The 114,978-nt window shown below is 63.5% G+C and carries 107 protein-coding genes (1 of these 107 only partly in view); 60 read left to right on the top strand and 47 right to left on the bottom strand.

The genetic code is table 11. From position 1 onward, the window contains the following. Positions 1–513: the 3' portion of an acetolactate synthase large subunit gene (locus XW59_RS03935; protein WP_047143469.1), read on the top strand. 1,044 nt of this gene lie to the left of the window's left edge; the window shows 513 of its 1,557 coding nt (coding positions 1,045–1,557); its start codon lies off the left edge, out of view; its stop codon occupies positions 511–513. A 211-nt stretch (positions 514–724) separates the two neighbouring features. Here XW59_RS03935 and XW59_RS03930 read toward each other — a convergent pair whose 3' ends face one another. The 6 genes from XW59_RS03930 to XW59_RS03905 are packed head-to-tail and all read right to left on the bottom strand — an operon-like array spanning position 725 to position 6,355. Further along, positions 725–1,462 (bottom strand): PAS domain-containing protein, encoded by a 738-nt coding sequence (locus XW59_RS03930; RefSeq protein ID WP_170990095.1) that lies wholly within the window; start codon positions 1,460–1,462, stop codon positions 725–727. A 17-nt stretch (positions 1,463–1,479) separates the two neighbouring features. Further along, positions 1,480–1,947, bottom strand: a complete 468-nt coding sequence (locus XW59_RS03925; RefSeq protein WP_047143467.1) for a RidA family protein — start codon at positions 1,945–1,947, stop codon at positions 1,480–1,482. Beyond that, on the bottom strand, positions 1,947–3,029 hold the full coding sequence (locus XW59_RS03920) for an aminotransferase class V-fold PLP-dependent enzyme (RefSeq protein ID WP_047143466.1): 1,083 nt from the start codon (positions 3,027–3,029) through the stop codon (positions 1,947–1,949). Before XW59_RS03920 ends, XW59_RS03925 begins: the two co-directional genes overlap by 1 nt. 31 nt (positions 3,030–3,060) lie before the next feature. Continuing rightward, complete coding sequence (locus XW59_RS03915; RefSeq protein ID WP_137326977.1) at positions 3,061–4,203, bottom strand: amino acid ABC transporter permease; 1,143 nt, start codon at positions 4,201–4,203, stop codon at positions 3,061–3,063. Continuing rightward, on the bottom strand, positions 4,200–5,375 hold the full coding sequence (locus XW59_RS03910) for an ABC transporter permease subunit (RefSeq protein ID WP_047143465.1): 1,176 nt from the start codon (positions 5,373–5,375) through the stop codon (positions 4,200–4,202). Before XW59_RS03910 ends, XW59_RS03915 begins: the two co-directional genes overlap by 4 nt. 59 nt (positions 5,376–5,434) lie before the next feature. Further along, complete coding sequence (locus tag XW59_RS03905) at positions 5,435–6,355, bottom strand: amino acid ABC transporter substrate-binding protein (protein WP_246665993.1); 921 nt, start codon at positions 6,353–6,355, stop codon at positions 5,435–5,437. Between the two features lie 64 nt (positions 6,356–6,419). On the opposite strand from XW59_RS03905, the gene XW59_RS03900 reads away from it, so the two are divergent. Then, positions 6,420–6,932 (top strand): hypothetical protein, encoded by a 513-nt coding sequence (locus XW59_RS03900; protein ID WP_136067921.1) that lies wholly within the window; start codon positions 6,420–6,422, stop codon positions 6,930–6,932. A 452-nt stretch (positions 6,933–7,384) separates the two neighbouring features. Here XW59_RS03900 and XW59_RS03895 read toward each other — a convergent pair whose 3' ends face one another. Then, positions 7,385–10,849: a DUF4062 domain-containing protein gene (locus XW59_RS03895; RefSeq protein ID WP_047143464.1), complete on the bottom strand. Its 3,465-nt coding sequence runs from the start codon at positions 10,847–10,849 to the stop codon at positions 7,385–7,387. Continuing rightward, positions 10,842–11,981, bottom strand: a complete 1,140-nt coding sequence (locus XW59_RS03890; protein ID WP_047143463.1) for a hypothetical protein — start codon at positions 11,979–11,981, stop codon at positions 10,842–10,844. The genes XW59_RS03895 and XW59_RS03890 overlap by 8 nt, the downstream gene beginning before the upstream one ends. A gap of 202 nt (positions 11,982–12,183) precedes the next feature. On the opposite strand from XW59_RS03890, the gene XW59_RS03885 reads away from it, so the two are divergent. From XW59_RS03885 to XW59_RS03850, 8 genes are all read left to right on the top strand, one after another. Further along, on the top strand, positions 12,184–13,821 hold the full coding sequence (locus tag XW59_RS03885; protein WP_246665992.1) for an AAA family ATPase: 1,638 nt from the start codon (positions 12,184–12,186) through the stop codon (positions 13,819–13,821). 43 nt (positions 13,822–13,864) lie between these two features. After that, positions 13,865–14,884: a UvrD-helicase domain-containing protein gene (locus XW59_RS03880; protein WP_246665991.1), complete on the top strand. Its 1,020-nt coding sequence runs from the start codon at positions 13,865–13,867 to the stop codon at positions 14,882–14,884. 154 nt (positions 14,885–15,038) lie between these two features. Next, on the top strand, positions 15,039–16,664 hold the full coding sequence (locus XW59_RS03875; protein WP_047143462.1) for a hypothetical protein: 1,626 nt from the start codon (positions 15,039–15,041) through the stop codon (positions 16,662–16,664). A 130-nt stretch (positions 16,665–16,794) separates the two neighbouring features. Further along, positions 16,795–17,424 (top strand): DUF6088 family protein, encoded by a 630-nt coding sequence (locus XW59_RS03870; RefSeq protein WP_246665990.1) that lies wholly within the window; start codon positions 16,795–16,797, stop codon positions 17,422–17,424. Next, positions 17,417–18,454, top strand: a complete 1,038-nt coding sequence (locus XW59_RS03865) for a nucleotidyl transferase AbiEii/AbiGii toxin family protein (RefSeq protein ID WP_047143461.1) — start codon at positions 17,417–17,419, stop codon at positions 18,452–18,454. The genes XW59_RS03870 and XW59_RS03865 overlap by 8 nt, the downstream gene beginning before the upstream one ends. A gap of 122 nt (positions 18,455–18,576) precedes the next feature. Beyond that, positions 18,577–19,380 carry a hypothetical protein gene (locus XW59_RS03860; RefSeq protein WP_246665989.1) on the top strand — a complete coding sequence of 268 codons (804 nt, stop codon included), beginning with the start codon at positions 18,577–18,579 and terminating at the stop codon, positions 19,378–19,380. 77 nt (positions 19,381–19,457) lie between these two features. After that, positions 19,458–20,279, top strand: a complete 822-nt coding sequence (locus XW59_RS03855; RefSeq protein WP_047143459.1) for a hypothetical protein — start codon at positions 19,458–19,460, stop codon at positions 20,277–20,279. 397 nt (positions 20,280–20,676) lie between these two features. Continuing rightward, on the top strand, positions 20,677–22,722 hold the full coding sequence (locus XW59_RS03850; protein ID WP_047143458.1) for a ParB/RepB/Spo0J family partition protein: 2,046 nt from the start codon (positions 20,677–20,679) through the stop codon (positions 22,720–22,722). A 292-nt stretch (positions 22,723–23,014) separates the two neighbouring features. Here XW59_RS03850 and XW59_RS03845 read toward each other — a convergent pair whose 3' ends face one another. Beyond that, complete coding sequence (locus XW59_RS03845) at positions 23,015–25,195, bottom strand: SEC-C metal-binding domain-containing protein (RefSeq protein ID WP_136067919.1); 2,181 nt, start codon at positions 25,193–25,195, stop codon at positions 23,015–23,017. Positions 25,196–26,053: 858 nt separating this feature from the next. Between XW59_RS03845 and XW59_RS03840 the strand changes: the two genes are divergently transcribed. Next, on the top strand, positions 26,054–26,371 hold the full coding sequence (locus tag XW59_RS03840) for a DUF736 domain-containing protein (RefSeq protein WP_047143456.1): 318 nt from the start codon (positions 26,054–26,056) through the stop codon (positions 26,369–26,371). A gap of 69 nt (positions 26,372–26,440) precedes the next feature. On the opposite strand, the gene XW59_RS03835 is transcribed toward XW59_RS03840, so the two are convergent. Next, positions 26,441–27,001: a hypothetical protein gene (locus XW59_RS03835; protein WP_047143858.1), complete on the bottom strand. Its 561-nt coding sequence runs from the start codon at positions 26,999–27,001 to the stop codon at positions 26,441–26,443. A 272-nt stretch (positions 27,002–27,273) separates the two neighbouring features. Between XW59_RS03835 and XW59_RS03830 the strand changes: the two genes are divergently transcribed. The 3 genes from XW59_RS03830 (at position 27,274) to XW59_RS03820 (ending at position 29,205) form a co-directional block, all read left to right on the top strand. Continuing rightward, positions 27,274–28,116 carry a DUF932 domain-containing protein gene (locus tag XW59_RS03830; RefSeq protein WP_047143455.1) on the top strand — a complete coding sequence of 281 codons (843 nt, stop codon included), beginning with the start codon at positions 27,274–27,276 and terminating at the stop codon, positions 28,114–28,116. 296 nt (positions 28,117–28,412) lie between these two features. Beyond that, positions 28,413–28,616: a DUF6499 domain-containing protein gene (locus tag XW59_RS03825; protein ID WP_047143454.1), complete on the top strand. Its 204-nt coding sequence runs from the start codon at positions 28,413–28,415 to the stop codon at positions 28,614–28,616. 64 nt (positions 28,617–28,680) lie between these two features. Continuing rightward, positions 28,681–29,205: a DUF2285 domain-containing protein gene (locus XW59_RS03820; RefSeq protein ID WP_047143453.1), complete on the top strand. Its 525-nt coding sequence runs from the start codon at positions 28,681–28,683 to the stop codon at positions 29,203–29,205. Positions 29,206–29,522: 317 nt separating this feature from the next. On the opposite strand, the gene XW59_RS03815 is transcribed toward XW59_RS03820, so the two are convergent. From XW59_RS03815 to XW59_RS29775, 6 genes are all read right to left on the bottom strand, one after another. Then, positions 29,523–29,981 carry an ATP-binding protein gene (locus XW59_RS03815; protein WP_047143452.1) on the bottom strand — a complete coding sequence of 153 codons (459 nt, stop codon included), beginning with the start codon at positions 29,979–29,981 and terminating at the stop codon, positions 29,523–29,525. A gap of 170 nt (positions 29,982–30,151) precedes the next feature. After that, positions 30,152–31,138, bottom strand: coding sequence for a S41 family peptidase (locus XW59_RS03810; RefSeq protein WP_047143451.1), 987 nt, complete (start codon positions 31,136–31,138; stop codon positions 30,152–30,154). Between the two features lie 76 nt (positions 31,139–31,214). Beyond that, on the bottom strand, positions 31,215–31,916 hold the full coding sequence (locus tag XW59_RS03805; protein WP_246665988.1) for a transglycosylase domain-containing protein: 702 nt from the start codon (positions 31,914–31,916) through the stop codon (positions 31,215–31,217). 35 nt (positions 31,917–31,951) lie between these two features. Continuing rightward, the gene (locus XW59_RS03800; protein ID WP_047143449.1) at positions 31,952–32,746 is read right to left on the bottom strand and encodes a hypothetical protein; all 795 of its coding nucleotides are present in this window, start codon (positions 32,744–32,746) and stop codon (positions 31,952–31,954) included. Then, on the bottom strand, positions 32,743–33,651 hold the full coding sequence (locus XW59_RS03795; protein WP_052957972.1) for an ABC transporter ATP-binding protein: 909 nt from the start codon (positions 33,649–33,651) through the stop codon (positions 32,743–32,745). The genes XW59_RS03800 and XW59_RS03795 overlap by 4 nt, the downstream gene beginning before the upstream one ends. 75 nt (positions 33,652–33,726) lie before the next feature. After that, on the bottom strand, positions 33,727–34,200 hold the full coding sequence (locus XW59_RS29775) for a DUF2285 domain-containing protein (RefSeq protein WP_082137387.1): 474 nt from the start codon (positions 34,198–34,200) through the stop codon (positions 33,727–33,729). Here XW59_RS29775 and XW59_RS03785 point away from each other — a divergent pair. The 25 genes from XW59_RS03785 (at position 34,153) to XW59_RS03665 (ending at position 55,424) form a co-directional block, all read left to right on the top strand. Next, entirely contained in the window at positions 34,153–34,374 is a 222-nt protein-coding gene (locus XW59_RS03785) for a helix-turn-helix transcriptional regulator (RefSeq protein ID WP_047143447.1), read from the top strand. The genes XW59_RS29775 and XW59_RS03785 overlap by 48 nt on opposite strands. A gap of 195 nt (positions 34,375–34,569) precedes the next feature. After that, positions 34,570–34,839 (top strand): helix-turn-helix domain-containing protein, encoded by a 270-nt coding sequence (locus XW59_RS03780; protein ID WP_047143446.1) that lies wholly within the window; start codon positions 34,570–34,572, stop codon positions 34,837–34,839. Next, positions 34,840–35,964 (top strand): replication initiator protein A, encoded by a 1,125-nt coding sequence (locus tag XW59_RS03775; RefSeq protein ID WP_047143445.1) that lies wholly within the window; start codon positions 34,840–34,842, stop codon positions 35,962–35,964. Continuing rightward, a complete protein-coding gene (locus XW59_RS03770; RefSeq protein ID WP_047143444.1) occupies positions 35,961–36,479 on the top strand; it encodes a DUF2840 domain-containing protein in 519 nt (172 codons plus the stop codon). Before XW59_RS03775 ends, XW59_RS03770 begins: the two co-directional genes overlap by 4 nt. Then, positions 36,476–37,021, top strand: coding sequence for a S26 family signal peptidase (locus XW59_RS03765; protein WP_047143443.1), 546 nt, complete (start codon positions 36,476–36,478; stop codon positions 37,019–37,021). The genes XW59_RS03770 and XW59_RS03765 overlap by 4 nt, the downstream gene beginning before the upstream one ends. A 67-nt stretch (positions 37,022–37,088) precedes the next feature. Further along, positions 37,089–37,424 carry a DUF736 domain-containing protein gene (locus XW59_RS03760; RefSeq protein WP_047143856.1) on the top strand — a complete coding sequence of 112 codons (336 nt, stop codon included), beginning with the start codon at positions 37,089–37,091 and terminating at the stop codon, positions 37,422–37,424. Between the two features lie 4 nt (positions 37,425–37,428). Then, a complete protein-coding gene (locus tag XW59_RS03755; RefSeq protein WP_047143442.1) occupies positions 37,429–38,346 on the top strand; it encodes a lytic transglycosylase domain-containing protein in 918 nt (305 codons plus the stop codon). Then, entirely contained in the window at positions 38,343–38,672 is a 330-nt protein-coding gene (locus XW59_RS03750; protein WP_047143441.1) for a hypothetical protein, read from the top strand. The genes XW59_RS03755 and XW59_RS03750 overlap by 4 nt, the downstream gene beginning before the upstream one ends. A 554-nt stretch (positions 38,673–39,226) precedes the next feature. Beyond that, positions 39,227–40,732, top strand: a complete 1,506-nt coding sequence (locus XW59_RS29255) for a DUF3363 domain-containing protein (protein WP_348639296.1) — start codon at positions 39,227–39,229, stop codon at positions 40,730–40,732. Positions 40,733–40,800: 68 nt separating this feature from the next. Continuing rightward, a complete protein-coding gene (locus XW59_RS03740) occupies positions 40,801–41,508 on the top strand; it encodes an autoinducer binding domain-containing protein (RefSeq protein ID WP_052957971.1) in 708 nt (235 codons plus the stop codon). Positions 41,509–41,634: 126 nt separating this feature from the next. After that, positions 41,635–42,630, top strand: a complete 996-nt coding sequence (locus XW59_RS03735) for a LysR family transcriptional regulator (protein ID WP_348639292.1) — start codon at positions 41,635–41,637, stop codon at positions 42,628–42,630. Between the two features lie 127 nt (positions 42,631–42,757). Next, positions 42,758–44,743: a conjugal transfer protein TraG gene (locus tag XW59_RS03730; protein ID WP_047143439.1), complete on the top strand. Its 1,986-nt coding sequence runs from the start codon at positions 42,758–42,760 to the stop codon at positions 44,741–44,743. A gap of 10 nt (positions 44,744–44,753) precedes the next feature. Then, positions 44,754–45,218, top strand: coding sequence for a CopG family transcriptional regulator (locus tag XW59_RS03725; protein ID WP_047143438.1), 465 nt, complete (start codon positions 44,754–44,756; stop codon positions 45,216–45,218). A gap of 140 nt (positions 45,219–45,358) precedes the next feature. After that, positions 45,359–46,342: a P-type conjugative transfer ATPase TrbB gene (trbB, locus tag XW59_RS03720; RefSeq protein WP_047143437.1), complete on the top strand. Its 984-nt coding sequence runs from the start codon at positions 45,359–45,361 to the stop codon at positions 46,340–46,342. Then, entirely contained in the window at positions 46,339–46,671 is a 333-nt protein-coding gene (locus tag XW59_RS03715) for a TrbC/VirB2 family protein (RefSeq protein ID WP_047143436.1), read from the top strand. The genes trbB and XW59_RS03715 overlap by 4 nt, the downstream gene beginning before the upstream one ends. Further along, positions 46,671–46,949: a VirB3 family type IV secretion system protein gene (locus XW59_RS03710; RefSeq protein ID WP_047143435.1), complete on the top strand. Its 279-nt coding sequence runs from the start codon at positions 46,671–46,673 to the stop codon at positions 46,947–46,949. The genes XW59_RS03715 and XW59_RS03710 overlap by 1 nt, the downstream gene beginning before the upstream one ends. 14 nt (positions 46,950–46,963) lie before the next feature. Next, positions 46,964–49,408, top strand: a complete 2,445-nt coding sequence (gene trbE / locus XW59_RS03705) for a conjugal transfer protein TrbE (RefSeq protein ID WP_047143434.1) — start codon at positions 46,964–46,966, stop codon at positions 49,406–49,408. Then, entirely contained in the window at positions 49,405–50,175 is a 771-nt protein-coding gene (trbJ, locus tag XW59_RS03700) for a P-type conjugative transfer protein TrbJ (RefSeq protein WP_047143433.1), read from the top strand. The genes trbE and trbJ overlap by 4 nt, the downstream gene beginning before the upstream one ends. A 20-nt stretch (positions 50,176–50,195) precedes the next feature. Next, on the top strand, positions 50,196–50,483 hold the full coding sequence (trbK-alt, locus tag XW59_RS03695; protein ID WP_047143432.1) for a putative entry exclusion protein TrbK-alt: 288 nt from the start codon (positions 50,196–50,198) through the stop codon (positions 50,481–50,483). A gap of 3 nt (positions 50,484–50,486) precedes the next feature. Beyond that, a complete protein-coding gene (gene trbL, locus XW59_RS03690; protein ID WP_047143431.1) occupies positions 50,487–51,842 on the top strand; it encodes a P-type conjugative transfer protein TrbL in 1,356 nt (451 codons plus the stop codon). After that, entirely contained in the window at positions 51,839–52,528 is a 690-nt protein-coding gene (trbF, locus tag XW59_RS03685; protein WP_047143430.1) for a conjugal transfer protein TrbF, read from the top strand. Before trbL ends, trbF begins: the two co-directional genes overlap by 4 nt. Further along, positions 52,525–53,481 carry a P-type conjugative transfer protein TrbG gene (gene trbG / locus XW59_RS03680; RefSeq protein WP_047143429.1) on the top strand — a complete coding sequence of 319 codons (957 nt, stop codon included), beginning with the start codon at positions 52,525–52,527 and terminating at the stop codon, positions 53,479–53,481. The genes trbF and trbG overlap by 4 nt, the downstream gene beginning before the upstream one ends. Continuing rightward, complete coding sequence (locus tag XW59_RS03675) at positions 53,478–54,623, top strand: TrbI/VirB10 family protein (RefSeq protein ID WP_047143428.1); 1,146 nt, start codon at positions 53,478–53,480, stop codon at positions 54,621–54,623. The genes trbG and XW59_RS03675 overlap by 4 nt, the downstream gene beginning before the upstream one ends. 2 nt (positions 54,624–54,625) lie before the next feature. Beyond that, on the top strand, positions 54,626–54,841 hold the full coding sequence (locus XW59_RS03670; RefSeq protein WP_047143427.1) for a DUF2274 domain-containing protein: 216 nt from the start codon (positions 54,626–54,628) through the stop codon (positions 54,839–54,841). A gap of 310 nt (positions 54,842–55,151) precedes the next feature. Then, positions 55,152–55,424, top strand: coding sequence for an AlpA family phage regulatory protein (locus tag XW59_RS03665; protein ID WP_047143853.1), 273 nt, complete (start codon positions 55,152–55,154; stop codon positions 55,422–55,424). On the opposite strand, the gene XW59_RS03660 is transcribed toward XW59_RS03665, so the two are convergent. From XW59_RS03660 to XW59_RS03645, 4 genes are all read right to left on the bottom strand, one after another. After that, a complete protein-coding gene (locus XW59_RS03660) occupies positions 55,414–56,670 on the bottom strand; it encodes an integrase arm-type DNA-binding domain-containing protein (protein ID WP_047143426.1) in 1,257 nt (418 codons plus the stop codon). The two genes, XW59_RS03665 and XW59_RS03660, sit on opposite strands and share 11 nt — an antisense overlap. Positions 56,671–56,987: 317 nt before the next feature. Further along, a complete protein-coding gene (gene guaA / locus XW59_RS03655; RefSeq protein WP_047143852.1) occupies positions 56,988–58,562 on the bottom strand; it encodes a glutamine-hydrolyzing GMP synthase in 1,575 nt (524 codons plus the stop codon). Positions 58,563–58,657: 95 nt separating this feature from the next. After that, the gene (locus tag XW59_RS03650) at positions 58,658–59,329 is read right to left on the bottom strand and encodes a 5'-methylthioadenosine/S-adenosylhomocysteine nucleosidase (protein WP_047143425.1); all 672 of its coding nucleotides are present in this window, start codon (positions 59,327–59,329) and stop codon (positions 58,658–58,660) included. Beyond that, the gene (locus XW59_RS03645) at positions 59,313–59,771 is read right to left on the bottom strand and encodes a PaaI family thioesterase (protein ID WP_047143424.1); all 459 of its coding nucleotides are present in this window, start codon (positions 59,769–59,771) and stop codon (positions 59,313–59,315) included. Before XW59_RS03645 ends, XW59_RS03650 begins: the two co-directional genes overlap by 17 nt. A gap of 146 nt (positions 59,772–59,917) precedes the next feature. Between XW59_RS03645 and XW59_RS03640 the strand changes: the two genes are divergently transcribed. The 5 genes from XW59_RS03640 to XW59_RS03620 all read left to right on the top strand — a co-directional run bounded on the left by XW59_RS03640 (position 59,918) and on the right by XW59_RS03620 (position 66,160). Then, a complete protein-coding gene (locus XW59_RS03640) occupies positions 59,918–61,198 on the top strand; it encodes an RsmB/NOP family class I SAM-dependent RNA methyltransferase (protein WP_047143423.1) in 1,281 nt (426 codons plus the stop codon). Between the two features lie 103 nt (positions 61,199–61,301). Next, the gene (gene uvrB, locus XW59_RS03635) at positions 61,302–64,190 is read left to right on the top strand and encodes an excinuclease ABC subunit UvrB (RefSeq protein WP_047143422.1); all 2,889 of its coding nucleotides are present in this window, start codon (positions 61,302–61,304) and stop codon (positions 64,188–64,190) included. Positions 64,191–64,494: 304 nt separating this feature from the next. Then, positions 64,495–65,244: a F0F1 ATP synthase subunit A gene (locus tag XW59_RS03630; protein ID WP_047143421.1), complete on the top strand. Its 750-nt coding sequence runs from the start codon at positions 64,495–64,497 to the stop codon at positions 65,242–65,244. Positions 65,245–65,267: 23 nt separating this feature from the next. Further along, positions 65,268–65,585 carry a quaternary ammonium compound efflux SMR transporter SugE gene (gene sugE, locus XW59_RS03625; RefSeq protein ID WP_047143420.1) on the top strand — a complete coding sequence of 106 codons (318 nt, stop codon included), beginning with the start codon at positions 65,268–65,270 and terminating at the stop codon, positions 65,583–65,585. Positions 65,586–65,728: 143 nt separating this feature from the next. Further along, positions 65,729–66,160: a glyoxalase/bleomycin resistance/extradiol dioxygenase family protein gene (locus tag XW59_RS03620; protein ID WP_047143419.1), complete on the top strand. Its 432-nt coding sequence runs from the start codon at positions 65,729–65,731 to the stop codon at positions 66,158–66,160. Positions 66,161–66,272: 112 nt separating this feature from the next. Here XW59_RS03620 and katG read toward each other — a convergent pair whose 3' ends face one another. Beyond that, positions 66,273–68,450 (bottom strand): catalase/peroxidase HPI, encoded by a 2,178-nt coding sequence (gene katG / locus XW59_RS03615; protein WP_047143418.1) that lies wholly within the window; start codon positions 68,448–68,450, stop codon positions 66,273–66,275. Between the two features lie 194 nt (positions 68,451–68,644). On the opposite strand from katG, the gene XW59_RS03610 reads away from it, so the two are divergent. Then, positions 68,645–69,634 carry a hydrogen peroxide-inducible genes activator gene (locus XW59_RS03610; protein WP_082137385.1) on the top strand — a complete coding sequence of 330 codons (990 nt, stop codon included), beginning with the start codon at positions 68,645–68,647 and terminating at the stop codon, positions 69,632–69,634. On the opposite strand, the gene XW59_RS03605 is transcribed toward XW59_RS03610, so the two are convergent. Both XW59_RS03605 and guaB read right to left on the bottom strand, forming a co-directional pair. Further along, on the bottom strand, positions 69,533–69,952 hold the full coding sequence (locus XW59_RS03605) for an MAPEG family protein (RefSeq protein ID WP_047143417.1): 420 nt from the start codon (positions 69,950–69,952) through the stop codon (positions 69,533–69,535). The genes XW59_RS03610 and XW59_RS03605 overlap by 102 nt on opposite strands. A 255-nt stretch (positions 69,953–70,207) precedes the next feature. Next, positions 70,208–71,710 (bottom strand): IMP dehydrogenase, encoded by a 1,503-nt coding sequence (gene guaB / locus XW59_RS03600; protein ID WP_047143850.1) that lies wholly within the window; start codon positions 71,708–71,710, stop codon positions 70,208–70,210. Between the two features lie 242 nt (positions 71,711–71,952). Between guaB and XW59_RS03595 the strand changes: the two genes are divergently transcribed. After that, entirely contained in the window at positions 71,953–73,392 is a 1,440-nt protein-coding gene (locus XW59_RS03595) for an amidase family protein (RefSeq protein ID WP_047143416.1), read from the top strand. Positions 73,393–73,432: 40 nt separating this feature from the next. Next, entirely contained in the window at positions 73,433–74,080 is a 648-nt protein-coding gene (locus XW59_RS03590) for a LysE family translocator (protein WP_047143415.1), read from the top strand. Positions 74,081–74,169: 89 nt separating this feature from the next. Here XW59_RS03590 and XW59_RS03585 read toward each other — a convergent pair whose 3' ends face one another. The 9 genes from XW59_RS03585 to XW59_RS03545 all read right to left on the bottom strand — a co-directional run bounded on the left by XW59_RS03585 (position 74,170) and on the right by XW59_RS03545 (position 86,998). After that, a complete protein-coding gene (locus XW59_RS03585; protein ID WP_047143414.1) occupies positions 74,170–75,129 on the bottom strand; it encodes an energy transducer TonB in 960 nt (319 codons plus the stop codon). A gap of 15 nt (positions 75,130–75,144) precedes the next feature. Beyond that, entirely contained in the window at positions 75,145–75,618 is a 474-nt protein-coding gene (gene exbD, locus XW59_RS03580) for a TonB system transport protein ExbD (RefSeq protein WP_047143413.1), read from the bottom strand. Between the two features lie 5 nt (positions 75,619–75,623). Continuing rightward, a complete protein-coding gene (exbB, locus tag XW59_RS03575) occupies positions 75,624–76,745 on the bottom strand; it encodes a tonB-system energizer ExbB (protein ID WP_082137384.1) in 1,122 nt (373 codons plus the stop codon). Between the two features lie 485 nt (positions 76,746–77,230). Next, a complete protein-coding gene (gene glpK / locus XW59_RS03570) occupies positions 77,231–78,721 on the bottom strand; it encodes a glycerol kinase GlpK (RefSeq protein WP_047143412.1) in 1,491 nt (496 codons plus the stop codon). A gap of 31 nt (positions 78,722–78,752) precedes the next feature. Further along, a complete protein-coding gene (glpD, locus tag XW59_RS03565; RefSeq protein ID WP_047143411.1) occupies positions 78,753–80,255 on the bottom strand; it encodes a glycerol-3-phosphate dehydrogenase in 1,503 nt (500 codons plus the stop codon). Positions 80,256–80,352: 97 nt separating this feature from the next. After that, positions 80,353–81,117, bottom strand: a complete 765-nt coding sequence (locus XW59_RS03560) for a DeoR/GlpR family DNA-binding transcription regulator (protein ID WP_047143410.1) — start codon at positions 81,115–81,117, stop codon at positions 80,353–80,355. Between the two features lie 119 nt (positions 81,118–81,236). After that, positions 81,237–83,375: a methylmalonyl-CoA mutase gene (scpA, locus tag XW59_RS03555; protein WP_047143409.1), complete on the bottom strand. Its 2,139-nt coding sequence runs from the start codon at positions 83,373–83,375 to the stop codon at positions 81,237–81,239. Between the two features lie 28 nt (positions 83,376–83,403). Then, complete coding sequence (locus XW59_RS03550) at positions 83,404–85,407, bottom strand: acetyl/propionyl/methylcrotonyl-CoA carboxylase subunit alpha (protein WP_047143408.1); 2,004 nt, start codon at positions 85,405–85,407, stop codon at positions 83,404–83,406. Between the two features lie 58 nt (positions 85,408–85,465). After that, positions 85,466–86,998, bottom strand: coding sequence for an acyl-CoA carboxylase subunit beta (locus XW59_RS03545; RefSeq protein ID WP_047143407.1), 1,533 nt, complete (start codon positions 86,996–86,998; stop codon positions 85,466–85,468). A gap of 137 nt (positions 86,999–87,135) precedes the next feature. Between XW59_RS03545 and XW59_RS03540 the strand changes: the two genes are divergently transcribed. The 9 genes from XW59_RS03540 to XW59_RS03500 all read left to right on the top strand — a co-directional run bounded on the left by XW59_RS03540 (position 87,136) and on the right by XW59_RS03500 (position 98,571). Then, positions 87,136–88,548: an XRE family transcriptional regulator gene (locus XW59_RS03540; protein ID WP_047143406.1), complete on the top strand. Its 1,413-nt coding sequence runs from the start codon at positions 87,136–87,138 to the stop codon at positions 88,546–88,548. Positions 88,549–88,654: 106 nt separating this feature from the next. Further along, positions 88,655–89,725: an enoyl-CoA hydratase/isomerase family protein gene (locus XW59_RS03535; RefSeq protein ID WP_047143405.1), complete on the top strand. Its 1,071-nt coding sequence runs from the start codon at positions 88,655–88,657 to the stop codon at positions 89,723–89,725. Positions 89,726–89,887: 162 nt separating this feature from the next. Next, complete coding sequence (gene pcaD, locus XW59_RS03530) at positions 89,888–90,682, top strand: 3-oxoadipate enol-lactonase (RefSeq protein ID WP_047143404.1); 795 nt, start codon at positions 89,888–89,890, stop codon at positions 90,680–90,682. Positions 90,683–90,727: 45 nt separating this feature from the next. After that, complete coding sequence (locus XW59_RS03525) at positions 90,728–92,821, top strand: 3-hydroxyacyl-CoA dehydrogenase NAD-binding domain-containing protein (RefSeq protein WP_047143403.1); 2,094 nt, start codon at positions 90,728–90,730, stop codon at positions 92,819–92,821. A gap of 2 nt (positions 92,822–92,823) precedes the next feature. Continuing rightward, positions 92,824–94,494: an AMP-binding protein gene (locus tag XW59_RS03520; protein WP_047143402.1), complete on the top strand. Its 1,671-nt coding sequence runs from the start codon at positions 92,824–92,826 to the stop codon at positions 94,492–94,494. A gap of 15 nt (positions 94,495–94,509) precedes the next feature. Then, on the top strand, positions 94,510–95,691 hold the full coding sequence (locus tag XW59_RS03515) for an acetyl-CoA C-acyltransferase (protein ID WP_047143401.1): 1,182 nt from the start codon (positions 94,510–94,512) through the stop codon (positions 95,689–95,691). Between the two features lie 61 nt (positions 95,692–95,752). Then, a complete protein-coding gene (gene pimC / locus XW59_RS03510; protein WP_047143400.1) occupies positions 95,753–96,955 on the top strand; it encodes a pimeloyl-CoA dehydrogenase large subunit in 1,203 nt (400 codons plus the stop codon). A 15-nt stretch (positions 96,956–96,970) separates the two neighbouring features. Then, positions 96,971–98,119: an acyl-CoA dehydrogenase family protein gene (locus XW59_RS03505; RefSeq protein ID WP_047143399.1), complete on the top strand. Its 1,149-nt coding sequence runs from the start codon at positions 96,971–96,973 to the stop codon at positions 98,117–98,119. Between the two features lie 116 nt (positions 98,120–98,235). Then, positions 98,236–98,571, top strand: coding sequence for a TIGR01244 family sulfur transferase (locus XW59_RS03500; RefSeq protein ID WP_047143398.1), 336 nt, complete (start codon positions 98,236–98,238; stop codon positions 98,569–98,571). Positions 98,572–98,626: 55 nt separating this feature from the next. On the opposite strand, the gene XW59_RS03495 is transcribed toward XW59_RS03500, so the two are convergent. The 4 genes from XW59_RS03495 to XW59_RS03480 form a co-directional block, all read right to left on the bottom strand. Further along, positions 98,627–99,949, bottom strand: coding sequence for a TRAP transporter large permease (locus XW59_RS03495; protein WP_047143397.1), 1,323 nt, complete (start codon positions 99,947–99,949; stop codon positions 98,627–98,629). Beyond that, positions 99,946–100,476 (bottom strand): TRAP transporter small permease, encoded by a 531-nt coding sequence (locus XW59_RS03490; RefSeq protein WP_047143396.1) that lies wholly within the window; start codon positions 100,474–100,476, stop codon positions 99,946–99,948. The genes XW59_RS03495 and XW59_RS03490 overlap by 4 nt, the downstream gene beginning before the upstream one ends. Positions 100,477–100,668: 192 nt before the next feature. Beyond that, on the bottom strand, positions 100,669–101,721 hold the full coding sequence (locus XW59_RS03485) for a TRAP transporter substrate-binding protein (protein ID WP_047143395.1): 1,053 nt from the start codon (positions 101,719–101,721) through the stop codon (positions 100,669–100,671). Between the two features lie 155 nt (positions 101,722–101,876). Further along, positions 101,877–102,344, bottom strand: coding sequence for an Lrp/AsnC family transcriptional regulator (locus XW59_RS03480; RefSeq protein WP_047143394.1), 468 nt, complete (start codon positions 102,342–102,344; stop codon positions 101,877–101,879). Positions 102,345–102,468: 124 nt separating this feature from the next. On the opposite strand from XW59_RS03480, the gene hppD reads away from it, so the two are divergent. Beyond that, complete coding sequence (gene hppD / locus XW59_RS03475; RefSeq protein ID WP_047143848.1) at positions 102,469–103,581, top strand: 4-hydroxyphenylpyruvate dioxygenase; 1,113 nt, start codon at positions 102,469–102,471, stop codon at positions 103,579–103,581. A 57-nt stretch (positions 103,582–103,638) separates the two neighbouring features. Here the strand turns inward: hppD and XW59_RS03470 are convergent, their stop codons facing one another. The 7 genes from XW59_RS03470 to hmgA form a co-directional block, all read right to left on the bottom strand. Further along, complete coding sequence (locus XW59_RS03470; protein WP_047143393.1) at positions 103,639–103,953, bottom strand: BrnA antitoxin family protein; 315 nt, start codon at positions 103,951–103,953, stop codon at positions 103,639–103,641. Beyond that, positions 103,946–104,179: a BrnT family toxin gene (locus XW59_RS03465; RefSeq protein ID WP_047143392.1), complete on the bottom strand. Its 234-nt coding sequence runs from the start codon at positions 104,177–104,179 to the stop codon at positions 103,946–103,948. The genes XW59_RS03470 and XW59_RS03465 overlap by 8 nt, the downstream gene beginning before the upstream one ends. A gap of 96 nt (positions 104,180–104,275) precedes the next feature. Beyond that, positions 104,276–104,485: a DUF2783 domain-containing protein gene (locus tag XW59_RS03460; protein WP_136067917.1), complete on the bottom strand. Its 210-nt coding sequence runs from the start codon at positions 104,483–104,485 to the stop codon at positions 104,276–104,278. Continuing rightward, a complete protein-coding gene (locus XW59_RS03455; protein WP_047143390.1) occupies positions 104,475–106,097 on the bottom strand; it encodes an FAD-dependent oxidoreductase in 1,623 nt (540 codons plus the stop codon). The genes XW59_RS03460 and XW59_RS03455 overlap by 11 nt, the downstream gene beginning before the upstream one ends. 329 nt (positions 106,098–106,426) lie before the next feature. Then, positions 106,427–107,449, bottom strand: a complete 1,023-nt coding sequence (locus tag XW59_RS03450) for a fumarylacetoacetate hydrolase family protein (protein WP_047143389.1) — start codon at positions 107,447–107,449, stop codon at positions 106,427–106,429. 9 nt (positions 107,450–107,458) lie between these two features. After that, positions 107,459–108,328 carry an MBL fold metallo-hydrolase gene (locus XW59_RS03445; RefSeq protein WP_137326976.1) on the bottom strand — a complete coding sequence of 290 codons (870 nt, stop codon included), beginning with the start codon at positions 108,326–108,328 and terminating at the stop codon, positions 107,459–107,461. After that, a complete protein-coding gene (gene hmgA, locus XW59_RS03440; RefSeq protein ID WP_047143387.1) occupies positions 108,325–109,638 on the bottom strand; it encodes a homogentisate 1,2-dioxygenase in 1,314 nt (437 codons plus the stop codon). The genes XW59_RS03445 and hmgA overlap by 4 nt, the downstream gene beginning before the upstream one ends. Before the next feature lie 109 nt (positions 109,639–109,747). Here hmgA and XW59_RS03435 point away from each other — a divergent pair, with 109 nt between their 5' ends. From XW59_RS03435 to XW59_RS03425, 3 genes are all read left to right on the top strand, one after another. Next, positions 109,748–110,197 carry a MarR family transcriptional regulator gene (locus tag XW59_RS03435; RefSeq protein ID WP_047143386.1) on the top strand — a complete coding sequence of 150 codons (450 nt, stop codon included), beginning with the start codon at positions 109,748–109,750 and terminating at the stop codon, positions 110,195–110,197. Positions 110,198–110,259: 62 nt separating this feature from the next. Next, a complete protein-coding gene (locus tag XW59_RS03430) occupies positions 110,260–110,511 on the top strand; it encodes a type II toxin-antitoxin system prevent-host-death family antitoxin (RefSeq protein WP_047143385.1) in 252 nt (83 codons plus the stop codon). Next, positions 110,511–110,912, top strand: coding sequence for a type II toxin-antitoxin system VapC family toxin (locus XW59_RS03425; RefSeq protein ID WP_047143384.1), 402 nt, complete (start codon positions 110,511–110,513; stop codon positions 110,910–110,912). The genes XW59_RS03430 and XW59_RS03425 overlap by 1 nt, the downstream gene beginning before the upstream one ends. A 10-nt stretch (positions 110,913–110,922) precedes the next feature. Here XW59_RS03425 and XW59_RS03420 read toward each other — a convergent pair whose 3' ends face one another. The 4 genes from XW59_RS03420 to prmB form a co-directional block, all read right to left on the bottom strand. Continuing rightward, complete coding sequence (locus tag XW59_RS03420) at positions 110,923–111,495, bottom strand: HPP family protein (RefSeq protein WP_082137383.1); 573 nt, start codon at positions 111,493–111,495, stop codon at positions 110,923–110,925. Positions 111,496–111,616: 121 nt separating this feature from the next. Beyond that, entirely contained in the window at positions 111,617–112,651 is a 1,035-nt protein-coding gene (gene tdh / locus XW59_RS03415; RefSeq protein WP_047143383.1) for an L-threonine 3-dehydrogenase, read from the bottom strand. A 37-nt stretch (positions 112,652–112,688) separates the two neighbouring features. Further along, positions 112,689–113,876 carry a glycine C-acetyltransferase gene (locus tag XW59_RS03410; RefSeq protein ID WP_047143382.1) on the bottom strand — a complete coding sequence of 396 codons (1,188 nt, stop codon included), beginning with the start codon at positions 113,874–113,876 and terminating at the stop codon, positions 112,689–112,691. Positions 113,877–113,973: 97 nt separating this feature from the next. Further along, complete coding sequence (gene prmB, locus XW59_RS03405) at positions 113,974–114,912, bottom strand: 50S ribosomal protein L3 N(5)-glutamine methyltransferase (RefSeq protein ID WP_047143846.1); 939 nt, start codon at positions 114,910–114,912, stop codon at positions 113,974–113,976. Positions 114,913–114,978 lie beyond the last annotated feature (66 nt).

Below are 114,978 nucleotides of genomic sequence, written 5' to 3'. Positions count from 1 at the left end.
GCCGCCATCGCCGCCGCCCTGCCCGAAGGCGCCATCATAATCGACGAGGGCATGACGCGCGCGCGCCTCGTCGAGGCCTATACGGTGAACGGTCCGCCGCATTCCTGGCTTTCGATCACCGGCGGCTCCATCGGCATCGGCCCGCCACTGGCGGCGGGCGCGGCGATCGCTTGCCCGGATCGTCCAACGGTCGTTCTGCAGGCGGACGGCTCGGCGATGTACACGTTTCAGGCGCTCTGGACACATGCGCGCGAGCAACTCAACATCACCACGATCGTCTTCGCGAATCGCGGCTACGAAATGCTGCGGCAGGAGCTCGCGAATGTCGGCACAAATCCTGGTCCAGCGGCATTTGGACTGATGGACCTCACCTCTCCCGAACTCGACTTCGTGGCGCTGGCGAAAGGCATGGGCGTTCCCGCGGTTCGCACCGAATGCGCGCTTGACCTCTTCCGCATCCTTTCGGCGGCCGTGCGCGAGCCGGGTCCCTTTCTCATAGAGGCCATGCTGTGACCGAATTCGATTTCCCGAGTGGCCGCCGCCCGCCCGCCTACGCGAGCGGCGCGACGATCCCGACCTCTCATTCATCGGCCAGCGCGGCGGGCTTCGCAATATTGGCGGAAGGCGGGAACGCGGTGAACGCGGCAAAACAAGAGTAGACCTCTTATTTCGCTGATGGCCGATAGCCGCGCCAATCCATTTCAAGCGCGTGGCGCTTGAACGTTCAGCTCCCGTCCGGGCGATGGCTTTTCTGTTTCTCCTGCCGGGCTGGTGCTTTCCCGCGAAGCTGGTCGAGGTAATTGTAGACGGTGAACCGGGTGACCCCAAGGTGCGCGGCCGCGAGATCGACGCTCGAGCGGATCAGAAACAGCCCGCGATCGTTCATGTGCCGCACGGCTTCCATCTTGTCTTCGCGGCCCATCGCCGCGACCGGCTTCTCGGTCGCGGCTATGCCCGACTGGATGATCTCCTGCACCAGGTCGTCCACGCTGGCGCTCTCGGGCTCCACCGGCTCCTGCGGCGCGCCGCCGATGGAAGCGAGCAATCCCTTGACGACGCCGTCCAGTTCGCGGAGGCGGCTGTGGTCGGCGTTCACGCAGAAAGCTGCATATGCCTCGCCCTTCTCGTCGCGCAGGATGATGCTTGTCGAATCCAGTTCATGACCGAGCCGCGAGCGCGTGCGGTAGTCGCTGACGATCGAGTAGGATTTGCCAGCCTCTGCGAACTCTCCCGACATCAGCTTCTGGAGACCTAGATCGTCAAAGGGACCGCTGATGATCGGGCTGCCTATGGAGCGGCCGGTGATATGGCCGTTGGCGATCGCGACGACGGAATGACCGGGCTTGGAGAGGTCGTGCAGGACGACCTCGACATTGCCTCCGATAATCTGCTGCATGCCTTCGACGACCCATTTCAGGGTTTCGATCACCAGTTCACGTTCCCGGGCATCCTTCGGGCTCATCAAAGCGACCATTCCTTTCAACTCGCGTCCGAAACCTCGACGACCAGCTCGATTTCCACAGGCATTCCCATGGGCAGCGAATTCGTGCCCACGGCCGCGCGCGCATGCCGGCCACGGTCTCCCAGCACGTCCACCAGCAGTTCCGATGCGCCGTTCATCACGAGATGCTGCTGCTCGAATCCGTCATCGGAATTGACATAGCCGTTGAGCTTGACGATCTGCGTCACCCGGTCAAGGTCTCCCACAGCCGAAACGATGGCGGCGAGCGCGTTGATCGCCGAAAGACGCGCGGCGGCGATGCCTTCTTCCACGGTCATGTCGCGGCCCAGCTTGCCGCGCGCGACGATCCTGCCGTCGATGATCGGTCCCTGGCCGGAAATGTAGAGTGCGTTGCCCATGAGGCGTGTTGGCACGTAGGCCGCCAGTGGCGCCGATACCTTGGGCAGTTCTATGCCGAGTTCCTTCAATCTGGCTGTGGGGGTCATCAAGACTGTTCCTTCTGCAGGTCGCGTAGAATTTCGCTGAAGCGATCGATGTCCGCCGCCGTGTTGTAGAAATGAGGGGAGACGCGGAGGAATCGGCCGCGCGGCTCCACGCTGACGCCCCGGGCGGCCAGACGTTCTGCCGTGCCTTGCGGATCGGCGCAGGCAACGGAGGTGATCGCCGCCGCCGCGTCGGGTGTCACGAGCTCGACCCCGATATCGCGGAGGGAAGCCCGTAGATGCGCCCGCAGCACCGCGTTGCGTTCGTAGACGACGTTCCAGCCGATCCGCTCCAGATAGGCGAGTGAATCCCGCAGCGTGACGAGGCCGGGATAATTCACGTGACTGTAGCCCAGTTCCCGCGATGGCTCCGGGTTGGCGTAGCCGCGCATCACCGGGATAAGCTCCTCGGCCAGGCGTGGCGCGACGATGCTGACCGCCAGCCCGAAGCCCGAGATGAGCCATTTGAAGACCGCGCCGACATAGGCGTCGGCAAGTCCGGCCTCGACCGGCGTCGCGCCGAGCGCCTGGATCCCGTCTACGATCAGGAACGCGCCCGCATCGCGGGACACGCGCGACAGGACCGCTAGGTCTAGCTTCGTCCCGGTTTCCCAATGCACGTGGGAAGCGAGCACGATGCGACTGTCGCGTGCGGCGGCCGCCAACGCCTCGGTTCTCATGGCCTCTTCCGGAACGGCCACGGGGACGAGCGTTGCACCCCGCGCGACAAGCAGTCGCGCAACCGCCTGCACGGAAGGAAATTCGTCGTCGCACAGCACAACCCGGTCGCCGGGCGAAACCGGCAGTGCCAGGGCAAGCCGGTTGAGGGCTTCGGTCGTGCTTCCAGCGAAGCCCACCGTTTCTGCCGGCACATGCGCCATGCGGCCGACCTGGTCGCGCACGTCGGCGATGACGGACCGCCAAAGGTCGCGGCCGTCGAAGCCCTTGCTGTACATCTCGTCGAAGAACCTGCCGGCGGCTTGCCCCGCATCGCGGCGCGATATGCCAGTGGAGGCGGTGTTCAGGTAGACGCGCTGATCGAGATAGGGAAACTGTTGCCTGACGCCCTCGACATCGAAACTCATGGCAGTCTTCCTTGACGGTTTAGATCGAATGTCATCGCGACCGCTTCAGACGCTTTTCGAGCCGCTGGCCGTAGCGGGACATGGCGAAGCAGAAGGCGAAATAGATCGCGGCGACGAAGATGTAGGCTTCCGCGCCGAAACCCTGCCAGGCCGGTTCGCCGATGGAGCGCTTCGCCGCGTTCAGGAGGTCGAATATCCCGATGATCATCACCAGCGACGTGTGCTTGAAGAACGCGATGCAGAGGCTGACGATGGGCGGTAGAACGATGGTCAGCGCCTGCGGCATGATGACCAAAGCGGTCATGCGCCAATAGCCGAGACCGAGCGATTTCGCCGCTTCGTATTGCCCCGAAGGCACGGCCTGCAGCCCGCCGCGAATGGTCTCGGACAGATAGGCGGCGACGAATATGACGATGCCGAGTTGTGCACGCAGCAGCTTCGATACGGTCAGCCCCTCGGGTAGGAACAGCGGAAACATCACGCTCGCCATGAAGAGCACGCTGATCAGCGGGATGCCGCGGATTATCTCGACATAGAGCGTACACAACGTGCGCACCGTCGGGTTCGTTTCGGACGCCCGCCCCAGCGCCACCAGGATCGCAAGCGGAAAAGCGAGCGCAATGCCGAATGTCGCCAGCATCAGCGTGACCGGCAGGCCGCCCCAGAGGTCCTCCGAGACCGGCCGCAGCCCGAAGACGCCGCCGCGCATGAGAATGAAGATCGCCGTCAGGCCCGCTAACCAGACGGCAGCTATCTTCCAACCCCACAAACGGCGATCCACCGAAACGACGTAGAGTCCGATGAAGGCCGCGATGCAGATGGTGGGACGCCATTGCTCGGCATAGGGATAGAGGCCGAACAGGATGAAGCGGTATTTTTCGTGGATCAGCGCCCAGCACGCGCCGGCGGTTTCCGCGCGGCAGAGTTGCGTATCGGCGATGCTCGATCCCGGCAGCGTCCAGATCGCGCGCAACACCGCCCAGTCCAGGAACCGGTATCCGATCCACACCAGAACCGTAACCATCACCCCGGTCGTGATGCCGGAGGTCCACGAACTGAAAAGATTGCGCCGCGTCCAGGCGAGCGGACCTCTTTCGGTCGGGGGGCGCATCACGACCTCGTCGCCGGCTTCGGTAACGGCGGGTCCGCCGGCGATGTTCGACAGGCTGGTCATCGCGTCACCAAGGCGACGGAGCGGTTGTACCAGTTCATCAACGCACTGACGGCGAGGCTGATCGTGAGGAACGCGGCCATGATGATGGCTATGCCCTCCACCGCCTGGCCGGTATCGCTGATCATGGTGTTCACGATCGCCACGAGGTCGGGATAGCCCACCGCCACCGCAAGCGAGCTGTTCTTGGTGATGCCGAGATATTCGCTGGTGAGCGGCGGCACGATGATGCGCAATGCCTGCGGCAACACGATCTTGCGCAGCGTCTTTACCCGACTGAGACCGAGCGATTCCGCCGCTTCCCATTGTCCCTTGGGAACGCCGAGTATGCCGGCGCGCACGATTTCCGCCACGAAGGCGGACGCGTAGATCGACAGGCCTATGACGAGCGCGGAAAGCTCCGGCGCGAGCGACGATCCACCGACGAAATTAAACCCGCGGAGCTCAGGCACGTCGGGGGAAATGCGCGTGCCCGACAGATAGAGCACGGCCGCCGGGCCGATCGCCAGCAACAACACGCCCGCCGGAAGGAACGAGCGGGATTTCAGGCGCTCGCTGCCGAACCGATTTCGCAGGTAGACCAGCGCGACGAGCACGGCGCAGCCAAGCGCGAACGCGCCGAGCGCAAGTCCACCGCCCTGCGCTTCGATCAGCGTCGGATAGCGGATGCCGCGATTGGAGATGTAGAGCCCTTCGACGACCGTGATCGCGTTGCGCGGGCTCGGCAATTGAAGGAGCATCTGATACCAGAACACCAGTTGCAACAACACCGGCACGTTGCGGATCATCTCCACATAGGCTCCGCAAACGCGCGCCAGAAGCCAGTTCGGCGACAGTCGCGCGATCCCGATCAAGGTCCCCGCAACCGTTGCTGCAACAATCACGATGAAAGACACCGTGAGCGTATTCAGGATGCCGATGAGCAGCGCGCGTGCATAGGTGTGAATGCCGGGCACGAATTCCAGCCAGCTATGCGCGATCGGCATGTTGATCGGCCGGAAGAGGAACGCAAAGCCTGTCGTAATGCCGCGCGCCCGCAGGTTCGCGAGCGTCGTGTCGATCAGAAACCAGGCCAGCGCGACAATGCCGAGCACCAATGCCGCTTGCAGGGCGAGCGAGCGCAGATCGGCCGCTCCCGCAATCGGACGCCGGTTGGATTTGGAAGCTGAACGCATAGGCCGGTCGCTCTGCTGGTTGGGAAGCGGCAGCGGGATGCCGTTGCCGCCTCTGGCTCTCAGCGGAAGGGTGGCGCGTATTGCAGGCCGCCCTTGGTCCAGACATTGTTGTAGCCGCGATCGACACCGACCACGTTGCGGGCCCAGACCTCGCCAAAATTGCCGACCTGGCTGATCACCGTCTTGCTGAAGTCGTTCGACAGGCCGAGCGTTGCTCCGAGCTCTCCTTCCATGCCGAGGAAGCGGCGGATGCGCGGATCTTCGCTGTCCATGAAGCTTTCAACGTTCCCACTCTCGATGCCGAGAATTTCGGCGTTGACCAGCGTGTAGTGCGTCCAGCGAACGATGTCGAACCAGCGCTCGTCGCCCTTGCGAACGACCCCGCCGAGCGGCTCGGCCGTCATGCGCTCGGGCAGGATCACGAAATCTTCGCCGGCTTCGCCCTGCGATGCCTTGAAGCCTGCCAGAGACGAACTGTCGATCGTGTAGACGTCGCAGCGATCGGCCAGGAACGCGGCGCGCGCCTCCTCGCCTTCCGACAGCACCACCGGCGTATAGGTCATGTTGTTGGCGGAGAAATATTCTTGCACCGTCAGCTCCGAGGTGCCCCCCGTGAGCATGCAGATGCTGGCACCGTCGAGTTCGAGCGCGCTGTTCACGCCGAGTGCCTTCTTCACCATGAAGGCCTGGCCGTCATAGTAGTAGATGCTGGGGAACTGGAGTCCGAGCTGGCTCTCGCGCGTCATCGTCCAGGTGACGTTGGCGAACAGCACGTCCACCTCGCCGGACTGCAAGGCGGTAAAGCGCTGCTGCGGGGCGAGCAGCACCCATTGTACCTTTTCCGCGTCACCGAGCGTCGCGGCCGCGACGGCGCGGCATTGGTCGGCATCGATGCCGCGCATGACGCCCTGGCTGTCGGGCAAGGAGAAACCGGGGCTCGTGCCGATCACGCCGCAGATCAGCGTGCCTCGCGATTTCACCGTTTCGAGGGTCCTGGATGATGCCGGCGACGCGTCTTGCGCGAACGCGGAGGATGCCGCGAGCATGCTGGCCGCAAGCGTACAAATTCCTAAAAGCGTGCTGTGTTTCATGGTGTCGCTCCCTTGGGACGGCATGGCCGTCTTCAGCAGACAACAACACTTCGTTGAACAAATCAACATTTTGTTGATTTGTTCATTCCTTTGGTGCGCACAGCCGTCGCTATGTGTCGAGACTTGGCTTGCAGCGCGCCAAGCCAAGCCTGCACGCCAACCATCTTGCCGAACGAAAAAGCCGTCCCGTCAAAGAGCGCCGTCGGACTCCGGCACGGTCATCGTCGAGGGCATGAGCATTTCAATTGGCTTAAGCCAAAAGTACCGTCACGAGCTTCATTCTCATGACGGCACTTTCGGTTTCGACGAGGATCAATACGAGCACGGGGCCATCAAATTGGCAGAAAAATTGTTTTTAATCAGTGTATTAGATCAAATTCCAGCGCGTGTTCGGATACGCTCGAATACGCTAAAATCATTCCCACTCTATTATTTTTTCCGCCCTAAGCGGCTGATATGTCTATGAAAAATAAAATTTCCGGATGAGTATACCGCGAAAGATCCCGTCAAAAACCTAGCCTTTTGATTTTGCTGGGTTTTCAGGCGCACACCTAGCTGAAAAAGTTTCGTGAACTATCGGCATTTATCGGCCGCTTCGGAGTGAGACATACCGCAAACGTCGAATCTGGTGCGCCGATAAAATACCGTCAAAACCGGCGAAATCAATGGTCCTACCTCGAACGTGGATCGGTGGGCTGGAATTGAGCACATTGCATGAACGACAGAGGTTGAGAGGGTGAATACAGCTTCTGGGGAAGAGCTTTACGAGCAGGTTTGGCCCAAACCTATGACCAAAGTCGCCGCAGACTATGACGTTAGGGGTACTCTCGCCAACTTGGGCCACCGCTCAGTCAACCTCTACACACCGATGACGCGCTGCGCCGATTTGGCCGGGGCAAGCCATTTAGCCGCGACGCGCTACCGTAGGATTGAGGTGAGCAGGTCTCGAATCTTCGCGGAGAAAATCTCGTCATCGACACTGCGACCCGTGGTGACGAAGATGACTTCGTCGAGGAAGCGTGCGAGCATGATCTCAAGTTCCCCTCCCCGTTCTTCGCTCGCCGCCAATGCCTCGATCGCATCCGTCCTCGCGAAGACCACGATGGGTGGCTCCTCTCCCTCGTTTGCGATGATCCGGGCTGTCGCTACGGGCTTGTCCTTGAGGCCTTCACTAAAAAAGTCCGCGACCATCTTACTCTCGACTGCCTGGTCGAAGACGTGAACGTCGATCGCGGCTCCCTCTTCTAGCAGGTCCGGCGCGAGAATGTCCGAGAGCTCGTCCGCAAAGGCATCGACGAAGGCTCCGATCACCACCGCCACAAACATGGACTCAGGCTTCTTGGCATCGGTGCGCACGGTGAAAAGTAGGCGCTGCGTGCTGCCCAGACGAAGGACGAGGTTCAGATCGTCATCGGGGCGGTGACGCACCATCATATTGTCCAGCCCGCTCACGCAGATTCCGGTCAGCGTAAGCAATTCCGCGGTGGTGAAAGCGCGATGTCGACCAAAGCCGAGGATGGCCAGCAAAAGCATAGACCCTAGCGATCCCTGCTTTCTTAGCCCGCGCTTCTCGTCGACGGCGAGGAGGCACCTGACCAGACAATCGAACCAGAATGCCCCATTCTGGCCGGGAAGGAAGGAGCGGACCAGAGAGCCGAGGACGCTGGGTGCGGCCGCTTTTGGGCAGCGCGTGAGCGCCACCGTCATTGCTTCGACCCAAGCACGCGACGCCTTGAGATCGCTCCGGCCATCGAAAGCGAGCGCTATCAGCGTCTCGGGATCTTTCTCCTCGGCGATGAACGGTACGAAGTAGCGCAACAGGCGCTCGGCTTCGGCACGATCATCCCCACGCAAATAGCCGCTGATGGCGAGCGCATAGCCGGACATCGCGTCACGGTCACGACCCTGGAATCGGTGGGCATCTCCCCGCTCCTCCAGGGCGAATGCCTGCTCGACCCACGCGTAACTGTCTGCCAAGAGACCTGCGGCATGAGTCGCATACTGCTCGGCGCGCGCTGCGAGCATGCGCCTCTCCTCACCCTCCGCCGCTGAGGCGGCTTGATTGTCCACCGACGCGAGCAAACGCGAGCTACGCCCCTCGATATCGGGCCTGCCCACTGACTGACCGAGCTTGCCGCCTTCGGCATAGGCCGCTCTAGCGCCATCGAGATCGTCCGCATCGCGTAGCACGTTGCCGAGCATGATCTGGTTGATCGCCACCAGATATCTGTCGCCCAGCTCCTCGCCGATGGCGATCGCCTCGCGGGCCATAGCTTCGGCTTCCTTAAACCTTTTCTCGATACGGAGGCGCGGAGTTTCCAAATTGCACAGCCACGCGCGATGACGAGGCGAATCGGGCTCGTCAACCTCGAGCTCGGCGCGGAGCGCCTCGGCTTCGCTTCGCCCTTCTTTCGAGGTTGTGAGCGATGCGATGAGATTGCGCGTCGCGATCTCGAGGCCATATCCATCCCCCAGCTCCGCGAAGATCTCCCGGGCGCGGCGAAAGATCGGCGTGGCTGCGTCAGTGTCGTTCACGCTCAGATAAGCGACGCCCTCGTCGAGCAGCAGTCGCCCCTCGCGATCCTTGCGGCCCTGCACTCTCGCAACATCGCGAAGCGCACGAACGCGCTCGAGCGCTGCTGCCGATGCCGAATGCCTGAGATCGATTGAGGCCTGGAGCAGATCGATCATCTCTCCCGCTTCGAGATCGTCGATCTGTGCGGCGGTTTCGCGCGCTTCCTGCAATAGCAGCTCGGCCGCTTTCATCCTACCCTGGTTCGCGCGTGCTTCGCCCAGTGCTATCAGGACCGAAACAAGGCGGCCCTTCTCCGAACGCGACCGATAGTAGTCGACAAGATAATCGAGCGCATCGATCAGGTGTCGCGTCGATCCGCTGAACACCGCCTCCGACGCGGACCGATTAGCGAGCCGTGCCACTCTCTCAGACATTTCGCTTCGACGCAGGCTGAAGGCTGCCCAGGATCGTCCGGTTCGCGCGAGCCGGTTCGACAGGCGGTCGACGAACAGCCCATGCAATTGGGGGCGCTCAAGGACAATCTGCCCAATCTCCTCGCGCAGACTCTCGTGGACGAAGCCATACCCGGCCGCGGTCTCCATTAGAAGATCGTCCATAGCGGCGACATGCTCGGTTATCTCGGTCGCCGTCGCGGCCGCACTGCCAAGCAGAACCTGCATGTCGGATAGGGTCAGCATCACCGGCGCAAGCGACAGATAGCCGAGGATCTCGCGCGGGACGGCACCGAGCGAGTCGTAACGCTGGCTACCCGTCCCAGTCCGCGCTTTCATGCGAAGGATAAGCGGCAGATCACCGGGGTGGGCCGGGACCGATGCTCCGGCGAGCACACGCAGCGCCACCAACTCGTCGCTGGTGAAGCCCGGCACCAGCAACTCGTCTCCGGTCGCGCTTTCCGGTTTTTCTCGCGTAGCGAGCACCACCGAACCGGTGCCGCTCTGCGCGAGACAGGCGCCGAGCACTGACCAGACCGCGTCGGCATCCTCCGGATCGTCTAGTACCAAGGGCCAGCCATTGCCGTGTCGCCAGCGCGCAACCAGCATGGAGCGGACATCTTCGAACAAGGGTGTCGCAAGTTCCGGTCCGCTCGCGATCCCCAGCCGCTCGGCCGCGGCGAGCAGTGCCGTGCGGGCGTCCATGCCGCGCGCGTTGACGTAAGCCGCGGCGCGCTCCTGCGACCATTCGGCAACGAGCGCCGTCTTGCCCGCGCCCGATGCCCCCGTCACCCAGACGATCCGAGCCCTTGCGGCGGCCCGCGAAAGTTGATCGAGTAGCCCGTTGCGCCGGACGCGTAGCGCGCCGTCGCGGAAGATAGCGGCGAGCGTCGCGCTCGCCGTGCCGACGGTCGTCGACGGGGTTTGAGCCCGCGTGACCCGGTTGGTGACCAGCGCCGTCAGGTCATCACGAAACCGCGCCTCGAGATCCTCGCCGTCATCGAAGAAATAGAGGACGTGCGGTCCCCCCATCATCTCGCCGACCATCGCCTCCAGCCGAGCGTCGCGGTCTGGCGTGGATTTCAGCACATAGGCCAGGAAATCCTTGCTGAGCCGCTGCGCCTCCCGGAACTCGTCTTCAAGCCCGGAGACGGTCATCCCCTTAGCTTCGTCGATCCACCCATAGGATTTGCGATAGATGCCGAGGACGATGTGCGAGTCCTGGAGCTTGCGCAGATAGAAGTCGCGCGGTGCCTCCGCTCGTGCGCCTTCGCGCTCGAATTGGACAGGTTCAAAATTGAGGCCTCGGATGGCGGCACGCGCGGCTTCCCGCTCTGTCGCACATTCCCCGATTGCTGAACTGATGAAGACCCGCAGGCGATCAGCTGTCGCGCGCTGCAGGAGCGGGTCAGCCATAGCCGAGCTCCCGAATGCGCTCGATCCGCTCAGCAGTCGCGTCCCCGATCTCGCGGTTTGGTTCGAGGCGCCGCAACAAGAAAGCGGCGTCAAGTCCTATCTGGGCGCTAATCTGATCGTTCGGGATGGCGGTGAGATCAACCTCCATCGAGGCCGGCTCCAGCACGCAGTGACGAACGGCGTTGATCATGGCGAGGCGCTTGCCCGCGCCGCTCGGCTGATAGGCGAGAAAATCGGCCGACCGAAGATTGCAGATCGCCTGCTCGACCTGCCACCTGGAGCATCCCAGCGCCTGCGCTTGCTCCATCAGCGCAGCCCCCGGGTGGGTATTGCGGAGCACATGCAGCGTCTTGGGCATCGACGCCGCAAGCCGCCGTTCGCGGGCGCTAGCGAGGCTCACGGGATCCTGTCGTAGGGCTGGCGGCCAGCCGGGATCAGGACCATTCTTAGTCCTTGCCTCAAATTCTGCCTCAGTTCTCGCCATCGTGTGCGGCGGCCGATGCTCGGGCCGCCGATAGACTTCAATGCCGGGAAGGAGAATGGCGTTATCCCAATTGGGCGTGAAGGCGAAGTCGCGACTGCCGCCTCCGCGCGAGACGCCTTCCGGCATCTCCGCGACGATCAACCACAGCGGCGCGACCGGCTGCTCGGCATAGTTGGCGAGTTGGTCGAGCATCCGGTGCCGCGAGTCCATGCGCTTGATGTGGCTCGTCACCATCATCAGCGGCTGACGGACAGTGTCGATGCCAGAAACACGCCAGCGCAGGAGATCTACCTGCTGCGAGATTGCGAGCACATAGCCAGGCCCATCGTAAGCGATTTCGATACGGATGGCGTTAGGTCCGGATAGCGTGGTCCATTCCTTCAGCAGCGCGAGCGCGGACTTCATTCCGCGAACGTTGGAGCCGACGAGTGTTATGAAGGGCACGCCATCGGGGATGATGCCATAGCCGCAGCCCGAAAAGCCGCCGGCGGCTAGGCGCCGCGACAACTCCATATTGGCCATGACCATCTCGATGGCGGGCCAGCCCCAGTCGTAGCCGCCCGCATCTCTGATGAGATCGTCGCGCTCCGCCGACTGCCGATCGGCTCCCTTCGCTTTTTTCGCGCCCTTACCCTTTATCCCGGCCATTTCTGCACTCTGAAAGAGCTCGGCCAAATTGCCAAGGCCTGCTCGAACCAACAGATGCCTTCCACGAACTGCTGCTCAAACCGTAACGGTCGCGACAAACTCGCGACAGGATCCGTTAACGCCGCTGACGACAATGAGTAGGTAGATGAAATCAAGTTGAAGCTATGAGGTTTTCGTTAATTGGCGAATCTGGCAAGTTCGAATGCTCATGCTAGCTTTGCCACGAGGGGGAGGCAATCGCGTGTTCATTCAAAGAGTCATTATAGAAAACTACCGCTGCCTGAAATCGGCAAACGTTTCTCTCAACGAAAAACTAAACGTCATTGTCGGAAACAATGAATGTGGCAAGTCGACTTTGCTGGAAGCCATCCATCTCGCTATGACAGGTCAGCTCAACGGTAGACCTCTGCTCGTCGAGTTGCATCCGTATCTTTTCAACATTGATCTTGTTGAAGCGTATATCGAGGCGTTGGAGAAAGGCACGTCTCCGGAGCCGCCCCGTATTGTCATTGAAGTTTATCTCGCTGACGACTCTACCCTCACAAAGCTCAAAGGCGATAATAATAGCCTTGGCCTTGACCAACCCGGCGTCAGCCTTGTCATCGAACTCAATCCCGCTCACGCAGAAGATTTCGCACAATACGTTTCTGAGCCCTCAGAGATTCGAACGCTACCAGTGGAGTACTACTGGATCAAATGGCGCGATTTCGCCGAGAACGAAATCATCAATGCCCGCGGCATTCCACTGCAGACCAGCCTGATCGACGCAAGCACAATCAGGAACAGCGCTGCCGCCAGCCGATACGTCGTCGATATCGTGAAGGAGAGCCTGAGCCCGAAGGAGAAAGTAGACCTGGCGCTGAGTTACCGGCTGATGAAGGATCGATTTCTTGAACAGCCGAAGGTCAAAACGATCAACGACGCGCTTGCGACCAAGAAGGGTGGTATCAGCGACAAGGTGATTTCGGTCTCACTCGACACCTCGGCCAGGGCAAACTGGGAGGCTGGCATCATGCCGCACCTCGACGACATTCCCCTCCCCCTTGTCGGCAAAGGCGAGCAGAATTCGGTCAAGATCAAGCTCGCGATGGAGACCTCAGCGAAGTCGCACATCATTCTCATAGAGGAGGCTGAGAACCATCTCTCCTACGCAAGTCTCAGCGAGTTGATCGGCCATATCTCGGCAAACGCCGGTTCGCGCCAGATTTTCATCACGACGCACAGTAGTTTCGTCCTCAACAAACTGGGCGTCGAATCGGTTCTCCTCTTCCAGCGTGGCGAGGGCATTCGTCTCACAGATCTCAAGGATAAGTCGACGCAAGACTACTTTATGAAACTGCCGGGCCATGACACCTTGCGGCTAATCCTTGCGAAGCGCTCTATTCTTGTTGAGGGTCCGTCAGACGAGCTCATCGTCCAGCGCGCCTACGAGAAGCGGCACGGCAAGGCACCGTTGGAGGACGGCGTTGACGTGATCTCGGTAAACTCGCTTGCCTTTAAACGCTTCCTCGAAATTGCCGTACTGCTCAAGAAAACGGCCGACGTGGTGACGGACAATGATGGGAGCGTATCGGCGCTCAAGACAAAATACGCTGACTACCTCGGGTCGGCTATTGTCACTATCCAGTATGATGACGACGAGAGCCTCAACACTCTCGAGCCTCAGCTTCTTGCCAAGAATGGGCTCGCGACCGTCAACTCGGTCCTGGGCCAATCATTCTCGAATGACGCTGCAGCCCTAGCATACATGGCAAGTCATAAAGCCGACACGGCACTGAGATTCTTCGAGACCAGCGTTGATTGGTCGCCTCCGGATTATATCGCCCGTGCCGTCCGCTAGTCGCATCATCATCTCGGCAGCCGGTGGAGGGAAAACCACTCGCGTGGTCGACCAGGCACTCGCCTCCGATCAGGGCATCACTGCCCTGATCACCTACACGCGTAACAATGTCCGCGAAATCCAGCTGAAGGCCTACAAGCGTCGGCCCGTCATTCCATCGCACGTTGAAGTTCTGTCTTGGTACACCTTTCTGCTCAGAGAACTCGCCCGTCCATACCGTTCGGCGATGCATAAGCACCGCATCGACGGCATTCATTGGATCGAGGGAAAATCAGTCCCCTATATTCCCGCAACGAAGACCGGTGCGCACTACTTCGTTGATGGTAGCCGAGTCTATTCTGACAAGATCGCGAAGTTCATCTGCGAATGCGACAAGCGCTCCGGCGGCGCGATCATGCGGCGGCTCAAGGCTCGCTTTAGTCACCTGATCATCGACGAAATCCAGGACATGGCCGGCTACGACCTCGACCTGCTTGAGCTTATTCTTAGGTCTGGAATCCCGGTAACCTTTGTCGGCGATCACCGTCAGGCCACCTTCTCGACGAACAACGCCCCAAAAAACAAGGGTTTTGCCGGCCCGGCAATCATCAAGAAATTCGAGCAGTGGAAGAAGGCGGGATTGGTCACGATCGACTACGAGTGCCACACCCATCGCTGCAGCCAGGTCATTGCCGATCTTGGCGACAGCTTCTTCCCTTTGGAACCGAAGACAATTTCCAAAAACACTGAGGTCACCGATCATGATGGCGTGTTCCTCGTCGCGAGTGCGGACGTAGGCGCTTACATGACCGCGTACTCCCCGCAGACGCTTCGATATTCCGCCAAGACCAAATGCGCCCCCTATAACGCGATGAACTTCGGCGAGGCGAAGGGCCTCACCTTCGATCGAGTGCTGATTTATCCCCACGGTAAAGCAGTTTCCTGGCTGGCGTCCGGAAGTCTCAGCCACGTCGAGAAATCAGCGGCCAAAATGTATGTCGCCGTGACGAGAGCGCGCTTCAGCGTCGCATTCGTGTTCGACGGGAAAAAATGCGGAATACAGGCTGAGCGCTGGGCTCCTTGATGGCGGCAGCGCTACCCTGTGTGACATCAACCGTTCGCCGTTTCGAAAAACGGACCACCTAACTGATTGAAATAAAATGGCCTCTTCTTGGCGTTGAAAAACGGAGCCGCCCAAGGTAGTTATATTAATAAATTAAGCAGTGTGACATAGGCTCATGATTTCCGTCGCCCAGTATCTTACAGAGCATGGCCCGTCTCGATCCTCGCGGATCGTAGAGGCATTTGTCACCGCCGGCCTGACACCCGAGGCCGCACGGCAGAGGGTTTCGCGCGCCAATGAACCGGTGCGCCGGTTCCCGGTTCCCCTGTTGCCGAAGCGGGAGGCGTTCCTCTACCTGGCAAAGGATCGGAACAGGGACAATTTCTGGCTGAACTTCATACGCGACATGAGGGAGTCCGGCTCGATCTATGCCGCAGCAATTGACGGGCTGATCGCCCGCGGAGGTCTCATCCAAGCCGCGCAGTTTCCAACGATCAGCGGCGCACCGGTCAATCCGACGAAAGGACAGCTACACGTCGACACAATCGCCAAGCGCCTGCGCGCTGCCGACTTTATGAAAGAAGTGTGGGATGCCGATGAAGGTGCTTGCTATCAGTTGGCATACTCTCTCGCCGAGGGCAGCTTCGCCACTATGCGCGCCCGTGATCTCACGGAACGCATTTTGCTCGACGGGTTGCGCGAATGGTGCCGTAGGATCGGTTTTGCGAGCTATAACTCGATACGGATACGAGGGGACGCCGAGTTGAAGGCAATCGGACCGTTTCCCTTCGATCTCGCAGGACCGAGCTATTTGCTCCCATTGCAAGGTGGCCCGGCAAAACCCGGCTTCGTCGTTGCTGACGTGTTTGCTGAAGGCATGCTGACGGCGAACCAGATCCAGTACTTCATCCGCAAATCAAGGGTGCTCAAGTCGACGTTCGGCGATATCCGTGTGTTATCGATCCTCGTAGCGGAAGCATTCACCGGCGAAGCGCTGACCGCAGGGCATGCGGCAGGCATTGTCATGGCAACGCCGAAAGACCTGTTTGGCAAACGCGTCGGGGCAGCAGTCTCTTCGCTCTGCGAGGTGCTTAAGAACGCAGCAAAGTACTCCTCATCAAGCCCCGAGCGCTTAACTCTGCTTCTCGATAGTCTCTTTGATATCGAAGGGCGAAACGGCAATCTTCGCGGCGTCCTGTTCGAACTAGTGGCCGGATATTTGGCGCGGCGTGACGCGGCGTCGATTGACATGAACATCAAGGCAACGGATCCAAGCTCAGGGAAGACGGCCGAAATCGACGTTCAAAAAATCACGCACCAGACCAAGTCCGTCACGGCGATTGAGTGTAAGGGCAAGGAGCCGGGCGGGGTTCTAAGTTTGGAAGAAGTCGAAACCTGGCTGAAGAAGATTTCTATCGTCAAAGCTCACTATCGAGAACACAACAGCCTGCGCGAAGCCCAGCACCGCTTCGAAATCTGGACATCGGGCTCCATCGCTCCCGAAGCTTTGGCGAAACTGGCCGAGGAAAAAGAAAAGCGCATCAAGTCGCCCATTGACTGGAAGGACGGGCGGGCAGTTCTCGATCTAGCCAAGCTGGAAAAGGAAAAGGGCATTGTGGACGCGCTGAACCAGCATTTCCTCGTGCATCCTCTCGCTGCCGTTGCGAAGAAGCTTGAAGCAGACAAGGCAGTCGGACCGATACCTGCCGCATCGGTGCCCCAGGCGCCACCCGCTCAAAATTTACCAGCACCTGCTTACGATTTCGTGAGCCTAGACAGCGAGCTGGATAGGCCCAACTAGGCTAGGAGCGTGAAGCATCCGATCGCTTCCTTGGCGGTTCCAATTGAACGCCCACTTGCCGGAAACCGACAACGCACGGGGAAATTCGCAGACCTTGAATGTCAGAAAAACATAGGCTATTTTCTGACATATGAAAACGCTGGTCACATCGGTTCCCGATCGGATTATGAAGCGCGTCCGTTCTAGCGGTCGTGGCGGCGTCTTCACGCCCAGCGACTTCCTGAACGTTGCCGGACGCGCAGCGGTCGATCAGGCTCTTTCGCGATTGGTCAAAAACGGCGCGCTGCGTCGCCTGACCCGTGGCCTGTATGATTATCCCAAGCTTCATCCGAAACTCGGACAGCTCTCGCCCACGCCCGATGACGTCGCGCAGGCGTTGGCGCGTGAGACAGGATCACAGGTGCAGATCGCAGGCGCTCGAGCCGCAAACGCCCTCGGCCTGACGACGCAGATGCCAGCGAAGAACACCTACCTGACCGACGGGCCATCCCGGCGCGTGGTGCTGGGCAAGCGCGTGGTCGACCTCCGGCACGCATCCCCCAAGCACCTGATCGCCCCCGGCAGTCCGGCGGGCACCGTCGTTCAGGCGCTCCGGCATGTAGGTCCGTTGCGCGCCACCGATGTCGCGCAGGTCGCGGCGCATCATCTGTCGGCGTCCGACAAGAAGACCCTCGCGGCCTCGGCCACTCAAGCTCCCGCCTGGATGCGGCCTACGCTCGCCTCGATCGCCAGCGCAGATTTGGTTGGAAGCAATGGATAAGGTCGCCCTGCTTCCGACCGAGGACCGCGCCGCCCTCTTCGGGGAAACGGGCGCGGCCCGCGGCATGGCGAACACGATCGTCGAAAAGGATTTTTGGGTCTGCTGGACGCTGAAACGGCTGTTCGCGGTGCAGGGCAAGGATACCGCCTCGCTGGTCTTCAAGGGTGGCACGTCGCTGTCGAAAGCCTTCAACGCCATCCACCGCTTCTCCGAGGATATTGATCTCTCCTTCGATCGCGCGGATCTCGGCTACACCGGGGACCGCGATCCCGAGCGGGAAGGGCTCAGCAGGAAGAAGACCAGCCAGCTCATCGACCACCTTGTGATCGATGTCGAACGGCATATCGCCGACAAACTACTTCCGGCACTCCGCGCCGCGATCGTGGAGCATCTTGGCGAGCCTGGCGCCGGAGCATGGTCGCTGGAAATCGACCCCAATGACGCGCAGACGGTGAACTTCCACTATCCCACCGCGCTTCCCGCGACCGAATATGAAAGCATCGGCTACATCACGCCGCGCGTGAAGCTGGAGATGGGCGCGCGCGGAGATCCCTGGCCGACCGAAGAAAAGACGATCCACCCCTATTCGGCGGAGGATTTTCCCGATTTCTTCGACGCGCCGGATGTCGCCGTCACCGTCCTGTCCGCCCGCCGCACCTTCTGGGAAAAGGCCACGGCGCTCCATGCGGAAGCGCACCGCCCGCCGGATTCGCCGATGCCGCAATATTTCTCCCGTCACTATTACGATCTCGCCATGTTGCTCGACACAGCCGAGGGCAAGGCGGCCGTCGCCGACTTCGACCTGCTGGCGCAGGTTGCGAAGCACAAGGCGACTTTCTTTCGATCGGGCTGGGCCAGCTACGACACTGCTCGACCGGGGACGCTGCGGCTCATGCCGGACAAATCGCGTGTGAAGGACTTGCGCGCCGACTATCGAGCAATGGCGCCGATGATGTTTGACGAAGCCCCGCCGTCGTTCGACGACATACTGGAGAGGATTGCGGCACTTCAGAAAGCCATCAATAGATAGATGGATAAAGGGGCTGTGCAGCCCGATCGGAGATCGAACTTCGGCACGCAATATACTCAAAAATCGCCACTGATCGGGCCAAAACGCCTGGCGAACCGCGAGCGTCACGCGAGGATAAGCCCTTGGATAGCAGTCAAATCATCGAGAATGCGATCAGAAGACTCGCAAATACCATGAGAATTTACAGTGAAGCGCATATGCGCTTCGGCGATCTGTTCAAGATCGACGCCGAAGAAGCGATCGACAATATCGATCGCTTTTTTGAAATGATGCTTGAGAGCTTTCATACACTCTATGATGTATCGAAGCATCTCTTTCCGTATTTCGACCACGGGGACACGGCCCTTGTGATCGCAGTACGAAACGCGATCCATCACCGAGACCACCCGTTGTTTCGAAGCCTTCAGCGACGCCTGCACCTCGATAGAGGTGGAGTGGAACGCTGGCTCGGCGCCTCCTTTTTGCTCGCAAGCCACCCCACGCTGCACGGTGCTCCGGTCCGAATGTCCCACCATGTACGATTGGACGACCTGGACGCGCGGCTCGATCCTTCACGCGCATCGCCATATCTCGATACCTTTGTGAGGGGCGCGACGGCCACCGCACGATTTTCGTTGATCGACTCGCAGCTCGGGCTTCCAGCGATCCGTAAATTTCGTTCCCAGCACCGATACCCTGACGACCAAACCTATCTCGATCTCGTGCCGATTTGTGTCTCGGCCATTTGCAGGGTGTTCCAGGCAATGAACGCCGCGGGCATCAATTTCAGAGATTTCGACGCCAGTACCTATGTCGGTCCGTTCACTACGGAAATCGCGGTCGATCTCTCCAGTCAAGACTTCAAGCAATTGCGTTTGCGCGGTTGGGGACCGCTGGACCTCATCCCTATTCCCATCGAGGACAGGCATGAACACGGAGCCGAGTGAAGGAGGAAAGCCTTCCCCCGCGGCCGAGTCGAAGTCTCGACCGCCCCCTTCTGCGGGGGCGCAGGCGTAAAATTACGATGGAACAGGAAGACGATTTTCTCGCCTCCAAATATGTCGAGTACCGCAAGGCTTGCAGGGCAGCCGAGGCATTTACGCCCTTCATGCCCTATGGCTGGTTCAAGCCGCCCCAGACAGTCCGGCTGGATAGCGAGTTCGGCCTTCAGCGAATGGCCTATCGCGATCTCGCGGATGATGCCGCACGCGACCTTGCAAACGGGATCAATCACCTGATCGGCCTCACCATGCGTCTGGAAGCATGGGGCAGCGTCATCGAAGCGCTTGATGTCCAGCAGACGAACCAATTGCTGCATGAGTTCGTGCAGGATCTGGCTTCAACGGCGCTGCTCAGCCCATACACGCTCAAGGCCCGGTTCTTCTTTGCGGTCGCGCATCTGTCCCATCAGGCGAACCGGGTTTCCCAAGGAAGCGAGTGGGCGGACGATCTTGCCGCTCTGCCGGAGGATTGGGGCATAAAGGAAGAGGTGGCGGTCAAGGCCGCAAAGCCTTGGCGCTCCTGGAAGAAATTGAACCGGGCGCTCAACACCGTCGACATGGGCGACTACAAGACCGCCACGGATGATTTCCGGAGTAAGCACACCCACAGGTTCACGCCACGGGTCGAGCTTGGGCTATCCCAATCAATCAAGCGCATTTGGGCAAAGGGCGAAAAAGCGCCCTCTTATGGAATCGGCGGCTCGCCGCCGCTTAAACTGGACGCGGTTGTCCAGGAACTTAAAACCCAATGCGTCCGCCTGTCGGCCTGTTACGCCGAGTTTCGGAAACTTGTCGCGGAGCAGAGCAAGGTATTGTTCGGGAATACCGACAGCCCGCAAGAGTGAAAGTGCGGACGGGGCTTTGCCGTAACGGATGGAGGCCGCCTCCCCCTGCGTGAAACCTAAAGGCGATCAGGATTCACGGGGCCGGAGCTATCGGCCTTCACATCTTGATCCTGTCCTTGCGCCCGGCCACCGCTTTGCTCTGGCCGGGCCGGTTGCTTGGGGGCTCCGCCCCCTGGCGCGGTGCAAGGGATCGCTGGCGCTCGACCGGGACGGTCTCCCCAGCCTTCCGCGCGGATATGTGTTTCTCACTCTCACCAATAGCCTCGATCCGCTTGTGCAGGCCGGGTGATCCCCCTCCGTCCCGGTCGCCCTTGCACCTTGCACCCCCCGGTCTCGGCGACGGCCAGGGTTGCAGCGCAGCGCTGCGCTTCAACCCGAGCCCATAGGAGCAAAGACCATGACCACAACCGACAACACCGCCCCGACCATTGAACACGGCACGACTGTTTTCATCCCGCTCAACAAGCTCAAGAAGCATCCGAACAATGCTCGAAAGACCCCGCACAGCGAGGCGTCTATCGCGACGAAGGCGGCGAGCATCGCCGCCAAGGGCATCCTGCAAAATCTGGTGGTGGAGCCGGAAACGGACGCCGAGGGCGAGCCGACCGGCTTCTATCTCGTCAGCATCGGAGAAGGCCGCAGGCAGGCGCAGATGCTGCGCGTGAAGCGCAAGCAGATCAAGAAGACCGAACCCATCCGCTGCGTCATCGACACGGCGAACGATGCCGCCGAGATCAGCCTTGACGAGAACGTGACGCGCGAAGACCTGCACCCCGCCGACCAGTTCGAGCGCTTCCGCGAGCTTTCCGAGGATCGGGGATGGGGCGCGGAGGAAATCGCCGCCCGGTTCGGCGTGACCGCCCATGTCGTTAAGCAGCGGATGCGTCTCGGCGCTGTCAGCCCGAAACTGCTGCAGGTCTATCGCGACGGCGACCTGACCTTGGATCAGTTGATGGCCTTCGCCATCACCGACGACCACGCACGGCAGGAACACGTATTTGAAAACCTGTCCTACAATCGCGATCCGTCCATCATCCGGCGCGACCTGACCAAGATGAACGTGCCCGCGACGAGCCGCTGCGCGGTCTTCGTCGGCGCGCAAGCCTATACCGATGCGGGCGGCAACATCATCCGCGACCTGTTCACCGAGGATCGCGGCGGTTTCTTTGAGGACCCCGCGTTGCTGGACCGGCTCGCCGTCGAGAAGCTGGAAGGGATCGCCGCCGAGGTGCAGCAGGCCGAGGGCTGGAAGTGGACTGCCGCCTATTTCGACTTCCCCCACGCCCACGGAATGCGTCGTGCCTATCGGCATCTGGTTGAGCTTTCCGAGGATGACGCCATGGCCTACGACGCGGCGCAGGACGAGCTTGAGCGCCTGAACGCGGAATGGGAGGACGCCGATGTCGACCTCCCGGCCGAGGTGGATGCGCGCCTTGCCGAGCTTGAAGCCGAGATCGAGCGGATCGACGCCAAGCGCCACGCCTTCGATCCCGACGACATCGCGCGCGGCGGCGTCTTCGTCGTCGTCGCCCACGATGGCGATGTTCGGATCGAGCGCGGGTTCATCCGCGCCGAGGACGAAGCCCCGGAACCGGAGGAAACCGAGGGCGGCAAAACCGTCGTCGACGGGGTGCGCGTCAACGGTGATGGCGAAATCCTTGATGGCGACGGAAAGGACGGCGAAGGCGACGACCTTCCCGAAACCGAGCAGGAGCCGGAAGAAGAGGCCGGGGATGCGGGCAAGCCGCTGCCCGACTCGCTCATCCGCGACCTGACCGCGCATCGCACCCTTGGCTTGCGCCTCGCCCTTGGCGAGCAGCCGGACATGGCGTTGATCGCCGTGGTCCATACGCTCGCCGCGCAGACCTACTATCGGGGCGGCGGCACGGCCCATTGCCTCGAAATCAGCCCGACCAGCAATTTCCTCGCCGCCCACGCGGACGGCATCGAGGACACGGCGGCGGCGAAGATGATCGCGGATCGTCATGCCGGATGGGCGGCGGACATGCCGCGCGATGTGGCGGACCTTTGGGAGTTCGTCACCGGTCTGGACCATGCGAGCCTGATGGCCTTGCTTGCGCATTGCGCCTCGCTGACCGTCAACGCGGTGAAGCTGCCTTGGGAGAGCGGCAAGCGCCGCGCCCATGAGACGGCGGACAAGCTAGCGACGGCGGTGACGCTCGACATGACGGCGCACTGGACCGCGACCGCGCGGAGCTATTTCGGGCGCGTCACCAAGGCCCACATCCTCGCCGTCGTGCGCGATGCCCTTGGCGACGAAGCGGCGGAGCGGATCGCGGACAAGAAGAAGGTGGAGATGGCCGAAGTCGCCGAACAGCTTCTGGCCGGGACTGCCTGGCTTCCACCCGTGCTGCGCACAGTGCGTCCCGCATGGCTCGATGCTGAGACGGAGGCGGACGCCTTCCTCCAAGCCGCCGAATGAGGACCGGGCCAGGATCGCGCAAGCGGTCCCGCCTTCCTACCGTTCAGCCCCACCAAAATCGCGGTCACCCGGGGGTCGCCCCCGCGCGACCGATCCGATGACCCTCATCGGGTTCAGGAGGAACCTGCACTGATCGTGTTCAGGTTGATGGCGCGTCGCGCGAGGGGGCTGATCGGGTCGGTGGCGGGAGCGCCGCCAGCCAATCTGCGTTGGTACGGCTAGTGGCTTTCACAGATGATTCACCACAACAGTCTGCAATCATTCAGGATCAGCGAGCTACCGGCCTTCGCCGCTATCGAGATAAACAGCACTTCTTGTACTTCAGTCCACTGCCGCACGGGCAAGGCTCGTTGCGCCCGACTTTTTTTGAAGTCCGCCCCATGGTTTCAAGCCGAACCGGCGCACGTCGCGGCAGTGCCGCGAGGACCTTGTCCATAGTGATATTTTTCTTCCAAGGATCATTCAAAACAAGTGCATGTCTGATTCGAAGGTCTTTTGGACGAAGGATAAGTCCGTACCAGCGATCGGCTTTAAGATCGTACTTTTTCAATTGGCAGTGCTGAAGGATTTTTTCTTGCGCGATTTCATCCGGCAATGCGCTGAGATGAATCGTCAATCCGGCAGACTGGTCTCCGAAGGGGAAAGTAAGATCTTTTGTTACATGCTCCTTCACCGCTGCTCGGATTTGGCTTTCAAGAGCCCGGGACAGCCCATCGGCCGTCTCGCCCGAAAGCTGCAGTATCCAAAGGCCCAGCTCGGTTAGTTCTGGGATTGTTGCTTCTTGGATCTGGTCAAGAATCGCGCCGGTACGCGTTCCGCGATACCGTGTCAGTACCCCTTTCACTTCAGGGCTGCCAGATACGCCTTGCCGCCGCACCGCCATTGCGACATCGACGTGTGCCGTGAAATCCTCCCCAAGATTGACCATGTCGTACTTGGGATCGAGCCATAGATTGTTCCGAAGATGGTAGGAAAACGGGATCAGCTCATTGGTGATGAGAAGCTTGTCAAAGGCCTGAGCCCGTAGATCAAGGTAGTTCAAGAATTGCAGTGGGGTATCGAGAAACTCGACGATGACATCGAGAGTGAACACGTCTGTTACCAGAGGTGGCTTGACAGAGTCTGTGGCGCGGACCTTTAGAAATTGGCGGCTTTGGAAACTCAAGGCAGGATAGTGATCGGCCAGAACACAAACCGGAAAGACGACATCGATGGAATTGGGGAGCTTTATCTCTGCTCCGGACGTATCCCGAAATACGAATGCGTCGGGATTCTGTAGGGCTTCTGCGCAGAGTAAGGCCTGATCGTACGCGTTCTCGACTGCCTTTTTAAAATCATCCCGTAGTGCGCGGTCATTGCCTTTCCGCGCTTCTAGCGTCAACCGCTTCGATTTAGCTTGCACGACGATCGCATGATTGCCGAACAGGACTAATGCGTCGGCTTCCGCATAGCGGTTCTTGCCGCGATAGATGTCGATGTTTCTCAGTACGCGAGCGTCGCCGAAAACGGCTCGGAGCCGATCGCTCGTATAGGTTTCGGTGAAATTTCCCCGATGTGCTGTGGCAGTGGAACGATAACTGTCGTCCACCATCATCCAGAAAAACGGCGACTCATACAGAGATTCTTGAAGCTGATAGTGCTGGAGAAGGACATAAGAGCCGTCAGCAATGCACAGGATTGGCCGCACATTCGTTTCGTTGAATTCACTGATGCCAGCAAAAGGCGCATTGCGCTCGTGGCTCTCAAACCGAAACGCGCGCAGGACAGCATCGACAGTCGCCGCGTCTAGGCCCGACCTCTCAACAACCTCCTGCGCAGTGAACATGAAAGCAGGCAGAAAGGTCCACTCATCCGGGCTTTTTGGGCGCATCTCCTCGCGAAGTGAAGCAAGCTTGGAAATATGCCCTTCGCCAATCGCCTTTGTGACAGTCAGAGCATCGGTAATGCTGAAACCACGCTTAGCAACAAGCCAAGAATCGTCAGCACTGTACTTCGGAGCAGTCAGGGCCTCATATTGGAAGTTGTATGCAGACTCCCCACCGTAAAAGATGGGCTCACGCATTGCGGCCCCATCATCGAACGGATCCCTACCTTCTGCGAGAAGTGCAGCCCAATCCTTTCCTCCAAAGAATGCGCCCGTCATCATTGCGTGGTGAAGTTCTTTCATCAATGAATCTGTGCGATCAACGTAGGCTTGCATGACCTGTGGAGCCGGAAGCTCTAGCCCGATCGGCGCCCGAGCCATTAAGCCGATCAACGTGGAGATTTCACTGCGGAGAAGACTGGAGCCCTCATAGTGAGAATCCATGTCTTTTACGACCAGATTTTCACTGAACTTGATGAGGTTATCCCGAAAACAGAAATACGCTATCGCATGAATATATCCGGGCGACGCACAGAGGGCGGCAATCTCCTCAAACACCTCTGCCTCAGTACGGATAACCGGTTTTTTTTCAGCTACAATGCTCCCCAATTTTTCCCTCCCGAAAAGACTCACTTTGCGTATCTTTGTGTTCTTTGAAGATGTCGCATCGTTTGGAAACCACGGCAACACGGAGGCCACCCCGCGCGGCTGATGCACCAAGCGCTTGGTGTTGCCCTTCGGGCCGCGCTTTAGGCTGCGCCGGAACCACGCTTATGGCGCGTTTCCGCCATTCGACTTCAATCGCTAACGCAAAGGGGCGGCAGCGGCATTTCGCCAAATTGCCCCGCAACGGCGAGGCGTCTGAAAGGCTGGTCTCAATCGCAATTACACCGACGCCAGTAAGCGCTGGGCCGCTACGCTCGCACACTGTCAGGGTGACATAGAACGGCCGGGAGGCGCAGAGCGTCCGTTGGGCCGAGACCATCGACGCGGCCGTGCGCGGATGGACGTTCGGCAGCCGCCCGCGGATCGCGCCAACGATGGTGCGAGAACAGGGCCGCGTGTCCGTCCTTCTCGCCCGAGGCGATTATGGCCATGGCCTTGACGTCGAGGATTAGGGTGGTGGCGCATCGGCCAGTGGGGTCCACGCCGTTTCCGTTCTCGAGCGGTAATGTGCGAGGGATTGCCGCCATTGCCGTATCCCCCGACTTCCTGTAACGGGCGCTCCATCCGCGAACTCGACTGGCATGGGTCTGACCGAAGACCGGCTTCGCCTCGCTCGTCTCCCGCAACGTCCGTCGCCAACTTTTTTCCGCCGCCATCGGCTTTGCATCGCGAAGCAAAAAAGCCGTCGCCGGCCGCCCTCCACTGCGTTCCAGCCCTTCGGGTGCAGGGCCGATCGTCCCCGGTCTCACGACCCCCATCGAGGTCGCAATGGAGCGGCCCGACAGGAAAAGGAACACGACAATGGCGACCATCGGCACCTTCACAAAGAACGAAAACGGCGCGGGCTTCACCGGCGCGGTCAAGACCCTGACCCTCAACGTCAAGGCCAAGTTCGTTCCCGCCGAAGGCGAAAGCGAGCGCGGCCCGGACTTCCGCATCTTCGCCGGCGCGACCGAGTTCGGCGCGGCCTGGAAGAAAACCGCTCGCGAGACGCAGCGCGAATACCTCTCCGTCAAGCTGGACGATCCGAGCTTCCCGGCCCCGATCTACGCCAGCTTGGTCGAAGCCGAGGACGGCAGTGGTCACAACCTCATCTGGTCCCGCCGCAACGGCGACTAAGGCCAGCCCCTCAAGAAGTCCCGCCGCGGCGGGGCTTCTTCATGCTCATGTCCGCCACCGCCCCAAAGCCTACGGCTTCAAGATGCCTTTGATTTTCTCCAGACCCCAATAGGGGTCGATGAACGGGCATTTGTAATTCCGGCCAAGTTGTTCCTGCTCGGCGTTATCGAAGAAGTCTCGGGCGGCCTGATGTAGATCCTCGGGTATAATCAAGAAGGCCGGGTCTTCTTCTTTGAAAGCGAGATTGCCGGAGTGTCGCCATTCTCGCTCCCACTCGAAGAAGTAGGACGCGCTTCCATATTGCCCCGGCTGATCGACAAAGGGCGCGATCTTCCAAATAGGATCGTCGGGTTTCCCCACAGCACCCTCAATCAGCATCCGCATGGACTTCGCGTGCGGCGTATCTTGATAGGCATAGAGGAGCGGCACTTCGCTGAAACAAACGCACGGCGGCGATTCCGTGTAATTCTTACCCATGCCGAAGCGGTTTTGCGCCTGAAGGCATCGGCTTGCGAGGATCGAGATGGAATTATTGTACTCGCTGCCGGTGGCCGACTTCTTGGTGAAATGAACGACGAACGGAGACATATCCTCCCAGTTCGGATGCGTCTGACCAATCAGCTTCTTCAAAACACTCTTCTCCAAACGACCCAGTGAGCGCTGCAAGCGGCGCGATCATTCTATCGAACACTAAGGGCGCTGCCCTCGCGCGGCGCAAGGGATCGCTGACGCTCGACCGACCCGGCCTCCCCAGCCTTCCTCCACGTCGTTCCTCCGTTCCGTGCAGGCCGGGTGATCCCCCTCCGGCCCGGTCGCCCTTGCACCTTTCTACCCCGGTCTCGGCGACGGCCAGGGTTGCAGCGCAGCGCTGCGCTCCAACCCAAGCCCATAGGAGAAAGACCATGTATCACCAGCTCGCCACCCGGTTCGGCCGCAACTCCCATCAGATCAGCGGGCGCGAGCCGCTGGATAACGAGGCGCTTTATCGGCACGTCCCGTCGATTTTCGCCAGCGAAGCCCATGACAGCCGTTCCGAGCGTTACGTCTATGTCCCCACCATCGACATAGTGGAGGGCCTGCGCCGTGAAGGATGGTTCCCGTTCTTCGCCGTGCAGTCGGTTCCGCGCGACGGTTCGCGTCACGGCCACGCCAAGCACATGCTGCGCCTGCGCCGCGATGGCGGCATCGGCAAGGCGGAGGCGGCGGAAGTTATCATCGTCAACAGCCATGACGGGACCAGCGCCTATCAGATGTTCGCCGGGATGCTCCGTTTCGTTTGCACCAACAGCATGATCGCGGGCGAGCGCTTCGAGGAAATCCGCGTTCCCCACAAGGGCGGCATTCAGGATCAGATCATTGAAGGCGTCTTCACCGTCGCCGACGACTTCCCGCGCCTCATCGACGCGACCGAGACCATGAAGGAAACGCGGCTTGCGCGGGACGAACAGCGGGTTTTGGCCGAAGCCAGCCTTGTCGCCCGCTACGGCGAGGAGGAAAGCCCGGTTCAGCCGGACCAGATCATCATGCCGCGCCGCCGCGAGGATGCGGGCCAAAGCGTCTGGAGCACGTTCAATGTCATTCAGGAAAACCTCATCCGGGGCGGCCTGCGGGGGCGCCGCCAGACGTCAGATGGACGCATTCGCCGAACTCAGACCCGCGCCATTAACGGCATCGACCAGAATGTCAGCCTCAACCGTGCGCTCTGGACGCTGGCCGAGGGTATGCAGCGCTTGAAGGGCAATTGAGCCCGAGCGCCACAGGGCCGCACCCCGGCGGCCCTTCCTCTTACAGCGATGACAGCGGCGAAAAAAAATCGCGCCGATCCGGCGGTGCGGCCATGCCCGGACCCATAGCCTCGCTCGCCGGGCTCCGCCCGGCTCGCAGAATCACGCAAGCATTGTTAAGACCACGATAACAAAATGATTAATCGCGACGGCCACTCCAGTTATCGCGAAAAGACCTCTACAGTTGCTTACGAAGATATTCGAACCTTTCCGTCCGGGTGTTGCTGTGCTTTCGCCCGAATAGAGAGGCAACGCCAATGCTGAGTATCGACTGGCGTTCTCCGGCGGCATATAAATTTGCCAAGAGCATTCCCGCCGCCGGTTTCGCTTGGGAGTATCTTCGCCGCGACGACGAGTATCGTCGCGAATTTCAAGCCATAACCGCTTCGACCGAGCCAGACCCTGAGCGCCTGGAAGCCTTTGTTCAGCGGTGGGGGCTGCGATTTTCCGACCGATCCTGAAACCCCGGCGGATCGGCAGACTCTATTCTGGAGTCCACACCTCCAGCCGCAGGCCATACGGCTCATGCCGCTGGAGCACCATGATGGCGAGACCGAGCCCATCGTCACGCTTGCGCATCTCGACGGTCTCGACCTGCGCCAAGCTGAGGATGGTTGGCATGGCATCTGGCAGGCCGATGGCGTCGCGCATCAATTCTGGTTGCGGCACGCCGCTCCCGATGCGGCGGTCTTTTATGGCACGGTCCTGCCCGCCGACGTCTTTTACGATCTCCGTTCTCATGCGGCGCGTCGGTTGGTGAAAGCACTTCAGGGCCAACGTCCGGGACGCGACTATCGCGCATTGCCGGCGCAGCTCCGGCAATGGCATATCACGTCCTTGCGTGCGCTCGACGCCCGGCTACGCGGCGAGAGCTACCGTAGTGTCGCAGAAGTCTTGCTCGGCTTTCGGGGCAGCAAGGAGGATTTTGAGGTCGATCCACACAAGAACAAGGCTCGCCGCCTTGTCGCCCATGGGGTCAAAATGATGCGAGGCGGTTATCGCCTGCTGCTGCATTATCCGATCAAATTCAGCAAGCCTGCGACCGAATAATATCGATCGCCTCAAGGTCTGACGCGAGCGAGCGCGAAAGGTCGAACCCGCCGTGCAGTTCAATAAGCTGCGTGCGATATGTCTCTGACAGTAGGCGCAGCGCCGCCAAGATGGCGGAGGCATCGCATGGGCAATAAGACGCCTTGAGAGCGGCCAGAACGGCGGGACTTCCCCCGCCTGTCGAACTTTGCCACGACGGCTGTTTCCAGGGTTCGACCGTTGAGCCATTCGTCAGCGTGCATGATGTGCTGGCGCAGTTCGTCCAAAAGGGAAATGGCGTAGAGCAACTCGCTGCGCCGTGCGCGCATCTAACCCCCTCACCGGCCGAGCTCATCCTCGGCCGGTGGTTCGAACATGGTGGCCCATTCATCCAAGCTTGCGGGATCGACCTCGGGCGTGTCGGCAGCGCGCTCCTGGTTGCGCCTAGCAATCCTCGCTTTCAGTTCGGCTATAGGGACGTCGAGAAAATGTATCTTGGTCGTCGCACCGATCCCGTCGGCAACGTCGCGATACCCGTCTCTCTCCTCTTTCGACCAGAACCCATTCTCAAGGATCACGTCGTCACCGTGCCGGAGCAACATCTGTGCAAGCTCCCACTGCAACCCCTCGACTTTAGCTCTTCCTGCTTCGTCGTAGAAGTCGAAGCCGAGACGGTGCAACCATTCATCTGGCGACAAGCGCACAGCATTGAACGTCTGCTCTAACTCCTTGGCGATCGTTGTCTTCCCCGACCCAGGGAGACCGCAAATAAGATGTAAAACGGGACGCTTTTTCATATCGGTCAATCTAATTTTTGGTACAGTGTTACTTAAAGAATACTGGTATTGAAGCCAGCCTTTTCATATGCACGTCGAGCTGCGCCACTGGCTTGGATCGCCGCCGGTAGAGACCTTCGCTATTTCAATGCCGCAGCCCGACAACAAACGTCGTTGTCGGCGCACACATCTCACAATTTTGCTTGTGTCTTCGCCAGCGCCATTGCCGTTTCCAGTGTGTCCTCAAGCGTTGCTTGAACATCGGGGCGCACACCGACGCCTTCCCAGTTGCTACGGGTAACTGGATTTTCGGCCCTGCCCGTCGGCACCACGACAAAGAGGTCCGAACCTAACTCATTAAGCCCGCCCGGGTTCGCACCACCTCGTGTAGACGTGCCGACTACAGTCGCCCGCCGAAGGGCTTGCAAGTCATATGCGAATTCCTCGCCAGCCGAATAGGTCTTCGGACCGACCAGAACGTAGACCGGCTTGCCGACGTAACGCACTGGCGTCGGCGAGCTCCAGAACGATTCCGTTCTGAACGTCAACGTCCCGCGATTGCGCCAGATGAGATCGTTGATATGGACGCGCGCACCCTGATCGAGGAAGAAGCTCACGAGATAGGCAACGGATGCCGGATGCCCGCCGCCATTCTCCCGCATGTCAATGATCAGCGCGGCGGTGTCCGACAAGCTGCGCATGGCCTCGTCGGCGGCCGGATTGAAAACTTCAGGCGGAACGAACCGCGTCAAATGAATATAGCCGATATTGCCGTCTAGCCGCTTCACCGCGAAACCGGCATCCTGCGGGCTCGCTGGCGTAGGCTGATTGCCGAAGGGCGAACCGAATATCACCCGTACATGACCGTCCTTCGTGATCGCCCGGAGTTGCTCCGTTAGCTGCATCGCAAACTGCGCTCGCTCGGTTACGCCGCCGTAGGCGTTTTCCGCTAGCGCCTTTTCCAACGCCTCCGCCGCCTGCGCACCCCTTTCCGGGAACACGTAGCCCTCCCGCAACTCGGCGGCGATACCGCCGATCGTTTTGGCGACCGTTGCCCGATCCAAGGTTACGCTTTGCGCAGAGGCGGGAGGCACATCGGCTCGCGCAGCGAAAGTGCTTGCCAGCAGTGAAATCGCCAAGAGGGAGACAGTAAGGAACGATGAGGAGTTATGGGACATTCAATCTCTACCTCAGGAAAAGAGCGCATGACGCTAATTAGATCAAAATGAGACCACGAATACGATTCGTGTATCGCTACTGGCAACCCTCAAGCCAAACATCCGAAAAGCCCGCAGGCACACACGCCCCGGCTGCCAGACGCTGGATACGGGCGGCGCGTTCGTCGAGCTTGGCGTCGCTTCGAACGAGATCATAGGAGGCCGGCGCTATCAGCACCGCCGCAAGTCGGATAAACTCGGCCTCGGTCAATTCGGCTGGAGGCCGCCCATAGATCGCTGAGCTTGCCGAATGGAAGCCGACCATCCAGCCATTTGGCCCCTTGCCCATTTCCAGCGTCTCCAGCCACAGGGCAAGGATCTGCTCCTTGGAAAGACGCCTCTCCAACCCTAGCGCATAACCGGTCTGGCGTATCTTGCCGATGCCGGGATGAAATTCCTCAAAGGCAAGCCGCTTGGCAGCCGATTGAGTGATGGTGGTCAACCCAGCGCCAGGGGTCGAGAAATCAACACCGGAATGCGTTGAGAAATTCGGGTCTTCGACCGCAAGCAGAATAGCCCTTTGGGCTGCCCCCAGAGAGTCGCCGCCGCGGCCTTGAGCAATCGCCGCGTCGGCACGAGCTCGCAAGCTTTCTGCATCCGATAGCGCATCCCAGTATCCCTTAGCGCCATAACCGACGAGGCCGACCAGCAAGAGAGCAAATGCAACGCCCGCATATTTAAGTATCCGCATCATTCGATCTGCATGTCCCTCAGATTGGTCTTTCGTTGATTCACTCATCAAGGCTTCAGCGAGTTATATGAGTGTTTTCGCTGCTACTCGGTATTCAGAGGCTGACGCCAAAATATGAGAGACCCGGCTACTACCGCCGACAAGAGCCATGCCAGTAGTGTGCCGAAACCCGTGATGCCGTATGGCCCCTCGGCACCTGCAAAAAGCCATGCTCGCGCAGCATCGGCAGCAAAAGACGGCATGGGAACGCTGGCTATGGCAGCGCCAAAATAAGCTTGCAGGATCGAGCACGTTATCCCTACCAGAAATACTGGAACGACTGCCGCGATCATACTCCGGAATACGATTGTAAGCGTCGCGGTAACTGCAGCAAGAGTCGCTAATTCGAGAAAGGCGATTACAAACGCCGCACTGAGCACGAGAACGCTGCCGGCTTGAGTTGGTGTCCTATTGCTGGTGCCGCCGCCGAGAAAGCCGAGTGCCGTATTGAGGATCATGTCTCCGACGATTGTCAGAGCAAGACCGATGGCCATGCACAGGAGGCAAACAACGAACTTCGAGGCGAGCAGAGGAATCCTCCCTGTCCGTGGCAGGAGGTTGCGCCAAGCCGAGAAGCGGTATTCGACGTAGAATATTGAGGACACACCGATCGCATAGAGAAGCTGCGCAATCGGATTGCCTGCGATGCCCAAGGATTGCGCGGCTGACAGAAGCGCATCGGCTTGTGTTTGCGGGAGGTTTCCTGATCGGAGGACGAAAAAACTCTCCAGCGCGATCTTGAGGCCGAGTGCGGCAGCAGGAACCGACAGGAACCCCCAGAATAGAATGCCTGGCTGTCGTAGAAGCTTCAGAAGCTCTGCCGAGAGTAGAGCGCTCATTGTGGCTCTCTCCGCGTTTCCGACAGGAAGACCGACTCCAGATCGGGAGTGATCCATTTTGCTTCAAATATCCGGATGTTCGCGTTTACAAGCGCGCGTATGAGTTCAGGCGCATCGTCGCGCCCAATTCGAACATAAACTCCACCGTCACCTGCATCGGCCTGCGATGCCAAACGCTCCAGCACGGTTTGCGGTGAATCAACGTTAATCCAAAAGCGAGCTTGGCTGTCGAGCAGGTCAGCGACTTTCCCATGCGCCGCCATTCTCCCGCTCCGCAAAATCGCGACGCGCTCGCACACGCGCTCCACCTCGTCGAGGAGGTGGCTCGAAAGCAGCACGGTGATGCCGTCCCTCTGGGCTAGATCAACTATCAGCGAACGCATTTCGAGGATGCCGTCCGGATCGAGACCGTTCGTCGGCTCATCGAGAACAACAGCATCTGGGCGGCCGACGAGCGCGCAGCCGATCCCCAGCCGTTGCTTCATCCCCAACGAAAATGTAGCCACTTTCTTGTCAGCGGCGTAGCCGATGCCAACGCGCCGCAGAATAGGCTCTACCATCGTGACGGTATCGCTCATCCGAGCGAACATTTCCAAATGCTCGCGTGCGGTCAGGAAGGGATAGAACGCCGGGGCCTCGATCAACATGCCGAGGCGGCGTCGCGATTCCCTGCCAGCATTCTCTCCGAATATGGAAACCGAGCCGCGATCAGGGCGCACGAGGCCAGCTATGATCCGTAGCAACGTGCTCTTGCCGGCACCGTTCGGACCAAGTAGGCCGTACACGCAGCCTTGCGGAACACCAAGAGAAAGCCCATCGAGCGCTTTAAAGGCACGGCCTCCCCATCCAAATCTTTTCTCGACGCCCGAGACTGTAATGGCGTCTTCCTTATCTCCACTGCTCAATAAATGATCCCGCCTCAAGCATCTCAATCCTCGTGCCGTCAATGGCGTACGGCACGAACTCATCTTCCGGTTAGCCTATAAGTGATTGTTGGCAATCTCTTGTTCGAGAATGCGTCTATAGCCTTTGTTTGCGATCCACCGGGCGCGTTCGAGATGGCTTTCCCAGCATCGCCTCGTCTCTGCTTCATTACGGAGGGGATCGCGGTGCAGAACGATGCGCGCGACCTCCTGCCAGTCCGCGCCGTTTCGGCTGGCATCTAACAGCCGCAAGTAGGTTACGTAGTGCTGTTCGTCATAGGTGGTGATATCGACTCCCCTGGGGGCTTCATTTTCAACATCTGGATCAAGCAGAGGCCGTTCACGCATGAATTCTGCCCTTTTTTTATCGAGAACGCGGACATAATGAAGCACTTCAGGACAACCCGATGAATAGCATGGTCTGATACGAATGGGAATGATCGTTCCTAGAATGATCGTTCCTATGCTGGTTCCTCTTTTGTCATGGATCTCAAGGAGATCATGGCGAGGAATCTGCGTCGCATCCGCCATGATGAAAATTTGACGCAGGAAGAACTCGCCGGCCGAGCAGGCTTGAGTATGCGTTACGTCGGAGCCATCGAACGTGGCGACGTGTCCGCCAGTGTCACGGTTCTTGGCCAGATCGCCGAGGCACTTGGGATCGAGCCGGGCGAATTGCTGAAGAATACCAGCGCGCCAAAGTAGTCATCTAGGCATAACATGTAGCCAGAAGCCCGCCGCTCCTGTCTCCGAATAGGGACTCCAGCCTGCACGCCCCGGGGTGCCGCCTGCGCATAAGCGCAAATGCGGCACGCTACCCGCCGCCGATCCCTCGCCATGGTTCGCCGTAGCCCGCTGCCACGAAGGCAGCGCGCATCACGACGAACCAGAGGTGACTCCATGGCCAATCCATTGGCGGGCCTGCCGCCACGACTCCTGCGCACGCAGGAAGCCGCCCGCTTCCTCGGCATTTCCATCCGTACCCTTGAGAAGCACCGGACCTACGGCACCGGCCCTACCTATCGCAAGATCGGCGGCCGCGTCCTCTACACCATCCGCGATCTCGAAGCCTGGTCCGACATTGGCGTCCGCAAATCCACTCGTGACACGGATGTCGGCACGGTTTTCCCCGCGCGTCCGCTGACGCCCGAAGAGAGGGGCAAGTGCTGAATGCTGCACGACGATCACAGCCCCGCGCAGCCGGCCGACACGAGCGAGCGCAATCACCTAGCCCCCTTCGTGGTCGCGACGGGCGACGCCAGCCCGCGCGATCAGCGCGATCTCATGGAACGGCCCTTCTTCTCGCTGGCGAAGACGCCGCGCACCATGCCCATTCTCTACAAGGCGGCCGATGTCGAGGTGCAGGTGCTCGCCATGCCTGAACACGGCATGGCGACCATCTGGGACGCCGACGTGCTGATCTGGGCCGCGTCGCAGATCGTCGCGGCCGAGAACGACGGCCTGCGCACCTCGCGCTTCTTCCGCTTCACGCCTTATCATCTGCTGCGCGCCATCGGGCGGCCCACCGGCAACCGCCAATATGTGCTGCTGAAGGCCGCGCTCGCGCGCCTGCAATCGACCGTCATCGCCACCACGATCCGCAACGGCCCGCATTGGCGGCGTCGGCAATTCTCATGGATCAACGAATGGGAGGAGATGACGACGCGCGCGGGCCGCGTCGAGGGTATGGAATTCGTCCTGCCCGAATGGTTCTACAACAGCGTCGTCGATCGCACGCTCGTCCTCACCATCGACCCGGCCTATTTCCGGCTGACCGGCGGTATTGAGCGCTGGCTCTATCGTGTCGCCCGCAAGCACGCCGGCCACCAGCGCAACGGCTGGCTGTTCGAGGTCGCGCATCTCCATGTGAAGTCGGGCAGCATGGCGCGTGTCTCTGACTTCGCGCTCGACCTGCGCCGGATCGCCGCCCGCCAGCCGCTCCCCGGCTACCGCCTTCAGATCGAGCGCGAGCACGGTCGCGAGCTACTGCGCATCCGCCCCGAAACCTTGTCCACAGTGCCTGTGAATACGCCTGTGGAAACCATCGGCACATCAGGCGCACTCGGTATCGGCACATCGGGCGCAGCCCTATCGGCACATCAGGCGCACGGACCGCAGCTAAACCTCTGGCCTGAAACTCGGAATCCGGCTGCTAACTTAGACTCTAACAGAGAATCTAACTCTTCTTCTTTGACGCACGCGCGCGCGAGGCGTGGTGCCGGGGCCGGCCGCTCCATCGCCGACGTGCTGCGCGACATGCTCGCCGACAACGACCGCCATGGAGGCCGGTCATGAGCGGCAGACCTTCTCATCGCGCGCACAGCCGTCTGCTGCCGGACGGGCCAGCACCGTTCACCACCCTGGTCGAGCTGACCTTCGAGAAACGCAGGGTCGAGCACTGGATACGCTTCGGCCGCAAAGCCTACGAACAAATCCTCGACCGTCGCCGGAGCGTCGTCGGCTTCGCGCCCGAGAGCATCTTCGCCTTCGTTCGCTGGGCGGCCAGCGAGCATGGCACGATCGTCTCGCGCATCGACATCGTGCGCGCCATCGGCCGCGGTGAGCCGTTCCAGACGCTGCCCTTCGTCCGGCCTGGCGGCGAGATCCTGTTGCGGCTCGACGGCTGGCCGAAGGTGCAGCGCGCGCTTGCCGCGATCGACGCGGTGGAAGCGCTCGGCCTCGATCCCGCCGACGCTTCCCCCGATCACTGGCGGCACATCCATAACCGGCTCAGCGCCGGGCTGGAGCCGGCCGCATATACGCCAGAGCGCCATGCCGCTTGGATCGGCCGCCGGAGGATCGATCCATGAGCCGCCACCGCATTCTCGCGGTGACGCTGCTCGCCGTGACGGGCATCGCCGCCACCAGCGTCGCCGACATGCCGACGAAACTCCTATGGAACGTCACCGCCAGCGCGCCGGTCGGCTTCTACACCATCGAACCGGCTGACCGGCTCACTGTGCCCGAGCTGGTCGCGGTCACGCCGCCCGAACCATTCGCCGGATTCATGGTGACACGCGGCTATGTCGGGCGCGGTGCGCCGCTCCTAAAACGCATCGTCGGCGTTCCAGGCCAGCGCGTTTGCCGCACCGGCCGCGCCATCGCCGTCGACGGCGTGGAGATGGGCGATGCGCTCGACCACGACCGGATGGGCCGCGCTCTGCCGGTCTGGCGGGGTTGCCGTGTCGTCGCCGACGGTCAGCTCTTCCTCATGAACTTCGACGTCCGCGACAGCCTGGACGGGCGCTACTTCGGCCCCCTTCCGGCCAGCGCCGTCATCGGTCGCGCGCTGCCGCTTTGGACCGACGAGGACGGCGACGGCCGCTTCGTCTGGCGCGCACCGACGCGCTGACCGCATCCCAATCGGCGGGAGCGGTGCCCGCCGATGGCTTTCCCAACGCCACCGCATGGAGACAGTCATGCCGCACATCGGTCGATTCACGCGCGAAGGATCCGGATTCACCGGGCGCGTTCACACCCTTACGCTCTACCACAAACTCACCATCGTTCCCGCCGATCCTTCGGATGCGGAGAACGTGCCGGACTACCGCGTCCATCACGGCGCCGACGACGGCCCGGAGATCGGCGCGGCGTGGAAACGTACCGGCGAGAAGGCCGGCGAATATCTCTCAGTGCTGCTCGACGATCCGGCATTGCCGCAGCCGATCCGCGCTAATCTGTTCCGCGACGACGACGCTGGATCGTCATGGTCGCTGCACTGGACGCGCCTCAAACCGCGCGAAGAGCGGGACTGAGGCCATGCGTCATCCCGTCATCATCGCGCGCACAGCTCCAATTCCTTTGTTCGCGGGAATGCCGTCTCATTCCTCCGCCCCGCTCGACCACAAGTCGGCCGGCGGGCGCAGCGAAGGTCAAGGGCGGCCCTCGGCCGGCGCTTCGCGCGCACCCTCGACCGCAGCGAGCACGCCGGCAGGCTGGCGGTTCGGCGGGGAAAGGCGGGCACGGCGCTATGCCGTTATCCTGATCGCTGGCGCGCTCGGCGCGGGACCGGCGACAACCCTGGCGCAATCCGCGCCGGCCGCGCGCACGGTCGCCGCCGATCCGCATGGCGGCTACATTGCTGAGGCATCGCAGCGCTTCGGCATTCCCGAGCACTGGATTCGTGCTGTGCTGCGGGCCGAAAGCGCGGGCGACTTGCGCGCGATCTCGTCGGCCGGCGCGATCGGGCTCATGCAGGTTATGCCCGACACCTGGGCGGGCTTGCGCGGCCGCTATCGCCTCGGCCGCGACCCTTACGATCCGCGCGACAACATCCTGGCAGGCACCGCCTATCTGCGTGAGATGTGGGATCGCTACGGCACTGTCGCGGCGATGCTCGCTGCCTACAATGCCGGTCCCGGCCGCTATGACGAGCATCGCGAGATGGGCCGTCCGCTGCCGGCCGAAACCCGCGCCTATGTCGCCGCGCTCGCTCCGGCGCTCGGCGGCGCGGTCGCGGCCGGGACGCCGGAGAAGCAATCCGCACTGCCGCCCGATTGGCGTGATGCGCCACTTTTCGTCATGCGTCCGAGCGACGGACGAAGCGCCGATCCGGTGCAGACTATCGGTACATCAGGCGACGCTCGCCCGACCGTTCCGGTGCGCGAGCGCGGCGATGCAAAGCCGCGAGACGGCCGCATGTTCGTCGCGCGGGCCGACGACGGGAGAACGCCATGAGGATGGCGTTCCCACGTCCGTTCGTGCTGGTTCCGGTGTGCAGTCAGGCAGGGTCGCGCCTGGCCGCATTCCCGGTCGGACGGGCGGAAGGGTCAAAAAAGGCGGAGGGCAAGATAAAGGAAACCGGCACCATGCGGTGGCGGTTTCGGGGCAAGCCCTTGTCTGCACACTGTTTTGGGGCGGCGCTGGCGGCACCTCGGTTTTGGGTCTCGCGTGCCGCGATGACGCGCAAAGCCTTGGCTTTGCAGGGTTTCGAGCGGCACCATGCGCTGAAATCGGGCCGTTTCCCTGCTCTGGACGCCTTCGGGCCGGAGGCGCAGGTTTGAGCGACGACCAGGAGTTTCGCTTCCGCCCGAGGCCCGGCCGCGTCCGCAGCGATGCCCCCAAGCTGGGCAAGGCCAAGAGCTTTCTCACGCAGGCGAAGAAGATCGCCCGCCAGCAGAGCAACAGCCCGTCGCGTTCGTCGGGATCATCATCGCAGCGCGTCCGCTCGCAGGCGTCGGCCACGGGCGGCAGGGCATCACGGACGAGCGGCGCACCGGGCCTGAAACGGGGGCGCGGCGCGGCGTTCGTGCGCGCCCGCACGCTGTCGGGTGGATGGAAGTACAGTATCCCCGGCCAGCGCCGCGTCGTCGTCAAAACCCGCTATGTCCAGGGCGCGGGCAAGAACGGCAAATCCGCCGCCCATCTGCGCTACATCCAGCGCGACGGCACTTCGCGCGATGGCGAGCGCGGTCAGCTCTATTCCGCGACCGAGGACCGTGCCGACGGCGCTGCCTTCGTCGAGCGCGGCGCGGACGATCGCCATCAGTTTCGCTTCATCGTCTCGCCTGAGGACGGCGCAGACCTCTCCGACCTCACGGCCCATACCCGCGACCTCATGGCCCAAGTCGAAACCGATCTCGGCACCCGGCTCGATTGGGTCGCTGTCAATCACCACAACACAGGCCATCCCCATGTCCATGTCATCGTGCGCGGCAAGGACGAGCTGGGCGAAAACCTCGTCATCAACGGCGACTATCTCGCCAACGGCATCCGCGAGCGGGCAAGCGATCTGGCGACGCTCGAACTCGGCCCCGTCACAGAGATCGAGCAGAGCCGCAAACTCTCCGCCGAGATCGGCCAGGACCGCTTCACCCGCATCGACCGCGCCATGTCCGAGGAAGCCGAGGACCACTTCCTCGACCTGCGCCATGAGCCGGCCGATCATCGCCGCCAGTTCGACCGGACGCTGCGCCTGCGCCGTCTCGGCAAGCTGGAGAAGATGGGCCTCGCCACCGAGCACGCGCCCGGCGTTTGGGAATTGAGCGAGCGGATGGAACCGGCGCTGCGCGAGCTGAGCGAGCGCGGCGACATCATCCGAAATATGCACAAGGCACTGAAGGCCAACGGATTGGAGCGAGATCCGATGACGTTCCAGATTCACGATGTAGCGCCCGAAATCCCGATCACCGGCCGCGTCGTCGATAAATATCTCACCGACGAGCTGGGCGAGAACCTGACCGTCGTGGTCGACGGCGTGGACGGGCGCACCCACCATATCGACGGCATCGATCCAGCCCGCGTCGAGGATACGCGGATCGGCAGCGTCATCGAGATCGGCCCGGCCGAGAACGTGAGCCGGCCATCTGACCGCACCATCGCCGGCATGGCCGAGAGCGGCATCTATCGGCCGAGCCGCCATCTGGAGCAGGCCAGGTTCGAGGGCCGCGTTCCGGGCGGCGACTATGAGGGCTATGTCGATGCCCATGTGCGCCGGCTCGAAGCCCTGCGCCGGGCCGGGATCGCCGAGCGGATCGACGCCGACCAGTGGCGCATCCCCGAGGACTTCGAGAGCCGCGCCGCCGCCTATGACGCCGGCCGCAACCGGCAGGCCAATATCCGCATCCTCTCGGCCGCCCGGCTCGAACAGCAGATCGGCGCGGACGGCGCAACCTGGCTCGACCGCCGGCTGGTGACGCCGGATGCTTCCGACCTTGCACCGACCGGCTTCGGCCAGCAGGTTCGCGAGGCGATGGACCGCCGCCGCCAGCATCATATCGACCATGGCGATGCTTCGCCCGGACCGAACGGCGGCACGCTCTACCGGCGCAACCTTCTCGCCACGTTGCGCGCACGGGAGATCGAACGCATCGGCGGCGAGATGGCCGCGAGCAAGAACCTGCCATTCCGCGCCGCGAGCGATGGCCAGACGGTCAGCGGCAAGTTCACCGGGACCGTGCAGCTATCGAGCGGCAAGTTCGCCGTGGTCGAACAGAGCCATGAGTTTACGCTGGTTCCATGGCGGCCAGTCATCGACCGCCAAATCGGCCGCGAGGTCAGTGGCGTCGTTCAAGGCGGATCGGTGTCGTGGCAGTTGGGGCGGCAACGCGGCTTGGGACTATAAGGAACGGTTGCTGCAGCCGGGCAATACATGCAGCATCTCCCGCCGAGTAGGCCGGGAGGAGATGTGCGATGATTGTGCTGCAAGACGCTGTACGGAGGTTAGAGAACGTCAAGTTTGAGAACCAGATACAATCTGTTCTGATGGAAATATCTACAGAGATCGACGCCGCTAATATTGCATATATGTCTGATACTTCATCGGTGCCTGCTAACGATCCAATCCGGTACGTCACATATTCGAGGGAATGGGAAGGCCGTTACTTCGATCGTGGCTATCTGAGAATTGACCCGATTGCCGACGGCATTAACAGGAAGCTGCCGTTTGATTGGCAGGCAGTTGCCGGCAGTGCCTCGCTGCGCTGGCTATTTGCGGAGGCAGAGAGTTTCGGTGTTGGGCGGCAAGGAGTGTCTGTACCGTTGCGGGGAGCCTCCGGGGAGCGAGCGCTGATAACGCTGACGTCATTTCATTCCAGCCGGGAGTGGGAACAAAGAAGATGGCGCTACCAGGCGTTTGTTTCCGCACTTGCCCCCTACCTGCATGAAGTCGCATTCCTGCTTCATGCCCAAGAGCGGAGGCAGGTCCGCCTAAGCCATCGACAGCGCCAATGCCTGGAGCTTTACGCGCGTGGCTATGCGCCCAAGCAGATCGCAGCCCATCTGAAAATTAGTAGTACGATGGCCAGAGAGCACTTGCATTGCGCGCGCCGGAAGCTCGGTTCCCTGACGTTATCATCGGCCGTTTTTAGAGCGTCCAAGCTTGGCCTCCTGAACGTCTAGCCTCCCTTCCAAGTACGGGAGACTCAATTGCCCGCATTTTCCAACGTTGCAAAACGCAACCTAGATGGATTCCCCGTTTTCGAGTGCGATGGCCCCGAGTGGAGCGAGCATAGGGGAGCGCATCGCATGGCCGACGCTAACAAGGCCGGGCAGACGCATAGGTCAACAGAAGCAGAACCGAATTCACTGACCTGCTGCGCGATCCTGCGCAACCGCATCTCTATGGCCTCATTAATCCAGGCAATTGCGGTTGCGGAACATCTCAACTTTCATCACGCCGCGAAAGCGCTGGGTACTAGCCAGTCGAGTGTCAGCGCTCGCATAAAGGCGCTGGAAGATGAGCTTGGCACTCCGCTCTTCGAGCGCAATACCCGCGGCGTTCGGCTGACGGAAGCTGGGCGCCATTTTGTCGAACGCGTGACAACCGGCGTCGACCACCTTGAGAATGCCGTAAAATCCGCAAGCTTGGCGGCATCGGGAGAATGCGGCCGCCTGCGTGTCGGTGTCCACGGTCTGATAGCAGGCAGCTTTCTCGATCGCCTGCTGACGCGATACCGTGAGCAATATCCGGCCATAGCTCTTGAGATGGCCGAAGGATCGGCACGCGACGCCATTATGCAACTACGCTCCCGTCAGCTCGACGTGGCGTTCCTTGTTGGCACTTTTGAGCTGCCCGATTGCCATTCCCGACCGATATGGACTGAGCCGCTCGTCGTCGCGCTCCCCTCAAAGCATAGACTAGCCGGCCGGGCAGATGTCCGGTGGACTGATCTCGCTGCCGAGACTTTTCTTGTCCGCCATGGTGGGACCGGACCACAAGTTCATGACCATATTATCTTGCGGCTTGCCCGAGGGTGGCCGCCGCCTGCAATCCATCGATTCGCGGTTGAGCGCGGCACACTTCTATCGATGGTAGCGCAGGGCTTCGGAATCACGCTGTTAGGAGCTGCGAGCCAGCTTTCTCCTATGTTCGGTGTCGCGCTTGTTCCGATCATTGATGAACCTGATCCCGTGGTTTTCTCGGCGGTCTGGTCACCGAACAATCGCGGCGCCGCATTGCGAAATCTGCTCACACTAGCATCGAAGATGCGGCGAACAGAAACCACGCCGTGCGCAGAATAGATCTGACGCGCCATCCTATTCGCCGTCGATAGTATCCGGTCGCCCTCCGGCATCGTCTTAACTGTTGCTCCTTCCGAAATCCCGCATTCTCTGATCGGCTCCAACAACCTTGCCGATTGGAGCTCGTATGCGTGGAGGCCGAATTCTCTGGGGCCAGATTGCCGTCGTCCTGACCATCGTGTTCGTGATGATGTGGTTGGCGACGCAATGGACCGCGTGGCGGCTCGGCTTTCAGGCGCAGCTTGGAAGCCCCTGGTTCGAGCTGGCGGGATGGCCGGTCTATTACCCACCCGCCTTCTTCTGGTGGTGGTTCTCGTTCGATGCCTATGCCCCCGCGATCTTCATCGAGGGCGGCATCATCGCGGTATCCGGCGGACTTTTCGCCATCGTTGCCGCGATCACCATGTCCATGATCCGGTCGCGTGAGGCGCGCAATGTCGCGACCTACGGATCGGCACGCTGGGCCGAAGACAAGGAAATCCGCGCCGCCGGCCTGCTCGGTCCCGATGGCGTCGTGCTCGGCCGCTATGATCGCAACTACCTGCGCCATGACGGCCCCGAGCACGTGCTGTGCTTCGCCCCGACCCGATCGGGCAAGGGCATCGGCCTCGTCGTCCCGACCCTGCTCACCTGGCCGGGAAGCTGCATCGTCCACGACATCAAGGGCGAGAATTGGGGCCTAACCGCTGGCTTTCGAGCCAAGCATGGTCGCGTCCTGTTGTTCGATCCGACCAATGCGAAATCGTCCGCCTACAATCCGCTGCTGGAGGTCCGGCAAGGGGAATGGGAAGTCCGCGACGTCCAGAACATCGCCGACATCCTGGTCGATCCCGAAGGCTCGCTCGATAAGCGCAACCATTGGGAAAAAACCAGCCATTCATTGCTGGTCGGCGCGATCCTGCATGTTCTCTATGCGGAGAAGGACAAGACTCTCGCAGGCGTCGCCAACTTCCTCTCCGATCCGCGCCGCCCGGTCGAAGCCACGTTGCGCGCGATGATGGACACGCCGCATCTCGGCGAAGCCGGCGTTCATCCCGTCATCGCCTCGTCGGCCCGCGAGCTGCTGAACAAGTCCGACAACGAGCGGTCGGGCGTGCTGTCGACCGCCATGTCGTTCCTCGGCCTCTACCGTGATCCGGTGGTGGCGCGTGTGACTGCACGCTGCGACTGGCGCATCGCCGATCTCGTCGGCAGCAGGAAGGCCGTCAGCCTCTACCTTGTCGTGCCGCCTTCCGACATCAACCGCACCAAGCCGCTCATTCGCCTGATCCTCAACCAGATCGGCCGCCGGCTGACCGAGGAGCTAAACACCTCCGGAGAACGCCATCGGCTGCTGCTCATGCTGGACGAATTTCCCGCGCTGGGGCGGCTCGACTTCTTCGAATCTGCGCTCGCCTTCATGGCGGGCTACGGCCTCAAGGGCTTCCTGATCGCCCAGAGTCTCAACCAGATCGAGCGGGCGTATGGGCCAAACAACGCCATCCTCGACAATTGCCATGTCCGCGTCAGCTTCGCCACAAACGACGAGCGCACCGCCAAGCGCGTGTCGGACGCGCTCGGCACCGCGACCGAGCTACGCGATTCCACCAACTACGCCGGCCACCGGCTGTCGCCCTGGCTTGGCCATCTCATGGTAACGCGGCAGGAGACCGCCCGGCCGCTGTTGACCCCCGGCGAGATCATGCAGCTCCCGCCCTCTGAGGAGATCGTCATGGTGGCGGGCACGCCGCCGATCCGCGCGACCAAGGCGAAGTACTTCGAGGACTCGCGCTTGCAGGAACGCATCATCGCGCCACCCGAGCTGGCGGCCGGTCCGGCGAATGCCGCCGCGACCGATGATTGGTCCGGCCGTGTCGCCGCGCCGGCGGGCCATGCCGGCGCGGCGAGCGGCGGCGAAGACGGCGGCGATCCCGCCAATGCCGGCATCCGCCGCGAGCCGGAATTGCCCGAGCATGAAGAAATCCTGCCTCCGCCGCCGTCGCCCGCGCAGGAGTTCGAGCTTCTTGACGATGAGCCCGATGTCGACGCTGCCAAGGCCAGCGCCATGCGGGCGCGGATGCGGATGGTCGCGCGGCAAGCCTCGCTCGATCCCGGCGATGGCATACAGCTTTGAGGAGCGCACCATGACATCCCGCACCCGCATGAACGTCTATTTCGACCCCGCCTTGCTCAAACAGGTCGAGGCGCTGGCGCTGCGCCGGAACAGCTCGAAATCCGCCATCGTCGAAGCCGCCGTGGCATCGTTCCTCTCTGGCGATACTACCGAGAAGCTGGAAGCGGCCATGTCCCGCCGCCTCGACAAGCTCGGTCGCCAGATCGACACGCTCGACGAGGATCTCGCCGTGCTCGGCGAGGCCATCTCGCTGTTCGTCCGCTACTGGCTGACCTTTACCCCGGTCCTGCCGGATGCCGCGCAGGCGTCGGCCCGAGCCAAGGGCCTGGAGCGGTTTGAGGCCTTCATGCAGACGCTCGGCAAGCGATTGGCGACTGGAGACAGATTCCTGAAAGAGCTCTCGCGCGATCTCGACTCGGTTCGGCCAGGGGGCGAAGACATCGCGCCGAAGACGAACGCCGGCTCGCCGGAATAACCGACCTATCCTATTCGCCGCCGATAGCCGCCGACTGCCGCGCGAGTCTAGATACTTGTTGAACAGGCCCGATTTCCGGCTCTTTTAATCATCCCCGATCGGGGAACTGTTTGTTGCGTCCCCTTCATTTTGGGGACGGCATGACTTCTTCTCACCAGAAACCGGAGGCGATCCAGCGCGGCGCGCGCATGTTGCGCACCGCGCTCGGCCCGGCCATCGCGCGCTATCTCGACGACGCCGGCATCGTCGAAGTCATGCTCAATCCTGATGGGCGCATCTGGATCGACCGTCTCTCCGAAGGGCTGTCCGATACCGGCGCGAGGCTGTCATCCGCCGATGGCGAACGCATCGTGCGCCTGGTCGCCCATCATGTCGGCGCGGAGGTTCACGTCAGATCCCCGCGCGTCTCGGCCGAACTGCCCGAGACGGGGGAGCGGTTCGAGGGTCTTTTGCCGCCGGTCGTCGCCGCGCCGGCCTTCGCCATCCGCAAGCCCGCCGTCGCCGTCTTCACGCTCGATAACTACGTCGATGCCGGGATCATGTCGGCGGACCAGGCCGTGACGCTGCGCGCGGCTGTCGCGGCGCGCGCCAACATCCTCGTCGCGGGCGGCACGTCCACCGGCAAGACCACGCTCACCAATGCGCTGCTCGCCGAGGTGGCGAAGACAGCCGATCGCGTCGTCATCATCGAGGACACGCGCGAGCTGCAATGCGCCGCTCCGAACCTCGTCTCCATGCGGACCAAGGAAGGCGTCGCAACGCTCTCCGATCTTGTCCGCTCATCGCTGCGCCTGCGCCCCGATCGCATTCCCATCGGCGAGGTACGCGGCCCCGAGGCGCTCGACCTCCTCAAAGCCTGGGGCACCGGTCATCCCGGCGGCGTCGGCACGATCCACGCCGGCAGCGGCATCGGCGCGCTGCGCCGCCTCGAACAGCTCATTCAGGAGGCCGTCGTCACCGTCCCGCGCGCCCTGATCGCCGAGACGATCGGCCTCGTGGCCGTCCTCTCCGGCCGCGGCTCCGCGCGCCGGCTCGCCGAACTCGCCCGTGTCGAAGGGCTCGGCCCGGACGGAGATTACCGCATCAGCCCCGCAACCCCCAACAACGCTGGAGACCCTTCATGATCCGCATCCCCATGCGCGTCCGTCGCACCGTTGCGACCGTCGCCGTCGTCGCCTATGTCAATCTCGTCCTCGTTCCCGCCGCTCACGCCTCCGGCTCCTCGATGCCGTGGGAAGCGCCGCTCCAGAAAATCCTTCAGTCGATCGAAGGCCCCGTGGCCAAGATCGTCGCCGTCATCATCATCATCGCGACCGGCCTGGCGCTCGCCTTCGGTGACACGTCCGGCGGCTTCCGCAAGCTGATCCAGATCGTCTTCGGCCTGTCGATCGCCTTCGCGGCCAGCTCGTTCTTCCTGTCGTTCTTCTCCTTCGGCGGCGGGGCGCTCGTCTGATGGCGGTCGCCTTCGAGCAACTGGATGTGCCGGGATTCACCGTCCCGGTTCACCGCGCGCTGACCGAGCACATCCTGCTCGGCGGTGCGCCGCGTTCCATCGCGATCCTCAACGGGACGCTGGCCGGGGCCGTGGGCCTCGGCCTGCGCCTCTGGCTGGTCGGCATCGCCATCTGGGCGATCGGCCATGTCGCGGCGGTCTGGGCTGCCAAGCGCGATCCCCAATTCGTCGAGGTCGGGCGGCGCCATCTGCGCCTGCCGGCTTTCCTCGCGGTCTGAGGGAGGCGACGCCCATGATGAACCTCGCCGAATATCTCCGCAGCGCCAGCCGCCTTACAGATTTCCTGCCTTGGGCCGCTCTGGTCGGCCCCGGCGTCGTCGTGAACAAGGACGGCTCGTTCCAGCGCACGGCGCGCTTCCGTGGGCCCGATCTCGATAGCGCCGTCGCCGCCGAGCTGGTCGCGGTCGCCGGCCGCATCAACAACGCTTTCCGCCGCCTCGGCTCCGGCTGGAGCATCTTCGTCGAGGCGCAGCGCAGCGAAGCCGCGACCTATCCCGACAGCATGTTCCCCGATCCGGCATCGGGCCTGGTGGACGAGGAACGCAAGGCCGATTTCGAGGAAGCCGGCATCCATTTCGTGTCGGACTATTTCCTGACCATCCTCTATCTGCCGCCGGCCGAGGACGCCGCCCGGGCCGAGACATGGCTTTACGAGGGCCGCGAGCAATCCGGCGTCGATCCCCAGGAGGTGATGCGCGGTTTCATCGACCGTACCGATCGGATGCTCGCGCTGCTCGACGGCTTCATGCCGGAGTGCGCCTGGCTGGATGACGTAGAGACGCTGACCTATCTGCACTCGACGGTTTCGACCAAACGGCATCGCGTCCGCGTCCCCGAGACGCCGATCTATCTCGATGCTCTACTCGCCGACCAGCCGATGACCGGCGGCCTGGAGCCACGCCTTGGCGATCAGCATCTGCGCGTTCTCACCGTCATCGGTTTCCCGACCGTGACCACGCCCGGCCTGCTCGATGACCTCAACCGGCTCGCGTTCCCGTATCGCTGGTCGACCCGCGCGATCCTGCTCGACAAAACTGACGCGACGAAGCTGCTGACCAAAATTCGCCGCCAGTGGTTCGCCAAGCGCAAGTCCATCGCGGCGATCCTCAAGGAAGTCCTGACCAACGAAGCCTCGGCGCTGGTGGACACCGATGCGTCCAACAAGGCGGCCGACGCCGACATGGCCTTGCAGGAGCTCGGCCAGGACGTCGCGGGCATGGCCTATGTCACCGCGACCATCGTGGTGTGGGACGCCGATCCGCGCCTTGCCGACGAGAAGTTGCGTCTGGTCGAGAAGGTCATCCAGGGCCGCGACTTCACCGCCATGGTCGAAACCGTCAATGCCGTCGATGCCTGGCTCGGCTCGTTGCCCGGACATGCCTACGCGAACGTCCGTCAGCCCCCCATCAGCACTTTGAATCTCGCCCACATGATCCCGCTATCCGCGGTGTGGGCGGGGCCGGAACGGGACGAGCATTTCGGTGCGCCCCCCTTGCTTTACGGCAAGACCGAAGGCTCGACCCCGTTCCGGTTATCCCTTCATGTCGGCGACGTGGGCCACACCCTTGTCGTCGGCCCGACCGGCGCCGGCAAGTCCGTGCTGCTCGCGCTCATGGCGTTGCAGTTCCGGCGTTATGATCACTCGCAGGTCTTCGCCTTCGATTTCGGCGGCAGCATCCGCGCCGCGGCGCTCGCCATGGGCGGCGACTGGCACGATCTCGGCGGCGGGCTGACCGAGGGCGACGAGTTCTCGGTCTCGCTTCAGCCGCTCGCCCGCATCCACGACACCTATGAGCGTGCCTGGGCCGCCGACTGGATCGTGGCGATCCTCATGCGCGAGAGCGTGCCGGTAACGCCCGAGGTGAAGGAGCATATCTGGACGGCGCTGACCTCATTGGCCTCCGCGCCGGTCGAGGAACGCACCATCACCGGCTTCGCGGTCCTGCTCCAGTCCAATGACATCAAGCAGGCGCTCCGGCCTTATTGCGTCGGCGGGGCCTACGGTCGGTTGCTCGACGCCGAGGCCGAGCATCTGGGTTCGGCCGCCGTACAGGCATTCGAGATCGAGGGGTTGGTCGGCACCGGCGCAGCGCCGGCCGTGCTTTCCTATCTCTTCCACCGCATCGGGAACAGGCTCGACGGGCGGCCGACGCTGCTCATCATCGACGAGGGCTGGCTGGCCCTAGACGATGAAGGCTTCGCCGGCCAGCTCCGCGAATGGCTGAAGACGCTGAGAAAAAAGAATGCGTCCGTCATCTTCGCCACGCAGTCGCTCAGCGACATCGACAATTCGAGCATCGCGCCGGCCATCATCGAGAGCTGCCCGACGCGGCTGCATCTGCCGAACGAACGCGCTATCGAGCCGCAGATCACAGCGATCTATCGGCGCTTCGGCCTCAACGACCGGCAGATCGAAATCCTCGCGCGGGCCACGCCCAAGCGGGACTATTACTGCCAGTCGCGGCGCGGCAACCGCCTGTTCGAATTGGGCTTGAGTGAGGTTGGCCTCGCGCTCTGCGCCGCATCCTCCAAATCCGACCAGACCCTGATCGCGAACCTCGTCGCCGAGCATGGCCGCGAAGGCTTCCTCGCGGCATGGCTGCGCGCCCGCGACGCCGGTTGGGCGGCCGATCTCATCCCGAACTTCCCCCAAGCCGAAAAGGAGACCATGCCATGAAGACCCGTACTTTCCGCTCGCGCGCCGTGGCGCTTGCCGCAACCGTGCTCGCCGCGGCGCCGGTGGCCTTCTCGCCGATGATTGCGACGCCGGCCAATGCTTGGCGCATCGTCTATGACCCGGCGAACTATGCGCAGAACGTCCTCACTGCCGCGCGCACGCTGGAGCAGATCACCCATCAGATTACCTCGCTTCAGAATGAAGCGCAGATGCTTATCAATCAGGCCAAGAACCTCGCCAGCCTGCCGTTCTCTGCCCTCCAGACCTTGCAGCAGAACGTCCAGAAGACCCAACAGCTTCTCGGCCAGGCGCAGAACATCGCCTTCGACGTCCAGAAGATCGATCAGGCGTTTCAGAGCCAGTACGGCAACCTCTCGATGTCGGCCACCGACCAGCAGCTCGTCGTCAATGCGCGCTCGCGCTGGCAAAACACCGTCGGCGGCTTACAGGATGCCATGCGCGTACAGGCCGGTGCTGTCGGCAATATCGACAGCAACCGCGCGCAGATGTCGGCGCTGATCGACCAGAGCCAGGGCGCGACCGGGGCTTTGCAAGCCGCGCAGGCGGGCAACCAGCTTCTCGCACTGCAGTCGCAGCAGCTTTCGGATCTCGTGGCGCTGCTCGCCTCGAATGGCCGTGCCAGCGCGCTCACCGAGGCCGAGCGGGCCGCCGCCGCCGAACAGGGCCGCGAACAGCGCCGCCGCTTTCTGACGCCGGGCTCGGGCTACCAGCCGGGCAACGCGCAGATGTTCAACACCAGCAAGTAACCGACAGAAGGAGCATCCCCATGGACGGCAAGATGCTGGCCCGCCTCGGCGCTATCGTGCTCGTCGCCGTCGCGGTCATGACGACGGTGATCGAGCTGACCCGCAAAGGGGACTCGCCGGCATCTTCGCCGGTGCGCATTCTCCAACCTGCTTCCGATCCGCTGCGCGGAGACCAGCGCCGATGCCAGCAGCTCGGCCAGAAGGCCGCGTATGACCCTTACTGCCTGCGCGTCTGGGCGGAGACCCGCAACCGCTTCCTTGGGCGCACGCCGGCTACGGCATCGCCCGCGCCAATCGAAGGGCGGTGACGCATGGGCGGCAGCGGAGTCATCGACACATTCCTCGGCACCTTCACCCGTTACATCGACAGCGGATTCGGGCTGCTCGGCGGCGAGGTCGCCTTTATCGCTACCACGCTCATCGTCATCGATGTGACGCTGGCTGCGCTGGTCTGGTCCTGGGGCGCGGATGACGACATCATCGCCCGGCTCGTGAAGAAGACGCTGTTCGTCGGGGCTTTTGCCTACCTGACTTCCAACTGGAACAACCTCGCGAAAATCGTCTTCGACAGCTTTGCCGGCCTCGGCCTCAAGGCGTCAGGCACCGGCTTCTCGACCACCGACCTGATGCGTCCCGGCAAAGTCGCACAGACCGGCCTCGATGCCGCCCGGCCGCTGCTCGAATCCATCTCCGACCTGATGGGTTGGGTCGCCTTCTTCGAGAACTTCATCCAGATCGCGTGCCTGCTCTTCGCCTGGGCGCTGGTGATCCTCGCTTTCTTCATCCTGGCGATCCAGCTCTTCGTCACCCTGATCGAATTCAAGCTGGCGACGCTCGCCGGCTTTGTCCTCATTCCCTTCGGGCTTTGGGGCAAAAGCGCCTTCATGGCCGAGAAGGTGTTGGGCAATGTGATGTCGTCCGGCATCAAGGTTCTGGTGCTGGCCGTCATCATTGGCATCGGCTCGACGCTGTTCTCACAGTTCACGCAAGGGTTCGGCGGCCAGACACCGAGCATCGACGACGCCATGGCCGTCGTGCTCGCCGCTCTCTCGCTTCTCGGCCTCGGCATCTTCGGCCCCGGCATCGCCAACGGCCTCGTCTCCGGCGGCCCGCAGCTCGGCGCAGGCGCTGCCGTTGGAACCGGCCTTGCCGCAGGCGGCATGGTGCTGGCCGGCGCTGGTGCTGCCGGCCTTGCCGCCAAGGGCGGTGCAGCCGCGCTTTCCACCGGCGCTGCCGCCGCGCGCGGCGGCGCGACCACCGCCGGCGCGGCATCCGCCGCCTTCAGCCTCGGTTCGCTCGGCCAGTCCGGCGCGGCAGGTGCCGCATCCGGCATGGGCAGCATCGGTCGCGCGGCTGGCTCCGCCGCCATATCTCCGCTGCGTCGCGCCGCAGCCAGCGTCAAGGCCAGCTTTTCCGATGGCGTGAAAAGCGGCTTCGGCGTCACGGGCGGTTCTTCGACCATGGGGGCAGTCGGCGGTTCTTCCGATGCGGCGGCCGACGCCGCTTCCGCCATCCACACCGCCAAGGACCAGCCCGATTGGGCGAAGCGAATGCAGCGCTCGCAGCGCCTCTCGCATGGCGTCCAGACCACAACCCATGCCGTCCGCTCCGGCGACGGCCACGGCTCCGGCTCTTCCGTCAACCTTTCCGAAAGTGACCGCTCATGAACCTGTTTCGACGACCCGCCACGCATTACGGCAAAACCCCGCAACCCGAGACCCCATACCAGAAGGCCGCGCAGCTCTGGGACGAGCGCATCGGCTCGGCCCGTGTGCAGGCCAAGAACTGGCGGCTAATGGCCTTCGGCTCGCTGGTTCTCTCTGGTGGCTTCGCCGCCGCACTTGTCTGGCAGTCGGTGCAGGGAACTGTCGTTCCCTGGGTGGTGCAGGTCGACAAGCTCGGCCAGGCCCAGACCGTCGCCCCGGCGACTGCCGACTTCCGCCCGACCGATCCGCAGATCGCGTGGCATCTCGCCCGTTTCATCGAGCAGGTCAGAAGCATCCCCGCCGATCCGATCATTGTGCGCCAGAACTGGCTTCGCGCCTATGAATGGACGACCGATCGTGGGGCGGGCGCCCTCAACGACTATGCCCGCACCAATGACCCCTTCACCAAGGTCGGCAAGCAGCAGATCGCCGTTGAGGTCTCAAGCGTCATTCGCGCCTCGGCCGACAGCTTCCGCGTCGCCTGGACCGAGCGCCGTTACGAGGATGGCAAGCTCGCGACGACGGAGCGGTGGACGGCTATCTTGACCATCGTCCTCCAGCCGCCCCGAGACGCCGAACGCCTGAAAGCCAATCCGCTCGGCATCTATGTCAACGCCATTAACTGGTCTCGGGAGCTGAGCCAATGAGCCCAGTCCTTCGCACCTCCACCATTCCGGCTCTGTTGCTGTCCGCAACCATGCTGGCTGGCTGCGCCACCAACCGTCCGCCAGAAATCAGCTACGACAACAGCGTGCCGCCGCTGCCGGCTATTCCCGCCGCCGTGACGGACGAGCGGCTGAGGCCGATCCATGTCCCGCCGGCGTGGACAGTCGCACGCGGCGGCCAGACTGCCAGCACGGCGACCGGCCGCGTTGAGAACGCCAATGCCGCCGCCCGCGTGCAGCCGCGCCGCGAAGGCTATTTCAATGCCATTCAGGTCTATCCGTGGTCGGAAGGCGCGCTCTATCAGATCTATGCCGCACCAGGCCAGATCACCAATATCGCGCTCGAACCGGGCGAGAGCCTGACCGGCCCTGGACCGATCGCCGCCGGCGACACCGCCCGCTGGATCATCGGCGACACCGAATCCGGCTCCGGCGTCGCCCGCCGTGTCCATGTGCTGGTAAAACCGACGCGCGCCGACATCACAACTAATCTCGTTATCACCACCGACCGGCGCACCTACATGGTCGAGCTGCGTTCCGGCGAGAAGCCCTACATGCCGGCCGTGTCCTGGTCTTATCCGCAGCCGGCAGGCGGGCGGCAGGCCGTTCCGGCAACGCCGGTCATTCCGGCCGTGGCCGCGCGCAATTATCGCTATGGCCTGACCGGCAGCAGCAATCCGCCATGGAAGCCCGTCGCCGTCTATGACGATGGCCGCCGTGTCTATGTCGAATTCCCGCGCGGCATCGTGCAAGGCGAGATGCCGCCGATCTTTGTTATCGGCCCCGAGGGCGAAGCCCAGATCGCCAATACCCGCATCTATCAACACATCCTGATCGTCGATCGCCTGTTCGGCGCGGCCGAGCTGCGCCTTGGCAGCGGCGACCGCCAGCAGAGCGTCAGGATCGTCCGCACCGACGGGAGGCCGCAGTCATGAGCGAAGCCGAATCCAATGCCGCTCCGATGCGTCTGCGCGCCGAAACACCCCGCGTCACCCGCCTGTCGCGCAAGATGCTCGCGAGTGTCGCGACCGTCGCCATGGTCGGCATCGGCGCCGCGCTGATCTATGCGCTCCAGACGCGCACAGGCGGCGATGGTGGGGAAGAACTCTATTCCACGTCCAACCGCCAGCCCGCCGACGGTCTTGCCGGCCTGCCGCGCGACTATACCGGTCCCATTCTCGGGCCGGCGCTGCCCGGCGATCTCGGCGGCCCAATCCTGAGCGCACAGAATGCCGGCCAGCCCGTCGCGCCTCCCGTCGTTCCGACACCGGGCGTCGACGAGGCCGAGCAACGCCGTCGCGCAGAAGAAGAAGCCGCGCGTCTCAGCACCGTCTTCTTCCAGTCGCGGCAGGGCTCGACGGCCGCCGCGACGCCGGGAGCCACGCCTGGCCTTGCGGGGTTTGACCCGGGCAGCGCCGCCACAGGGCAACCGAGCGCCGAGGACCGCCAGCTTGCTTTCCTCAATGCGGCGGTCGATCGGCGCACCGTGACGCCGGATCGCGTCACGCCGCCGGCATCGCCCTTCGTCCTGCAAGCCGGAGCCGTCATCTCAGCGGCGCTCATCACAGGTATCCGTTCGGATCTTCCCGGCCAGATCACCGCGCAGGTCACGGAGAACATCTATGACAGCCCAACAGGCAGCACCCTGCTCGTGCCGCAGGGAACGCGGCTCATCGGCCAGTATGACAACAGCGTCCAGTTCGGGCAGCGTCGCGTGCTGCTCGTCTGGAACCGCCTCATTATGCCGAATGGCCGCTCGATCGTTCTCGAGCGCCAGCCGGGCGCCGACACGCAAGGCTATGCCGGACTGGAGGATGGCGTCGACTATCACTGGTGGGATCTCGCCAAGGCTGCCGCGCTCTCGACGCTGCTCGGCGTCGGCGCGGAACTCGCCACCGACGATAACGACCGCCTGATCCGCGCCATCCGCGACGGCGCGCAGGACACCATCAATCAGGCCGGTCAGCAGATCGTCCAGCGCCAATTGCAGGTCGCGCCGACGCTGACCATCCGGCCCGGCTTCCCGGTCCGAGTCATCGTCACCAAGGATTTGGTGCTCGAACCCTATAGGAGCTGACCATGACCAAGCTGAAGCTCGGCCCCATCGCCGACGACAAACCCGTGAAGATCGCGCTGGAGCTGCCTGCCGCGCTCCATCGCGACCTTACTGACTACGGCCGCCTCCTCGCCGAAGGCGGTGCGCCCATCGAACCCGCCAAGCTCATCGTGCCGATGCTCGAACGTTTCATCTCGACCGATCGCGGGTTCGCTAAGGCCCGGCGCACCACGGGCTGAGCGCCATGCCGGTGGGGGTCGTACCGGCGACGCCGTTGCGCTCACGTCGGGCGGATTCCGCTCTCACCAGCATAATCACCGCACGATATGCGATGATTTGCGCCCCCTAATCACCGCACACGCCATGCGAACCCGGTTGGTTGGGGTGCCGTGCGCGAGTGAACGCGAATGCGGCACGCTACCGGCGGCCGGTCCTTCGCCATGGTTCGCCAGACGCCTGGAATGCACCCAAGTCGCTGAGCCGGCCACATTAAAGGAGGTCTGACATGAATACATGGAATGGCAGGATCGCAGACGGTGGGGCTGGACGATGAGCCAGACACCGGCCCCTCTCAACAAACGCACCATCCGCAGGCACCAGCTTCGAGAGATCGTTCCGCTGGCCGACACAACGATCTACGACATGGAACAACGCGGCGAGTTTCCGCAGCGCTTCTACCTGACCTCCCGAACCGTCGTATGGGACCTCGGCGAAGTGGAGGCCTGGCTCGAAGAACGCCGCCGAGCCTCCAAGGCAAAGACGGCCAAGCGTGCGCCAGCGCCCAACGTTACGCTCAGGAAGACCCGTCCGGTCAAAGGCTAGGCTCCGGGACCAGAAGGTCCATGGAGGTCGGATAGAGCGTCGGGGTGTATTTCTGGCCGCCAACCCATGCGTCGATCAGATTGCCCCATTCCTGCATCATGTGCCGGCGCTGGTGCTCATACTCGGCCTTGTTATAGACGCCGCGCGAAGAACGCCCGTCCTCGTGCGCCAGGCACTTCTCGATCCAGTCGCTGTTGAAGCCCAGCTCGTTGAGCAGCGTCGATCCCGTACGGCGAAGGTCATGCACGGTGAACGGCTCCAACGGCAGCCCCGCCTTCTTGGCTTGCACGACGACCGCCGTGGTGACGCGGTTGAAGGTCGCGCGCGACATCGGCGCATCAGCGTCGTAGCGCGAGGGCAGCAGGTAGCGCGAATTGCCAGCACAGGTCTTGAGCGCAACGAGGATGTCGAGCGACTGTTCGCACAGATAGACGTTGTGCGGCTTGGAACGCTTCATCCGCTCCTTCGGGATCGACCACACTGCATTCTCGAAATCGACTTCATCCCACACCGCGTCCTGCAACTCGCTCTTGCGGACCATCGTAAGCAGGATCAGCTTCAAGCCGAGCCGGATGGTCGGCAGCGTAGCCACATGCTCTAGCTGGCCGAGCATCACCCGAATTTCAGCGGGCGAAAGCGAGCGGTCCTTGGGAACGAAGGTCGCAATCGACGCCGGCCCGACCTCTTCGGCGGGGTTCGCCACCTTCTCCCCGTGCAGCTTAGCAAAGGCGAAGACCAGCTTCACGATGTCACGGACATGGACCGCCGTGGCCGGCGCTCCCCGCTTCTTCACCTTGTCGCACATCGCCCGGAGATCTTCGGGCGTGATTTCCGTCAGCAGCCGATTGCGGAACGTCGGCAGGATGTCCCGCTCGTAGATTGAGCGGCGCATTGCGCGGGTGCTTTCAGCCATCCGGTGCTCTTGCAGCCAGCGTTCGCCAAACTCGCCAAAGCTCTTTGCTTCCTTGATGCGGCGCTTCTCGCGCTGCTTCTCCTGGGCGGGCGACCGCCCTTCCTGAATCGAACGCTGCGCATCGATCAGCTTCTCCCGCGCACGGGCCAGAGAGAGACCCGCTGGCCCGTATCGGCCGAGGGTCAAGGTCTCGCGTCGACCGTTCATACGGTAGTCATAGCGAAACACGACGGCGCCCGACGGGTTCACGACGACATACATACCGTCACGGTCAGAAACCTTGTATAATTTATCCTTTGGTTTCAGCGCCTTGATTGCCGCATCGGTAAGCATCGGACCCTCCTAGATCGTTCAAAAAACGCCAGAGAGCCCTAAAAATACCGTCAGGCCAAAATCGCCCAATCCCGACGGAGAATTATCCTTTATTCTCAATGGAATAAGATCAAAAAAATACCGTCACAAGCTCTCTAAGCCATGACGGTATATGCAAATCTGCGATGTCACAAGAAGCCCCATACCGTCAGCTCCGCCGTCGATCGCGAGGCTAGCTCGGCGATTGACGGCGAAAGACGGCGGAGAGAAAAGTTTTTATTTTCAGTGGGTTATAGAGGGAGATAGGCGGCTATCGGCGGCGTCTAGGTGGGCGCGAATTATTCCCACTCGATGGTTCCCGGTGGCTTGCTCGTCACGTCGTAGACGACGCGGTTGATGCCGCGCACTTCGTTGATGATGCGGGTGGCGGCGCGGCCTAGGAATTCCATGTCGTAATGGTAGAAATCGGCGGTCATGCCGTCGACCGAGGTCACCGCGCGCAGGGCACAGACATATTCGTAGGTGCGGCCGTCGCCCATCACGCCGACCGTCTGTACCGGCAGCAGCACCGCGAAGGCCTGCCAGATCGCGTCGTAGAGCCCGGCCTTGCGGATCTCGTCGAGATAGATCGCGTCGGCCTCGCGAAGGATGTCGAGCTTCTCGCGCGTCACCGGACCGGGGCAGCGGATCGCAAGGCCCGGTCCCGGGAACGGGTGGCGGGTGATGAAGTGCTCCGGCAGGCCGAGTTCGCGGCCGAGCGCCCTCACCTCGTCCTTGAAGAGCTCGCGCAGCGGCTCGACGAGCTTCATGTTCATGCGCTCGGGCAGGCCGCCGACATTGTGATGCGACTTGATCGTCACGGAAGGACCGCCGGTGAAGGAAACGCTCTCGATCACGTCCGGATAGAGCGTGCCCTGCGCCAGGAATTCCGCCGGCCTGCCTTCCTTTTCCAGCTTCTTCGCCTCTTCCTCGAACACCTCGATGAACAGGCGGCCGATGGTCTTGCGCTTCTTCTCCGGATCGGCCTCGCCTTCCAGCGCGCCGAGGAACAGGTCTTGCGCCTGCACGTGCACGAGCGGGATGTTGTAGTGCTCGCGATACATGGAGACGACCTGCTCGCCCTCCCCCTTCCGCATCAGGCCGTGGTCGACGAAGATGCAGGTGAGGCGTTCGCCGATCGCCTCGTGGATCAGCACCGCGGCGACGGAGGAATCGACGCCGCCCGAAAGCGCGCAGATGACGCGCCCATCACCGACCTGCGCGCGGATCGCGGCGATCGCCTGCTCGCGATAGGCCGCCATCGTCCAGTCACCCTCGAGCCCGGCAATTCGGTGGACGAAATTGGCGAGCAGCTTGGCGCCGTCCGGCGTGTGCACCACTTCCGGGTGGAACTGGACCGCGTAGAATTTCCGTTTCTCGTCGGCGATCGCGGCGAAGGGAGCGCCGGTCGAGGTGCCGATCACGCGGAAGCCTTCCGGCAGCGCCGTTACACGGTCGCCATGGCTCATCCATACCTGGTGGCGGGTGCCCCTGGCCCAGACGCCGTCGAACAGCGCGCTGTCGTCCTCGATCTCAAGGAAAGCACGGCCGAATTCGCGGTGATGCCCGCTCTCCACCTTGCCGCCGAGCTGGGCGCACATGGTCTGCTCGCCATAGCAGATGCCGAGCACCGGGATGCCGGCATCGAATATAGCCTGCGGCGCGCGCGGACTGCCGATGTCGACGGTCGAGGCCGGGCTTCCCGAAAGGATCACGGCCCTAGGCTTGATCCGGCGGAAGGCTTCCTCGGCGGATTGGAACGGAACGATCTCGGAATAGACGCCGGCTTCGCGGATGCGGCGCGCGATGAGCTGCGTCACCTGGCTGCCGAAATCGATGATGAGGACTGTGTCGGGGTGAGCGGTCGTGTTCATGGCGAGCATTTAGAGAAAAGATCGAGTCGGCGCAATGGGTTGCGAGCGGCGGATCGCCAACTGAATCGGATTGTTGATGTCGCGGTTGAGAGAGTTCAACCGGCGGGCGAGCCGGAACGCTCCAGCAATCCTTCCGCGACCGCCGCGGCGAGCCTGTCGACGGCGGCCGCGAGCTTCTCGTCGACGACGTGAAGATACTCGGTCCAGTCGCCGACATGCCTGAGCTCGGCGGCGCCGTCCGAAATGCCGCGAAGTCCCACCACGGGCACGCCGAGGGGGCTGCAGGCGCGCAGCACGGCAAAACTCTCCATGTCGACCATTTCGGCGTCTATCGCATCGTAGGCGGCGCCGGAGACGATGTTGCCGCCGGTGGAGATCGAGGCGGCGGGAATGCCGGGAATCCGCAGCGGCAGCTCGACCGCGCGCGGCAGGCCGAGAAACGGCGTCTCGCCCTTCGCGAAGCCGAGCGGCGAGGCGTCCATGTCGCGATAGGCGACGGAGGACGCCTGGTAGACCGCCGTTTGTTCGAGCACCCGGCTGCCGGCGGAGCCGAGCGAAACGACGAGGTCGGGAAGCTTGCCGGCAGCCTCCAGCCGCGCCAGCGCAGCCGACACGACGGCGGCGGCCTCCACCGGGCCGACGCCGGTCATAAGGGGCGTGAAGCGCGATTGCAGATGCGGTCCGTATTCGGCCGCGACGGCCATCACGAACAGCACTTGCCTGCCGGCGATATCGGTCGGTTCGACCGGGTCAGCCCTGAATGCCATCGCGTCCGCTCACCACCATGATCGTCGCGGTCATGGTCGCGATCAGCTTGGCATTGCCGTCGACGTCGTAGCCGTAGGCCTGGCCGTCGGCGACGATGATTGTGCGTCCGGGCTTGGTCACGGTGCCGCGGAACAGGAAGCGCTCGCCCTTGCCGGGCGAAAGCAGGTTCACCTTGAACTCGATGGTGAGCACGGCGGCATCGGCCGGCATGACGGAATAGGCGGCATAACCGCAGGCGGAATCGAGCGCGGTCGAGATGATGCCGGCATGCAGGAAACCATGCTGCTGGGTCAGTTCCGGTGAATAGGGCATCTCGATCTCGACGATGCCGGGCGTGACGGCGGTCAGTTCCGCGCCAACCGTCCTCATGATCTCCTGGCGCGCGAAACTGACGCGCACGCGCTCCTCGAAATCACCTTCCGGAACGATATTCAGCACCATGCGGATGCCCTTTCGACCTTCTCACAGGCAGCTTATGGCAAAGGCCGCAATCGGGAGCAATCGCAAATGGCGGCGCCACGGCTTGCATGTCGCATGCCGCCCCGCTAGCTAGGACCCATTCGGGCAACCGGCAATGGGTGAGTGGAATGCGCTTGGGCGGCAGGCTGGCGGCAGCCATCGAGATTCTGGAAGACATCGATCGGCGGCACAGGCCGGCCGCGGACGCGCTCAAGGATTGGGGCCTCTCGCATCGGTTCGCCGGCGCGGGCGACCGCGCCGCGATCGGCAATATCGTCTACGATGCATTGCGCAGGAAGCGCTCGGCCGCCTGGCTCATGGACGACGACGGTCATCGCGCCTTGGCGGTCGGCGCGCTGGCGCTGGAAAGCGGGCTCGACGGAGCGCAGATCAACGATGCGCTCGAGGACGACCGCTTCGCCCCGCCGCCGCTGGGCGACAGCGAGCTTGCGGCGCTCGCCGAGCGGAAAACCGAGAATGCGCCGGACATCGTGCGCGCCGACTGCGCCGACTGGTGCCAGCCGCTGGTCGAGGAGGCTTTCGGCGCGGACTGGGTCGCCGAGACGGCCGCGCTGGCGGCGCGACCACCGCTCGATCTGCGCGTCAACACGCTCGCCTCCAGCCGCGGCAAAGTGCTCGCCGAACTGAAGGGCACTGGCGCTGAGGTCAGCAGCATCGCGCCGCAGGGCATACGCATTCCGCCGATCGAGGGCAGCGGGCGCCACCCGAACGTGCAGGCCGAGGCGGCCTTCCAGAAAGGCTGGTTCGAGGTCCAGGACGAAGGCTCGCAGATCGTCGGCGAGCTCGCCGGCGCCGCGCCCGGCATGCAGGTGCTCGACTATTGCGCCGGCGCCGGCGGCAAGACACTGGCGCTCTCCGCCGCGATGGAAAACCGCGGGCAGATCTTCGCGCACGACGCCGAGAAGCAGAGGCTGGCGCCGATTTTCGATCGCCTGCGTCGCGCCGGCGCGCGCAACGTGCAGACCGTCGCCGGCGCGGAAGGGCTCGCACCGCTCGAGGGCCAGATGGATCTCGTGCTGGTCGACGCACCCTGCACCGGCAGCGGAACCTGGCGGCGCAGGCCGGACGCGAAATGGCGGCTGACGGCGCGGCAGCTCGAAGTGCGGCTCAACGAACAGTCCGCGATCCTCGCCGAGGCGGCACGCTACGTGGCGCCCGGCGGCCGACTGGTCTACATCACCTGCTCCATCTTCCCGCAGGAGAACCAGCGGCAGGTCGAGGCGTTCGCGAGCGGGCATCCGGACTTCGGCTTCGCCGACCATCAGGCGCTGTGGGAGACGCGCTTTCCAGGCGGCGCGGCGCGCATCGGGCCGGCCGGCATCGTGCTCACGCCGGCCAGAACCGGGACCGACGGCTTCTTCTTCGCCAGCCTGCAGCGCGCCGGCTGATCCGCCGAGCTCCTGACAGCCTGTTGTCAGGAGCGGCGGGCTCCACCGGTCCTGCCACCGGCTACCCCTTTCCATTTTCGCGGACTCCCACCATATTCCGCCCATGGCCAGATCACCCGACAAGAAGCCCGCCGCCGCGCGCGAGGACAAAGCTTTCGGCGCGCGCAAGCGCGGCAGTCCGCTGACGGACTATCTCGACGCTTCCGAACCGCTGGAGCGCGGCGGCTTCGGCGAGGCGCCGCAGCCGGAACTTTCCGGCACACCGCTTTCCGGCTCGATCTCGAACTGGGCGGAGGAGATCGCGAAGGAGGCGGGTGAAGGCGCATCAAAGGGAAAACCCGCGAAAAAAATCCCCGCGCGCTCCTCCGCTCCTACGAAATCCGCGCGCGGAACCTCGATGGGCGGCGCGGCGTCGCCGAAGGAACGCGCCGCCGCCGGCCTCAATCCGGTCGCGGGGCTGGACATCAGCCTGGAGGACGCCGCCTCGCTGTCGTCGTCCGGCGTCACCGCCACGGTGGCGGCGCTCTCGGCGCTGATCGAAAGCGGGAATCCGCTGCACAAGAACGGCGAGATCTGGGTGCCGCACAGGCCGGCCCGTCCGGACAAGTCGGAAGGCGGCATCGAAATCCGCATGGAGACGGAGTTCAAGCCGTCGGGCGACCAGCCGACGGCGATCGCCGATCTCGTCTCGGGCGTTCAGGAGACCGAGCGCACGCAGGTGCTGCTCGGCGTCACCGGCTCGGGCAAGACCTTCACGATGGCGAAGGTAATCGAGGAGACGCAGCGCCCTGCCCTGATCCTCGCGCCCAACAAGACCTTGGCCGCACAGCTCTACGGCGAGTTCAAGAGCTTCTTCCCGAACAACGCGGTCGAGTATTTCGTATCCTATTACGACTACTACCAGCCGGAAGCCTACGTTCCGCGCACGGATACATATATCGAGAAGGAATCCTCGATCAACGAGCAGATCGATCGCATGCGCCATTCGGCGACGCGCTCCCTGCTCGAGCGCGACGACGTCATCATCGTCGCCTCCGTCTCCTGCATCTACGGCATCGGCTCGGTCGAGACCTACACGGCGATGACTTTCCAGATGGAGATCGGCGACCGGCTCGACCAGCGCCAGCTCCTCGCCGATCTGGTCGCCCAGCAATACAAGCGCCAGGACGTCAATTTCACGCGCGGTTCGTTCCGCGTGCGCGGGGACACGATCGAAATCTTTCCCGCCCACCTGGAAGACCGCGCCTGGCGCATCACCATGTTCGGCGACGAGATCGAGAGCATCACCGAGTTCGACCCGCTGACCGGCAAGAAGACCGGCGACCTCAAATCGGTGAAGATCTACGCCAACTCGCACTATGTGACGCCGCGCCCGACGCTGAACCAGGCCATCAAGTCGATCAAGGAAGAGCTCCAGCATCGCCTCGCCGAGTTGGAGAAGGCGGGCCGCCTGCTGGAAGCCCAGCGCCTGGAGCAACGCACGCGCTTCGATCTGGAAATGCTGGAGGCGACCGGCTCCTGCGCGGGCATCGAGAACTATTCGCGCTATCTCACCGGGCGCCGCCCCGGCGATCCGCCGCCGACGCTGTTCGAATACGTGCCGGACAACGCCCTCATATTCATCGACGAGAGCCACGTCACCATTCCGCAGATCGGCGGCATGTATCGCGGCGACTTCCGCCGCAAGGCGACGCTGGCCGAATACGGCTTCCGCCTGCCCTCCTGCATGGACAACCGGCCGCTGCGCTTCGAGGAATGGGACGCGATGCGCCCGCTTACCGTGGCGGTTTCGGCTACGCCCGGCGGTTGGGAGATGGAGCAGTCCGGCGGCGTCTTCGCCGAGCAGGTGATCCGCCCTACCGGCCTGATCGATCCGCCGGTCGAAGTACGCGCCGCAAAGACGCAGGTCGACGACGTGGTCGGCGAAATCCGCGAAACCACCGCCAAGGGCTATCGCACGCTGGTGACGGTGCTGACCAAGCGCATGGCGGAGGACCTGACCGAGTATCTGCACGAACAGGGCATCCGGGTGCGCTACATGCATTCGGACATCGACACGCTGGAGCGCATTGAGATCCTGCGCGATCTTCGCCTCGGCGCCTTCGACGTGCTCGTCGGCATCAACCTCCTGCGCGAGGGCCTCGATATTCCCGAATGCGGCTTCGTCGCCATCCTCGATGCGGACAAGGAAGGTTTTCTCCGCTCCGAAACCTCGCTGATTCAGACCATCGGCCGCGCCGCCCGCAATGTTGACGGCAAGGTTATCCTCTATGCCGACAACATCACCGGCTCGATGGAGCGCGCGATGGCCGAAACCTCGCGCCGCCGGGAGAAGCAGGAGGAATACAACGCGGCTCACGGCATCACTCCGGAAAGCGTGCGCAAGAACATCGGCGACATTCTCGACTCCGTCTACGAGCGCGATCATGTGCGCGCCGACATCTCCGATTTCGCCGCCGACGGCGCAATGGTCGGCAACAATCTCAAGGCGCATCTGGAAGCGCTGGAGAAACAGATGCGCGACGCTGCCGCCGATCTCGACTTCGAGAAGGCTGCGCGGCTGCGCGACGAGATCAAGCGCCTGCGGGAGACCGAGCTCGCCATCGCCGACGACCCACTGGCCCGCGAGGTCGAGCTGCAAAGTCCCGTCTCCGGGCGCGAAAAAGGCAAGCACAACAAGGGCCGCGCGCGGCATCGCACGGTCGACGAGGCGGAAGGATCGTCGCTTTTCGCCAAGCCCAACCTCGACGAGATGGGCCGCGCCGGCGACTACGCGGTGCCTGCATCGCGGGACTCGCTTTTTCGCAAGAACACGCTGGACGAGATGACCGTCGGTCGCACGGAAAAGCCGGTCCAGGGCGTGAAACCAGCAAAGCCGGAGGACGACGCCAAGCCGATCCGCCGCGAGCGCGCCGGCATCGGTTCCTACGAGGATCCGGCCGACGAGCGCCGCAAGCGCCGACCCGGCAAGACCGGCCGGCCGGGGCGGTGAGCCGGCCCTGAAATTCCAAGGACCGGGCGGACCGGCACTTCTTGCCATCCGCCTTGAATCTGCCTATGTAAGCGGCGCGCGGGACGACCCGCGCCGACGTTTCGAACGGGGACGGCCCCATTATCTCGACGAGAGAGATGATGACAGCCTTCCTTCCTTCGACTTTTCCCTTCACATTCAAATCGACAGCTGAATCCGTGGCGAACGGCATTGCCGGTCGCAGGACCGCCATGCGCCCTGCCTGCATGGCGGCACGCCGCCTCACGTCGATCCTTCACCCACCTTCCAACGCACGGGGTATCTGATGGCCGGGCCAATCGAACAATTCGAGATCAAGGAACTGTTCCGTATCGCGGAGATCGGAGGCAGCGAGATCGCCTTCACCAATTCTGCGGCCTACATGGTGCTCACGGTCGTTCTCGCCGGCGCGTTCCTGCTTTTCTCGACAACCAGGCGCAGTCTGGTTCCGGGCAGATGGCAGGCATCGGCGGAGCTGCTCTACGAGTTCGTCTCGAAAACCCTGCGCGACAATGCCGGCGAGAAGGGCATGCGGTTCTTTCCGCTGGTGTTCTCGCTGTTCATGTTCGTGCTGGTGGCGAACCTGATCGGCATGTTCCCCTACGCCTTCACGGTTACGAGCCACATCATCGTCACCTTCTCGCTGGCGATGCTGGTGTTCGCAACGGTGACGGTCTACGGACTCCTGCGCCACGGACTTTCGTTCTTCCGGCTGTTCATGCCGGCAGGCGTGCCGCTCGTGCTCGCGCCGATCATCATCCCGATCGAGCTTGTCTCCTACATATCGCGTCCGGTGAGCCATTCCGTGCGCCTGTTCGCGGTCATGCTGGCGGGGCATATCACGCTGAAGGTCTTCGCCGGCTTCGTGGTCGGCCTCGGCTCGCTCGGCGCGATCGGCATCGCCGGAGCGCTTCTGCCGCTGGCGATGACGACCGCGCTGACCGCGCTCGAACTGCTGATGTCGGTGATACAGGCATACATCTTCACGATGCTCACCTGCATGTATCTCAACGACGCGCTCCACCCTAGTCACTAAAGTTGAATCGGAGTTAATCTGCCATGGCTTGGCTCTATCTTGTTCTTGCCGGCGTGTTCGAAATCGTCTGGGCTTCGACGATGAAGCAGTCCGACGGCTTCACCAAACTCGTCCCGAGCGTCATCACCATCGCTACGATGATCGTCAGCTTCGGATTGCTGTCCTTCGCGATGCGCACCCTGCCGCTGGGCACCGCCTATGCGATCTGGACCGGCATCGGCGCTGTCGGTGCCTTCGTCGTTGGCATCGTGGTGCTCGGCGAGGCCGCGACCTTGTTCCGCATCGCCAGCGTCAGCCTGATCCTGGCCGGCATCGTCGGCCTGAAGCTGTCCACCGTCTGAAGCCGCGCATTGATGGGCGCCCTTGCCGGCGCCCATCTTCCGTCTGTCAAAAAAAATTCTCCCCGCCTGTCGATTCCGCCTCCGCTGTTTCGTCGTCTCGACAGAATTCGACGACAAGCGTTCATGCACAGAGGAGAACCGACATGACCGATACCAACACCCAAACCGAATATCAGGCCGCGAAAGTGCTTGGCGGGCTGGTCCCCTATCTTGAGGTGGACGGCGCGCTGAAGGCCGCGGAATTCTACAGGGAAGCTTTCGGCGCCGAGACCGCCTTCGCCGTTCCGCCGGACGAGCAGGGCCGGACGATGCATGTCCATCTCTACGTAAACGGCTCGTCGCTGATGCTGTGCGACGCCTATCCCGAGCATGGCCATCCGCACCAGCAGCCCCAGGGCTATACGATGCAGCTTCTGCTCAAGACCGACGAGATCGACGCCTGGTGGGACCGGGCGGTCAAGGCCGGCATGGAAGTGGTCTCGCCGCTCGACGTCATGTTCTGGGGCGACCGCTGGGGCCAGCTCCGTGACCCGTTCGGCATTTCCTGGGCCATGAACGCGCCGGTGAAGAAATAGGCCTCGCCAAGGAGTGCCGAAAAGCGAAACAGGCGCGGATCGCTCCGCGCCTGTTTCATGTCGAGGGCGGCAGGCCATTCGGCCGGCCGCCTGATCGCAATCGTTGGTTATATCAAACCAGATCGAAGCGGTCGGCGTTCATCACCTTGTTCCACGCCGCCACGAAGTCGTTGACGAACGTCGTCTTGGCGTCGTCGGTCGCATAGACTTCCGCGAACGCCCTAAGCTGCGAATGCGACCCGAAGATCAGATCTACGCGCGTGGCCCGCCATTTCAGCTCGTTGGTCTTGCGGTCGCGGCCCTCATAGGTGCCGTCCGAGGCAGGCTGCCACTGCGTATCCATGGTGAGGAGGTTGACGAAGAAGTCGTTCGTCAGAACTCCCGGCCGCTTGGTGAACACGCCGTGCTCCGAGCCGCCGGCATTGGCGCCGAGGACACGGAGGCCGCCGAGCAGGGCCGTCATTTCCGGTCCCGTGAGCGTGAGGAGCTGCGCCTTGTCCACCAGCGCCTCCTCCGGCTGCATGAACTGCCGGCCGCTAAGATAGTTGCGGAAGCCGTCCGCGCGCGGCTGGAGCGGCGCGAAGGACTGCACGTCCGTCTGCTCCTGCGACGCGTCCACGCGTCCCGGCGCGAAGGGCACCTTCACGTCGACGCCGGCGTCCCTTGCAGCCTTCTCGACCGCCGCCGCACCGGCAAGCACGATCAGATCGGCGACCGAGACCTTCTTGCCGCCGGCCTGCGCGGCGTTGAACTCGCCGCGGATCGCCTCGAGCTTCTCCAGCACCTTGGCGAGTTGGGCCGGCTCGTTCACCTCCCAGTCCTTCTGGGGGCTCAAGCGGATACGAGCACCGTTCGCACCCCCGCGCTTGTCGGAACCGCGGAAGGTCGAGGCCGAGGCCCAGGCGGTCGAGACCAGCTCGGACACCGAAAGGCCGGAAGCCAGCACCTCGGCCTTGAGGGCGGACACGTCCTGCTCATTGACCAGCTCGTGATCAACCGCCGGGACCGTGTCCTGCCAGATCAGGTCTTCCTTCGGGACGAGCGGGCCGAGGTAGCGGACCTTCGGCCCCATGTCGCGGTGCGTCAGCTTGAACCACGCGCGGGCGAAGGCATCGGCGAACTGATCCGGATTCTCCAGGAAACGACGCGAAATCTTCTCGTATTCCGGATCGAAGCGCAGCGACAGGTCGGTGGTGAGCATCGTCGGAAGATGCTTCCTCGACGGATCGTAGGCATCCGGTATCGTGGCTTCCGCCTCCTTCGCCTTCCACTGCTTGGCGCCGGCCGGGCTCGTCGTCAGCTCCCACTCATATTTGAACAGGTTCTCGAAGAAGAGGTTGCTCCACTTCGTCGGGGTCTGCGTCCACGTGACCTCCGGGCCGCCGGTAATGGCGTCGGCGCCGAAGCCGGTGCCATGCCCGCTCTTCCAGCCGAGACCCTGGTCCTCGATCGCCGCGCCTTCCGGATCGGGACCGATGAGCGACGGATCGCCCGCTCCATGCGTCTTTCCGAAAGAGTGGCCGCCGGCGATCAGGGCGACGGTCTCCTCGTCGTTCATCGCCATGCGGAAGAACGTTTCACGGATGTCGCGCGCCGCGGCGATCGGGTCCGGATTGCCGTTCGGTCCTTCAGGATTGACGTAGATCAGGCCCATCTGCACCGCGCCGAGCGGCTCGGCAAGCTGGCGTTCACCGCTGTAGCGCTCGTCGCCCAGCCAGGTTCCCTCGGGTCCCCAGAAGAGCTCTTCCGGTTCCCAGACGTCGGCGCGGCCGCCGGCGAAACCGAACGTCTTGAAGCCCATCGATTCCAGCGCGACATTGCCCGTGAGGACCAGCAGGTCGGCCCAGGAGAGCTTGCGGCCATATTTTTGCTTGATCGGCCATAGCAGCCGGCGCGCCTTGTCGAGATTGGCGTTGTCCGGCCAGCTGTTGAGCGGCGCGAAACGCTGCTGTCCGGCACCGGCGCCGCCCCGGCCATCGGTGATGCGATAGGTGCCCGCGCTGTGCCACGCCATGCGGATGAACAAGCCGCCATAGTGACCGAAGTCGGCCGGCCACCAGTCCTGCGAATCCGTCATCAGGGCATGAAGATCCTGAATCACGGCATCGAGGTCGAGGCTCTGGAACTCCTTGGCGTAGTCGAAATCCTTGCCCATCGGATCGGACAGGTCGGAATTGCGATGCAGGCTCGAGAGATCGAGCTGCTCCGGCCACCAGTCGCTATTTTTACGCCCCCGAGTTCCACCCGTGAACGGGCATTTGCCCGCGTTTTCTTCTACCTTCTTGTCCATCGTTCTTCTCCGATCGGCTGGCGTTGCTAAGCCCGCTGCGCATGAAGTCACGGCAACGGGGAATCACTGCTGGCGGGTCCCGGGCCGTGCTGGGCGCGCGGATTCGGACTCCTCAGTCTGGAATAATTCAAAACTAACGCCGGCCGACGATAGAAACAAATTGCGTTTCCTATTCGTTTCGATAACCTGAGATTATGATAAGGCTGACCGTCCGGCAGATGGAATATTTCGAGGCGCTGGCCGAAACGCTGCATTTCGGCCGGGCGGCTGCCCTCGTGGGCGTGACCCAGCCGGCGCTCTCCTCGCAGATCGCGGAAATGGAGGAACGGCTTGGCCGCCGGCTTTTCGATCGCGGAGGCCGGATCGTCCAGCTCACCGAGGACGCGCGTGCGCTCAGGCCCCGAATCGAGCGCATCCTGTCGGAGCTTCGCGAGGTCGAGGCGGGGGGCGGCAACGGACGCGCACCGATGGAAGGCCGTTTCCGGCTCGGCGTCATTCCGACGGTGGCGCCCTACCTGCTGCCGTCGCTGCTGCCGGAGATCAGGCGCCGCTTTCCGGCGTTGGTGCTCGAGCTGCGCGAAACGATCACCTCGACGCTGATCGAGGAGACGATCGCCGGCCGCCTGGACGGCATGGTCGCGGCCCTGCCGCTCGACAGCCATGGACTGACTGTGGAGGAACTGTTCGAGGACCGGTTCTTCCTCGCCGTGCCCGCCGCCGATCCGGATTTCGTCTCGCCGCCGGTGCCGCCGGAAAGCCCGGCGCTGGAACGGCTGATGCTGCTCGAGGAAGGCCATTGCATGCGCGACCAGGCGCTCGCCGTCTGCGGCAAGGTGCGACCGACGGCGATGACGAATTACGGCGCGACGAGCCTGACGACGCTCTTGCAGATGGTGGCGCACGGCCAGGGCGTGACGCTCATTCCGGAGATGGCGACGGGCACTCCGATGCTCGATCTGAAGGTGGTGCCCTTCGCCGAGCCGATGCCGTCCCGGACCATCGGCTTTGCCTGGCGCAGGAATTCCAGCCGTCAGGGCGAGTGCCTGGCGCTCGCCGGCGTCGTGCGGCAGTTGGCGCCGATCTCAAGCGATCTGGAGGAGGTGCACGGCCAGAAGGATCCACATCACACCGAGAACGAAGGTGCCGAGCGAGAAGGCAAGCTGGCGGTGGAGAATCCGGTTTGAGGTGACGTGGATCGCCGCGTGCACATAGCGCATGGCCACGAATATCCACGCCAGAACCACTGCCAGGAAACCGGCTCCGCTCGTCGCGTAGAGCGCCAGGCAGACCGCGTGGAACAGCACCGGCAGCTCGAACTGATTGGCGAGATTGTTGCGGATGAAGAGGCTTTCCGGCGGCTCGTTCCTGTTCTCGCGGAACTGCGAGATCTTCGCGCTGCCCACGCGCACCGCCTTGCGGCGCGCGAAGAACATCAGCGCGTAGATGATATAGACCAGAAGGACATGGGCGATCATCGGCCAGAAAATGGCGATCTGGTTCATTGCGGCACCTCCGTCTGCAACGCGGAGCTTAGCGAAGAAACGCCGCAATGCGAGACCGGGCGAGCTCCGCGGCGGGGTTGTCGACAGAATTGGCGCGACGGATGGCCCGGAACGCACGTCCGTTCCAGGACTTATCCGCGGTTCGGGCAACCGAACAATCAGCTTCGACGACACGCCAGGTGACTCATTATGACGCGCCGTCCGGAGCTCGGTGCAATCTCCTCGCACACCGTCCGACGCGACGGTGCGGGCCGGTTAACCGCCAACCGGATAGTTCGGGCTTTCGCGGGTGATCGTCACGTCGTGGGTGTGACTTTCGCGCAGGCCTGCATTGGAAATGCGCACGAACGTCGCCTTGTCGCGCAATTCGGTCAGGTTCTTCGCGCCGACGTAACCCATCGCCGCGCGGAGGCCACCGGTAAGCTGGTGCAGCACGCCCGCGACCGGTCCCTTGTACGGAACCTGGCCCTCGATGCCCTCCGGCACCAGCTTCAGCGTATCGCGCACCTCGGCCTGGAAATAGCGGTCGGCGGAGCCGCGCGCCATCGCGCCGACGGAACCCATGCCGCGATATGCCTTGAAGGAGCGGCCCTGGTGCAGATAGACCTCGCCGGGGCTCTCGTCGGTGCCCGCCAGCAGCGAGCCGACCATTGCCGCGGACGCGCCGGCGGCGAGCGCCTTGGCCAGATCGCCCGAGAACTTGATGCCGCCGTCGGCGATGACGCCGACGCCCGCCTTGTCGGCCGCCTCGACCGCCGACATGATGGCGGAAAGCTGGGGCACGCCGACGCCGGCGACGATGCGCGTGGTGCAGATGGAGCCCGGCCCGATGCCGACCTTGACGCCGTCCGCGCCCGCGTCGATCAGCGCCCGCGTGCCTTCCGCGGTCGCCACGTTGCCGGCGACGATGCGTACGGAGTTGGAAAGCTTCTTCGCGCGGGCGACCGCGTCGAGCACGCGCTGCGAATGGCCGTGCGCCGTGTCGATGACGAGCAGATCGACGCCCGCGTCGATCAGGCGCTCGGCGCGCTCGAAGCCGTCGTCGCCGACGCTGGTCGCGGCGGCGACTCTGAGGCGGCCCTGCGCATCCTTGGCGGCGTTGGGGTTGAGCTGCGACTTCTCGATGTCCTTGACCGTGATCAGGCCGACGCAGCGGCCCTCGCCGTCCACCACCAGCAGCTTCTCGATGCGATGCTGGTGCAGCAGGCGCTTGGCTTCTTCCTGGTCGACGCTTTCCTTCACCGTGATGAGGTTCTGATGCGTCATCAACTCGCTCACCTTCTGCGAAGGATCGGAAGCGAAGCGCACGTCGCGGTTGGTGAGGATGCCGACGAGACGGCCCGTGTGATGCCCGCCCAGCCCGCCATTCTCGACGACCGGAATGCCGGAAATGCCGTGCGCGCGCATCAGCGCCTGCGCGTCGCCCAGCGTGGCATCGGGGCCGATGGTAAGCGGATTGACCACCATGCCGCTTTCGAACTTCTTGACCTGGCGAACCTCTTCCGCCTGCTCGGCCGGGGTGAAGTTGCGATGCACGACGCCGATGCCGCCGGCCTGCGCCATCGCGATGGCGAGACGGGAATCCGTCACCGTGTCCATGGCCGCCGAGAGGATCGGTATGTTCAAATCGATGTCGCGCGCGATGCGGGTCGAGACGTCGGTCTGGCCCGGCATGACCTCCGAATGGCCGGGCTGAAGCAGCACGTCGTCGAATGTGAGCGCCAATGCGCCGGTAGCCGTCTCGATTATTCTTGCCATTGCCAGTCCTCGGTTGCGCGAAAACATATAGGAATGAGCCGCGCCGGCGGCATGCGCCAGCGTCGACTCGTCATCTTCCCTTTCAGGATTGGCGCTGGCTCGTACCACGTTGCGCGCGGAATGAAAAGCTTTCCCTTGGCGCAGCACGCATCTTTCATCGGGCACAGGCGGCCGGAAGGCTTGTCTTCACGGCCAGCTTTCCGCAAAGCTGGCTCGAACTGAATGGGAGACACAACTTGACCATGACCTCGAACCTCATCCGCCAATCCGCAAGCGCAATCGTCGACAAGCTCAGGACGGAGGAGATAACGCCGCTCGACCTGCTCGACGCGCTGGAGGAACGGATCGAAGAGGTGGATAAATCGGTCAACGCGCTGCCGACGCTGTGTTTCGACCGCTCCCGCGCCAATGCGCGCGAACTGATGAAGAAGCCGGTCGCGGAGCGCGGCCGCCTCGCCGGCCTGCCGGTGCCGATCAAGGATTTGACCGAGGTCGAGGGCGTGCGCACCACCTACGGCTCACCGATCTACGCCGATTTCGTTCCCGAAAGATCGGACGTGATGGTCACCCATCTCGAACGCGATGGCGCCATCGTCTACGCAAAATCCGCCACGCCCGAATTCGGCGCGGGCGCCAACACTTTCAACGAAGTGTTCGGCGCAACGCGCAATCCCTGGAACACCGACCGCTCGGCGGCGGGCTCCAGCGGCGGCGCGGCGGTGGCGCTCGCCACCGGCATGGCTTGGGTGGCGCAAGGCTCCGACCTCGGCGGCTCGCTGCGCAATCCGGCGAGCTTCTGCGGCATCGTCGGCATGCGGCCGAGCCCCGGCAGGGTCGCCCGCGACCCCGGCGTGCTCGCCGACGATATTCTCGCCGTCGAAGGTCCGATGGCGCGCACGGTGGAGGACGTGGCGCTGTTGCTCGACGCCATGTCGGGCGAGGAGGTCACCGATCCGATCTCGCTGCCGCGCGAGCAACGGAGCTATCTCGAAGCCGCCAGAACGCCCGGTCGGCTCCGCAAGGTCGCCTTCAGTCCCGACCTCGGCATCACGCCGGTCGATCCGGAGGTGGCGGAGACCTGCCGCCGCGCCGCCTACCGCTTTGCCGAGATCGGTGTCACGGTGGAAGATGCTCATCCCGACTTCAACGAGGCGCATGAGACTTTTCAGACGCTGCGGGCTGCCGGCTTCGCCGCCTCGCATGCGCAGAAACTGAAGGACCACGCCGACCTGCTCAAGCCGGAGGTGATCTGGAACATCGAAAAGGGGCTCAAGCTCACCATGGCCGACCTGGTGCGCGCCCAGACGAAGCGTGGCGAGATGATGAAGCGCGCCCATGCCTTCTTCGACGATTACGATGTGCTGATGACACCGGCGACGATCGTCGCGCCCTACCCTGTCGAGACGCGCTACGTCGAGGAGTGCGGCGGCGTGAAGTTCGCCACCTATATCGACTGGCTGGCGATCGCCTACGCCATTACGCTGACCGGAGCTCCGGCACTTTCGCTGCCTTGCGGCTTCACCAGCGAAGGGCTTCCCGTCGGTCTGCAGATCGTCGCAAGACCGCGAGGGGAGGCAAAGCTGATCGGAGCTGCGGCGCAGCTCGAGAAGCTGCTCGACCTTGGCACCGTCAATCCTATCGATCCGAAAACGGGTCGCGACGGCCCGCAGGCAGATCGATAATCCGGGCGCGCGGGCGTGGTCATTCCATAGGAAGCCGGCAATGGACACCTCATCCGCCCTGATCGCCTTCTCGATCGCCGCCGCGCTGCTGACGCTGACGCCTGGCATCGACACAGCGCTGGTCTTGCGCACCGCCGCCGTGGAAGGCACGAAGAACGCGCTTCTCGCCGGCATCGGCATTTCGGCGGGCGTCCTCGGCTGGGGCGTCATAGCCGCGCTCGGCTTCGGCGCCCTGCTCGCGGTTTCCGAAACGGCCTATGCCATCCTGCAGATCGCCGGAGCGGCCTACCTCGTCTATCTGGGCCTGCAGATGATCCTGAGCGCCCTCAGGGGCAAGGCGCGGGCGGCGGTTTCCGGGGATGCGCCGGGCGAGAGGAGACCGGCCAAGGGGCCGCGCTGGTTCCTGCGCGGCATGCTGACCAACCTGCTCAACCCGAAAGTCGGCGTCTTCTATGTCAGCTTCCTGCCGCAATTCATCCCGGCCGGCGCGAGCGTCGTCACCTTCAGCATCCTGCTTGCGGCCATTCACGCGCTGATGGGCGTCGCCTGGCTTGGCGCGTTGACGTTCGCCACGCGCCCGGTAGCGCGCACGCTGCAGCGGCCCGCGGTGTCGCGGACGCTCGACGGCATCACCGGCTCGGTTCTCGTCGCTTTCGGCGTCAGGCTGGCGCTCGAACGTCAGACCTGACGCACATCGCGGATGCGGAGAGATTAATAATCCTTCGCCGCCACCCGGGATGACGGCGGAGGATATTACCCACCCGCCAGATCGATGCCTCAGCGTATCGAAAACTGTACCGGCACGGCGAGGTTCATGCGCGGCCGGGCGATCTCCGGCGGCGGGGCGGGAACCGGCGAAACGCGACGCACCATGTCGAGCACCTCCTTGTCGAGTTCCGGATAGCCCGAGGAACGGGCAATGCTCGCGGACAGGACGCGACCCGAGGGATCGATCGAGAAGGAAAGCGTGACGGTTCCCTCCTCGCGACGGTTCCTTGCGCCGCGCGGATAGCGCTTGTGGCGATTGAGATAGGAAGTCAGGCGCGACTGCCAGCGCTCCGGCGACACGCTTGCCCGCCTTGCCTCGCCCTGCCGTGCGGAAGCGCGCGGCGGCTGGTTGGCCTGCGCCGCCTGCGGCGCCGACGGTCGCGCCTGAGGCCTCTGCCTGGCGGGCTCCCGCTCCTTCCTCGGCGCCTGCGTTTCCCTGCGCGGAGGAGCCTTTTCGGCCACCTGACGGGGACGCTCGGGCCGCGCGGTCGGCAACGGGATGTTCACCTCGGGCGTGATCGCCTCCACGATCTCGGGTTCCGGCGGCGTTTCCTCCACCGGCTCCTGCTCAGCCACCTCCTCGACGGGCTCGGGCTCCGGCTGGGGCTCGACGACTTCCTCGGGAACCGGCTCGGGCTCCACGGGCGGCGGAGGCGTCTCCGCCGGTTCCGGCTCGGCGATTTCCTCGGGCTCCTCCACCGGCTCGGGCTGATCCTCGGCAACTTCCGGACCGGGCGCGACGGCCTCTTCCGGCGCCGGTGCGGGCGCGACCTCCGGCGACAGGTCGATCATGATCGCCGGCGGCGGGCCGCCTTGCGCGGGCACCGCCTCGCGCAGATTCTCCGTCATCCAGAAGGCGGCGGCGTGAACTCCGAGCACGACCACGCCGGCAGCAGTCCAGCCGGCGAATTCGCGCATGGAAACGCGGTCGTCGCTTCCGGCAAGGGTGAGGTTTGCTGGCGCTGCCATCGTCGAACGCGACTCCTACTGCGGCTGCGCAGGCGCCGCGGGAGCGGCGGAGCTTTGATCCGATGCCGGCACCGTTTCCAACCCGACCAAAGCGACCTTGAGATAGCCTGCACCGCGCAGAAGATTCATCACTTCCATCAGATCGCCATAGGCGACGGACTTGTCGGCGCGCAGGAAGACGCGGGCCTCGCGGTCACCCTCGGTGACGGAATCGAGCGCCGCCTGCAGCCTGTCCTTCGCCACATTGTCGTTGCCGATGGCGAGCGAAAGGTCCTCCTTCACCGTCAGGTAAAGCGGCTCGTCCGGCCTGGGCGCGGGTGTGGCCGTCGATGCGGGCAGGTCGACATTGATGTCCACAGTGGCGAGCGGCGCCGCCACCATGAAGATGATCAGGAGAACCAGCATCACGTCGATGAACGGCGTGACGTTGATCTCGTGGTTTTCCGACAGTTCGTCGCTTTCGGTGCTGCTGTTGAGGCTTCCGGCCATGGCTACTACTCCGCGGCGGAGGCGATTTCAGGAGCGTTGCCGCGCAGCGGCACGACATTGCGGAAATCGAGATCGCGACTGACCAGGCGCTCCACCGCTGCCGAAGCGTCGGAGAGCAACTGGCGATAGCCGGTGATCGAGCGGGCGAAGACGTTGTAGATCACGACGGCGGGAATGGCCGCGACCAGACCGAGCGCAGTGGCGAGCAGCGCCTCGGCGATGCCGGGGGCGACGACCGCCAGGTTCGTGGTCTGCGCCTGCGAAATGCCGATGAAGGAATTCATGATGCCCCAGACGGTGCCGAACAGTCCAACGAAGGGTGCGGTCGAGCCGATCGTGGCGAGCACGCCCGTTCCCCGTGTCAGCCGGCGTCCGGCCTGGGCCTCGATGCGCGAGAGGCGCGAGGTGACACGCTCCTTGAGACCCGCGCCTCCGGCGCTGTCGATCGCGCCGGCGGAGAGGGCGGCTTCCTCGGCGGCGGCCTTGACCAGGAGAACGCCGGGACCGCCGCGGCTGCCGAGCGCCTTGTTGGCCTCGGCGAGGCTGCGCGATTCCGCGATCACCTTCAGAGCGCGGCGAATGCGCGTCTTCGCACCTGTGATTTCCAGCGACTTGGCAAGCCAGACGGTCCAGGTGACGAACGAGGCAAATGCGAGGCCGATCATAACGGCCTTCACCACCCAGTCGGCCTGCATGAACATGCCCCAAGGCGAAAGATCGTGCGGCAGGTTGGCACCGCCCACGGCGCCGGGCGGAAGAGCCTCCTCGGCCGGGGAAGCGGCGGCTTCCGCGGGCTGCTGCGAGGAAGCACCCGGCATCGGCGCTGCCGGTGTGGCGGCGGCGGGCGGAACGGAGGGCTGGGAGGTTCCTTCCTGCGGAGCGGCGCCGGGCGCGGCCTCGGGCGCCTGCGCGGCGGGAGCATTCTGCACCGGCTCCGCCGATTGCGGCGCTGCCGGAGCGGCAGGTGCCGCTTCGCCGGTCGCCGGCGCTGACTCGGGAGCCTGTCCGGCGGGCGCCGGCTGCGTGGTGGGGGCCTGCGCCGCGGGCGCCTGAGCGGGCTGCTCGCCTGCGGGGAGTTGCGGCGGGGCTTGTTCCTGCGCGAACGACGGCTGGATGCAAAGCCCCATTGCCACGGCGAAAACATATGGCAGGCTGCGAGCCCTTATGGATCGCGGCGCGGCGACTGCCCCATTCAACTGCATGATCGTACCCTTGCTTACTCGCGAGCCGACGGCTCCTTCGGGATAAGTTGACTGCAATACTCCGGTATTACATTCAAGGGCTTTAAGCCAAAAATTCGACCTTGACCGCAATTTTTCGCGTCACGCCCGAAAAAATGCGTCAAATGGTCTACTTTCGACCTGTTCATATACGGCCTTTCCCCCGCGTCAAAGAAAAAGACGCCTCAGATGACGGGCCTGGGCCTGCCTGGAGGCGCGGGATCGGGAATCGGAGGCGGATCCGGCGTGGGCGCGGGATCGGGCGGTGCCGGCGTCGGACCGGGATAGGGATCAGGAAAAGGCGGGGTCGGTCGCGGCGGAGTTGCTGACATCTGGCGTCTCCCTCGTTTCCAGGCAAACGCCGGCGGCGCGCATGCGTTCCAAACCCGTCGTCAGCTGCTCAGCGTGCGTTTTACCGCATCGGACCATCCCTTGAGCCGGCTGCGGCGCATTGCCGGATCCATCAGCGGCTCGAAGCGACGGTCGAGCGCCCAGGCTTTCGAGAATTCGGCTGCATCCGGCCACACCCCCGCCCGCGAGCCGGCAAGCCAGGCAGCGCCGAGCGCCGTGGTCTCCAGGATGGTCGGACGGTCGACAGGCGCGTCGAGCAGATCCGCCAGCCGCTGCATCGTCCAGTCGGAGGCGACCATGCCGCCGTCCACCCGCAGCACCGTCTTCGCCGAATTGGCTTTCCAGTCCTTCCGCATCGCCACCAGCAGGTCGTGGGTCTGGTAGGCAACGGATTCGAGCGCGGCGCGGGCGAATTCGGCCGGTCCGGAATTGCGCGTGAGCCCATAGATCGCGGCGCGCGCGTCGGCATCCCAGTGTGGGGCGCCGAGCCCGACGAAGGCCGGCACGAGATAGACTTCCTGCGAGGGGTCGGCGCTGTCGGCGAGCTTGCCCGTCTCCTCGGCGCGCGAAATGATCTTCAGCCCGTCGCGCAACCATTGCACCGCCGCGCCCGCCACGAAGATAGAGCCTTCGAGCGCATAGGTGGTCTTGCCGTCGAGCCGGTAGGCTATGGTGGTGAGAAGCCGGTTCCTCGAACGCACGAGATGCTCGCCCGTGTTGAGCAGCGCGAAGCAGCCGGTGCCATAGGTCGACTTCATCATGCCCGGCTCGAAACAGGCCTGCCCGATGGTGGCGGCCTGCTGGTCGCCGGCAACGCCCAGGATCGGAATTTCCGCGCCGAACAGCGTTTTGTCCACCACGCCGAATTCGGCCGCGCAATCCTTCACCTCCGGCAGCATCGCGCGCGGGATGCCGAGAATATCCAGAAGCTCGGCATCCCATTCGTTGTTCTCGATATTGTAGAGAAGCGTGCGCGAGGCATTGGTGGCGTCGGTGACGTGAACGGCGCCGCCGGTCAGCCGCCAGATGAGGAAGCTGTCGATGGTGCCGGCGAGGAGTTCGCCCTTCTCGGCCCGCTTGCGCGCGCCCTTCACATTGTCGAGCAACCAGGCGATCTTCGTGCCGGAAAAATAGGGATCGAGGAGGAGCCCGGTCTTTCGCGTGAACTTACGCTCCAGCCCCCGCGCGATCAGCTTCTTGCAGAACGCAGCCGTGCGCCGGTCTTGCCATACGATCGCGTTGTGGATCGGCTTGCCGGTCGTCCTGTCCCAGACGACCACCGTCTCGCGCTGATTGGTGATGCCGATCGCCGCCATGTCGCCCGCCGAAAGCTTCGCCTTCTTGAGCGCTGCCCCGACGGTGGAAAGGACGCTCGTCCAGATCTCCTCCGGATCGTGCTCGACCCAGCCGGAAGCGGGATAGTGCTGCGGAAATTCCTCCTGGCCGACGGCCGCGATCCGCATCCGGCCGTCGAAGATGATCGCACGGCTGGACGTCGTCCCCTGGTCTATGGCCAGAATGTATCCGCTCATGAGTTCTTCCCTCCCCGGCAGGCCGCCAGCGTCAGACGCTTTCCCGCATGAATCGGCCGATCTCGTCAACCTGTCCGGCGCTCAGCCGCAGGCCGAGCTTGGTGCGCCGCCACAGCACGTCGTCGGCGTTTCTCGCCCATTCCTGTTCCATCAGGTAATGCAGTTCCGCCTCGTAGAGGTCGGCGCCGAACAGCCGGCCGAGATCGGCGGGCGACCTGGCATCGCCCAGGATCAGCCGCGCTCTCGTCCCGTAAAGCCGCGTCAGCCGGCGCGCATGACCGGGAGCGAGGAACGGGAAGTCGGCGGCGAGCTTCGCCACCTCCTCCTCGAAGGCCGTCACAGCGAATTCACCGCCGGGAAGCGGTGCCTGCGCCGTCCACGGTCCGCCCTTGGCGCCGATCAGCTCGCCGATCTCGTCCAGCATGTGTTCCGACAGCCGCCGGTAGGTGGTGATCTTGCCGCCGAACACGTTGACGAGCGGCGGCGTATCCTTGCCGTTTTCCACTTTCAGCACATAGTCGCGCGTCGCCTCCTGCGCCTTCGAGGCGCCATCGTCGTAAAGCGGGCGCACCGCCGAATAGCTCCAGACCACGTCCTGGCGCCGCACCGGCTCGAGAAAGTATTCACTCGCCGCCGCACACAGATACTCCACCTCCGCCGGGGTGATCCCGACCTCGCGAAGGTCCCCGTCATAATCCTGGTCGGTCGTGCCGATGAGCGTGAATTCCTCCTCGTAAGGGATCGCGAAGATGATGCGTCCGTCTCTGTTCTGGAAGAAATAGGCGCGCGAATCGGGAGACTTCCTGCCCACCACGATGTGGCTGCCCTGAACGAGGCGCACATTGTGCACGCCGCGTTGCCCCAGGGCCTCGTCCAGCACGTGATCTATCCAGGGGCCGGCGGCGTTGACGAGCAGGCGGGCGAAGGCCGCTCGCCGCTCGCCGCTCGCCACGTCCTCCGTCGTGACGCGCCAGCAGCCCTCCTCGTGCCGGGCCTCGATCACCCTGGTGCGGGTGGCGATCACCGCTCCCCTGTCAGCGGCATCGCGCGCGTTCAGGACCACCAGACGCGCATCGTCGACCGCGCAGTCGGAATATTCGAAGCCGCGTGAAAACAGTTTCTTCAGCGGCCGACCGGACGCGTCGGAGCGCATGTCGAGCGTCCGGGTCTTGGGCAGCAGCCTGCGGCCGCCGATATGGTCGTAGAGGAACAGCCCCAGCCGCAGCAACCAGGCCGGCCGCAAGCCCTTTTGATGCGGCAGCACGAAGCGCATCGGCTTGATGATGTGCGGGGCGTTGGCCCAAAGCACCTCCCGCTCCATCAGGGATTCGCGCACGAGGCGAAACTCGTAGTGCTCGAGATAGCGCAACCCGCCGTGAATCAGCTTGGTCGAACCCGAGGAGGTGCCGCCTGCCAGATCTCCCCTCTCCGCCAGATATACGGAATAGCCGCGCCCGACCGCGTCCCGCGCGATACCGCATCCGTTGATCCCGCCGCCAATGATGAAAATGTCGTGGATTTGCCTGTCGGTCAAAAAAGCCTCCTAGGCGGCGGAGAGAGCAGCACCTTCGAAAAATGTTAAAAGGAATTATTTCGCGCCAATAACGAATGTCAAACGAAAACCACACGGCTCAAACCGCCGTCTCGATCATCCTGACTTCCGACTCCACGCACAGCGCGCGGATGCGCTCGACCTGACAGATGTCGGTAATGAAGGTGTTCACCTGCGAGATATGCCCGATACGCACCGGAGCGGTGCGTTCGAATTTCGTCGAATCGGCGACGAGAATCACATGGCGCGCGTTGGCGATGATAGCCTGCGCAACCTTCACCTCGCGAAAATCATAGTCGAGCAGCGCGCCATCCTCGTCGATCGCGGAGGCGCCGATGACGGCGTAATCGACCTTGAACTGCTTGATGAAGTCGACCGCGGCCTCGCCGACGATGCCGCCGTCGGAGCCGCGCACGACGCCGCCGGCGATCACCACCTCGAGCGAGGGATAGACCCTCATCCTGTTGGCGACATTGATGTTGTTGGTGATGACCATCAGCCCCTGGTGGTCGAGCAGGAACTGGCTCACGGCCTCCGTCGTCGTGCCGATATTGATGAACAGCGAGGCGTTGTCGGGGATGAGCCTGGCGGCCGCTTGGCCGATCGCATCCTTCTCCTCGGCCGCAATCTTGCGCCGCGCCTCGTACTGGACGTTCTCGATGCCGGAGGGGAACAACGCTCCGCCATGAATGCGCGACAGGAGCCGCCTGTCGCACAGATCGTTCAGATCCTTGCGGATCGTCTGCGGCGTCACGTCGAAATGCGCTGCAAGTTCCTCGACGAGCACCCGCCCGCTGTCCTTTGCCATCTGGACGATTTCGGCCTGGCGCGGCGGCAGATACATGCGCTTCTCCTGCTTTCGTTTTGCGCGACCCTAGCGAAAAACGAAAGCGCAGGATAGCGGGCGTTCGGCGGGCCAGCCCGCTCCGGAGTACAGCGCAGTTCCTGGAAGGGCCCGGCCGCCTACTCGTTGCGGCGCTTGCCCTCCATCAGGTCGAGCACCGCGCGCGCCGCATCGAGCACGTTAGTGCCGGGACCGAAGACCGCGGCGACGCCGTGATCGAGCAGGAACTGATAATCCTGGCGCGGAACGACGCCGCCGACGACCACGATGACGTGGTCTGCCCCCTTCGCCTTCAGCGCCTCGACAAGTTGCGGCGCGAGCGTCTTGTGGCCGGCTGCAAGCGACGACATGCCGACGACGTGGACGTTGTTCTCGATCGCCAGCTCGGCGGCTTCGGCCGGTGTCTGGAACAACGGACCGGCGATGACGTCGAAGCCGATGTCGCCGAAGGCGGACGCGATCACCTTGGCGCCGCGGTCGTGACCGTCCTGGCCCAGCTTGGCCACCATCACCTTGGGCCTCGCCCCCAGCGAACGGCTGAAGTCCTCCAGCCGCGATACCAGCGTGGCGAATTCCGGCTCGTCGTCATAGGCCGGACCATAGACCTTCGACACCACCTCCGGCTTCGCCTCGTGGTCGCCGAAGGCCTCGCGCATGGCATTCGAGATCTCGCCGACGGTGGCGCGGGCGCGCGCTGCCTCGACGGCGGCCGCCAATATGTTGCCCTTGCCGCCGCGCGCCACTTCGGCGAGGGCGGCGAGCGTCTCCTCGACGGTTCTCGAATCGCGCTGGCGCTTGGTGCGCTCGATGCGACGAACCTGTGCCTCGCGCACGGCCCTGTTGTCGATGTCCAGGATGTCGAGCTGATCCTCGGTCTCGAGCCGATACCGGTTGACGCCGACGATGACCTCGTCGCCGCGGTCGATCGCCGCCTGCTTGCGCGTGGCGGCCTCCTCGATCAGGCGCTTGGGCAGGCCTTCATTGACCGCCTGGGTCATGCCTCCCATCGCCTCGATCTCCTCGATCAGCGCCCAGGCGGCGTCGGCGAGTTCCTTGGTCAGGCTCTCGACATAGTAGGAACCGGCCAACGGATCGACGACCTTGGTGACGCCGGTCTCGTGCTGGAGAATCAACTGCGTGTTGCGGGCGATGCGGGCGGAGAATTCCGTCGGCAGGGCGATCGCCTCGTCGAAGGAATTGGTATGCAGCGATTGCGTGCCGCCGAGCACGGCACTCATCGCCTCGAAGGCGGTGCGCACGATGTTGTTGTAGGGGTCCTGCTCCTGCAGGGACACGCCGGAGGTCTGGCAGTGGGTGCGCAGCATCAGCGAGGACGGCTTTCTCGGCTCGAATTCCTCCATGATCCGGGACCACAAGAGGCGCGCGGCGCGCAGCTTCGCCGCCTCCATGAAGAAGTTCATGCCGATGCAGAAGAAGAAGGAGAGACGGCCCGCGAAATCGTCAACGTTGAGCCCCTTCTTCAACGCGGCGCGGACATATTCGCGCCCGTCGGCCAGCGTGAAGGCCAATTCCTGCACCAGCGTCGCGCCCGCCTCCTGCATGTGGTAGCCGGAGATCGAGATCGAATTGAATTTCGGCATCTCCCTCGCCGTATATTCGATGATGTCGGCGACGATCCTCATCGAGGGTTCAGGCGGGTAGATGTATGTGTTGCGGACCATGAACTCCTTGAGGATGTCGTTCTGGATGGTCCCGGAGAGCTGCGCGCGCGGCACGCCCTGCTCCTCGCCCGTAACGATGAAATTGGCGAGGATCGGGATCACCGCGCCGTTCATCGTCATGGAGACTGAAATCTTCTCGAGCGGAATGCCGTCGAACAGGATCTTCATGTCCTCGACGGAATCGATCGCCACGCCGGCCTTGCCGACATCGCCCTCGACGCGCGGATGATCGCTGTCATAGCCGCGATGGGTCGCGAGGTCGAAGGCAACCGACACGCCCTGTTGCCCCGCCGCCAGCGCCTTGCGGTAGAACGCGTTCGAGGCTTCCGCCGTCGAGAAGCCGGCATATTGGCGGATCGTCCACGGCCTGCCGGTATACATCGTCGCGCGCGGCCCGCGCAGGAAAGGCTTTTCGCCGGGCAGTGAATCGAGGTGGCCAATGCCCGCCACATCGCCCGCCGTGTAGAGCGGCTTCACCGGAATGCCCTCCGGCGTGTCCCAGGTCAGCGTGTCGGGATCGGCCTTGATTTCCTTCTCGGCGGCGGCGCGCCATTGATCGAGCTTGAGGTTGGTCATGAGAGCCTCCTGGCGCGCATCGCCGTCATCACTCGAATTCCATGATCAGCTCGTCCACCGCCAGGCTGGCGCCGGCTTCGGCGGCGACGCGCTTGACCACGCCGCGCCTTTCGGCACGCAGCACGTTCTCCATCTTCATCGCCTCGACGGTCGCGAGCGCCTGGCCTGCCTCGACCTGGTCGCCCTCCTTGACGGAAATAGAGGTGACAACGCCCGGCATCGGACACAACAGCATCCTGGACGTGTCAGGCGGCAGCTTTGCCGGCATGAGCCGGGCAAGCTCGGCGACCCGCGGCGAGCGCACATGGGCGACCGCATCCATGCCGCGCCAACGCAGCCGGAACGCCGAATTGGAGGCGGAGACCTTCACCCCCATCCGCTGCGAGCCGATGTTGAATATCGCGTGCGTGCGGCCGGGAAGCCAATCGCCGACCACCGAAACCGAGCTTCCGTCATCAAAGCCGACAACGGTGCGGCCGCCCTCGTCATAGGCAGTCACCGGCACCTCGTGGCCGGCAAGCGTGACCACCCAATCGCGCTCCACCGTACGCGGATGGTTGGCGAGCGCGCCCGAGATCAGCACGTTGCGCTTCAGGCAACGCAGGTTGATATAGGCCGCGACGGCGGCAAGCAGCCGCACATCCGCATCCTCCGGCGCGACGCCCGAAAAACCATCCGGATATTCCTCGGCGATGAAAGCGGTCGTCAGCTTCCCCTCGCGGAAGCGCGGATGCTGCATGACGGCGGAGAGGAAGGGCAGATTGTGGCCGATGCCCTCGACCTCGAAATCGTCAAGGGCCGCGCTCATTGCCGCCACCGCCTCGGCGCGATCCGGCGCCCATGTGCACAGCTTGGCGATCATCGGGTCATAATACATCGAAATCTCGCCGCCTTCGAAGACGCCGGTGTCGTTGCGGACCACCGTGCCGTCGGCCTGCGTGCCCTCCTCCGGCGGCCGGTAGCGCGTCAGACGCCCGATCGACGGCAGGAAGTTGCGGAAAGGATCCTCGGCATAGAGCCGGCTTTCGATCGCCCAGCCGTCGAGCTTCACGTCGGCCTGCGAGATGCTCAACTTCTCGCCCGCCGCCACGCGGATCATCTCCTCCACCAGGTCGATGCCGGTGATCAACTCCGTCACTGGATGCTCGACCTGAAGGCGCGTGTTCATTTCGAGGAAGTAGAAATTGCGCTCGCCGTCGACGATGAACTCGACCGTACCGGCGGAATGATAACCGACGGCGCGGGCAAGCGACACCGCCTGCTCGCCCATCGCCTTCCGGGTCGCCTCGTCGAGGAAGGGCGACGGCGCCTCCTCGATGACCTTCTGGTTGCGACGCTGGATCGAGCATTCGCGCTCGCCCAGATAGACAAGGTTGCCATGCTGGTCGCCCAGCACCTGGATTTCGATGTGGCGCGGCTGGGTGACGAACTTTTCGATGAAGATGCGGTCGTCGCCGAAGGAGGATTTCGCCTCGTTCCTGGACGACTGGAAGCCTTCACGCGCGTCCGCGTCGTTCCAGGCGATGCGCATGCCCTTGCCGCCGCCGCCGGCCGACGCCTTGATCATCACCGGATAACCGATCTCCGAGGCGATCTTCACCGCCTCGTCCGCGTCGGCGATCAGCCCCATATGCCCGGGAACGGTGGAGACGCCCGCCTTGGCGGCAATGCGCTTCGACGTGATCTTGTCGCCCATTGCCTCGATGGCGACCGGCGGCGGGCCGATGAAGGCCACGCCTTCCGCCTTCAGGGCCTCGGCGAAATGCGGGTTCTCCGAGAGGAAGCCGTAACCGGGATGGACGGCATCGGCGCCTGTCTGGCGGATCGCGCCGATGATCTTGTCGATGACGATGTAGGACTGGTTCGACGGCGGCGGGCCGATATGCACGGCCTCGTCGGCCATCTTCACATGCAGCGCGTCGCGGTCGGCGTCGGAATAGACGGCGACGGTCGCGATGCCCAGCTTTTTCGCGGTCTTGACGACCCTGCAGGCGATCTCGCCGCGATTGGCAATGAGGATTTTCTTGAACATCAGGCCGCTCTACATGCGAAGAAACGAGACATATCGGGTTTGCTTCCGGACATTTCGCTCATAGCGGTATCGTGTCGTGCTTCTTCCAGGGCGCGTCGAGCTTCTTGCCGCGCAGCGCCGCGAAGGCGCGGGCGATGCGCTTGCGCGAGGAATGCGGCATGATCACCTCGTCGATGAAGCCGCGTTCGGCCGCCTTGAACGGGTTGGCGAAATTGACCTCGTATTCCTTCGTGCGGGCGGCGATCTTCTCCGGATCGCCAAGCTCGGAGCGGTAGAGGATTTCGGTCGCGCCCTTGGCGCCCATCACCGCGATCTCGGCCGTCGGCCAGGCATAGTTGACGTCGGCGCCGATATGCTTGGAGGCCATGACGTCATAGGCGCCGCCATAGGCCTTGCGCGTGATCAGCGTCACCATGGGAACGGTCGCCTGGCTGTAGGCGAAAAGCAGCTTCGCGCCGTGCTTGATGACGCCGCCATATTCCTGCGCGGTGCCTGGCAGGAAGCCCGGAACGTCGACCAGCGTCAGGATCGGGATCGAGAAGGCGTCGCAGAAGCGCACGAAACGCGCCGCCTTGCGGGACGAGTCGATGTCGAGGCAGCCGGCCAGCACCATCGGCTGGTTGGCGACGACACCCACCGTCTGCCCCTCGATCCTGATGAAGCCGGTGACGATGTTGCGCGCGAAGGCTTCCTGGATCTCGAAGAAGTCGCCCTCGTCGGCGAGCGCCAGGATCAGCTCCTTCATGTCGTAGGGCTTGTTGGCGCTGTCGGGGATGAGCGTGTCGAGCCGCATTTCCAGGCGGGCCGGATCGTCGTGGAAGGGACGGACGGGCGGTTTCTCGCGATTGTTCAGCGGCAGGAAATCAAACAGCCGACGCACCTGCTCCAGCGCCTCGATGTCGTTGTCGTAGGCACCATCGGCAACCGAGGATTTCTGCGTGTGGGTGCGCGCACCGCCCAGTTCCTCGGCCGTCACCACCTCGTTGGTCACGGTCTTCACCACGTCGGGACCGGTGACGAACATGTAGGACGAGTCGCGCACCATGAAGATGAAATCCGTCATCGCCGGCGAATAGACCGCCCCGCCCGCGCAAGGTCCCATGATGACGGAAATCTGCGGCACCACGCCGGACGCATCGACGTTGCGCTTGAAGACGTCCGCATAGCCGGCGAGCGAGGCGACGCCCTCCTGGATGCGCGCGCCGCCGCTATCGTTGAGGCCGATAACCGGCGCGCCATTGCGCACGGCCATGTCCATGATCTTGCAGATCTTCTGTGCATGGGTTTCGGAAAGCGAGCCGCCGAGCACGGTGAAGTCCTGGCTGAAGACATAGACGAGCCGGCCGTTGATAGTTCCCCAGCCGGTGACGACGCCGTCGCCCGGGAACTTCTGCGCCGCCATGCCGAAATCGACCGCGCGATGGGCGACGTAGGTATCGAACTCCTCGAACGACCCTTCGTCGAGCAAGACTTCGACACGTTCGCGCGCCGTCAGCTTGCCCTTGGCGTGCTGCGCATCGATGCGCTTCTGCCCGCCGCCGAGGCGGGCCTGGTTGCGGCGCTCTTCGAGCTGCTCGAGAATTTCACGCATCGGTGTCCATTCCTCGGGTTTCGGTCCGCTTTCTTCTGAAACTCCGCATAGCGCCGATCATTGCCGGCGAAAAGAGTTGAAAGGGCGGAGGCGCGTAATGTAGAATTTGCACTATTGCAAACTGCGAAAATGCGAAGATGCGTAACCGTAAGCTCTTCATCGGCCGCAAGATCAGGGAACTGCGCGAAGGAAACCGCGCAACCCAGGCCGCGTTTGCCGAGCGCATCGGCATTTCCACCAGCTATCTCAACCAGATAGAGAACAATCAGCGGCCGGTCTCGGCCGCCGTTCTGCTTGCCCTGGTCGAAACCTTCCAGATCGACATCGCCGATTTCTCCTCGGGCGAAGGCGAGCGGCTGCTTTCGGCGCTGAGCGAAACTTTGAGCGACCCTCTCTTCGAGAACTACACGCCGAACCTCCAGGAACTGAAGCTGATCGCGCAGAACGCGCCCGGCCTCGCCCACGCGCTGATCACCTGCCATCAGGCGTATCGGCGCAATTCGGAGCAATTGGCGAGCTTCGACGACACCCTCGGCAGATCGGCGGGGTTCAGCGAACCCACCCCTTACGAGGAGGTGCGCGACTTCTTCCATTTTGTCGACAACTACATCCACGATCTCGACCTCGCGGCCGAGCAGCTCGCGACCAAGCTCGGCATTCCCGACAAGGACCCCTCGGCGATCCTTCCCGAATATCTGGAGCGGCGTCACGGCGTGCGTGCCGAGCGGACCGCACCCGACGAGGAACTTCTGCGCAAATACGATCCCGTCGCGCGCGTGCTCCATCTCAACCCCTTCTCGCCGGTTTCCACCCGCACCTTCCAGACCGCGTTCCAGATCGCCGAACTCGAGAGGGACGACATCATCACCGCGATCGCCAAGGCGGCCGATTTCCGCACCGCCGAGGCCCTCGACATCTGCAAGATCGGGCTCCGCAACTATTTCGCCGGCGCGCTGATGCTGCCCTACGAGGCGTTCCTCGCTTCCGCACGCGAGCTGCGCCACGACCTGGAGCTGCTCGCAGCCCGCTTCGGCGCGAGCGTGGAGCAGGTCGCGCACCGGCTCTCCACGCTGCAGCGGCCCGGCCGCAAGGGCGTGCCGATCTTCTTCGCCCGCATGGATCGGGCCGGCAACATCACCAAGCGGCACAGCGCCGCCAAGCTGCAGTTCGCCCGCTTCGGCGCGGCGTGCCCGCTGTGGAACGTGCATGAGGCGTTCGAAACCCCCGGCCGCATCATCCGCCAGCTCGCCGAGACGCCGGACGGCGCGCGCTATCTCTGCATGGCGACCGAGATCGCCAAGGGCGGCGGCGGCTTCCGTGCCACGCAGCGGCGCTATGCGATCGCCGTCGGCTGCGAGGTGACGCATGCCGGCGACTTCGTCTATGCCGACGATCTCGACCTCACCAACCGCGCCGCCTTCGACCCGATCGGCATCTCCTGCCGCATCTGCGAACGCCAGAACTGCGCCCAGCGCGCGGTGCCGCCATTGAAGCGCCGGCTCGTGGTCGATCACAACGCGCGCGGGCCGGTGCCGTACCGGCTCGATTAGTTCGTCAAACCGCGCACATCCGCTTGGCGGAATTTCGGGATAGCCGGAGCTTGAATTGCGGCTATGCTTCTTCTGAACCGCTAAACTTCAGAGGAAAATAACCCGCATGACGGACGAGCCGGAAATCCTCGTCGAAAAGAACGGCCGCGCGGGCGTGATCGTGCTCAACCGGCCGAAGGCGCTGAATGCGCTCACCCGCACCATGGTGCACGAGATGCATCGGCAACTGATCGAATGGGCGGATGATGCCTCGATCGAGCTGGTTATCGTCAGAGCGGCCGGCGAGAAGGCCTTCTGCGCGGGCGGCGACATCCGCCAGCTTCACGACTGGGGTCGCGCCGGCGATCCGGCGATCCGCGCCTTCTACCACGAGGAATACCGGCTCAATACCTATATCAAGACCTATCCGAAGCCCTATGTCGCGCTGATCGACGGCATCGTCATGGGCGGCGGGGTCGGCGTCTCGATCCACGGCAGCCGCCGCATCGCCGGCGACCGGATCATGTTCGCCATGCCGGAGACCGGGATCGGGCTCTTCCCCGATGTCGGCGGCACCTACTTCCTGCCGCGGCTGCCCGGCCGCACCGGAACCTGGCTCGCGCTGACCGGGGCTCGCCTCGGACAGGCGGATGCCGTGTGGTGCGGGCTAGCCACTCACGCCATTTCCTCCGACCGCGTCGACGACCTCGCCCAGGCACTCGGCGAGGACGGCGGCATCGACGCCACGATCGGACGTTTCAGCAAGCCCCCGGCCGAAGACGCGCCGCTTGCCTCGCTTCAGGACGTGATCGAGCGCTGCTTCTCGGCCGCTACGGTCGAGGAAATCCTGGAGCGCCTCGATGCCGAACGGGGCGGTCACGCCGATTGGGCGGCGAAGCAGGCAGCGACGATCCGCACCAAGTCGCCCACCAGCCTGAAGATCGCGCTGAGGCAGATGCAGGAGGGCGCGAAGGCCGATTTCGAGGAATGCATGCGGATCGAATACCGCATCGTCAACCGCGTCATCACCGGCCACGAATTCTTCGAGGGCGTCAGAGCGGTGATCATCGACAAGGATGGCGAGCCGAAATGGGCGCCCGCTTCGCTTCCGGAGGTAGACGAAGCGGATGTCGACGCCTATTTCGCGCCGCTGCCGGACGAGCTGGACCTGTCAGCGTTGGATAGCGTGTCGTCCTAGACGCAGCCATCAGGCCGCGTCGCCCCCTACCGGGCACACATTGTCAACAGCCCGGTTCCCATCTCGGCCGTAGATTGGCACAAAGAGTTCGAATCTCGAATTGACCCGACTGCGCAGATGCAACATACTCGGTAGTATGTTTCGGTAAGGGAGGAAGCCTGCATGGCATTTGCGCGGGTCAACGGCGTCGTTCTGCATCACCAGGCAAGCGGTAAGGCAGACGGTCCTGCGCTGGTTTTCTCCAATTCGCTCGGCACCGATTTCCGCATCTGGGACGAAGTGGCGGCCGGGCTCGGCAAGCGTTACCGGCTGATCCGCTACGACAAGCGCGGCCACGGGCTCTCGGAGGCGACGCCGCATCCCTACGGCATGAACGACCATGTCGCCGACCTTGCCGCGCTGCTCGACCATCTCGGCGTGACGAGAGCGGCCGTGGTCGGCCTCTCCGTCGGCGGGCTCATCGCGCAGGGACTTGCCGCCAAGCGCCCCGATCTGGTGGCGGCGCTCGTGCTTTGCGACACCGCGCACAAGATCGGCACGGCGGAAATGTGGAACGATCGCATCGCGACGGTCACGACCAAGGGTATCGCCGCCATGGCCGACGCGATCCTGCAGCGCTGGTTCACCGAGGCCTATCGCTCGCCCGACAATGCCGATTTCGTCGGCTACACCGCGATGCTGACGCGCACCACCGTCGACGGCTATGCCGGCACCTGCGCGGCCCTGCGGGACGCCGACCTGACGGAATCGACGCGCGCTCTGAAACTGCCCGCGCTGTGCGTCGTCGGCGACCAGGACGGCTCGACGCCGCCCGACCTGGTCCGTTCGACGGCAGATCTCATCGAGGGCGCGCGCTTCGAGATCATCGCCGACGCGGGCCACATACCTTGCGTCGAAAAGCCTGCCGAAACGACCCGCCTGATCGGGCGGTTCCTGGAAGACGTCGGCTATAGCTGACAGCCGGCTTCATACCAGCGCAGGTTCATCAACAGGGAGGAATAGATGAGCGGTTATGTTGAGGTTTCGCGCGCCGGCGATGTCGCGGTGGTCACGCTCGACAATCCTCCGGTCAACGCGCTGAGCCTGCATCTTCGCGAACCGCTCCACCAGGCGCTGGAGGCACTGCGCGACGACGAGACGGCGAGCGCCATCGTGATCACCTGCGCCGGCCGCACCTTCGTGTCGGGCGCCGACATCACCGAGTTCGGCACGCCGAAGCAATTGCAGCGCCCCTCCCTTCCCGATCTCTGCGCCTTGCTCGAAACGATCTCGAAGCCGACCGTCGCGGCGATCCACGGCACCGCGCTCGGCGGCGGGCTGGAGCTGGCGCTCGCCTGCCATTACCGCGTCGCCGACAAGGCTGCGAAGGTCGGCCTGCCGGAAGTCAAGCTCGGCCTGCTGCCGGGCTCCGGCGGAACGGTGAGGCTGCCGCGCCTCGTCGGTCCGGAAAAGGCGGTCGCAATGATCGTGTCCGGCGCACCTATCGGCGCAGCGCAAGCTCTAAAGGCCGGCGTTGTGGACGATGTCGCCGAAGGCGACCTTGTCGCGGCCGCCGTCGCATTCGCGCAAGCGAAGGTCCGGACGGGCGGGCCGCACGTTCCGGTTCGCGACCGCAACGACAAGATCGAAGCCGCCCGCGCCGATCTTGCAAGCTTCGACGCTGCCGTGAAGGAGGCGACCAGGAAATCGCGCGGGCTCGAAGCGCCGCTCGCCTGCGCCGAGGCGGTGCGCAACGCCATCACGCTCGACTTCGACGCGGCGCTCAAGAAGGAGCGCGAACTCTTTCTGAAGCTGGTCGCCGGCGACCAGTCGCGCGCCCAGCGCCATCTGTTCTTCGCCGAACGCGAAGCCGCCAAGGTTCCCGGCATCGGCAAGGACGTAGCGCCCCGCCAGGTCGCCCGGGTCGGCGTCATCGGTGCCGGCACGATGGGCGGCGGCATCGCCATGTCCTTCGTCAATGGCGGCCTGCCGGTGACCGTGCTCGAAATGTCCGAGGAGGCGCTCGACCGCGGCTTTGCGACGATCGAGAAGAACTACGCCATCTCCGTCGCGCGCGGCTCGCTCTCCGAAGAAGTGAAGCAGGAGCGCATGGCGCGCTTCTCGCGCACCACCGACTATGCCGACCTTGCCGATTGCGACCTGATCGTGGAGGCCGTATTCGAGGAGATGGACGTCAAGAAGCAGGTCTTCGGCAAGCTCGACAAAGTTGCCAAGCCCGGTGCGATCCTGGCCTCCAACACATCCTATCTCGACGTCGACGAGATCGCCTCCTCCACCGGTCGGCCACAGGACGTGCTCGGCCTGCATTTCTTCTCGCCCGCGAACGTGATGCGGCTTCTGGAGATCGTGCGGGGGAAAAAGACCGCGCCCGACGTCCTCGTCACCGCGCTCGGCGTTGCCCGCAAGATCGGCAAGGTGCCGGTCGTGGTCGGCGTCTGTCACGGCTTCGTCGGCAACCGCATGCTCGGCGCGCGCTCGGCCGAGAGCGAGGACCTACTGCTTGAAGGCGCGACGCCCCAACAGGTCGACAAGGTCTTCACCGATTTCGGCTGGCCGATGGGACCCTTCCAGATGGGCGATCTCGCCGGCCTCGACATCGGCTGGCGCAACCGCAAGTCGCTCGGCAAGACGGCGGTGATCGCCGACGCGCTCTGCGAGGCCGGTCGATTCGGCCAGAAGACCGGCAAGGGCTTCTACCTCTACGAGGAAGGCTCGCGCACGCCGGTGCCGGATGCAGAGGTCGAAAGGTTGATCGAGGAGAAGGCGCGCGAGCGCGGAACCAACCGACGCAACGTCTCCGACGAGGAGATCACCGAGCGCACGCTCTACCCGATGATCAACGAGGGCGCGCGCGTCCTCGAGGAGAAGATCGCCGCCAGGCCGTCCGACATCGATATCGTCTGGACCAACGGCTACGGCTTTCCGATCGGCAAGGGCGGACCGATGTTCTGGGCCGAACTCGAGGGCTTGCGGAAGATCGTCGAGCGGCTCGAATACTGGCACGGCAAGACCGGCAAGGACGTCTTCAAGCCAGCTCCTCTCCTCAAGAGGCTGGCGGAAGCGGGCAGCGGTTTCACCTCGAAGTCGGCTTCCTGAAGATGCCTCGCGGCCCCGCCCTTTGGAGAAAATCCTATCCGGCGGGCCTTTCGCCGGAGGCGGAGCTCGCGGCCCATCCGGTCCAGCGGATCGTCGACGAGGGCGCGCGCAGATGGGGCGGGCAACCCGCCTTCGTCTTTCGCGGTAACGTCCTGGCCTATGATGAACTGCAGGCGGAAGCCGACCGCTGCGCGGCGGCCTTCGTCCGCGCGGGCGTCGCCAAGGGCAATCGCGTCGCGCTGCTCCTGCCGAACACGCTCTATCATCCGATCGCCTTCTTCGGCGCGATGAAGGCGGGCGCCACGGTCGTGCATCTTTCGCCGCTCGACAGCGAGAAGGTGCTGAATCACAAGCTTTCCGACAGCGGCGCGCGGCTCCTCGTCACCACCAATGTCGGCGACCTCGCGATCCGTGCCCGAAGGCTGCTCGACGCCGGCCATGTGGACCGAATGGTCGTCGGCGAGGACGCCGCCTATGGCCCCTCCCCCCTTGCCGGTCCCCTGCCGGGAGACGACGACAGGATTTCGAGCTTCGCGGAATTCGTCGACGGCGCCGGTCCGGGCGAGCTTCCACGGGTCGCGGCCGACGACCTCGCGCTCCTGCAATATACCGGTGGCACCACCGGCCTGCCCAAGGGCGCGATGCTCACCCATCGCAATCTTTCCTCCGCCGTTTCGGCCTACGATCTCTGGTTCGCCGCGCACGGGCTCACCCGGCCGGGACTCGACCGGGTGCTCCTCTTCCTGCCGCTGTTCCATATCTACGCGCTGACGGCCGTCATGCTGCGGGCACTCAACAACGGCCTCGAATTGCGGCTGCACACGCGCTTCGACGCTGAAACGGCGCTCGCCGAGATCGAGGCCGGCGCGACGAGCTTCCCCGCCGTGCCGACGATGTGGATCGCGATCGCGGCGACGCCCGGTTTCGAGGACCGCGACCTTTCCTCGCTGCGCTACTGCGCCTCGGGAGGCGCGCCGCTCCCGGTGGAGATCGCGCGCAAACTCAGGGCGGCGACCGGCCGAGACATTCTCGGCGGCTGGGGCATGACCGAAACCTCGCCCGCCGGCACCAACATCCCGCCGGGACGGCCCGACAAGATGGCGACGATCGGCGTGCCCCTGCCCGGCATCCATCTCGACATCGTGGCGCTCGACGATCCGTCCCGTATTCTGCCGACCGGAGAGGTCGGCGAGCTGCGCGTCTTCGGCCCGAACGTGACCTGCGGCTATCTGAACCGCGGCGAAGAAAGCGGGGCGGCGTTTTCGGACGGAGGATTCCTCACCGGCGATATCGGCTACATGGACGAGGAAGGTTTCTTCACCATCGTCGACCGCAAGAAGGACATGATCATCTGTGGCGGCTTCAACGTCTATCCGCAGATGATCGAGCAGGCGATCTACGAGCACCCGTCGATCGAGGAGGTGCTGGTTATCGGCATTCCCGACGGATATCGCGGCGAGGCGCCGAAGGCGTTCGTCAAATTGCGGACCGGAGCGGAAAGCCCGACGCTTGAAGAGCTGCGCCTGTTCCTCAAATCGCGGCTCGGCCCGCACGAGATGCCGTCGGCGCTGGAGATACGCGAGGCGTTGCCGCGCACACCGGTCGGAAAACTGTCAAAGCTCGAACTCAAGAAAGAAGAAGCCGAACGGCGTGATGTCGCCAAGGTTTCGTGAAAGGGAGAAACGCAAATGCGCGAAGCCGTCATCGTATCCACCGCAAGAACGCCGATCGGCAAGGCCTATCGGGGCGGGCTGAACGACACGCCGGGCGCGACGCTCGGCGGCCACGCGATCGAGCATGCGCTGAAGCGCTCCGGTCTCGAAGGCGGCGAGATCGAGGACGTCATCATGGGCTGCGCGATGCAGGAAGGCACGACGGGGTTGAACGTCGCCCGCCGCGCGCTGCTGACGGCCGGCCTCCCGGTCACCGTCGCCGGCACCACCATCGACCGGCAATGCTCGTCCGGCCTGCAGTCGATGGCGCTGCTCGCAAACGCGATCCGCAACGACGGCGTGACGGCGGGCATCGCCGGTGGCCTCGAATCGATCAGCCTCGTCCAGAACGACCATCGCAACACCTACCGGCTGATGGACGAGAAGCTGATGCAGATCAAGCCGGACGTCTACCTGCCCATGATCGACACGGCGGAGAACGTAGCCAAGCGCTATGGCATCTCGCGCGAGCAGCAGGACGAATACGGACTTTCGAGCCAGCGCCGCGTCGCGGCAGCGCGCGAGGCGGGCCTGTTCGACCCGGAGATCGTGCCGATCAAGGCGCGCATGGCGGTGGTCGACAAGGAGACCAAGGAGGTCAGCCACCGCGACGTCGAGATCGCGCATGACGAAGGCCCGCGTCCCGACACGACGGCGGAGGGCCTCGCCGGGCTCAGGCCGGTGCGCGAGGGCGGCTTCATCACCGCCGGCAATGCCAGCCAGCTTTCCGACGGCGCCTCGGCCAATATCATGATGAGCGCGAAGGACGCCGAGAAGCGTGGGCTCGAACCGCTCGGCATCTTCCGCGGCTTCGCGGTCGCCGGCTGCGAGCCGGACGAGATGGGCATCGGCCCGGTCTTCGCCGTGCCGCGCCTCCTCGATCGCCATGGGCTCAAGGTCGACGACATCGGCCTTTGGGAACTGAACGAAGCTTTCGCCGTGCAGGTCATCTACTGCCGCGACCGGCTCGGCATCGATCCCGAGAAGCTCAACGTCAATGGCGGCGCGATCGCGGTCGGCCATCCCTACGGGATGAGCGGCTCGCGGCTCGCCGGCCACGCGCTCATCGAGGGCAAGAGGCGCGGCGTCAGATACGCGGTGGTGACGATGTGCGTCGGCGGCGGCATGGGCGCCGCGGGCCTGTTCGAGATCAATTGACTTGAAGCACCCTCGCTCCGTTTCGCCGGAGTGGCGGTCAATCGACTGAGGAGAGTTCGACATGGACCTTCGTTTCACCGACGAGGAAGTCGCCTTTCGCGAGGAGGTTCGCTCCTTCTTCAAGGAGAATCTTCCGGAGGATATCCGCGGCAAGCTCATCGACGGAGAGCACATCGACAAGGACGATCTCGTCACCTGGACCCGCATCCTCAACGCCAAGGGCTGGGCGGTGCCGCATTGGCCGGTCGAATATGGCGGCACCGGCTGGGGGCCGATGAAGCAGTATATCTTCCTCGAGGAACTGCAGAAATTTCCGGCCCCTGCACCGCTGGCCTTCGGCGTCAACATGGTCGGGCCGGTGATCTACACCTTCGCGACGGAGGAGCAGAAGAAACGCTTCCTGCCGAGGATCGCCAATCTCGACGACTGGTGGTGCCAGGGCTTTTCCGAACCCGGCGCGGGCTCCGACCTCGCCTCGCTCAAGACGCGCGCGGTGCGCGAGGGCGACCACTACGTCGTCAACGGCCAGAAGACCTGGACAACGCTCGCGCAATATGCCGATTGGATCTTCTGCCTGGTGCGCACCGACCCCGAGGCGAAGAAGCAGCAAGGCATTTCCTTCCTGCTCATCGACATGAAGACGCCCGGCATCGAGGTCCGCCCCATCGTCACCATCGACGGCGGAAGGGAGATCAACGAAGTGTTCCTCACCGACGTAAGGGTGCCGGTCGAAAACCTCGTCGGCGAGGAGAACCGCGGTTGGGACTACGCCAAGTTCCTGCTCGGCAACGAGCGGACCAACATTGCCCGCGTCGGCATCTCCAAGCAGCGGATAGCACGCATCCGCGAGCTTGCCGCCAAGGAAATGTCGGGCGGCCGGCCGCTGATCGAGGACGAGCGTTTTCGCGAGAAGCTCGCCAGCATCGAGATTGACCTGAAGGCGCTGGAGATCACACAGCTTCGCGTCGTCGCCGCTGATGCCAAGCGCGGCAACACCGGCAAGCCGGATCCCGCCTCCTCGATCCTGAAGATCAAGGGCTCGGAAATCCAGCAGGCCACCACGCATCTCCTCATGCAGGTGATGGGGCCGCACGCGATGCCCTACCAGGGCGAGGAGATGGAGGGCTCGAACGAGCCGCCGATCGAGCCCGACTATGCGGCGAGTGCCGCGCCCGGCTACTTCAACTATCGCAAGGTCTCGATCTATGGCGGCTCGAACGAGATCCAGAAGAACATCATCGCCAAGGCCGTTTTGGGACTATAGGGGAACGCCAGGAACATGGATTTCGATCTTTCCGAAGAACAATCGATCCTGAAGGACTCGCTCGACCGGCTGCTTGCCGACAAATACGGCTTCGAGGAACGCAAGCGCCACATGGCCTCGTCCGATGGCTGGAGCCCGGAAATGTGGGCGCGCTATGCCGAGATGGGACTGATGGCGCTGCCCTTCACCGAGGAGGACGGCGGCCTCGCCGGCACGCCGGTGGAAACCATGATCGTGATGGAATCGTTCGGCCGGGCGCTCGCGCTCGAGCCTTATTTTCCAACGGTCGTGCTCGGCGGCGGCTTCCTGCGCATCGGCGGCAACGACGATCAACGCGCCGAGTTCATCCCGCAGGTGGCCGAAGGCGCGCTCAAGCTTGCCTTCGCCCATACCGAACGCAATTCGCGCTACGATCTAAACCATGTCGAGACCACCGCGACGAAGGACGGCGGCGGCTATGTGCTGAACGGCGCGAAAAGCGTCGTGCTCCACGGCGACAGCGCCGACAAGCTCTTCGTCACGGCCAGAACCGCCGGCGGCACACGCGACGAGAACGGCGTCGCCGTCTTCATGGTGGACGTGGCGGCCGACGGCGTCTCGCGGCGCGGATATCCGACGCAGGACGGCCAGCGCGCTGCCCAGGTCGCTTTCGACAACGTGAAAGTCGACAGTGCCGATCTTTTCGGCAATGCGGAGGACGGGTTGGCGCTGGTGCGTGAAGTCGTCGACATCGGCATTGCCGCTCTCTGCGCCGAGGCCATCGGCGTGATGTCGGGCATGCACGAACTGACGGTCGAATATCTGAAGGTGCGCAAGCAGTTCGGCGTGCCGATCGGCCAGTTCCAGGCACTGCAACACAAGGCGGTCGACATGTTCGTGGCGACGGAGCAGGCGCGTTCGATGGCGCTCTACGCCGCGATGATGGCCGACAGCGACGATCTCGACGAGCGGGCGCGCGCCATGCACGCCGCCAAGGCGGAGATCGGCAGGGGCGGGCGCGTCGTCGGCGAAAACGCGATCCAGCTTCACGGTGGCGTCGGCATGACCATGGAATATGCGGTCGGCCATTACTTCAAGCGCATGACGATGCTCGACGTCGCCTTCGGCGATGCCGACCATCACCTGCGCGCGCTTGCGGCCGAAGGCGGTCTGTCCGCCGCCTGACCAGGCACCCCATTGCCCGACCGCCCGGGGCATGGCACATACACCGCAAGCCTCCTATATGGGGTACGGAGACAATCGCCGTCGGCGGAGGCCGGCGGGCATGAAGGGATGCGAATATGGAAATCCGCCAGATAAACGACGACTACTCGGTCGCCCCGCAAATCGAGGCTTCGGATGTGGCGCTCGTCAAGCAGGCCGGCTTCAAGAGCCTGATCTGCAACCGACCCGACGACGAGCAGCCCGGCCAGCCGCCGGTCGACGCGATCCGTCAGGCCGCGGAGGAAGCGGGGCTGGAATTCCGCTACATTCCGGTGATCAGCGGACAGATCACCCAGGAGAACGTCGACGACCAGGCGGCCGCCCTCGACGAGCTGCCGCGCCCGGTTCTCGCCTATTGCCGCTCGGGCACGCGTTGCGCCAATCTCTACGGGCTGATTCAGCAGCGCGGCTGAACCTTCCGATTTACCTTTTCATGGCGCGGCCGCCTGGCCGCGCCTTTTTTTCGGCTCAGTAGAGCCAGCGCACCATGAACAGCGAGATGACCGGGAAGATGGTCAGCAGGACCGTCCGAACGATGTCGCTGAGGACGAAAGGCGTCACGCCGCGATAGGTCTGGATGATCGGCGTGTCCCTCGCCATCGAATTGATGATGAAGAGGTTCATGCCCACCGGCGGCGTGATCAGCCCGACCTCGACCACGATCAGCACGAGAATGCCGAACCAGATCGCAAACTCCTCCGGTCCCAGGCCGAAATCGAGCGCGGTGACGATCGGGAAGAAGATCGGGATCGTCAGCAGGATCATGGAAAGCGAATCCATGAAGCAGCCGAGGATCAGGTAGAAGATCAGGATGCCAACGAGCACCAGCCACGGGTCGAAGCCCTGGCCGGTGATGAAGGCGGCTGCGTTCGCCGGCAGTTGCGACAGTGCCAGGAAGCTGTTGTACATCGCCGCCCCATAGACGATGAAGAAAATCATCGCCGTCGCCGACGCGGTCATCAGGATGGATTCCAGGAAGGTCTTCCGTGTCAGCCCGCCGTTGAGCAGCGCGATCAGGCCGGTGCCGGCGGCACCGATCGCCGCGGCCTCGGTCGGCGTGAACCAGCCGGTATAGATGCCGCCGACCACCGCCAGGAAAACGAGAAGCACCGGCCATACGTCGAGCAAGGCCCGGAAACGCTCGGAATAGGGCGCGCGCGGGCTGGAGCCGGCCGAACCGGGGTAAAGGCGCACATAGATCGAGATCGCGATCATGTAGCCGATCGCCGCCAATATGCCGGGCACGAAGGCGGCGACGAACAGCTTGGCGATGTTCTGCTCCGCCAGGATCGCATAGATCACCAGAACCACGGAAGGCGGGATGAGGATGCCGAGCGTGCCGCCGGCCGCCAGCGTTCCCGTCGCCAGCGCACCCGAATAGCCGTAGCGCTTCAATTCCGGCAGCGCCACCTGGGCCATTGTCGCGGCCGTGGCGAGCGACGATCCGCAGATCGCGCCGAAGCCGGCGCAGGCACCGATGGCCGACATCGCCACGCCGCCGCGCCTGTGGCCGAGCCAGGCGTTCGCCGCCCTGAACAGCGATTGCGACATGCCGCCCAGCGACGCGAACTGCCCCATCAAGAGGAACAGCGGGATGATCGACAGCGAATAGTTGGAGAAGGTCGAATAGGTCTCGCCCTTCAGCTTCGCCAGGATCGGCGCCGTCGAGCCCATGACCAGCCAGGTTCCGGCCAGCCCGCACAGAAGCATGGCGAGGCCGATCGGGATGCGAAGGAAAATGAGGACGAGAAGGACGGGAAACGACCAGATGCCGAGTTCGAGGTTGGTCAATGCATGCCCCCCTGGGTCGGCGCGAATGCGGATTTGCCGGTCTTGAATTCACCCGCGCGCACCAGCAGCATGTAGACGGAGACGACGACGGCGACGACAGCGGCGAACATCGCCGCCGCGAATCCCCACCAGACCGGGAACTGCAGGATGAAGGTGGTCTCGTTGTAGCGGATCTTGTCCATCATGCCGTACCAGAGACGCCATGCGATAAGCACCATCACAAGCGTCATCAGCAACTCGGTGACGAGGTCGATGAAGCGGTTGAAGCCGTCGGGCATGAAGCTGGTGAACACGTCCACCGTCGCATGGGCACGCTGGACCTGGCACCAGGGCAGGAAGGAGAATACGGCGAAGGCCGTCAGCGCCTCGACGAGCTCGAAATCGCCGGGGATGGGGCCGAGGCCGTAGCGCACGAAACCGCGCCCGGTGATGCTGACGACCGTCAGCAGCGTGATAAGCACGAGGACGAGCCCGCCGACGATGGCAAGCGCGCGCGCAAGCCATTCAATGGCCGCCGATCGTTTCATGTGGTTTCTCCACCCCTGACTCCGATGCGTAAGCTACTGCCGCGCAAGACCGAGGGCAACAGCGCTGCGAATAGCTTTTGGTGTGAGGCGAGCTTGCGCGGAGGCTGGTTTTTCCGGGCCGCCTTCTCGCTCGATGACGCCCGAAGGCAGGCCGGATATATCCCTGCCTCCGGGCATGTCAGACGGGTCGGGCTACTGTTCCTTCGTGTATTTGTCGATGAGGCCGCGCGCCTCCTCGAGGAGGCCCTTGCCGTCGAGGCTCTTGCCGTCCATGTCGGCCACCCAATTGTCGATCACCGGCTGGGCGGCCGTTTTCCAGGCGTCGACCTGCTCGGCGCTGAGCTCGATGATGTTGTTCTTGCGATCAACGGCGAGCTTGCGGCCTGGAACATCGTACTCGGCCTGCGTCTTTCCGAAGAGCGCCGAAACGTCCTGGCCGGAATTATCGTCGATCACCTTCTTCAAATCGTCGGGCAGGCTCTCGTAGCGCGCCTTGTTCATGGCGAGCACGAAGGTGGTGGTGTAGAGCGCGTGGTCGCCGCCGAATTCGGTGTGGTTGCCGACCAGTTCCTCGACCTTCAGCGACGGCACGACCTCCCACGGGATCACCGCGCCGTCGATGACGCCTTTCGACAACGCCTCGGTCACCGCGGGCACGGGCATGCCGACAGGCGTCGCGCCGAGCTGGCCGAGCAGGCTGTTGATGATGCGGGTCGGCGCGCGGACCTTCATGCCCTGGAGATCCTCCAGCTTTTCGACCGGGGTCTTGGAATGGACCACGCCGGGACCATGCACCCAGGCGCTGATGATATGGAGATCCTTGAACTCGCCATCCTTCATGCGCGATTCGAAAAGGTCCCAATAGGCCCGCGAGGTCGCTTCCGCATTCGTCATCATGAAGGGAAGCTCGAACACTTCAGTGCTCGGGAACCGGCCGGGGGTGGACCCCGGAAGCGTCCAGACGATGTCGACGGTGCCGTCCTGCGCCTGGTCGATGAGCTGCGGCGGGGTACCGCCCAAGGTCATCGCGGCGTAGCGCTCGATCTTGATGCGCCCGCCTGAATCCTTCTCCACCTTGTCCGCCCAGGGGTCGAGTACGTGCTTGGGCACGTTCGCCTGTGCCGGCAGGAACTGGTGCAGCCGCAGCGTCACCTCCTGCGCGAAGCTCGAAGTCGCAACCGCGAGCCAGCCGGCGGCGGCCACCGATGCGGCCAGCGCCAATTTCCCGATCGAAGAAGTTCGCATTCGATTTCCTCCCTGAAGTACCACGGACCGGCGCGGTTCCTCCGCCGCGATTTGATCCGGTCCGATCGCGCGATCCTACAGAAAATTATGTAACAATAAAGCGTTCAAAAGGCTTATTTTCGTAACGCTTCCAACAGGCACGAAATAGCATTCGCTCAGATCGGCAGCGCGCCGGTTTCCTTGAGCGTCTGCAGCACGATGGCCGTCTTCACGTGCTGGACCGATTCATGCGGCAGCAGGACCTCGTTGACGAAATCCGCCAGCGATTTCAGATCGGGCGTGACGACCTTCAGAATGTAGTCCATTTCGCCGGTGAGGGCATGGGCTTCCTGAACTTCGGGCAGTCGTGTCAGGAGATCGGCGAACCGGCGGGCATTGTCGCGATTGTGGGTCGCCAGCGTCACCGAGATGACGTTGACGAGCGGAAATCCCAGTCGCTCGCGGTCGAGCACGGCGCGGTAGCCGCGGATGAGCCCCTCCTCCTCCAGCCTCTGTCGACGGCGCGAGCATTGCGACGGCGACAGGTTCACGCGCTCGGACAGGTCGTTGTTGGTGAGGCGCGCATCTTCCTGGAGAAGCGACAATATCTTGCGGTCAAAACCATCAATCTGCGTGTCAGACATAAACTCTCCCATTTCAATGCAATTATCGTGCACACTTTCCATCGTCTGGCGCATCGAATGCAACCCCCTTGCGGGATCGAAGCGCTATCATTTTTTCAACAACGGACATGAAGGGAGGCACACGATGGGTCCTTTTCCGCACGACGCACCGCCGGCCACGATCTCCAAGGAGAACCCGGCCGGCACCGACGGTTTCGAATTCGTCGAATTCGCCCATGACGATCCGGAAAAGCTTTCCGAGCTTTTCATCCGCATGGGCTACAAGCCGGTGGCCAGGCACAGAAGCAAGAACATCACCGTTTGGCGGCAGGGCGACATCAATTATGTCGTGAACGCGGAGCCCAATTCGCATGCGATGAAATTCGTCGCCGAGCACGGCCCCTGCGCGCCTTCCATGGCCTGGCGGGTGGTGGATGCGCAACATGCGCTGGAACAAGCCGTCAAGAACGGCGCCACCGCCTATGAGGGCAGCGACAAAGCGCTCGACGTGCCCGCCATCGTCGGCATCGGCGGGTCGCTCCTCTATTTCATCGAAAGCTATGGCGAGAAGGGTTCGGCCTACGACGTCGAGTTCGAATGGCTGGGCGAGCGCGACCCGAAACCCGAAGGCGTCGGCTTCTATTATCTCGACCACCTGACCCACAATGTCTATCGCGGCAACATGGACAAGTGGTGGGATTTCTATCGCGACCTCTTCGGCTTCAAGCAGATCCACTTCTTCGACATCGACGGCAGGATCACCGGCCTCGTCAGCCGGGCGATCACGTCGCCTTGCGGGAAAATCCGCATTCCGCTCAACGAATCGAAGGACGAGACGAGCCAGATCGCCGAGTATCTCCGGAAATACAAGGGTGAAGGCATCCAGCATATCGCCGTCGGCACCGACGAGATCTATGGGGCCACCGACCGGCTCTCCGAAAACGGGCTGAAATTCATGCCCGGCCCGCCGGAGACCTATTACGAGATGTCGCAGACCCGCGTGAACGGCCATGACGAGCCGGTCGACCGCATGAAGAAGCACGGCATCCTCATCGATGGCGAAGGCGTGGTCGACGGCGGCACGACCAAGATCCTGCTGCAGATCTTCTCCAAAACCGTGATTGGCCCGATCTTCTTCGAGTTCATCCAACGGAAGGGCGACGAAGGTTTTGGCGAGGGCAATTTCCGCGCGCTCTTCGAATCCATCGAGGAGGATCAGATCAGGCGCGGTGTCTTGAAGGTCGACGCGGCGGAATAAATGTCACCGCCGTAGGAAAGGAGGGCGCCCGAGATAGGTCTCTGGCGCCACTCCGCTTCAAAGCCCCGCAGCCTTCCGCAAGGCCTCGTTGATACGGCTTTGCCAACCAGGTCCTTCTGCGCGAAAACGTTCCACCACGTCCGCGTCGAGCCGCAACGTTACCTGTTTCTTGGGGTTGTCCAATGGGGGGCGTCCCCGTGTTTGACGGCTTTTCTCAAGGGTCTCGAAGAACCCAGGCGGCAGGACTTCCCGAGCAAGACGCATCCGACCCAGTTCCTCGTCGGTCAGTTCCGGGCTATCGACCGCATCCCAATCTTTCTTGGAATAGCCACGGCCTGGCACAAACTGTTTCAGCGTCTTTCGGCTAGCCATGGAGCCTTCTTCTTTCCTTCGCACTGGCAGGGCGAAAGCTTATGATCGATATCGCCTCGCTGCCCAAAGCCGCATAAATAACGACTGCCGCACCATCGACAAAGTAGCTTATCGCCTTGAACCTTCTATCGCGGTCGCCTTCGATAACAGCATGTGCCCAGTCGAAATCGAGCCCGTGCTTATCAAGATTCGCCAGCCGTTTCGGCTCGTCCCAGACGATCTTCATGCTGAATTTATGTAGCTACATAAAAAATATCAAGAAAAATGTAGCTACAAAAAATCGTCCTCTGCACGCTCTTCCCCCCTGCGACATTGCCCAAGCCTACAAGCTATCTTTAACCCGCGCCGCCGTCAGCACCTTCTTCAGCCTATCGAGATCGCCGACCTCGTTGGCGAGCAGCAGCACCAGCCGGGCGTTGAGCTGCGCGCTTTGTTCGAAAGTGAGCCCCTCATGCGCGGCCATGAGCTCCGCGTAGAAATCGTCGCCGGCAGCGCCAAGACGGTCGCGGCCGATATCGTCGTCAGTAGCCATCATATCCTCCAATGGCGCGGCGATAGGCGGCCGCCACCTCCTTCCCGGCAGGATCGGCGAAACGCGCGGCGACGTGCTGGTCGGGCCGCAACAGGTAGATCATGCCCGCCCCATAGCGTTGGGTGACCAGCCCCTGGGCATCGATCAAGGTCGTAGCGCCCTCCGCGCGGCGCGCGCGATCGCCGGTGACGAAAATGCGATCGACGTCTTCCGGCAGACCGCCGGGCAGATCGACCCCGACAGCCATGACGGCGAAGCGCTTTCCCACGTGCTCCAGCAGCCAGCCGGCTTCGCCGTCCTCCACCGGCGCGTCGGGCATGGCGGCGCCTACCGGAACGCCGGACGCCTCGATCTCCGCCGACTGGAGCGACAATCCGGCGAGCGAGCAGGCGCGCGACAGTCGACCGGAATTGACCAGCCGGCGAGCGAATTCGTGGGCACCCGCCAGTCGCAGGACCCCGTCACGGAAAATCCGCTCCATCTCCGTCTTCGGCGTCATGAAGGAGGTGGCGCGGGCGGAGTTCACGATGTTCTCCTCCGCGCCACGAACGCGCTCCTCGTCATAGGTCGAAATCAGCGACGACGGTGCCTCGCCTTTCACCACCATCGCCAGCTTCCAGATGAGATTGTCCACGTCCTGGATGCCGCCATTGCCGCCGCGCGCGCCGAAGGGCGAGACGACATGGGCGCTGTCGCCCGCGAAGATCACGCGGTCGTGGACGAATTTCCCGAGCCGCCGGCATTGGAAGGTGTAGACGGAAACCCAGTCGAGCTCGAAATCGCCATGGCCGATCACCTTCGCGATGCGCGGGATGACGTTTTCCGGCTTCTTCTCTTCTTCCGGATCGGCGTCCCAGCCGAGTTGCAGGTCGATGCGGTAGATGTTGTCCGGCTGCTTGTGCAGCAGCGCCGACTGACCCTTGTGAAAGGGCGGCTCGAACCAGAACCAGCGTTCGGGCGGGAAATCCGCCTGCATCTCGACATCGGCGATGAGGAAGCGTTCCTCGAAGACGCGCCCTTCGAAGTCGAGCTCCATCATGACGCGGATCGGCGAGAGCGCCCCGTCGCAGGCGATCAGCCAATCGGCCTCGAGCGTGTAGTCTCCGTCAGGCGTGGAGACCCGCGCGCGAACGCCGGTGGCATATTGCTCGACGCCCGTCACGCGGTTCTTCCAGCGCAGGTCGATCAGGTCCGGAAAGTCGGCGACCCGCTCGACCAGATACTGCTCGACGTAATATTGCTGCAGGTTGATGAAGGCCGGCATTTTGTGGCCTGCCTCCGGCAGGAGGTCGAAGCTCCACACTTCCCGGTCGCGATGAAACAGGCGGCCGACCTTCCACGTCACGCCCTTCTCCACCATACGCTCGCCGACGCCGAGGCGGTCGAATATCTCCAGCGTGCGCTTCGACCAGCAGATGGCGCGGCTGCCGAGCGAGACGACGTCATTGTCGTCGAGCACGATGCAGCGTACGCCGCGCAAGGCGCAATCGATCGCGGCGGCGAGCCCGACCGGCCCCGCGCCGACGATGACGACCGGCCGGCGCGCCGAGACTTCGCCCCTCAGTTCGGGCGGCGTCACATAGGGAAACGGCGCATAGGCATAGCGGGGCATCAGGTACGAACAGCCTCATCTGGGCCTGGCATGAGCCGCATCGGATTCCGCAAGGATATCCCGATCCGCTTTCCATGGACGCGGAATTCCATGTCAGCATCCTGCCTGTCACGGAGGAACACGTCGAAGCCGTGCGTCACCTTCCCCTTCATCACCGCGATCCCACATCTGGCGATCCTTCGAGGCTCGCTTCGCTCACGCCTCAGGATGAGGACCGCTTATTCTCGAACCCACGACTTGTGCTCGAACCCACGACTGGCGCTCGATGCACAACCTCCCTCATCCTGAGGTGCGAGCGAAGCGAGCCTCGAAGGACGCACCATCTCTCCCTACCCCTCAGCGGGACTATGCTTCTCGACCGTCTGCTCGATCGCTCCGAAGATCGAGTGTCCTTCCCTGTCCTTCATCTCGATGCGAACCGTGTCGCCGAAACGCATGAACGGCGTCTGCGGCTTGCCGCCCTCGATCGTCTCGATCATGCGGATTTCGGCGATGCAGGAATATCCGACGCCGCCTTCGGCGATCGGCTTGCCCGGCCCGCCGTCGAGCTTGTTCGAAACCGTTCCCGACCCGATGATCGAACCCGCCGCGAGCGGCCGGGACTTCGCCGCATGCGCGACGAGGGTCGGAAAGTCGAAGGTCATGTCGACGCCGGCCTCGGCCTTGCCGAACGGCTTGCCGTTGTAGTCGACGATCAGCGGCAGGCTAACCTTGCCTCCGTCCCACGCATCGCCCAATTCGTCCGGCGTCACCGCCACCGGCGAGAAGGCCGAGGAGGGCTTCGACTGGAAGAAACCGAAGCCCTTGCCAAGCTCGGCCGGGATCAGGCCGCGCAGCGAGACGTCGTTCACCAGCATAATCAGGCGGATGGCGGCGCGCGCCTCATCCACGCTCGCGCCGGCGGACACGTCGTCGACGATGACGGCAACCTCTCCCTCCATGTCGATGCCCCAGGCCTCGTCGGCCATCACGATCGGGTCGCGCGGAGCGAGGAAGCTGTCGGAGCCGCCCTGATAGATCAGCGGATCGGTCCAGAAGCTCTCCGGCAGTGCCGCGCCGCGCGCCTTTCTGACCAGCTCGACGTGATTCACATAGGCCGATCCGTCCGCCCATTGATAGGCGCGCGGCAGCGGCGAATGCGCGTCGTGCTCGTGAAAGCGCTCGGACGGCACCGATCCATGCTCGAGGCTTTCGGCAAGGGCCGCCAGATGCGGCGAGATCCGCACCCAGTCGTCGAGAGCGGCCTGAAGCGTCGAAACCAGGAACGACGCGTCCGTGCAGCGGGTCAGGTCCCTCGAAACGACGACGAGCCGTCCATCGCGCGAGCCGTTTTTCAGCGTGGCAAGTTTCATTGCACCTCCCTATCGTTTTTTATCCGGGTCGAACGGAACCGAAAGCCCGTCGCGACCCACCGTCACCGGACCGGACCATGTTTTGCGAACCGCGTCCAGCCAATCCGTCTCCGTCACTTCGGGATCGTCGGCCGGAATCAGGTGATGCAGCACGAGCCGGCCGGCCGAGGCTTCCGCCGCGATGCGCCCGGCTTCGTCGGCGAAACTGTGGCTGGCCAGAAGATGCTCCCTGAGCCTCGCGCCATTGCCGGTGCGCGCGACGAGCCGGTCGACACCGGCTTCAAGCATCGCCTCATGCACGAGGATGTCGGCGCCGCGCGCGAACTGCGCAAGCGGCGGACAGAAGGCGGTGTCGCCGGAAAAGACGACCGAACGGCCATCGCTCTCGAAGCGCAGCGCGAAAGCGTCGACCACCGGCGGGTGATCCACCCGCAGCGCCGAAACCCTCAGGCTCTCGTATTCGAATATTTCTCCCTCGGAAAACTCTTCCACGACCACGAGTTCGCGAATGTCGGGGCGCCCCTCGTCGACGATGCGTATCTCGATGTCGAACTCCAGCGCCTCGGCAAAGCGGCGCCAGACATGCTCCGTGCCCGGTGGGCCGAAGACGCGAACAGGCGTCTTCAGTCCCGCGGTCCAGGCGGTGTGGATCAGGCCGCCGAGCTCCAGCACGTGATCCGAATGCAGATGGGTGACGAAGACGAGGTCGAGCGAAGCGAGATGCATGCCGGCATCGACCAGCCCCCGTGTCACCCCGAGGCCGCAATCGACGACGATCCTGCGCCCGCCGAGTTCGAGCAGCGACGAGGTGGGCGAAGGTCCCCCGGGCCGGATCGCCGGGCCGCCCTTCGAGCCCAGGATTACCAGCCGGTCGTTCAACTCCAGTCGCCTTCCGGCGTGCCGTTGAAGCGCTTCTTCAGATCGGCCCAGCAGTCGATGTAATTGTCCTGCCGGCTGTCATGCTCGGCCGCGTAGCGGGTAAGCAATTGCGGGAAGCGCGTCTCGAACATGAAGGCCATGGTGTTCTCGAGCTTGACCGGCTTGAGGTCGACCCGCGACGCCTTCTCGAAACCCGACGCGTCGGGGCCATGCGCCAGCATCATGTTGTGAAGGCTCATGCCACCGGGCACGAAGCCCTCTTCCTTGGCGTCGTACTGGCCGTGGATGAGACCCATGAACTCGCTCATGATGTTGCGATGGTACCATGGCGGGCGGAACGTGTCCTCCGCTACCGCCCAGCGCGGCGGGAAGATGACGAAATCGACATTGGCCGTGCCTTCCTCACCGCTCGGCGCCGTCAGCACGGTAAAGATCGAAGGGTCGGGGTGATCGAAGAGGATGGCGCCGACCGGCGAGAAGGTCGCCAGATCGTATTTGTAGGGCGCGTAGTTGCCGTGCCAGGCGACCACGTCGAGCGGCGAATGGCCGATCTCGGTGACGTAGAATTTGCCGCACCACTTCACGACGATGCGGCAGGGCGTCTCCTTGTCCTCGAACCACGCCACCGGCGTCTTGAAATCGCGGGGGTTGGCAAGGCAGTTCGCGCCGATCGGCCCACGATCCGGCATGGTGAACTTCGCGCCGTAGTTCTCGCAGACATAGCCGCGCGCGGGGCCGTCGATCAGCTCGACCTTGAACACCAGTCCGCGCGGAAGCACGGCGATCTCGCCCGGCCGAAGCTCGATGATACCCATCTCGGTGACGAAACGGACTCCGCCGACCTGCGGCACGATCAGAAGCTCGCCGTCGGCATTGAAGAAATGATCGTCGACCATGTCCGTGTTCGCGACATAGACATGGGAGGCCATGCCGGCCTGGCCCAGCGTGTCGCCCGCCGTGGTCATCGTCCGCATGCCGGAGAGGAAATCGGTCTTCTCGTCCGGCATCGGAATCGGATTCCAGCGCAACTGGCCGAGCGGCAGTTCGTGATCGTCGAGGCTGGGCGCCGACTTCCAGTGAGGGTATGCCGCCGGCTCGAACCGGCCATGATGCTTCACGCTGGGACGGATGCGATAGAGCCAGGAGCGCTCGTTGGTACCGCGCGGCGCGGTGAAGGGCGAGCCGGAAAGCTGCTCGGCATAGAGTCCGTAGGCCGGCCGCTGCGGACTGTTACGGCCTTGCGGCAACGAGCCCGGCAAGGTCTCCGTCTCGAAATCGTTGCCGAAGCCCGGCATGTAGGAAATGGTCATGACAACCTCCCGTCGTTTGACGACCGATCGAATTTGTTGCATCCGTAACGATTGAAAATGTAACCATCAATCGCGCGACGCGGTTTTTTGAGACAGCGGGAGTGAAAACGTGGCAGCGGAACGGGAAATCCTCGAACTCGAGAGCTTCCTCCCCTATCGGTTCAACCGTCTGGCGGACGCGGTGAGCCGCGATTTCGCCCGCATCTACAGGGACAAGTATGGGCTGACGCGGCCGGAATGGCGACTCCTCGCCACGCTCGGGCAATATGGCGTCATGACCGCCACCGGCATCGGCGAGCATTCCGCCATGCACAAGACCAAGGTGTCGCGCGCCGTGGCGGCGCTGGAAAAACGGAAATGGCTGGTGAGAGACGCCTGCCCGACGGACCGGCGCGTCGAATATCTCGCCTTGTCCAAAACCGGCGCCGCCGCCTATCGTGAACTCGTGCCGCTCGCCACGGGCTTCGAGGCGAAGATGCTGGAGAGCCTCAGCGAGGAGGACCGCGGCGCGCTCCTGCGCGGTCTCGAGGCGCTGGAACGGGTCCTGATGCCGCGTTGACGTCGAAACAACCACCCTCCATATTATAAGAGGTCATTTTGACCGGTCCGATGAGGTAAATCATGAAGATCGTGCCTGCTACTGAAGCCAAAGCGAAATTCTCGGCGCTGCTGAGCGACGTCGAGCGCGGAGAGACCGTGGATATAACGCGCCATGGCAGAACCATCGCTCGGATCGTTCCCCCTGAAGGTTTTGACAGGGAGCGCGCCCGCAAGGCGGTGGAGGCGTTGGAAGAACTACGCACGAAACTTCCTAAATCAGGAATAACTATCGAGGACATTCTTGAAGCACGCCACGAAGGTCACAAATACTGATGACCTTCATTTTGGATGCCTCGGTGACCGCTGCATGGCTGCTCCCGGACGAAAAACATCCGTTGGGAGAGAAATGTCGTTTGCGTTTGATCAGCGAAGCTGCGTTGGTACCGGCCATTTGGTGGTTCGAAGTTCGAAATCTGCTGATTGTCGCTGAACGGCGTGGGCGAATGACCTCCGAAACGACACGGACCGCATTGGAAATTCTTGCACGGCATTCGATTTCTGAGGATACCGACGTCGAAGATCAACAATTACTGGATGTCGCTCGCCGTCATAGCCTCACCATTTACGACGCGGCCTATTTGGAACTCGCGCAGCGCACCGGATTTCCATTGGCGACGCTGGATCGTCGTCTGGCGTCGGCGGTCCAAGCGGCTGGCCTTCGAGCTTTCGAATAGCCTCAGCCCCTCACTTGTTGCCGATCGGATATTCGCGCCGCGGCGGTATGCGATGAACGACGAGGGCGAGCGCGATCAATATGACGCTGCTCAGCAAGCCCACCAGGAAAAGCTGCGTTCCGTGAACCATCCCGTTGAAGCCGACGATCGGCAGGGCGCCGGCCGGCGGATGGGTGACCCTCAGTGCCCGCATCACGACGATGGCCGCCCCCACGGCGCCGGCGGTGGCGACCCATTCGCCCGGAAAGGCGAAGAACGCCAGCTCGCAGGCGATGGTGCCGATCAGATAACCGCCCATGATGTTCACGGGCTGCGACAGCGGGCTCGACGGCTGGCCGAAGAGGAGAGCCGCCGTGGCGCCGAGCGGCGCAAGCAGCAGAGGCAGACCCGTGAGCACGGCAAGATAGGCGACCATGCTCATGCCCCACACCGCACCCAGGCCCGCCTTGAGGTTCGACCCGAAATCGACGGGAGGCTCGTGGCGCCTCGTTACCGAGCGGATGACATTGGCAAGCTCGCGCCGCCTGGCGCCGGCCTTGCTCCACGCGGGGAAAGCAACGCCTTCCAGCTTCTCGTCGGACATTCAGATACTCGGAATTCAGTTCAATGTTCTTGCGCAGGCGCGTCCATACACCGGCGGCGCGCCGGAAAAAACGAACGAATTCCTTTCCGCGCGGAAAGCTGAGGAAAACTTTACCTGGCGGCTACCAGTCCATGACGACCTTGCCTGAATTGCCGCTCTTCATCGCCTCGAAGCCCTTTATGTAGTCATCCGCGGCGAGCCGGTGCGTGATCAGCCCCGAAACGTCCAGCGGCCCCTGCACCAGGGCGATCATCTTGTACCAGGTCTCGAACATCTCGCGGCCGTAGATGCCCTTCAGGTGCAGCATCTTGAAGATCACCTTGTTCCAGTCGATCTCGAAGCCGGTCGGCGCGATGCCGAGAATGGCGATCTTGCCGCCATTGTTCATCGTATCGATCATGTCGCGGAAGGCCGTGGCTGAGCCCGACATTTCGAGGCCGATGTCGAAGCCCTCGGTCATGCCCTCCTCCCGCATGACGTCGCGCAGATCCTCCTTCGAGGCGTTGACGACATGATGGACGCCGAGCTTGCGCGCGAGATCGAGGCGCACGGGATTGATGTCGGTGATCACCACCTTGCGGGCGCCGACGCATTGCGCCACCAGCGCGCCCATGATGCCGATCGGTCCGGCGCCGGTCACCAGGACGTCCTCGCCGACGAGATCGAAGGAAAGCGCCGTGTGAACCGCGTTGCCGAGCGGATCGAAGATCGCCGCGATCTCGTCCGGAATGTCGTCGGGAATCGGCACGACATTGTGCTGCGGCAGCGCGACATATTCGGCAAACGCCCCCGGCCGGTTGACGCCCACGCCGAGCGTATTGCGGCACAGATGTCCCCTGCCGGCGCGGCAGTTGCGGCAATGGCCGCAGACGATGTGGCCTTCGCCCGCGACCCGCTGGCCGACCTTGTACTCGGTCACTGCCGCGCCGAAATCCGCCACCTCGCCGACGAACTCGTGGCCGGTCACCATGGGCACGGGCACGGTCTTCCGCGCCCATTCGTCCCAATTGTAGATATGGACGTCGGTGCCGCAGATCGCCGTCTTCCTGACCTTGATGAGGACGTCGTTCGGTCCGATCTCCGGCAACGGCACCTGTTCCATCCAGATACCCGGCTCGGCCTTGGCCTTCACCAGCGCGCGCATCATGTTGGACATGGAAGACTTCCCCGGAATGCTGAAAGAGCCAGGAACTTCACGATATCACTCCCAATTCCCTCCCCACCTCGCCGAATGCCGCCACGGCGCGGTCGATGTCCCCGAAGGAGTGCGCGGCCGACATCTGGGTGCGAATGCGGGCAAGGCCCTTCGGCACGACCGGGAAGGAGAATCCGATGACGTAGATGCCGTGGTCGAGCATGCGCTCGGCCATCTTCTGCGCAAGCGCGGCCTCGCCCAGCATCACCGGGACGATGGGATGACCGGCGCCGGCCAGGGAAAAACCAAGCTTCGTCATGCCGTCGCGGAACCGCTCGGCGTTGTCGTAGAGCCTGTGGCGCAGCTCGTCGCCGTTTTCGACCATTTCGAACACCTTGAGCGAGGCGCCTGCGATCGCCGGCATCAGCGTGTTGGAGAAGAGATAGGGGCGCGAGCGCTGGCGCAGCCAGTCGACCACCTCCTTCCTGCCGCTGGTATAGCCGCCGGAGGCTCCTCCAAGCGCCTTGCCGAGCGTGCCGGTGACGATGTCGACGCGGTCCTCGACGCCGCAATGTTCCGGCGATCCGCGACCATGGGCGCCGACGAAGCCGACCGCATGGCTGTCGTCCACCATCACCATCGCGTCATATTCCTCGGCGAGATCGCAGACGCCCTTGAGGTTGGCGATGATGCCGTCCATCGAAAAAACGCCGTCGGTGGCGATCAGCCGGAAGCGGGCGTCGGAAGCCTCCTTCAGGCGCGCCTCCAATTCGGCCATGTCGTTGTTGGCGTAGCGGTAGCGCCTGGCCTTCGACAGCCGCACGCCATCGATGATCGAGGCGTGGTTGAGCGCGTCCGAGATGATCGCGTCCTCTTCGGAAAGCAGCGTCTCGAACAGGCCGGCATTGGCATCGAAACAGGAGGAATAGAGGATCGTGTCCTCCATGCCGAGGAAGGCGGAAATCTTTGCCTCGAGCGCCTTGTGCTCCTCCTGCGTGCCGCAGATGAAACGCACCGAGGCCATGCCGTAGCCGTAGCGGTCGAGCGCGGCCTTCGCCGCCTCGCGCAGTTCCTCGCTGTCGGCGAGGCCGAGATAGTTGTTGGCGCAGAAGTTCAGCACCTTGCGGCCGTCCGCCTCGATCTCGGCCGACTGCATCGAGCTGATCACGCGCTCGGACTTGTAGAGGCCGGCGGTTTTGATCTCGTCGAGTTCCGAACTCAGATGCGTGATGAATTTGCGGGACATTTCCTACTCCGTCACGAGGCTTGCAGTTTTCGCCGGATCGCGACGGAAATCCACCCTAAAATAGGGACGGAACCTCCACCGCCGCCGATCCCGCGGTCTAGCCCGGAAGATCCTCTCGGCGCAGCCAGAACACCTCGCCCTCGCTCTCCTCGCTGTCGAGCCACAGGAACGGAATTTGGGGATATTCATCGTCGAGGATGTCGCGATCCGTGCCCATCTCGCAGAGGATGCCGCCGCCGGGATTGAGATGGACGGCCGCCCCGGAAAGGATGCGGCGCACGAGGTCGAAACCGTCCTCCCCGCCGTCGAGCGCCATCGCCGGCTCGTGGCGGAACTCGTCCGGCAGCGCCTCCATCACCTCGCGCCCGACATAGGGAGGGTTGGTGATGACGAGATCGTAGGTCCTGCCCGCCACGGGTGCGTAGAGATCGCCCTCCAGCAACGTGACGCGGTCTTCCAGCCCGTGATCGGCGACGTTTTCGGCGGCCAGCGCAAGTGCGTCGGTCGACAGGTCCACGGCGTCGACGTCCGCGTTCGGGAAGGCATGGGCGGCCAGGATCGCCAGCGACCCGCCGCCGGTGCAGAGGTCCAGCACGGAGGTGACTTCCTCCGGCTCGGAAACGAGCGCCAATCCCCCATCCGACCCATCGAAGAGCGGCGAGGACAGGAGCTCGGCGATGTAGGAGCGCGGGACGAGCGCGCGCGCGTCGGAACGGAACGGGTAGCCCGCCAGATAGGAACGCCCCGTCAGATAGGCGGCCGGCAGCCGCTTCTCGATCCGCAACGCGATGCGTTCGCCCAGAAGCGCCTTTTCGCGACGCGTCAGCCGCGCATCGGCGAAGGCGTTGAAGTCGTCGATCGGCAGGTTCAGGCTTTCCAGGATCAGGAACACGGCCTCGTCGAGCGCCGTCGACGAGCCGTGCCCGAAATGCAGGCCCGCGCCGGCATAGGCGCTGACCGCGTAGCGCAGCACGTCGCGCAACGTGGCCAGTTCCTCGATTTCCCGGCGCGGATCGGGCCGAACCGGTTCCGGCATGCCGCGCATCAAAAGAACGCCTGTATCCCGGTCTGTGCTCTGCCGAGGATGAGGGCGTGGACGTCG

The sequence above is a fragment of the Aquamicrobium sp. LC103 genome, from assembly GCF_001014615.2.
Classification (GTDB): Bacteria; Pseudomonadota; Alphaproteobacteria; order Rhizobiales; family Rhizobiaceae; genus LBCQ02.
Note: the sequence above shows the minus strand (reverse complement) of the source record. Positions and strands in the feature narration are given on the sequence as shown.

Bases quoted from the DNA above. Each gene is read 5' to 3' on its own strand.
- XW59_RS03930 (WP_170990095.1), bottom strand. From the start codon at position 1,462: ATGAGCCCGAAGGATGCCCGGGAACGTGAACTGGTGATCGAAACCCTG.
- XW59_RS03925 (WP_047143467.1), bottom strand. From the start codon at position 1,947: ATGACCCCCACAGCCAGATTGAAGGAACTCGGCATAGAACTGCCCAAG.
- XW59_RS03920 (WP_047143466.1), bottom strand. From the start codon at position 3,029: ATGAGTTTCGATGTCGAGGGCGTCAGGCAACAGTTTCCCTATCTCGAT.
- XW59_RS03915 (WP_137326977.1), bottom strand. From the start codon at position 4,203: ATGACCAGCCTGTCGAACATCGCCGGCGGACCCGCCGTTACCGAAGCC.
- XW59_RS03910 (WP_047143465.1), bottom strand. From the start codon at position 5,375: ATGCGTTCAGCTTCCAAATCCAACCGGCGTCCGATTGCGGGAGCGGCC.
- XW59_RS03900 (WP_136067921.1), top strand. From the start codon at position 6,420: ATGCTGGCCGCAAGCGTACAAATTCCTAAAAGCGTGCTGTGTTTCATG.
- XW59_RS03895 (WP_047143464.1), bottom strand. From the start codon at position 10,849: ATGGCTGACCCGCTCCTGCAGCGCGCGACAGCTGATCGCCTGCGGGTC.
- XW59_RS03890 (WP_047143463.1), bottom strand. From the start codon at position 11,981: ATGGCCGGGATAAAGGGTAAGGGCGCGAAAAAAGCGAAGGGAGCCGAT.
- XW59_RS03885 (WP_246665992.1), top strand. From the start codon at position 12,184: ATGCTCATGCTAGCTTTGCCACGAGGGGGAGGCAATCGCGTGTTCATT.
- XW59_RS03875 (WP_047143462.1), top strand. From the start codon at position 15,039: ATGATTTCCGTCGCCCAGTATCTTACAGAGCATGGCCCGTCTCGATCC.
- XW59_RS03870 (WP_246665990.1), top strand. From the start codon at position 16,795: ATGAAAACGCTGGTCACATCGGTTCCCGATCGGATTATGAAGCGCGTC.
- XW59_RS03865 (WP_047143461.1), top strand. From the start codon at position 17,417: ATGGATAAGGTCGCCCTGCTTCCGACCGAGGACCGCGCCGCCCTCTTC.
- XW59_RS03855 (WP_047143459.1), top strand. From the start codon at position 19,458: ATGGAACAGGAAGACGATTTTCTCGCCTCCAAATATGTCGAGTACCGC.
- XW59_RS03850 (WP_047143458.1), top strand. From the start codon at position 20,677: ATGACCACAACCGACAACACCGCCCCGACCATTGAACACGGCACGACT.
- XW59_RS03840 (WP_047143456.1), top strand. From the start codon at position 26,054: ATGGCGACCATCGGCACCTTCACAAAGAACGAAAACGGCGCGGGCTTC.
- XW59_RS03830 (WP_047143455.1), top strand. From the start codon at position 27,274: ATGTATCACCAGCTCGCCACCCGGTTCGGCCGCAACTCCCATCAGATC.
- XW59_RS03825 (WP_047143454.1), top strand. From the start codon at position 28,413: ATGCTGAGTATCGACTGGCGTTCTCCGGCGGCATATAAATTTGCCAAG.
- XW59_RS03820 (WP_047143453.1), top strand. From the start codon at position 28,681: ATGCCGCTGGAGCACCATGATGGCGAGACCGAGCCCATCGTCACGCTT.
- XW59_RS03815 (WP_047143452.1), bottom strand. From the start codon at position 29,981: ATGAAAAAGCGTCCCGTTTTACATCTTATTTGCGGTCTCCCTGGGTCG.
- XW59_RS03810 (WP_047143451.1), bottom strand. From the start codon at position 31,138: ATGTCCCATAACTCCTCATCGTTCCTTACTGTCTCCCTCTTGGCGATT.
- XW59_RS03805 (WP_246665988.1), bottom strand. From the start codon at position 31,916: ATGAGTGAATCAACGAAAGACCAATCTGAGGGACATGCAGATCGAATG.
- XW59_RS03800 (WP_047143449.1), bottom strand. From the start codon at position 32,746: ATGAGCGCTCTACTCTCGGCAGAGCTTCTGAAGCTTCTACGACAGCCA.
- XW59_RS03785 (WP_047143447.1), top strand. From the start codon at position 34,153: ATGGATCTCAAGGAGATCATGGCGAGGAATCTGCGTCGCATCCGCCAT.
- XW59_RS29775 (WP_082137387.1), bottom strand. From the start codon at position 34,200: ATGGCGGATGCGACGCAGATTCCTCGCCATGATCTCCTTGAGATCCAT.
- XW59_RS03780 (WP_047143446.1), top strand. From the start codon at position 34,570: ATGGCCAATCCATTGGCGGGCCTGCCGCCACGACTCCTGCGCACGCAG.
- XW59_RS03775 (WP_047143445.1), top strand. From the start codon at position 34,840: ATGCTGCACGACGATCACAGCCCCGCGCAGCCGGCCGACACGAGCGAG.
- XW59_RS03770 (WP_047143444.1), top strand. From the start codon at position 35,961: ATGAGCGGCAGACCTTCTCATCGCGCGCACAGCCGTCTGCTGCCGGAC.
- XW59_RS03765 (WP_047143443.1), top strand. From the start codon at position 36,476: ATGAGCCGCCACCGCATTCTCGCGGTGACGCTGCTCGCCGTGACGGGC.
- XW59_RS03760 (WP_047143856.1), top strand. From the start codon at position 37,089: ATGCCGCACATCGGTCGATTCACGCGCGAAGGATCCGGATTCACCGGG.
- XW59_RS03755 (WP_047143442.1), top strand. From the start codon at position 37,429: ATGCGTCATCCCGTCATCATCGCGCGCACAGCTCCAATTCCTTTGTTC.
- XW59_RS03750 (WP_047143441.1), top strand. From the start codon at position 38,343: ATGAGGATGGCGTTCCCACGTCCGTTCGTGCTGGTTCCGGTGTGCAGT.
- XW59_RS29255 (WP_348639296.1), top strand. From the start codon at position 39,227: ATGGCCCAAGTCGAAACCGATCTCGGCACCCGGCTCGATTGGGTCGCT.
- XW59_RS03740 (WP_052957971.1), top strand. From the start codon at position 40,801: ATGATTGTGCTGCAAGACGCTGTACGGAGGTTAGAGAACGTCAAGTTT.
- XW59_RS03735 (WP_348639292.1), top strand. From the start codon at position 41,635: ATGGCCGACGCTAACAAGGCCGGGCAGACGCATAGGTCAACAGAAGCA.
- XW59_RS03730 (WP_047143439.1), top strand. From the start codon at position 42,758: ATGCGTGGAGGCCGAATTCTCTGGGGCCAGATTGCCGTCGTCCTGACC.
- XW59_RS03725 (WP_047143438.1), top strand. From the start codon at position 44,754: ATGACATCCCGCACCCGCATGAACGTCTATTTCGACCCCGCCTTGCTC.
- trbB (WP_047143437.1), top strand. From the start codon at position 45,359: ATGACTTCTTCTCACCAGAAACCGGAGGCGATCCAGCGCGGCGCGCGC.
- XW59_RS03715 (WP_047143436.1), top strand. From the start codon at position 46,339: ATGATCCGCATCCCCATGCGCGTCCGTCGCACCGTTGCGACCGTCGCC.
- XW59_RS03710 (WP_047143435.1), top strand. From the start codon at position 46,671: ATGGCGGTCGCCTTCGAGCAACTGGATGTGCCGGGATTCACCGTCCCG.
- trbE (WP_047143434.1), top strand. From the start codon at position 46,964: ATGATGAACCTCGCCGAATATCTCCGCAGCGCCAGCCGCCTTACAGAT.
- trbJ (WP_047143433.1), top strand. From the start codon at position 49,405: ATGAAGACCCGTACTTTCCGCTCGCGCGCCGTGGCGCTTGCCGCAACC.
- trbK-alt (WP_047143432.1), top strand. From the start codon at position 50,196: ATGGACGGCAAGATGCTGGCCCGCCTCGGCGCTATCGTGCTCGTCGCC.
- trbL (WP_047143431.1), top strand. From the start codon at position 50,487: ATGGGCGGCAGCGGAGTCATCGACACATTCCTCGGCACCTTCACCCGT.
- trbF (WP_047143430.1), top strand. From the start codon at position 51,839: ATGAACCTGTTTCGACGACCCGCCACGCATTACGGCAAAACCCCGCAA.
- trbG (WP_047143429.1), top strand. From the start codon at position 52,525: ATGAGCCCAGTCCTTCGCACCTCCACCATTCCGGCTCTGTTGCTGTCC.
- XW59_RS03675 (WP_047143428.1), top strand. From the start codon at position 53,478: ATGAGCGAAGCCGAATCCAATGCCGCTCCGATGCGTCTGCGCGCCGAA.
- XW59_RS03670 (WP_047143427.1), top strand. From the start codon at position 54,626: ATGACCAAGCTGAAGCTCGGCCCCATCGCCGACGACAAACCCGTGAAG.
- XW59_RS03665 (WP_047143853.1), top strand. From the start codon at position 55,152: ATGAGCCAGACACCGGCCCCTCTCAACAAACGCACCATCCGCAGGCAC.
- XW59_RS03660 (WP_047143426.1), bottom strand. From the start codon at position 56,670: ATGCTTACCGATGCGGCAATCAAGGCGCTGAAACCAAAGGATAAATTA.
- guaA (WP_047143852.1), bottom strand. From the start codon at position 58,562: ATGAACACGACCGCTCACCCCGACACAGTCCTCATCATCGATTTCGGC.
- XW59_RS03650 (WP_047143425.1), bottom strand. From the start codon at position 59,329: ATGGCATTCAGGGCTGACCCGGTCGAACCGACCGATATCGCCGGCAGG.
- XW59_RS03645 (WP_047143424.1), bottom strand. From the start codon at position 59,771: ATGGTGCTGAATATCGTTCCGGAAGGTGATTTCGAGGAGCGCGTGCGC.
- XW59_RS03640 (WP_047143423.1), top strand. From the start codon at position 59,918: ATGCGCTTGGGCGGCAGGCTGGCGGCAGCCATCGAGATTCTGGAAGAC.
- uvrB (WP_047143422.1), top strand. From the start codon at position 61,302: ATGGCCAGATCACCCGACAAGAAGCCCGCCGCCGCGCGCGAGGACAAA.
- XW59_RS03630 (WP_047143421.1), top strand. From the start codon at position 64,495: ATGGCCGGGCCAATCGAACAATTCGAGATCAAGGAACTGTTCCGTATC.
- sugE (WP_047143420.1), top strand. From the start codon at position 65,268: ATGGCTTGGCTCTATCTTGTTCTTGCCGGCGTGTTCGAAATCGTCTGG.
- XW59_RS03620 (WP_047143419.1), top strand. From the start codon at position 65,729: ATGACCGATACCAACACCCAAACCGAATATCAGGCCGCGAAAGTGCTT.
- katG (WP_047143418.1), bottom strand. From the start codon at position 68,450: ATGGACAAGAAGGTAGAAGAAAACGCGGGCAAATGCCCGTTCACGGGT.
- XW59_RS03610 (WP_082137385.1), top strand. From the start codon at position 68,645: ATGATAAGGCTGACCGTCCGGCAGATGGAATATTTCGAGGCGCTGGCC.
- XW59_RS03605 (WP_047143417.1), bottom strand. From the start codon at position 69,952: ATGAACCAGATCGCCATTTTCTGGCCGATGATCGCCCATGTCCTTCTG.
- guaB (WP_047143850.1), bottom strand. From the start codon at position 71,710: ATGGCAAGAATAATCGAGACGGCTACCGGCGCATTGGCGCTCACATTC.
- XW59_RS03595 (WP_047143416.1), top strand. From the start codon at position 71,953: ATGACCTCGAACCTCATCCGCCAATCCGCAAGCGCAATCGTCGACAAG.
- XW59_RS03590 (WP_047143415.1), top strand. From the start codon at position 73,433: ATGGACACCTCATCCGCCCTGATCGCCTTCTCGATCGCCGCCGCGCTG.
- XW59_RS03585 (WP_047143414.1), bottom strand. From the start codon at position 75,129: ATGGCAGCGCCAGCAAACCTCACCCTTGCCGGAAGCGACGACCGCGTT.
- exbD (WP_047143413.1), bottom strand. From the start codon at position 75,618: ATGGCCGGAAGCCTCAACAGCAGCACCGAAAGCGACGAACTGTCGGAA.
- exbB (WP_082137384.1), bottom strand. From the start codon at position 76,745: ATGGGGCTTTGCATCCAGCCGTCGTTCGCGCAGGAACAAGCCCCGCCG.
- glpK (WP_047143412.1), bottom strand. From the start codon at position 78,721: ATGAGCGGATACATTCTGGCCATAGACCAGGGGACGACGTCCAGCCGT.
- XW59_RS03560 (WP_047143410.1), bottom strand. From the start codon at position 81,117: ATGTATCTGCCGCCGCGCCAGGCCGAAATCGTCCAGATGGCAAAGGAC.
- scpA (WP_047143409.1), bottom strand. From the start codon at position 83,375: ATGACCAACCTCAAGCTCGATCAATGGCGCGCCGCCGCCGAGAAGGAA.
- XW59_RS03550 (WP_047143408.1), bottom strand. From the start codon at position 85,407: ATGTTCAAGAAAATCCTCATTGCCAATCGCGGCGAGATCGCCTGCAGG.
- XW59_RS03545 (WP_047143407.1), bottom strand. From the start codon at position 86,998: ATGCGTGAAATTCTCGAGCAGCTCGAAGAGCGCCGCAACCAGGCCCGC.
- XW59_RS03540 (WP_047143406.1), top strand. From the start codon at position 87,136: ATGCGTAACCGTAAGCTCTTCATCGGCCGCAAGATCAGGGAACTGCGC.
- XW59_RS03535 (WP_047143405.1), top strand. From the start codon at position 88,655: ATGACGGACGAGCCGGAAATCCTCGTCGAAAAGAACGGCCGCGCGGGC.
- pcaD (WP_047143404.1), top strand. From the start codon at position 89,888: ATGGCATTTGCGCGGGTCAACGGCGTCGTTCTGCATCACCAGGCAAGC.
- XW59_RS03525 (WP_047143403.1), top strand. From the start codon at position 90,728: ATGAGCGGTTATGTTGAGGTTTCGCGCGCCGGCGATGTCGCGGTGGTC.
- XW59_RS03520 (WP_047143402.1), top strand. From the start codon at position 92,824: ATGCCTCGCGGCCCCGCCCTTTGGAGAAAATCCTATCCGGCGGGCCTT.
- XW59_RS03515 (WP_047143401.1), top strand. From the start codon at position 94,510: ATGCGCGAAGCCGTCATCGTATCCACCGCAAGAACGCCGATCGGCAAG.
- pimC (WP_047143400.1), top strand. From the start codon at position 95,753: ATGGACCTTCGTTTCACCGACGAGGAAGTCGCCTTTCGCGAGGAGGTT.
- XW59_RS03505 (WP_047143399.1), top strand. From the start codon at position 96,971: ATGGATTTCGATCTTTCCGAAGAACAATCGATCCTGAAGGACTCGCTC.
- XW59_RS03500 (WP_047143398.1), top strand. From the start codon at position 98,236: ATGGAAATCCGCCAGATAAACGACGACTACTCGGTCGCCCCGCAAATC.
- XW59_RS03490 (WP_047143396.1), bottom strand. From the start codon at position 100,476: ATGAAACGATCGGCGGCCATTGAATGGCTTGCGCGCGCGCTTGCCATC.
- XW59_RS03485 (WP_047143395.1), bottom strand. From the start codon at position 101,721: ATGCGAACTTCTTCGATCGGGAAATTGGCGCTGGCCGCATCGGTGGCC.
- XW59_RS03480 (WP_047143394.1), bottom strand. From the start codon at position 102,344: ATGTCTGACACGCAGATTGATGGTTTTGACCGCAAGATATTGTCGCTT.
- hppD (WP_047143848.1), top strand. From the start codon at position 102,469: ATGGGTCCTTTTCCGCACGACGCACCGCCGGCCACGATCTCCAAGGAG.
- XW59_RS03470 (WP_047143393.1), bottom strand. From the start codon at position 103,953: ATGGCTAGCCGAAAGACGCTGAAACAGTTTGTGCCAGGCCGTGGCTAT.
- XW59_RS03465 (WP_047143392.1), bottom strand. From the start codon at position 104,179: ATGAAGATCGTCTGGGACGAGCCGAAACGGCTGGCGAATCTTGATAAG.
- XW59_RS03460 (WP_136067917.1), bottom strand. From the start codon at position 104,485: ATGGCTACTGACGACGATATCGGCCGCGACCGTCTTGGCGCTGCCGGC.
- XW59_RS03455 (WP_047143390.1), bottom strand. From the start codon at position 106,097: ATGCCCCGCTATGCCTATGCGCCGTTTCCCTATGTGACGCCGCCCGAA.
- XW59_RS03450 (WP_047143389.1), bottom strand. From the start codon at position 107,449: ATGAAACTTGCCACGCTGAAAAACGGCTCGCGCGATGGACGGCTCGTC.
- hmgA (WP_047143387.1), bottom strand. From the start codon at position 109,638: ATGACCATTTCCTACATGCCGGGCTTCGGCAACGATTTCGAGACGGAG.
- XW59_RS03430 (WP_047143385.1), top strand. From the start codon at position 110,260: ATGAAGATCGTGCCTGCTACTGAAGCCAAAGCGAAATTCTCGGCGCTG.
- XW59_RS03425 (WP_047143384.1), top strand. From the start codon at position 110,511: ATGACCTTCATTTTGGATGCCTCGGTGACCGCTGCATGGCTGCTCCCG.
- XW59_RS03420 (WP_082137383.1), bottom strand. From the start codon at position 111,495: ATGTCCGACGAGAAGCTGGAAGGCGTTGCTTTCCCCGCGTGGAGCAAG.
- tdh (WP_047143383.1), bottom strand. From the start codon at position 112,651: ATGTCCAACATGATGCGCGCGCTGGTGAAGGCCAAGGCCGAGCCGGGT.
- XW59_RS03410 (WP_047143382.1), bottom strand. From the start codon at position 113,876: ATGTCCCGCAAATTCATCACGCATCTGAGTTCGGAACTCGACGAGATC.
- prmB (WP_047143846.1), bottom strand. From the start codon at position 114,912: ATGCCGGAACCGGTTCGGCCCGATCCGCGCCGGGAAATCGAGGAACTG.